General features: G+C 59.4%; 102 protein-coding genes, 1 rRNA gene and 6 pseudogenes (1 of these 109 running past the window's edge). 41 read left to right on the top strand and 68 right to left on the bottom strand.

The annotated features are described in order from the left end of the window. The 9 genes from SM755_RS21340 to SM755_RS21300 all read right to left on the bottom strand — a co-directional run. Positions 1-184: the 5' end (the start) of a DUF3209 family protein gene (locus SM755_RS21340; RefSeq protein WP_323174454.1), read on the bottom strand. The gene continues 185 nt to the left of window position 1, outside the view; the window shows 184 of its 369 coding nt (coding positions 1-184); it begins with the start codon at positions 182-184; the stop codon falls past the left edge of the window. A 34-nt stretch (positions 185-218) separates the two neighbouring features. Beyond that, a complete protein-coding gene (locus SM755_RS21335) occupies positions 219-1451 on the bottom strand; it encodes a CbiX/SirB N-terminal domain-containing protein (RefSeq protein WP_323174453.1) in 1233 nt (410 codons plus the stop codon). A gap of 67 nt (positions 1452-1518) precedes the next feature. Further along, complete coding sequence (locus SM755_RS21330) at positions 1519-2241, bottom strand: cobalamin biosynthesis protein (RefSeq protein WP_323174452.1); 723 nt, start codon at positions 2239-2241, stop codon at positions 1519-1521. Continuing rightward, positions 2238-2567, bottom strand: a complete 330-nt coding sequence (locus SM755_RS21325) for a ferredoxin (RefSeq protein WP_323174451.1) — start codon at positions 2565-2567, stop codon at positions 2238-2240. The genes SM755_RS21330 and SM755_RS21325 overlap by 4 nt, the downstream gene beginning before the upstream one ends. A 24-nt stretch (positions 2568-2591) precedes the next feature. After that, positions 2592-3626 (bottom strand): precorrin-3B C(17)-methyltransferase, encoded by a 1035-nt coding sequence (cobJ, locus tag SM755_RS21320; protein WP_323174450.1) that lies wholly within the window; start codon positions 3624-3626, stop codon positions 2592-2594. 9 nt (positions 3627-3635) lie between these two features. Next, positions 3636-4520: an SAM-dependent methyltransferase gene (locus SM755_RS21315; RefSeq protein ID WP_323174449.1), complete on the bottom strand. Its 885-nt coding sequence runs from the start codon at positions 4518-4520 to the stop codon at positions 3636-3638. Then, positions 4517-5530 (bottom strand): cobalt-precorrin 5A hydrolase, encoded by a 1014-nt coding sequence (gene cbiG, locus SM755_RS21310; protein ID WP_323174448.1) that lies wholly within the window; start codon positions 5528-5530, stop codon positions 4517-4519. Before cbiG ends, SM755_RS21315 begins: the two co-directional genes overlap by 4 nt. 247 nt (positions 5531-5777) lie before the next feature. Further along, positions 5778-5966 carry a hypothetical protein gene (locus SM755_RS21305; RefSeq protein WP_323174447.1) on the bottom strand — a complete coding sequence of 63 codons (189 nt, stop codon included), beginning with the start codon at positions 5964-5966 and terminating at the stop codon, positions 5778-5780. Then, a complete protein-coding gene (locus tag SM755_RS21300; RefSeq protein ID WP_323174446.1) occupies positions 5945-6094 on the bottom strand; it encodes a hypothetical protein in 150 nt (49 codons plus the stop codon). The genes SM755_RS21305 and SM755_RS21300 overlap by 22 nt, the downstream gene beginning before the upstream one ends. Before the next feature lie 718 nt (positions 6095-6812). On the opposite strand from SM755_RS21300, the pseudogene SM755_RS21295 reads away from it, so the two are divergent. Next, a pseudogene (locus SM755_RS21295) lies at positions 6813-7176 on the top strand (cupin domain-containing protein). Positions 7177-7242: 66 nt separating this feature from the next. Here the strand turns inward: SM755_RS21295 and SM755_RS21290 are convergent. Together SM755_RS21290 and SM755_RS21285 are read right to left on the bottom strand one after the other, a co-directional pair. Continuing rightward, the gene (locus SM755_RS21290; RefSeq protein WP_323174445.1) at positions 7243-7650 is read right to left on the bottom strand and encodes a hypothetical protein; all 408 of its coding nucleotides are present in this window, start codon (positions 7648-7650) and stop codon (positions 7243-7245) included. Between the two features lie 48 nt (positions 7651-7698). Beyond that, a complete protein-coding gene (locus tag SM755_RS21285) occupies positions 7699-9003 on the bottom strand; it encodes a transposase (RefSeq protein ID WP_323174444.1) in 1305 nt (434 codons plus the stop codon). A gap of 44 nt (positions 9004-9047) precedes the next feature. Between SM755_RS21285 and tnpA the strand changes: the two genes are divergently transcribed. Further along, positions 9048-9455 carry an IS200/IS605 family transposase gene (gene tnpA / locus SM755_RS21280; protein WP_323174443.1) on the top strand — a complete coding sequence of 136 codons (408 nt, stop codon included), beginning with the start codon at positions 9048-9050 and terminating at the stop codon, positions 9453-9455. A 51-nt stretch (positions 9456-9506) separates the two neighbouring features. Here tnpA and SM755_RS21275 read toward each other — a convergent pair whose 3' ends face one another. From SM755_RS21275 to SM755_RS21265, 3 genes are read right to left on the bottom strand one after another with little or no spacing between them, the layout of a single operon-like run. Next, a complete protein-coding gene (locus SM755_RS21275) occupies positions 9507-11222 on the bottom strand; it encodes a nucleoside recognition domain-containing protein (RefSeq protein WP_323174442.1) in 1716 nt (571 codons plus the stop codon). Then, positions 11215-11367: a 30S ribosomal protein S14 gene (locus SM755_RS21270; protein ID WP_323174639.1), complete on the bottom strand. Its 153-nt coding sequence runs from the start codon at positions 11365-11367 to the stop codon at positions 11215-11217. Before SM755_RS21270 ends, SM755_RS21275 begins: the two co-directional genes overlap by 8 nt. A 35-nt stretch (positions 11368-11402) precedes the next feature. Next, entirely contained in the window at positions 11403-12551 is a 1149-nt protein-coding gene (locus SM755_RS21265; protein ID WP_323174441.1) for an NAD(P)/FAD-dependent oxidoreductase, read from the bottom strand. 64 nt (positions 12552-12615) lie between these two features. On the opposite strand from SM755_RS21265, the gene SM755_RS21260 reads away from it, so the two are divergent. From SM755_RS21260 to SM755_RS21215, 10 genes are all read left to right on the top strand, one after another. Beyond that, positions 12616-12783 (top strand): hypothetical protein, encoded by a 168-nt coding sequence (locus SM755_RS21260; RefSeq protein ID WP_323174440.1) that lies wholly within the window; start codon positions 12616-12618, stop codon positions 12781-12783. A 353-nt stretch (positions 12784-13136) separates the two neighbouring features. After that, positions 13137-14552, top strand: a complete 1416-nt coding sequence (locus tag SM755_RS21255; protein ID WP_369335273.1) for an ABC transporter substrate-binding protein — start codon at positions 13137-13139, stop codon at positions 14550-14552. A gap of 129 nt (positions 14553-14681) precedes the next feature. Then, positions 14682-15632 carry a nickel ABC transporter permease gene (gene nikB, locus SM755_RS21250; protein ID WP_323174438.1) on the top strand — a complete coding sequence of 317 codons (951 nt, stop codon included), beginning with the start codon at positions 14682-14684 and terminating at the stop codon, positions 15630-15632. Further along, positions 15629-16522 (top strand): nickel transporter permease, encoded by an 894-nt coding sequence (gene nikC, locus SM755_RS21245; protein WP_323174437.1) that lies wholly within the window; start codon positions 15629-15631, stop codon positions 16520-16522. Before nikB ends, nikC begins: the two co-directional genes overlap by 4 nt. Further along, on the top strand, positions 16519-17610 hold the full coding sequence (locus SM755_RS21240; RefSeq protein WP_323174436.1) for an ABC transporter ATP-binding protein: 1092 nt from the start codon (positions 16519-16521) through the stop codon (positions 17608-17610). The genes nikC and SM755_RS21240 overlap by 4 nt, the downstream gene beginning before the upstream one ends. Continuing rightward, positions 17597-18679, top strand: a complete 1083-nt coding sequence (locus SM755_RS21235; RefSeq protein WP_369335272.1) for an oligopeptide/dipeptide ABC transporter ATP-binding protein — start codon at positions 17597-17599, stop codon at positions 18677-18679. The genes SM755_RS21240 and SM755_RS21235 overlap by 14 nt, the downstream gene beginning before the upstream one ends. A gap of 49 nt (positions 18680-18728) precedes the next feature. Then, positions 18729-18998: a hypothetical protein gene (locus SM755_RS21230; RefSeq protein WP_323174434.1), complete on the top strand. Its 270-nt coding sequence runs from the start codon at positions 18729-18731 to the stop codon at positions 18996-18998. Then, on the top strand, positions 18995-20542 hold the full coding sequence (locus SM755_RS21225) for an ABC transporter substrate-binding protein (protein ID WP_323174638.1): 1548 nt from the start codon (positions 18995-18997) through the stop codon (positions 20540-20542). Before SM755_RS21230 ends, SM755_RS21225 begins: the two co-directional genes overlap by 4 nt. 126 nt (positions 20543-20668) lie before the next feature. Beyond that, positions 20669-21415, top strand: coding sequence for an FAD-dependent oxidoreductase (locus SM755_RS21220; protein WP_323174433.1), 747 nt, complete (start codon positions 20669-20671; stop codon positions 21413-21415). Positions 21416-21472: 57 nt separating this feature from the next. Then, a complete protein-coding gene (locus tag SM755_RS21215) occupies positions 21473-22966 on the top strand; it encodes an ABC transporter substrate-binding protein (protein ID WP_323174432.1) in 1494 nt (497 codons plus the stop codon). Between the two features lie 131 nt (positions 22967-23097). On the opposite strand, the gene SM755_RS21210 is transcribed toward SM755_RS21215, so the two are convergent. After that, positions 23098-24300, bottom strand: coding sequence for an FAD/NAD(P)-binding protein (locus tag SM755_RS21210; protein ID WP_323174431.1), 1203 nt, complete (start codon positions 24298-24300; stop codon positions 23098-23100). A gap of 107 nt (positions 24301-24407) precedes the next feature. Here SM755_RS21210 and SM755_RS21205 point away from each other — a divergent pair. The 4 genes and pseudogenes from SM755_RS21205 to SM755_RS21190 all read left to right on the top strand — a co-directional run. Then, positions 24408-24647 (top strand): annotated as a pseudogene (locus SM755_RS21205) (GTP-binding protein); the annotation flags it as partial. A gap of 770 nt (positions 24648-25417) precedes the next feature. Further along, on the top strand, positions 25418-25855 hold the full coding sequence (locus SM755_RS21200) for a hypothetical protein (protein ID WP_323174430.1): 438 nt from the start codon (positions 25418-25420) through the stop codon (positions 25853-25855). A 103-nt stretch (positions 25856-25958) separates the two neighbouring features. Continuing rightward, complete coding sequence (locus SM755_RS21195) at positions 25959-27344, top strand: metal ABC transporter substrate-binding protein (protein ID WP_323174429.1); 1386 nt, start codon at positions 25959-25961, stop codon at positions 27342-27344. Positions 27345-27444: 100 nt separating this feature from the next. Continuing rightward, positions 27445-28560 carry a metal ABC transporter permease gene (locus tag SM755_RS21190; protein WP_323174428.1) on the top strand — a complete coding sequence of 372 codons (1116 nt, stop codon included), beginning with the start codon at positions 27445-27447 and terminating at the stop codon, positions 28558-28560. 988 nt (positions 28561-29548) lie between these two features. Here SM755_RS21190 and SM755_RS24560 read toward each other — a convergent pair. The 4 genes from SM755_RS24560 to SM755_RS21175 form a co-directional block, all read right to left on the bottom strand. Next, positions 29549-29725 (bottom strand): SAM-dependent methyltransferase, encoded by a 177-nt coding sequence (locus SM755_RS24560; protein WP_369335275.1) that lies wholly within the window; start codon positions 29723-29725, stop codon positions 29549-29551. A 238-nt stretch (positions 29726-29963) separates the two neighbouring features. Beyond that, positions 29964-30548 carry a molybdenum cofactor synthesis domain-containing protein gene (locus tag SM755_RS21185; RefSeq protein WP_323174427.1) on the bottom strand — a complete coding sequence of 195 codons (585 nt, stop codon included), beginning with the start codon at positions 30546-30548 and terminating at the stop codon, positions 29964-29966. Then, on the bottom strand, positions 30541-31890 hold the full coding sequence (locus tag SM755_RS21180; protein WP_323174426.1) for a GTP-binding protein: 1350 nt from the start codon (positions 31888-31890) through the stop codon (positions 30541-30543). Before SM755_RS21180 ends, SM755_RS21185 begins: the two co-directional genes overlap by 8 nt. Further along, positions 31890-33107, bottom strand: a complete 1218-nt coding sequence (locus SM755_RS21175) for a GTP-binding protein (RefSeq protein ID WP_323174425.1) — start codon at positions 33105-33107, stop codon at positions 31890-31892. Before SM755_RS21175 ends, SM755_RS21180 begins: the two co-directional genes overlap by 1 nt. 138 nt (positions 33108-33245) lie before the next feature. Here SM755_RS21175 and SM755_RS21170 point away from each other — a divergent pair, with 138 nt between their 5' ends. Further along, positions 33246-33446: a hypothetical protein gene (locus SM755_RS21170; protein WP_323174424.1), complete on the top strand. Its 201-nt coding sequence runs from the start codon at positions 33246-33248 to the stop codon at positions 33444-33446. A 7-nt stretch (positions 33447-33453) separates the two neighbouring features. Here the strand turns inward: SM755_RS21170 and SM755_RS21165 are convergent, their stop codons facing one another. The 3 genes and pseudogenes from SM755_RS21165 to SM755_RS21155 all read right to left on the bottom strand — a co-directional run bounded on the left by SM755_RS21165 (position 33454) and on the right by SM755_RS21155 (position 35556). Next, complete coding sequence (locus SM755_RS21165) at positions 33454-33843, bottom strand: CopG family transcriptional regulator (protein ID WP_323174423.1); 390 nt, start codon at positions 33841-33843, stop codon at positions 33454-33456. A gap of 419 nt (positions 33844-34262) precedes the next feature. Then, entirely contained in the window at positions 34263-34673 is a 411-nt protein-coding gene (locus SM755_RS21160) for a nickel-responsive transcriptional regulator NikR (RefSeq protein ID WP_323174422.1), read from the bottom strand. A gap of 204 nt (positions 34674-34877) precedes the next feature. Beyond that, positions 34878-35556: pseudogene (locus SM755_RS21155) on the bottom strand (helix-turn-helix domain-containing protein). Between the two features lie 269 nt (positions 35557-35825). Between SM755_RS21155 and SM755_RS21150 the strand changes: the two are divergent. Beyond that, complete coding sequence (locus tag SM755_RS21150) at positions 35826-36761, top strand: alpha/beta hydrolase (protein ID WP_323174421.1); 936 nt, start codon at positions 35826-35828, stop codon at positions 36759-36761. Positions 36762-37183: 422 nt separating this feature from the next. Here the strand turns inward: SM755_RS21150 and SM755_RS21145 are convergent, their stop codons facing one another. Next, on the bottom strand, positions 37184-37915 hold the full coding sequence (locus SM755_RS21145; RefSeq protein ID WP_323174420.1) for a helix-turn-helix domain-containing protein: 732 nt from the start codon (positions 37913-37915) through the stop codon (positions 37184-37186). A gap of 266 nt (positions 37916-38181) precedes the next feature. Next, the gene (locus tag SM755_RS21140) at positions 38182-39021 is read right to left on the bottom strand and encodes a proline dehydrogenase family protein (RefSeq protein ID WP_323174419.1); all 840 of its coding nucleotides are present in this window, start codon (positions 39019-39021) and stop codon (positions 38182-38184) included. Positions 39022-39255: 234 nt separating this feature from the next. Here SM755_RS21140 and SM755_RS21135 point away from each other — a divergent pair, with 234 nt between their 5' ends. The 5 genes from SM755_RS21135 (at position 39256) to SM755_RS21115 (ending at position 43236) form a co-directional block, all read left to right on the top strand. Next, positions 39256-40722: a sodium-dependent transporter gene (locus SM755_RS21135; RefSeq protein ID WP_323174418.1), complete on the top strand. Its 1467-nt coding sequence runs from the start codon at positions 39256-39258 to the stop codon at positions 40720-40722. 1 nt (position 40723) lies between these two features. Beyond that, positions 40724-41047, top strand: coding sequence for a hypothetical protein (locus SM755_RS21130; protein WP_323174417.1), 324 nt, complete (start codon positions 40724-40726; stop codon positions 41045-41047). Continuing rightward, positions 41044-42075 carry a proline racemase family protein gene (locus tag SM755_RS21125; RefSeq protein ID WP_323174416.1) on the top strand — a complete coding sequence of 344 codons (1032 nt, stop codon included), beginning with the start codon at positions 41044-41046 and terminating at the stop codon, positions 42073-42075. Before SM755_RS21130 ends, SM755_RS21125 begins: the two co-directional genes overlap by 4 nt. 478 nt (positions 42076-42553) lie before the next feature. After that, complete coding sequence (locus SM755_RS21120) at positions 42554-42964, top strand: hypothetical protein (protein ID WP_323174415.1); 411 nt, start codon at positions 42554-42556, stop codon at positions 42962-42964. After that, positions 42916-43236 (top strand): MFS transporter, encoded by a 321-nt coding sequence (locus tag SM755_RS21115; protein ID WP_323174414.1) that lies wholly within the window; start codon positions 42916-42918, stop codon positions 43234-43236. Before SM755_RS21120 ends, SM755_RS21115 begins: the two co-directional genes overlap by 49 nt. A 171-nt stretch (positions 43237-43407) precedes the next feature. Here SM755_RS21115 and SM755_RS24555 read toward each other — a convergent pair. From SM755_RS24555 to SM755_RS21090, 4 genes and pseudogenes are all read right to left on the bottom strand, one after another. Continuing rightward, positions 43408-45284, bottom strand: a pseudogene (locus SM755_RS24555) (transposase). 12 nt (positions 45285-45296) lie between these two features. Next, a complete protein-coding gene (locus SM755_RS21100; protein ID WP_323174411.1) occupies positions 45297-46199 on the bottom strand; it encodes an ABC transporter permease in 903 nt (300 codons plus the stop codon). Beyond that, positions 46196-47236, bottom strand: a complete 1041-nt coding sequence (locus tag SM755_RS21095) for an ATP-binding cassette domain-containing protein (RefSeq protein WP_323174410.1) — start codon at positions 47234-47236, stop codon at positions 46196-46198. The genes SM755_RS21100 and SM755_RS21095 overlap by 4 nt, the downstream gene beginning before the upstream one ends. 2 nt (positions 47237-47238) lie before the next feature. Continuing rightward, a complete protein-coding gene (locus SM755_RS21090; RefSeq protein ID WP_323174409.1) occupies positions 47239-47475 on the bottom strand; it encodes a hypothetical protein in 237 nt (78 codons plus the stop codon). Positions 47476-47723: 248 nt separating this feature from the next. Between SM755_RS21090 and SM755_RS21085 the strand changes: the two genes are divergently transcribed. The 4 genes and pseudogenes from SM755_RS21085 to SM755_RS24550 all read left to right on the top strand — a co-directional run. Beyond that, positions 47724-48341, top strand: coding sequence for a helix-turn-helix domain-containing protein (locus SM755_RS21085; protein WP_323174408.1), 618 nt, complete (start codon positions 47724-47726; stop codon positions 48339-48341). A 231-nt stretch (positions 48342-48572) separates the two neighbouring features. Then, entirely contained in the window at positions 48573-49289 is a 717-nt protein-coding gene (locus SM755_RS21080; protein ID WP_323174407.1) for a helix-turn-helix domain-containing protein, read from the top strand. Positions 49290-49362: 73 nt separating this feature from the next. Then, positions 49363-49995 carry a LysE family transporter gene (locus SM755_RS21075; RefSeq protein WP_323174406.1) on the top strand — a complete coding sequence of 211 codons (633 nt, stop codon included), beginning with the start codon at positions 49363-49365 and terminating at the stop codon, positions 49993-49995. 19 nt (positions 49996-50014) lie between these two features. After that, a pseudogene (locus SM755_RS24550) lies at positions 50015-51130 on the top strand (transposase); the annotation flags it as partial. A gap of 391 nt (positions 51131-51521) precedes the next feature. Here SM755_RS24550 and SM755_RS21065 read toward each other — a convergent pair. Together SM755_RS21065 and SM755_RS21060 are read right to left on the bottom strand one after the other, a co-directional pair. Beyond that, positions 51522-52889 (bottom strand): transposase, encoded by a 1368-nt coding sequence (locus tag SM755_RS21065; RefSeq protein ID WP_323174404.1) that lies wholly within the window; start codon positions 52887-52889, stop codon positions 51522-51524. Between the two features lie 87 nt (positions 52890-52976). Beyond that, positions 52977-53444 carry a hypothetical protein gene (locus SM755_RS21060; RefSeq protein ID WP_323174403.1) on the bottom strand — a complete coding sequence of 156 codons (468 nt, stop codon included), beginning with the start codon at positions 53442-53444 and terminating at the stop codon, positions 52977-52979. Here SM755_RS21060 and SM755_RS24545 point away from each other — a divergent pair. Further along, on the top strand, positions 53366-53608 hold the full coding sequence (locus SM755_RS24545) for a hypothetical protein (RefSeq protein ID WP_369335271.1): 243 nt from the start codon (positions 53366-53368) through the stop codon (positions 53606-53608). The two genes, SM755_RS21060 and SM755_RS24545, sit on opposite strands and share 79 nt — an antisense overlap. Positions 53609-53773: 165 nt before the next feature. Here SM755_RS24545 and SM755_RS21055 read toward each other — a convergent pair whose 3' ends face one another. Both SM755_RS21055 and SM755_RS21050 read right to left on the bottom strand, forming a co-directional pair. Further along, positions 53774-54559 (bottom strand): ABC transporter permease subunit, encoded by a 786-nt coding sequence (locus tag SM755_RS21055; RefSeq protein WP_323174402.1) that lies wholly within the window; start codon positions 54557-54559, stop codon positions 53774-53776. Beyond that, on the bottom strand, positions 54552-55469 hold the full coding sequence (locus tag SM755_RS21050; RefSeq protein ID WP_323174401.1) for an ABC transporter ATP-binding protein: 918 nt from the start codon (positions 55467-55469) through the stop codon (positions 54552-54554). The genes SM755_RS21055 and SM755_RS21050 overlap by 8 nt, the downstream gene beginning before the upstream one ends. Before the next feature lie 97 nt (positions 55470-55566). On the opposite strand from SM755_RS21050, the gene SM755_RS21045 reads away from it, so the two are divergent. Together SM755_RS21045 and SM755_RS21040 are read left to right on the top strand one after the other, a co-directional pair. Continuing rightward, entirely contained in the window at positions 55567-56205 is a 639-nt protein-coding gene (locus SM755_RS21045; protein WP_323174400.1) for a helix-turn-helix domain-containing protein, read from the top strand. An 11-nt stretch (positions 56206-56216) separates the two neighbouring features. Beyond that, entirely contained in the window at positions 56217-56561 is a 345-nt protein-coding gene (locus SM755_RS21040) for a MarR family transcriptional regulator (RefSeq protein ID WP_323174399.1), read from the top strand. Positions 56562-56665: 104 nt separating this feature from the next. Here the strand turns inward: SM755_RS21040 and SM755_RS21035 are convergent, their stop codons facing one another. After that, entirely contained in the window at positions 56666-57850 is a 1185-nt protein-coding gene (locus tag SM755_RS21035; protein ID WP_323174398.1) for a restriction endonuclease, read from the bottom strand. A gap of 710 nt (positions 57851-58560) precedes the next feature. Beyond that, complete coding sequence (locus tag SM755_RS21030) at positions 58561-59355, bottom strand: ArsR family transcriptional regulator (protein ID WP_323174397.1); 795 nt, start codon at positions 59353-59355, stop codon at positions 58561-58563. A gap of 224 nt (positions 59356-59579) precedes the next feature. Between SM755_RS21030 and SM755_RS21025 the strand changes: the two genes are divergently transcribed. The 3 genes from SM755_RS21025 to SM755_RS21015 all read left to right on the top strand — a co-directional run bounded on the left by SM755_RS21025 (position 59580) and on the right by SM755_RS21015 (position 63179). Next, positions 59580-60542: a DMT family transporter gene (locus tag SM755_RS21025; protein WP_323174396.1), complete on the top strand. Its 963-nt coding sequence runs from the start codon at positions 59580-59582 to the stop codon at positions 60540-60542. 367 nt (positions 60543-60909) lie between these two features. Then, a complete protein-coding gene (locus SM755_RS21020; RefSeq protein ID WP_323174395.1) occupies positions 60910-62568 on the top strand; it encodes an MBL fold metallo-hydrolase in 1659 nt (552 codons plus the stop codon). 206 nt (positions 62569-62774) lie between these two features. Beyond that, on the top strand, positions 62775-63179 hold the full coding sequence (locus SM755_RS21015; RefSeq protein ID WP_323174394.1) for an MFS transporter: 405 nt from the start codon (positions 62775-62777) through the stop codon (positions 63177-63179). 97 nt (positions 63180-63276) lie between these two features. On the opposite strand, the gene SM755_RS21010 is transcribed toward SM755_RS21015, so the two are convergent. From SM755_RS21010 to SM755_RS20970, 9 genes are all read right to left on the bottom strand, one after another. Beyond that, positions 63277-66597 carry a hypothetical protein gene (locus SM755_RS21010; RefSeq protein ID WP_323174393.1) on the bottom strand — a complete coding sequence of 1107 codons (3321 nt, stop codon included), beginning with the start codon at positions 66595-66597 and terminating at the stop codon, positions 63277-63279. Further along, positions 66594-67673: a hypothetical protein gene (locus tag SM755_RS21005; RefSeq protein WP_323174392.1), complete on the bottom strand. Its 1080-nt coding sequence runs from the start codon at positions 67671-67673 to the stop codon at positions 66594-66596. The genes SM755_RS21010 and SM755_RS21005 overlap by 4 nt, the downstream gene beginning before the upstream one ends. Next, on the bottom strand, positions 67670-68065 hold the full coding sequence (locus tag SM755_RS21000) for a hypothetical protein (RefSeq protein ID WP_323174391.1): 396 nt from the start codon (positions 68063-68065) through the stop codon (positions 67670-67672). Before SM755_RS21000 ends, SM755_RS21005 begins: the two co-directional genes overlap by 4 nt. An 82-nt stretch (positions 68066-68147) precedes the next feature. After that, complete coding sequence (locus tag SM755_RS20995; RefSeq protein WP_323174390.1) at positions 68148-69203, bottom strand: hypothetical protein; 1056 nt, start codon at positions 69201-69203, stop codon at positions 68148-68150. Between the two features lie 101 nt (positions 69204-69304). Next, positions 69305-71062 (bottom strand): secretion system protein, encoded by a 1758-nt coding sequence (locus tag SM755_RS20990; RefSeq protein WP_323174389.1) that lies wholly within the window; start codon positions 71060-71062, stop codon positions 69305-69307. After that, the gene (locus SM755_RS20985) at positions 71059-72978 is read right to left on the bottom strand and encodes an ATPase, T2SS/T4P/T4SS family (RefSeq protein WP_323174388.1); all 1920 of its coding nucleotides are present in this window, start codon (positions 72976-72978) and stop codon (positions 71059-71061) included. The genes SM755_RS20990 and SM755_RS20985 overlap by 4 nt, the downstream gene beginning before the upstream one ends. Before the next feature lie 26 nt (positions 72979-73004). After that, positions 73005-73469 (bottom strand): hypothetical protein, encoded by a 465-nt coding sequence (locus SM755_RS20980; RefSeq protein WP_323174387.1) that lies wholly within the window; start codon positions 73467-73469, stop codon positions 73005-73007. Further along, a complete protein-coding gene (locus tag SM755_RS20975; RefSeq protein ID WP_323174386.1) occupies positions 73466-74611 on the bottom strand; it encodes a hypothetical protein in 1146 nt (381 codons plus the stop codon). Before SM755_RS20975 ends, SM755_RS20980 begins: the two co-directional genes overlap by 4 nt. Beyond that, entirely contained in the window at positions 74517-75587 is a 1071-nt protein-coding gene (locus SM755_RS20970; RefSeq protein ID WP_323174385.1) for an ATP-binding protein, read from the bottom strand. Before SM755_RS20970 ends, SM755_RS20975 begins: the two co-directional genes overlap by 95 nt. Before the next feature lie 102 nt (positions 75588-75689). Between SM755_RS20970 and SM755_RS20965 the strand changes: the two genes are divergently transcribed. Together SM755_RS20965 and SM755_RS20960 are read left to right on the top strand one after the other, a co-directional pair. Continuing rightward, on the top strand, positions 75690-76193 hold the full coding sequence (locus tag SM755_RS20965) for a hypothetical protein (RefSeq protein ID WP_323174384.1): 504 nt from the start codon (positions 75690-75692) through the stop codon (positions 76191-76193). 1009 nt (positions 76194-77202) lie between these two features. Beyond that, positions 77203-78453: a CARDB domain-containing protein gene (locus SM755_RS20960; protein WP_323174383.1), complete on the top strand. Its 1251-nt coding sequence runs from the start codon at positions 77203-77205 to the stop codon at positions 78451-78453. A gap of 18 nt (positions 78454-78471) precedes the next feature. Here the strand turns inward: SM755_RS20960 and SM755_RS20955 are convergent, their stop codons facing one another. The 16 genes from SM755_RS20955 to SM755_RS20880 all read right to left on the bottom strand — a co-directional run bounded on the left by SM755_RS20955 (position 78472) and on the right by SM755_RS20880 (position 95033). Next, entirely contained in the window at positions 78472-79176 is a 705-nt protein-coding gene (locus SM755_RS20955) for a P-loop NTPase (RefSeq protein WP_323174382.1), read from the bottom strand. After that, positions 79173-79568 carry a hypothetical protein gene (locus SM755_RS20950; protein ID WP_323174381.1) on the bottom strand — a complete coding sequence of 132 codons (396 nt, stop codon included), beginning with the start codon at positions 79566-79568 and terminating at the stop codon, positions 79173-79175. Before SM755_RS20950 ends, SM755_RS20955 begins: the two co-directional genes overlap by 4 nt. A gap of 24 nt (positions 79569-79592) precedes the next feature. Next, entirely contained in the window at positions 79593-80756 is a 1164-nt protein-coding gene (locus SM755_RS20945; protein ID WP_323174380.1) for a TrkA C-terminal domain-containing protein, read from the bottom strand. Further along, positions 80753-81991, bottom strand: coding sequence for a hypothetical protein (locus tag SM755_RS20940; RefSeq protein WP_323174379.1), 1239 nt, complete (start codon positions 81989-81991; stop codon positions 80753-80755). Before SM755_RS20940 ends, SM755_RS20945 begins: the two co-directional genes overlap by 4 nt. Before the next feature lie 6 nt (positions 81992-81997). Then, positions 81998-83452 (bottom strand): P-loop NTPase, encoded by a 1455-nt coding sequence (locus SM755_RS20935; protein ID WP_323174378.1) that lies wholly within the window; start codon positions 83450-83452, stop codon positions 81998-82000. An 83-nt stretch (positions 83453-83535) separates the two neighbouring features. Continuing rightward, complete coding sequence (locus tag SM755_RS20930; RefSeq protein ID WP_006666816.1) at positions 83536-84417, bottom strand: cobalt-precorrin-4/precorrin-4 C(11)-methyltransferase; 882 nt, start codon at positions 84415-84417, stop codon at positions 83536-83538. Further along, entirely contained in the window at positions 84407-85306 is a 900-nt protein-coding gene (locus SM755_RS20925; protein WP_323174377.1) for a cobalt-factor II C(20)-methyltransferase, read from the bottom strand. Before SM755_RS20925 ends, SM755_RS20930 begins: the two co-directional genes overlap by 11 nt. Continuing rightward, a complete protein-coding gene (cbiT, locus tag SM755_RS20920; RefSeq protein ID WP_323174376.1) occupies positions 85303-85902 on the bottom strand; it encodes a precorrin-6Y C5,15-methyltransferase (decarboxylating) subunit CbiT in 600 nt (199 codons plus the stop codon). The genes SM755_RS20925 and cbiT overlap by 4 nt, the downstream gene beginning before the upstream one ends. A 74-nt stretch (positions 85903-85976) precedes the next feature. Then, the gene (locus SM755_RS20915; RefSeq protein ID WP_323174375.1) at positions 85977-86537 is read right to left on the bottom strand and encodes a lamin tail domain-containing protein; all 561 of its coding nucleotides are present in this window, start codon (positions 86535-86537) and stop codon (positions 85977-85979) included. A gap of 175 nt (positions 86538-86712) precedes the next feature. After that, positions 86713-87237, bottom strand: coding sequence for a hypothetical protein (locus SM755_RS20910; protein ID WP_323174374.1), 525 nt, complete (start codon positions 87235-87237; stop codon positions 86713-86715). 307 nt (positions 87238-87544) lie between these two features. After that, complete coding sequence (locus tag SM755_RS20905; protein ID WP_323174373.1) at positions 87545-87757, bottom strand: hypothetical protein; 213 nt, start codon at positions 87755-87757, stop codon at positions 87545-87547. Positions 87758-87829: 72 nt separating this feature from the next. Continuing rightward, complete coding sequence (fdhF, locus tag SM755_RS20900) at positions 87830-91141, bottom strand: formate dehydrogenase subunit alpha (protein ID WP_323174372.1); 3312 nt, start codon at positions 91139-91141, stop codon at positions 87830-87832. Next, complete coding sequence (locus SM755_RS20895; RefSeq protein WP_323174371.1) at positions 91134-92744, bottom strand: NADH-ubiquinone oxidoreductase-F iron-sulfur binding region domain-containing protein; 1611 nt, start codon at positions 92742-92744, stop codon at positions 91134-91136. Before SM755_RS20895 ends, fdhF begins: the two co-directional genes overlap by 8 nt. Positions 92745-92864: 120 nt before the next feature. Then, the gene (locus SM755_RS20890) at positions 92865-93560 is read right to left on the bottom strand and encodes a TMEM165/GDT1 family protein (protein ID WP_323174370.1); all 696 of its coding nucleotides are present in this window, start codon (positions 93558-93560) and stop codon (positions 92865-92867) included. 302 nt (positions 93561-93862) lie between these two features. Further along, positions 93863-94360, bottom strand: a complete 498-nt coding sequence (locus SM755_RS20885) for a hypothetical protein (RefSeq protein WP_006666807.1) — start codon at positions 94358-94360, stop codon at positions 93863-93865. Continuing rightward, positions 94350-95033, bottom strand: a complete 684-nt coding sequence (locus SM755_RS20880) for a nucleotidyltransferase domain-containing protein (protein ID WP_323174369.1) — start codon at positions 95031-95033, stop codon at positions 94350-94352. The genes SM755_RS20885 and SM755_RS20880 overlap by 11 nt, the downstream gene beginning before the upstream one ends. A gap of 173 nt (positions 95034-95206) precedes the next feature. Here SM755_RS20880 and SM755_RS20875 point away from each other — a divergent pair, with 173 nt between their 5' ends. Next, a complete protein-coding gene (locus SM755_RS20875) occupies positions 95207-95545 on the top strand; it encodes a DsrE family protein (RefSeq protein WP_323174368.1) in 339 nt (112 codons plus the stop codon). 167 nt (positions 95546-95712) lie between these two features. Here the strand turns inward: SM755_RS20875 and SM755_RS20870 are convergent, their stop codons facing one another. From SM755_RS20870 to cobN, 4 genes are all read right to left on the bottom strand, one after another. Then, complete coding sequence (locus tag SM755_RS20870) at positions 95713-96417, bottom strand: SDR family oxidoreductase (RefSeq protein WP_323174367.1); 705 nt, start codon at positions 96415-96417, stop codon at positions 95713-95715. A 123-nt stretch (positions 96418-96540) separates the two neighbouring features. Beyond that, positions 96541-97329, bottom strand: a complete 789-nt coding sequence (locus SM755_RS20865; protein WP_323174366.1) for a cobalt-precorrin-7 (C(5))-methyltransferase — start codon at positions 97327-97329, stop codon at positions 96541-96543. Then, positions 97322-98092 carry a precorrin-8X methylmutase gene (locus tag SM755_RS20860; RefSeq protein WP_323174365.1) on the bottom strand — a complete coding sequence of 257 codons (771 nt, stop codon included), beginning with the start codon at positions 98090-98092 and terminating at the stop codon, positions 97322-97324. Before SM755_RS20860 ends, SM755_RS20865 begins: the two co-directional genes overlap by 8 nt. Beyond that, positions 98085-101987 (bottom strand): cobaltochelatase subunit CobN, encoded by a 3903-nt coding sequence (cobN, locus tag SM755_RS20855; RefSeq protein ID WP_323174364.1) that lies wholly within the window; start codon positions 101985-101987, stop codon positions 98085-98087. The genes SM755_RS20860 and cobN overlap by 8 nt, the downstream gene beginning before the upstream one ends. A 34-nt stretch (positions 101988-102021) precedes the next feature. Between cobN and SM755_RS20850 the strand changes: the two genes are divergently transcribed. Both SM755_RS20850 and SM755_RS20845 read left to right on the top strand, forming a co-directional pair. Further along, complete coding sequence (locus tag SM755_RS20850; protein WP_323174363.1) at positions 102022-104322, top strand: VWA domain-containing protein; 2301 nt, start codon at positions 102022-102024, stop codon at positions 104320-104322. A 133-nt stretch (positions 104323-104455) separates the two neighbouring features. Further along, positions 104456-105616: a Xaa-Pro peptidase family protein gene (locus tag SM755_RS20845; RefSeq protein WP_323174362.1), complete on the top strand. Its 1161-nt coding sequence runs from the start codon at positions 104456-104458 to the stop codon at positions 105614-105616. A gap of 653 nt (positions 105617-106269) precedes the next feature. On the opposite strand, the gene SM755_RS20840 is transcribed toward SM755_RS20845, so the two are convergent. Next, positions 106270-106947, bottom strand: coding sequence for a helix-turn-helix domain-containing protein (locus tag SM755_RS20840; protein ID WP_323174361.1), 678 nt, complete (start codon positions 106945-106947; stop codon positions 106270-106272). A 224-nt stretch (positions 106948-107171) separates the two neighbouring features. Here SM755_RS20840 and SM755_RS20835 point away from each other — a divergent pair, with 224 nt between their 5' ends. From SM755_RS20835 to SM755_RS20825, 3 genes and pseudogenes are all read left to right on the top strand, one after another. Continuing rightward, positions 107172-107378 carry a hypothetical protein gene (locus tag SM755_RS20835; protein WP_323174360.1) on the top strand — a complete coding sequence of 69 codons (207 nt, stop codon included), beginning with the start codon at positions 107172-107174 and terminating at the stop codon, positions 107376-107378. Positions 107379-107459: 81 nt separating this feature from the next. Continuing rightward, positions 107460-107760 (top strand): annotated as a pseudogene (locus SM755_RS20830) (IS5/IS1182 family transposase); the annotation flags it as partial. 53 nt (positions 107761-107813) lie between these two features. After that, on the top strand, positions 107814-108068 hold the full coding sequence (locus SM755_RS20825; protein WP_323174637.1) for a hypothetical protein: 255 nt from the start codon (positions 107814-107816) through the stop codon (positions 108066-108068). Positions 108069-108159: 91 nt separating this feature from the next. Here SM755_RS20825 and SM755_RS20820 read toward each other — a convergent pair whose 3' ends face one another. The 4 genes from SM755_RS20820 to rrf all read right to left on the bottom strand — a co-directional run bounded on the left by SM755_RS20820 (position 108160) and on the right by rrf (position 115213). Next, complete coding sequence (locus SM755_RS20820) at positions 108160-110139, bottom strand: hydantoinase B/oxoprolinase family protein (RefSeq protein WP_323174359.1); 1980 nt, start codon at positions 110137-110139, stop codon at positions 108160-108162. 2 nt (positions 110140-110141) lie between these two features. Then, positions 110142-112166: a hydantoinase/oxoprolinase family protein gene (locus SM755_RS20815; RefSeq protein ID WP_323174358.1), complete on the bottom strand. Its 2025-nt coding sequence runs from the start codon at positions 112164-112166 to the stop codon at positions 110142-110144. A 306-nt stretch (positions 112167-112472) separates the two neighbouring features. After that, entirely contained in the window at positions 112473-114443 is a 1971-nt protein-coding gene (locus SM755_RS20810) for a cation:proton antiporter (protein WP_323174357.1), read from the bottom strand. Between the two features lie 648 nt (positions 114444-115091). Then, positions 115092-115213, bottom strand: a 5S ribosomal RNA gene (gene rrf / locus SM755_RS20805). Between the last annotated feature and the right edge of the window lie 130 nt (positions 115214-115343).

The raw sequence follows: 115343 nt of genomic DNA, 5'->3' as shown, positions 1-115343 counted from the left end.
CGACCAGGGCCGCGTCGAGGTGGCGCTCGATCGCCAAGAGGGACTCCGCCTCCGCGAGCGCTTTGATTGGGCCCTCGAGATGGCCTTCGAGATCCGCCTTCGCGTGTTCGCGGGCGCTTCGATCCTCGCTGCCGAGGACGTTCATCAATCCGAGTTTCAGTGCTTCGATTTCGTAACAGCTCATAGACAGGTGTGGTATTGGGATGGTATAATCGCGTTCAGAGCGTCTGATCCACGAGATCGCTCACGATGCGGTCCCGTTCGAGATGGGACGAAACGATGCGGTCAGCGTCGGCAGCGTCGACATCGCCGTACCAGATGCCGTCCGGATAAACCGCGACCATCGGGCCGTCGCCGCACCGACCCAGACAGGACGAGCGGGTGATACGCGCGTCGCAGTGGTCGGAGTCGCGGGCCGTCTGGCGGAGCCGTTCGAGGACCGTCGGCGACCCCATCTCGGCGCAGGTCCGGTTCGTACAGACCGCGACGTGCTTCCCCGGCGCGTCGTGAGTGTGAGGTTCGTCCGCGACCGACTCCCGGTCGGCGTGTGCCTCCTGGTGGGCCAGCGCGCGGAGCATGGCCCGCGCCCCGCCGACATCCTCCTCGTAGCCCTCGAGATCGACCTTGTACTTGCAGGTATCACAGGACATCTCGACGCTGCCCGTCCGGGCTTCCTGCCAGCGATCAGCGAACACATCGAGCAATCGCGAGTCCGTTCCCAGAGGATCGCCGGCCAGTGCGTCGACGTACGGATAGTCCGCGTCGAAGTCGGCCGTCCGGTCCCGAACGCGCTGGGTAAGGACGCCGTCGCCGAGCATGTACGGCAACGCGACGACCGCGTCGGGCCGGTGCTTCGCCACGCCGTGTAGAGTCTCCTCGAGCGTCGGCTCCGTCACGCCGATGAACGTCGCCTCGACGCGGGTGAACTCGCGGCCCTCGTACAGCAATCGTGCGAGTTTGTGCACGTCGCCGTTGGCGTCCGGATCGCTCGAGCCGCGACCGCAGAGAACGACGGCAACATCGTCTTCCGTCCGGTCGACGCCGAGTTCAGCTTCGACGGCCGCGGCCCGGTCGTCGAGGAGGTCGATGATCGCCGGATGAATCCCCAGGTGCGCGCCGTTGTCGATCTGGATATCGAGTTCGGCGCGAGCTTGCTCGAGCGCGAGTGGCACGTCGTTTTTGACGTGGCTCGCGGCGAACAGCGAGCAGTGGACGACCGTCACTCGGGAGGTGACCGTGGCGAGTTCGGCAAGCGCCTCGTCGATCGCCGGTGCGGCGAGTTCGAGGAACGCGGCGTCAACGGGGATATCGAGGCGTGATTCGAGAGCGGCAGCCAGGTTTCGCACCTGGTCGTTCGACTTCTCGCGCCGGGAGCCGTGGCCGATCAGGAGGATGGCCTCGTCGTCGACGGATGGGGGCGTGCCGATGTGGGATTCGTCGGATGTGCGCATCGTAGCTGGTGTCGTTGCGTCGGGTGGTTCGATACTGGGTGCAGTGGCGGTAGCAGTAGTGGCGGTCCTAGTCGTCGATCGCGGTGGCCTGTTCGAGGCTCCGTTCGAGCTTTCGACGCCGACTCGGCGCGAACAGGCCGGTGTCCTCGCAGTCCTCGTAGAGCCAGGTGCCGAAGGCGGACGCAGCGGCGTCGTCGACCCCGAACCAGTAGCCGCCCGAGGACGTGTCGCCGAGTTCGCCGACGGGGGCCTCGACCGGACACTCGGCGATCAGTTCTCGAACGAGCGCGAGCAGCTCGCGGTCCGCGTGGACGAACGAGATGCCGACGGTCCCGCTCGAGGACTTGAAACAGATCGTGCCACAGCCCTCGAGCAGCCCGCGGAGGAGTTCTCGGTCGTTGTCCGTGAACGCGTCGAGCCGATAGTTGCCCCGGTCGTCGACGGGAAGACTCCGAACGCTCTCCCGACCAAGTACTCGCCCCTCGGCGTCGGCGTAGAGTGAGACTGTGAACTCTTCCTCGGTCCGAGTGATCGACGCGTCGTGGGCGTACTCGCGCGTCGTGGTCTCGCGAGCGAGATCGCCGCCCGCGACGGCCGCTAACACCTGTGCGGATGTCTCGTCGGAGGTGACGACCTCGATTCCGTCGGCAGCGACCTCGCCGCTGCCGGCGACGTGCCCCCAGAAGTACGCCGTCGCGGGGTGTCCCGCGAGGGGGTCCGCCGGCGGAGTAAGTTCGAGTTCGAACTCGTCGTCGAACGCGGCGTCTGAGTCGGCTTGCGCGTCGCTCATTCGGCCACCTCCTCGGCCGATTCGGTCGATTCGGGCGACTCGCGCGGCCCGGACGGCTCGGCCCCATCGACGGCCTCGACGACGATCGCATCGGTCGGACAGGCCGCTGCGGCCTGTTTGGCTTCGTCGATGCGGTCGTCGTCGAACGTCGCGACGACGCGGTCAGCCGCGTCGGTAACGTCGCCCGCACAGTCGTAGACCGGGTCCGCGTCGGGATCGACCGTCGCGAGGCCGTCCTCGCCTTCGACGAACCGCGGGTCGCGGGTCAGACAGGCGAAGATGCCGTCGCAGGCGTCTTTTTCGATCGTGACTTCGTATCGTGGCATGGTAGTGAAATCGAACCGCACCGCTCAGTAGTCGTACTTCGTCTCGTACCCGCGCGGGGTGACCATCCGGTCGTCCCAGACGTAGGTGTCTTCGGTCCCGACGACGATCGTCGTCGTCATATCGATGATCTCGCTTTCGCCAAGGTCCTCGAGTTCAGCGAGGTCGGTGATCATCACCTGCTCGTCCTCGCGGCCCGCACCGTGGACGATGCCGACCGGCGTCTCGGGATCGCGGTGAGTCAGCAGAATTTCACAGCACTTCTGGAAGTTCTCGCGACGCTTGCGGCTCCAGGGGTTGTAGATGGTGATCGTGAAGTTCTCGCTCGCGACCGCGTGGAGGCGCGACTCGATCTCGGGCATCGGCACGAGGTGATCCGACAGCGAGACCGAGACGGTGTCGTTCACCAGCGGTGCACCCAGCCGAGCCGCACAGGACTGGGCCGCGGGAACGCCCGGAATCACGTCGAACTCGACCATCGAGGCGGTCGCGCCCTTCGACTCCAGAATCTCGAGCGCCAGCCCGGCCAGCGCGTAGACGTTCGGATCGCCGCTGCCGACGATCGCCACGTCGTTGCCCGCCAGCGCGCGGTCGATCGCCTCCTCCGTCCGCGAAACTTCGCCGCACATCGGCGTGTCGTAGAGTTCGTCGGCCGCGGCTGTGATCTCGTCCGGGATGAGGTCGATGTATGTCGTGTAGCCGACGATGTGCTCGGCCTCGAGCAGCGCCGTCTTCGCGCGTTCGGTCATTCCCTCGGGCTGCCCGGGACCGAGGCCGACGGCCGTCAGTTGGCCGGGCTCGCCGTCGAAGTCCTCGATCGTCGCCCCGACTTCCTGTTCGGTAGAGCCGTCGTCGCTCGACGCACCGCACGACGATTCCGATGCTGAACTCGAATCGGAACTCGACGCCCCGCACGCCGAATCACTCGATGACGTCTCGTCGCTCGACGCACCGCAGTTCGAACTCGAACTCGTCGAACTCGAGGCGGACTCCGTCTCGGTCGCGCCGCCGCACTTCGATGTCGATTCCTCCGCAGCGTCCGCGTTCGTCTCTGAACTCATTGGTATCGGTCAGAAGTCCTCCACGTCACGCCCGCCGCGCGGGGTGACGAGATACGTTCGGTCGTCGTTACGCCAGGTTTCGGTCTCGTGGGTACCGATGATCAGCGAGGTTCCCATTCCCGAGACCTTCTCGTCGTGGTCGGTCGCCTCGCCGAGCGTCGTGATGAACTCGCTCTCGCCGTTTCGGCCGGCGTCGGCGCGGCCCGCGTCGTTGACGATCGCGACGAACGCGTCGTCGGTGCGCTCCTCGCGAACGATCTCGACGGCCCGCTCGTAGTTTCGCCAGCAGTTGTAGAGGACGATCACGAAGTCGCTGATCGCCGCCGCCCGCAACTTCTCCTCGATCTCGTCCCAGCCGCGCCACTTGTCCGAGAGCGAGATCGTACAGAAGTCGTTACACAGGGGTGCGCCGACGTTCGCCGCCCCGCCCAGCGCCGCGGTGAGGCCGGGAACGATTTCGATGGGAACGTCCGTCGCGTCGTCCTCGTCGGCCATCTTGAAGAGCAGGTCCGACTTGCCGTAGACCGACGGATCGCCGCCCGAAACGTGGGCGACGTCTTTGCCCTCGCGAACGTACTCGAACGCCGCGCGTGCGAGTTCGATCTGTCGACCCATCGTCGAGCGGACGATCTCCTGTTCGGTGCCGTCCTCGCGCACGGCGATCCCGTCCTCGTCGGTCGCGTCCGCCGGCGGAAGCGTCCCGTCGTCCCGGAGGAACTCCTGGTAGAGACTCGAGGCGATGACCACGTCGGCGGACTCGATAACCCGCTTTGCCTTCGCCGTCATGTGCGCCGGTAGGCCCGGGCCGATACCGACGACGTAGAGCGTGCCGTGATCGGCGGGCGTCCCCGCCTCCCCGTCGGCCTCCGAGCTGTGAGCGTCCTCGGCGCTCATCGTCCGATCGCCACCGTGACCTCGTTCTCGTAGCTCACCTTCTCGAGGACGAGTTCCTGAGCGGCTCCGCCGGCGATCGCGCTCGCCTCGGAGACGCCCGGCCAGCCGATCAGTTCCTTCGATTTCGAGGGTGTCGGCCCCTCGTGGTCGAGCAGCGTCTCCTTGTCGAAGGTGACGACGCCGAGATCGAGTTCCTGAGCCGCCTCCAGCAGCCCGTCCTCGTCCGCCTTCCGTGTGGCGGTGCCGATGAACTCGACGTCGGCGAGGTCGTAGTCAGTCCGGTCGAGGGCGTCCTCCCAGGCGTCGAGGAACGCCGCCGTATCCGCGCCCGAGACGCTGCCGGTACCGAGGACGACGCCGTCGTCTTTGTTGCGCTTGAGAACGGTCACGTCGTCGCCGACCAGCACGGCGCTTGGCCCCTCGAGTCGCGCGACGGGACCGAGGTTCTCGTCGAGCACCGCGAGGTTCGTCTGGACGGTCGAATCACCGTTGACGACGTGGGTGTCCATTGCCTTCGCACGGGACTCGACGCCCTGCTTGCCGGCAGCCTCTGATGCGGTGGTCATCGCCGGCACGGCACCCATGGACGCCAGATCCTGTGCGACCTGATTCGCCCCGTGGTGGCCCCCGGTGATCGGGATCGCCCAGGTCAACTCCTCGTCGACGACGCAGATCGCGGGATCGTCCCACTTGTCGTCGAGCAAGTGCGCCGTCTTCCGCATCGCGATTCCCGAGGCCATCAGCCCGATGAAACAATCGAACTCGCCCCAGTGCTCCTCGAAGACGTCGCCATGGTACTCGATGATCTCGATCGTCTCGTACCGATCCGCGAGTTCAGATCGGATCGATTCGGCCGTCTCGAGTTTGCGCTCGAAGGAGATGATCGCGATCTCTTCGGCGACTTCGCCGTCGCTGTCCGGCGTTGAACAGTGTCCGCCGCCAGCGTCGGCATCGGCGTCAGTGTCAGTGGCGGTGTCGGGACCGGCGTCGTCGTCCGTCCCGGAACTCATCGACTCCCTCCGTGCGGTTGTCGTCTCGTTCGAACGTTCACGAGACCACCATAGTGTTCCACACTAATACAACCTACGTTTCCCCTATACAATATAGGTTGATCTTGTCTGGGCGTCCATCGAGGCGAAGGCGATGGCCCAATACGACCAGAATCGACAGTTACGTCGTTTCATACGTCCCGTACCGATTTCCGGCGCAACCGCAGAACGGTTTGCGGTCTCCAGGACTGACTGACAGCAGTCCGTCTCAGAACAGCGCGATAGCGCCACTACGGGCGTCGCCGACGCGTGGTTCGAGTACGGAACCGGACCGGGCGGCACGAACGACGACGCGATCAACAACGGGTGCGCCTTCGATCCGACTACCGTACCGCCGGCGTACTGTCCGCAAGACGATGCGGGCGAGCAGATCGATTACGTCTTCATCGAAGAGCAACCGCCGAGCACGAGTTCGAAGTACGCGTCGACGGCATCGACCGCCGCGTGTTCTGGCGTGAACTCGCATCGCCGGGGCAATTCTATGCCGACAAGGAGGGTGATGTCCCGAACTACCTGACCGATCACGTCGGCCTCGAACTCTCTCTGTCCGTGACTTCTATCTAAGCTGAAAGAAGGTTTCGATCCACGTGATTCTCGTTTTCGAGGTTAGGGTCCAGCGCATCGAGACCGTGAGACCGTCTTTAAGACTGAGGCCGCTTCAAATAAATAGCTGCTACCGGATCGGTCTGGATAAACCCCATACAGCTATACTGATTCTAAGAACCCGAAGTCCACAACTTCGGAAGATAGGCTAATTTCATCTTGATTCCCCATCTATTCGTGTCCTATCTCGACAGATAAGTAATGATTTGGGTCCCAGAGTCACAACTATCTACTGAGTGTGAGAAAGTAAGCGGATTTCGGTGATGCTGGACAGTATTGTCACTCCTGAATGGCGGACCCAGCGGGTGTTCAGTCGACTAGTCCGGCGGTATCAACGTCGAGGCAACGAACTCGACACACTCACCGATTCCCGCGCTGTAGGCGTCGGTCATCTGGAAGGCACGGTTTGAAAGCGGATCCAGCGAGTTTGGCAGTAATTCCCGATAGGATCGGCGGGACAGGAGTGGCCACAGAAACGTCTGTTCTGTCGCGCTACCCGTGGATTTCGATATTGCTCGTATACGCGACTATCTCGCGCTACCGGAAGAGAGTGCATTACTATCAATCCCATCAGTACCAACGGTATCTAATATGATTCAGGAATGTACATTCCCACTTCGGAACTGCTTATAAGAGGCCTCTGAAGGGGAATTACGAGGTTGTCGAACAGGTTTTGATATGAAACAGTTCCTGAGTGAACCGCTAGGCTGTCGACAGATCGGCGTTACGTTCTCTCAATGTCTACCAAGATGGAACAGCGAACCCACGATCACGTCGATGACGAGCACGAGGAAGTCTACGTACTGGTCAGTGGGGCTGCCGAAGTTCGAGTTGATCAAGAATCGGTGCCCATTGAAGAGGGAGATGCTGTCTGGATTGCGCCTGAGGCAACGAGACAGATCCGGAACGGTGAGAGGGAAAGCGCCTTTCTGATAAGCGCCCCCGAATTCGATTCCTCCGGGAGTTCAGATGATGCTTGGTCACGTACCCGATTCGATGGATAGTTTCGCAGTAAAGCCACCATATGTTCGGGCATCTCTTTTCTTGAAGCTCTCTCCGACCGGTATATCTTACCCTCGACTCCTGAGTACACGAGCCAACCAGGAGGTCAACTGTTTCCGCGGCGTGATTTCCGTGTTCTTGAGGTCCCACCCGGCAGCACTGGCAGCGTCTTCGAGAGCGAAATACTCCCAGTACTGAGGAAGGTAATCGGGGCGGTCGGGAGCCTCTCCGACCAGAACGTGTCTCTCGGTCGTGAACCGGTTATGGAGGTGCTGGAAGTTCGAGGTGGTTGGCGTCACCTGAAAGTCTCGACGAACGAGATTCTCTGAACTGAAAGCGTGAGCAGCCCCAGAATCTTCCGTGGTCAGACCGACGTTCTGCGCCCATCGTCGTGTATCGACGACTACAGCCTGTGGCTCATGAGCCTGTTGAAGCGCAGCCAGTTCGAACGCGAGTGTCATGGTTTCGCTACTCATCGAGTAAACAGCCTCGGGCCACCGCGCCCGAGGCTTTTGTTGGTTCCCTCAGCTGTGTGCTAGCACTCTCTGCTCGGCAAGCGAGCGGGATGAGGTTGGGCGGCTTACGCGCCCCGACCCGGACAGACGCACCAACCGAACCTGTGGTTGGGTTTTGTGAGTCCGGTAATTCGATTCGTTACCATCGAGTTTCGCCTTCTCACGCCACGCGATGTTCACCGACGCATTCCGGTCGGCGTGGTCTTGCGCCACGTCACACTCGTCGTTCGGACACCTGAACCGCCGACCCTGCCGATACCCACGCTCACCACAGCACGAACACGTCTGCGAGTTGTAGTAAGCGTCCACCGTATCCGTCGGAATCTCCTGCCACGTCGCCTTGTACGAGACGAACCTCTCGAATTTGTGGAACGGCAGTTTGTGCAACCGGCGGTTCATATACGACCCGTACTGCATCTCCTCGCGGATACCACTCATATCCTCGAACACGATAACCGGGTTCGGGAACTGCTCTGCGAACTCTACGACAGCACGGGAAAGACGGTGCAATACCCACTCGGTGAATCGCTCTTCTTTGTCACTGAGTTTCTGGTGGATGCTCGTCTTGCCGTGTTCCTGACAACGTTTCGTAATGGTGTGGTAGCGTTGGCGTTCCTGCTTCACCCGTCCGTAGTCAAGGACGAGCGTGCCCTTCGTTCGCATCGTGTCGCGGTCGAGGGCGGTGAGAGCGACGTTGCGCTCGTTGATGTCCACACCGACTACCGTATCGGCGGTATCGGGTTCGGGCACGTCGAACTCGCGTGTGACCGTGACGTGTAGGTAGTACACGCCATCGCGGTACAGGAGTTCGGCCTGCCCTATATCCACCTCATCCGACATGAGGGCGTCTCGAAGTTCGTCCATTGCGTCCGGCTCACCGCGAAGATGGCCCTTGACCTTCTTGTAGGGTTTCGGGCTGATGCGGAACTGGACGCGGTTCGTGTTGTCGTTCACGGTGAGGCGGTAGCCTTCCGTGTGCGCCATCACAAGCGGGTAGGCACCAGATTTGTCCGTACTCGGCGGCGTCGGCTTCCCTCGGTCAGGGTCGTCTTGATTCTCCCACCAGTCTTTGAGTGAGTGGTAGGAGTCCCATGTTTGGAGGGCTTTGCCGACGACCGCGCACTTGTTGTTCCGTAGGAAGTCGTCGCGGTCAACCTCCTTCTGTATCTCGGTGCGATTGTACCCTTGTTGTTTGAGGCGGATAGTTTGGTTGAATATCTCGCGAGAGGCGAGGCGGGCGTCGTGAAGCCACGATCGTTCACCAGACGCTATGTGGAGCCGCGTCTGGATCGTCTTCGTGGCTTCTTCACCCATGCATTGACAATCGTTCCAGATTGTCATAAATGTAGGGATTAGGGATGGAAGAGTACCGCAGTCACGCACATTCGGTTAGTTCCTGCAAGTATCATTTCGTGTGGTGTCCGAAGTATAGACACTCTGTTCTCGGTGTGGTCAAGGAGGACATGAGAGAGTTGTTTGCGGAGACTGCCGACCACTTCGGCCACGAGATTTTGGCGTTGGAGATTGCAGACGACCACATTCATCTGTTCGTGCAAACAGACCCGAAACATAGCCCTGCTGAGGTAGCACGGCAGTTCAAGTCGTACTCTGGAAAGCACTTGCTGGAACGGTATCCCGAGATTCGAGAGTCGTATTTCTGGGGCGGCGGATTCTGGAAGGTTGGATACTACGTGGGAACGACGGGAGCAGTATCGGAGGAAGTGGTTGATCGGTATATCGAGGAGACGGAACATACGCCGGAGTGACGCGCTTCACCCCCGCCCACGGTGGGGCGGGGAACTCGCGCTGCTTTTCGTTTAGAAGAGGACGACACCACCCCATCCGATGAGTAGCGAGAAGCCGATGGCAGCTGCTGCCTGCCGGAGCATCATCCGACCGGCGTACCTCGGGGAGAGTTCCTTCGCGACTGTGATCGTCGTCACCAGGCAAGGAAGTAACACCCCTGCTAGGTAGACGGCCGTCAGTACCTGCACAGGGGTCAGCGCGGACAGCGTCTCGCTGAGTCCATCCGACTGTAACAGGAGCAGGCCGTCCTTGCGGATCGATCCCATCACGATGACGAGTGCCGTCTCACCGGGGAGGTTGAACAGCCCCATCACTGGCGAGAGGACCTCGCCGATCACGTCTAAGACGCCGAAATAATCGAGGAGAGATGCGACGAGGACGATACCGGCGAAGACAGGGAGCGCCTTGACGAAGAAACTCCAAATCACGGTTCTGGTCTCCCGCCACACAGATTCCCAGGTTGGCCACTGGAGGAACGCGCGGTTTTCGGTGGCGAGGGACGCTGTTCGCGCGTGCTTGGGAGCGATCAGACGAGCATAGACGAGCGTCGTAGTCGTGAGAACCCCGAGGTACGGGAGAACGAGCCACGGCATCTTGACCGCCGCAAACACAGCGAGCGTCGCCGGGAGCTGGTACGAACAGGCGGAGCCGAACCCGATCGCCGAGACGGTCGTCCGGCGTGTACAATCTGAACACCCTCGAGTGCTGGTGACCGCTGGAACGTTACAGCCAAACCCCATAACCACGCGAACGAGGTCTCGACCGGTAAGACCCACGCGCCGAAGGTGTGGATGGAGTGACGCGGTGATTCGCGTGACGAGTCCGCTCTTCTTGTAGACGGCCATGAAAGCCGCGAAGATGAGGATCGTCGGGCCTGCCCAGACGAACAGGAACGGCCCCATCGAGAGCAGGCCGTAGTCGCCGCCCAGCACTGCTGCGAGCGGTCCTGGGAGTTCGATCGCCCACTGAACCGTGGGTTCCAGAAGTGCACTCACCCGAGGGGAGAGTTCGGCGGCTACAGCGTTCGCGAAGTGGACTGCAGCCGCGGCAGGCAATAGGAGTAAGGCGATGCTGACGAATGGCCCAATGAGAGGGTGTTCGATGATCGTGTCTGGCGGGTCGAGATGAATACCTGTTTGTCGGTTGACCCGCCCCGGGAACTCGTCGGTGTCGTGAAGCGCGTTGACGAGCTGCTTGTTGTCGGCTCCATCAATTGCAACACCACAACCACCACCATCGGTTGCGACGGTGGAGACATTTCGTGCGTCGACTGGAGTCAACGGCACTCCGAGATCGTCGGCAAGCAGGTCCAGTTCGTCACGCGCTTCGGTTCGGTTCTTCACTTTATCCCAGAACGTCACTGCGATCGCGCCGACTTTTCCCTGCACTAGCGGCAGCAGGTCTTCGAGATCATCATCGATATTCATCGCGCGAACGACGAGTAATACTGTCTCGGTCTCTTCGACGGCGCTGATCGCCGTTCGGGTGGTCTCGGTGTCCGCCCCGAGCAGGATGCCGGGTGTGTCGATGAAGATGAACTCGTCTGACTCGTATCGCTCGACATCGACGGTCGTTCCCCGAAAGTTCCCCGTCGTCGGATTTGCCCCAGAGAGACCGGCGACGAGTTCCGATTTTCCGACGCTCTCTTTGCCGACGACCACGACGGTTTCCTTCCCGCTGCTCGCTGTCGATGGTTCACTGTCTGCTCGGGTTCGTCCATCAGTCATATTTTGTGAATCCCATCTTCGGTGTGAGTTCACGGAACGACTGTCGACAGAGACAGATGTCGTACTTGCCGACGAGGCCCTGTTCACGGCCAGTTATCCGGCAAACATGTCGGTCGACGTCTCTCGATTCGTTCGAGCACTCGATTCCGTTGTCTTCCGTTGAGGAGCCTCGTATCACGGTTAGCAGTCGCACATATCTGGTTCGCAGCAAGACAAGTCCTCGAGGAACATTCTCTTCTCACGGTATTCCTCAAGGGGAGTGCGGTCAACGCCGAGTCTGGCGGCTATTTCGTCGGCGACGACGGCAAAACGCTGTCTGAACTTGTAGATAAAGCAGAACTGTTGGCCGTTGTGCGCGACTTGTGGACCGACCAGAAATAGGTCGGAAGCGATCGTCGATTCGTCTCGGTCAGTCAGCTGAGGTTGATCGTTGTCGAACTCAAAGTAGTCGTCTGCAGGGCCGAGTTCACTCGTGAATCCAGTCGCAAGCACGGGACGATTCTGTGTAGTGAACACCTCACCGTTCGTGCCAACGACATCGAACGAGCCGTTTTCAGTGTCTACGCGTTCGACACGGATGCCGTCTTCGAGGACGATCGGATGGTCCCGTTCGAGCGCCTCTTGCAACCGCTGGCTCGTGTACGGCGAAAGTACCTCGCTCGGGTCGAGGCCGCGAAACTGCCACGGGCCCTCTTCGTCGAGAACCACCACTTCGTGGCCCAGATTGGCCAGCGTAAGCGCCGCATCGATACCACTCTCATGCCCACCAATGATGACAACCGGATCGTCGACACACTCACTGGCGAACGTGCTCCAGGACCCGACCCGGGAGTTATGCACACAGTGACCTGCACCGGGGAATGGAGCGTCGTTTGGTTGTCCGAATTGGCCAGCCGCCCAGATGACGAACTGACTCTGGATACCGCCAGCAGATGTGTGAAGCACGAACTCGTCGCCATGTCGTTGGACTGATTCCACGTCTACATCGGTCCAGACGGGCAAGTCGTAGAATTCGACGACTCCCTGGAGATATTCGGCGTACTCCCCACCACTCGGGTGTTCACGGTCGAGCGCGAACGCGGGCGACGTGTCAGTGGTAACGGCGTTCAGGTCTCGGCACCCGAAGCTATTGCTTGGGAACGAGGGTGTGATGAACTGCATCTCCTCGGGCCACTCTCGGAACGACGCGCCGACCTTGTCTCGCTCGAGGATTGCGAAGGAGTCGAGATTGAGATCTGCGAGAACGACTCCCATCCCGACGCCAGCAGCGCCTGCGCCGACGATTACCGCGTCGAGCGACTCGTATTTTCGCGGGTTGGCTGATGTCACTGTTAACAATATAGTGGTATAGATAGCCAATTATAAATAAGATGTGATCTAGTCTTAATAACAGATGGATCAAGAGACCCATGCGGAACTCGAGGCGGCTACGGTGACTGACAGGGAGATGGATGCTAACTGGGATGCGTTCGAGGATCGCTTCCCACAGTTCGAGGTCGACACGACCGACGAACAAACGGAGGATGCCGATACCGCCGAAGAAGTGGGATTGGCAGATTGACGATCCCGAGCGAACGCACCCATTTCAGCGGGTCCTGAAATTCGAATCACATGAAAATCACTACACCATGTGCAAATCAACTTTACCTAATGAAAGAGAAATTGTTTTCAAAGTGGGTCATCGTGTCTCTGGTATGGCTATAGAACACAGTCAAGAGAATCGGGCAAGCAATAGACTGCTAATACAGTCTCCTTTGCTGCCTGTTTGCCCACCCTCTCCAGTCAGGTCACAGGTGAGTTTTGATGCATAGACGCTGCTCGAGACGGCGACTTCTCGGCGGTATCTCGGCTGGTCTTGCTGGGGTGATTGCAGGCTGTAGTAGTTCGCAGTCAAACTCGGAAGGGTCGTTTACGGTGGCTCTCGCCCAAGATCCAACACGAGAGAAATGGGATATCTATGGCGGTATCACGCCGTACTACACGCACGTCTTTGAGCCGCTCGTGGACACCACCGATGACATGGGTACTGAACCATTACTGGCAACCGAGTGGGAGGCTGTCGACGAAACGACTTGGGATTTTTCTCTTCGAGAGGATGTTACGTTCCACAACGGAGACCCGTTGACGGCGAATGCTGTCGTTCATTCGTTTGATCTCGTTTTCGAGCAGTGGTCGTATGTCCCGGGTTGGATCGGCGTCGAATCTGACGGGGTAACAGCCGTGGACGACTCCACAGTCCGCTTCCAGACGACGGAACCGTTTCCCGCGTTCCCCGGCACGATATCACACAATTACTTCGGTATCCAACATCCCGATACGGGTGAGACACCGGTCGGAACAGGCCCCTTCCAGGTAGAGAGCACCGAAGAAGAACAGTCGATCACGCTCACGCCGTACGAGGACTACCGAGGAGGGACAGCGACTCCGACAGAGCTCACGTTCGAGTGGATCAAAGACTCCAATACGCGCGTACAGACCCTCCAGAAGGGGTCGGTTGATATCGCACAGAAAATCCCGAAGAGCAGAGCAACAGCTATAGACGATGCGTCTGAGACGGCTATCGAAACCCAGTTGACTCCCCAGGCAGGACTTGTCGCGGTCAATCTTTACAAATCACCGACCGACGACGAGCAGCTTCGTCAAGCTCTCAACTGGGCCGTCGACCAAAGCCAGATCGTCGAGAGCGTCTTGAACGGAATCGGAAAGCCGGCACGAGGCCCGATCTCGTCGATTATCCCCTGGGCAGTTCATGACGACCTTCCGACGTACGGACCGGACAGAAACCAAGCAAGGGAACTTGTTGAGAAGTCCGGATACAGTGGTGAAACTCTATCAATCCTGATCAACAGTGAAAACACCGATGACCGTACGATCGCAGAGATCCTTTCGGGGTGGCTCGAGGACAGTAACGTAGCGAGCGAAATTCGACAAGTCGACCCCGCATCGTTCTACGATACGTTCTCGTCCGGCGAGGCGAACCTGACGCTCGTCAGTTTTGGATCAAACAGCGCCGCCTGTGATTACCTTATCCGGGCAATGTTTCATTCGGAGGGGAACGACAACCGAAAGCTCCACGAGCAAAATGGAACCGGGATTTACAACCCCGGAACTGAAGTCGATCGCCTCATCGAGCAGGGATACCAGGCTGAGACGCAGGCCGAAAAGCGCGAGCACTACGGAGAGGTACAGCAACGAGTCGTCGATACCGGTGCAGTCATCCCGCTGTACTACAACGAGTACGTCTTCGGACGACAGTCGAACGTTTCTGGAATCGACGGTCACCCGGTCGATAACATGGTCGACTGGTCTGGGCTCTCTCGGAAGCAATGACCTGTTCGCCTACAAGAGGTGATCAAATGCTAGACTCCTGTTTCGGTGACGGGATGAGAGATATCGCCGATGAGTGTCCGTTAGACGTTGATAAACTGGCAGCCAGACTGGTAGTGACCACAGATCAGTATGAATAACCAATACCTACTCAGACGGCTAGTAACGATGGTTGTCGTCCTGTTTGGTGTCTCGCTTCTCACCTACGCGATGATCTTCGTCACGCCCGGAGATCCTGCTCGAACGATACTGACCCAGCAGATGGGTGGGCAGACCCCATCTCAGGAGGCAGTCGAACAATTTCGGGTATCCGAAGGTCTCGACGATCCGTTTACTGTCCAGTATGTGCGCTGGATGGGTGACGTGCTGCAAGGCGACCTTGGCCACTCGTATTACAGTGACCAACCGGTAACTGACGCGATCGCACAACGGTTGCCCAACACGATTACACTGGCCGTCGCGTCGATGCTAATCGCAATCGCAATTTCGGTTCCAGCCGGTATCGCCAGCGCGGTCAATCCGGGCAGTCGAATCGACTACACTGCACAGCTCGGCGCGCTTGTCGGCGTCTCGATGCCAAACTTTTGGCTCGGATACCTGCTCATCATCGTCTGTTCGCTCTGGCTCGACGTCTTCCCTGTCGCTGGTGTGGGCGGGCTCGAGCATCTGATCCTGCCGGCAGTGACTCTGGGCTCGGGCATGGCCGCGGTCATCGCCCGGTTAGTTCGAACAGCGATGCTCGACGTACTCGATACCGCCTACATCAGAACGGCCCGCTCGAAGGGATTGCGCGAGCGGATCGTGATCTACAAACACGCCCTCCGGAACGCGCTTGTTCCCGTCGTGACGATCGTCGGGCTACAGCTGAGTTACGTCCTCAACGGCGCTGTCATCGTTGAGGTCGTGTTTCAACGACCGGGACTTGGCACGCTGCTGGTCGACGCGATTTTTGCACGCGACTACCCGATTGTCCAAGGGGTGACGCTACTCATCGGCGTCATCTTCGTGCTGACGAACTTCGCTGTCGACCTGACCTATAACCGACTCGATCCGCGAATCGACCTCGGAGGTGAACCGACATGAGTGATACGCCAACTGATGTGCAAAAGCGGGAAGCGAACAAGCGCCAGAGTCAGTGGATCGACGCACTCTTGTCGGATCGTCTTACGCAGTTTGGCGTGGCTGTTGTGTTTGTGTTGTTCATGGTCGCAGTGTTCGGACCGTTCGTGTCACCATACAGTCCAACCGAACAGAATTTGGTCTATCAACTCGAGGCACCATCGCTGGCCCACCCACTCGGGACCGACCAGCTCGGTCGCGACGTCCTCACGCGACTTCTTCACGGTGCGAGGTTATCACTCGGGATCGCCGTTGTCGTGACGACCGTCCGACTCGCCATCGGCACGGCGGTCGGTCTCGTTGCTGGCTACGCGGGCGGATGGATAGACGAGGCTCTGATGCGACTCGTCGATACGCTACTCGCGTTTCCCGGGATCGTACTCGCCCTCGTCATCGCCGGGATTCTCGGTCCGAGTCTCGTGAACGTGATGCTCGCGCTGGCGGTCGTCGGCTGGGCATCGTACGCCAGGCTGGTTCGGAGCAGTGTCCTTTCGCTTCGAGAGCGGGAGTTCGTGACCGCCGCTCGGTTACTCGGTCGATCCCGGACCCACGTCACCGTCCGACACCTGATTCCGAACATAGCCGCACCGGTCGTCGTGCTCGCGACGCTCGATCTCGGTGGCGTTATTCTCGGGATTGCGGGACTGTCTTTCCTCGGACTGGGTGCGCAGCCACCGACGCCCGAGTGGGGAACGATGCTCGCGTCGGGGCGCACCTACATCCGACAGGCGTGGTGGCTCGTCAACGCCCCGGGTGTCTGCATCATGATCACAGTTCTCGGATTCAACATCCTTGGAGATAGCCTCAGAGATAGACTCTCCCCGACCCAATCGAACCAGATCGAGCAACTATGACTGACCAACTGCTTCGCGTCGAAGAGTTGCATACGCGCTTTGACACCGATCGAGGAACCGTCCACGCGGTCGACGGGGTGTCGTTCACCGTCGACCGCGGAGAAATCGTCGGAGTTCTCGGGGAGAGTGGCAGCGGCAAGTCCGTCACCGCCCGATCAATTTGCCGGCTGGAAGAGCCAGGGGAAATCACCAATGGAGCAATCACATTTGACGGGACTGACCTAACGACCGCCGACAAACCGACACTCCGTCAAATCCGGGGAAATGAGATCTCGATGGTATTCCAGGACCCAACTGAAACGCTGAATCCGGTATTCTCCGTCGGCGAACAGATCGCCGAGGCCGTTCGAATACACGAAGTGAACGGCCGTCAACGGCTCCTGGATTTTCTCGGCGTACCGCCGTTTCGGGAGCGATTAGCGTGGGCGGACGCACGCGACCGCGCTGTCGAGTTGATGGATCAAATGGACATTCCGAACCCGGAATCCCGGTTATCGGCGTTCCCACACGAGTTTTCGGGCGGCCTTCGTCAACGTGCCGTCCTCGCAATCGCACTCGCGAGTGATCCCAAGTTGCTGATCGCCGACGAACCGACGACGGCACTGGACACGACGACGCAGGCAGATATCCTTCAGCGACTTCGCTCTCTGCGAGACGAGCGTAACGTAGGGATCCTTCTCATCTCCCACGACCTCGGCATCGTGGCACAGACTTGTGACCGCGTCATCGTGCTGTACGGCGGGCAGGTCATGGAAGCTGGACCGGTTGAGAAGGTACTGACGGCCCCGGAACACCCCTATACTCGAATGCTCCTCGAGAGTTCAGTGCGAAACAGCAACCCGGGAGAACGAGTTCGATCATCGAACGGGACCCCTCCAGATCCCATCGGCGGCTACGAGGCATGTCCGTTTGCCGACCGATGTCGGTACGCCACTACGGCGTGTCGTGAGGGATACATCCCGACTACTGAACTCGATTCCGAACACCGGCTGGCCTGCGTCGAAGCGCCACATCCTGCGGACGACGCATCTGCTCACCGTCAGGACGCACTGACGCCCGATAGAGGTGAACAAGATGACTCAGCGTGAGCGGAATTCAAACGAACTGCAGTCGAGAACTCCCGTGATCGAGCTACAGAACGTCTCGAAGACGTTCTCAGGAGAGCAATCGGTCTTCGATCGGCTGTGGAGTAGCGATTCAGTTTCGGAAGTAGTCTGTGACGTGTCGATGGCCGTGAATAGCGGCGAAACCGTCGGGCTCGTTGGTGAGAGCGGATGCGGGAAATCCACCCTTGCAAAACTCTTCACCGGCCAGCTCACACCGAATCATGGGCACGTTCGTCTTGACGGAACTCGCGTCGGTGGAATCGAGGACCGGTCACCATCCCAGCGTCGGCAAATCGGTGTCGTGTTTCAGCACGTTCGGGAGAGTTTCGATCCCCGGTGGCCGATCAGTCGGTCGCTCACGGAAGCTCTCAAAGACGCTAAAACTGCTTCCGAGGCGGATACCGATCTCAACGAAGTCGACGGGTTGTTGCGGAGCGTCGAACTTTCTCCAGAGATCGTCGATCGGTATCCCAGAGAGCTGTCGGGCGGACAACTCCAGCGCGTCGCACTGGCTCGAGCCCTTGCGCACGACCCCGACGTGATCGTCCTTGACGAACCTGTGTCCGGGCTCGACGTGGCGACACAGGCGACGATCCTCAACCTGCTTGCGGACGTCCAGCGCAGGTTCGGTGTCGGATATGTGTTCATCTCCCACGACCTCGACGTCGTCAGGTATCTCGCTGACAGGGTCGAGGTTATGTATGCCGGCGAGATCGTCGAGGCTGGGCCAGCAGCGGAACTGTTCGAACACCCGAATCATCCGTACACCGACGCGTTACTTCGTGCGATTCCGAGCGACGACCCACGTAATTCCCCACCGAAACCACTCCAGGGTGATCCGCCCGATCCGGCGGACCGACCGTCAGGGTGTCCGTTTCACCCGCGCTGTCCCGCCGCGACGGCGGAGTGTTCCGAGCGTCAGCCAAACTTTGAGACGATCGATAGTGTACGCGTTCGGTGTCTTCACGCCCCAAATGCGACCAAGGAGAGCGGTGACGATCGGGCCAAGAAACCGAGTCGCAGTGTTCGACTCTCACGAAACCATGACTGAGAGGTGCTCGAATCCTATCGTGTTGTCAATCAATTCGATGAATGAAACCGTGGCAAACGAACGGCCACTGAACATACTTTCAGAATGGAATATATTTATAACCACTACTAAAAATAAGATGCCGATAAATTATGGAAAATGCAGTTCACCATGCCAGTTACGTGAAATTGCTGCAGGTAGTGTGGCGGCAGTTTCAGACAATGGAAAGTTCTCTGAGGAGAGGAACTTCACACGCGATGCAAGAACAGGTGTCCCCAACCACAATCCTCGCTCCATGGTTATCGACAATCGCGACTTTAAGAGGTGCCAGTGGCAATGATAGGACGATACTCGCGGCGGCAGCTACTCGGAGGTCTCGCAGTTGGGACCTCGAGTCTTGTAGCCGGTTGTTCTGAGGGCGATAACACGGAGCACGTACTCCGACTCAGCAAGGCATTCAGTGAAGAGACTCTGGATCCCATCTCTGCCTCCTGGCTTCCCCGGTGGATGGGTCTGCAGGAGTGCCTCGTTCGAATCGATAGCGACCTCAACCTCACACCGTCTCTGGCCACCGATTGGAGTACGAACGAGAACGGCAGTTCGTGGCGTTTCGAACTCCGCGAAGATGTGACGTTTCACGATGGGGAACAGTTCGACGCTGACGCTGCCCAGTGGTCGCTAGACCGTTCGTTTTCCGACCCGTCGTCGTTCATTTCGTCTGTTCCGGTCACGTCAATCACTGCCGAAGACCAGTACGGTCTCAGAATCGATCTGGACACGCCGTTCGTTCCGCTTCCAGCCTATGTCGCACATAATACGGCAGCCCTCGTCAGCCCCCAGAACCTTGGAGACGACGAGCGGATCGAACCGGCATTCACTGGTCCATTCGAAGTCGAATCGTGGACACCCGATGAGAGTATAATTGCGGTACGAAACGAGGATTACTACGGATCTCATCCGGATATTGACCAGATCGAGTTCGAGGTCGTACTCGACGGGAAGACCCGCGAATTGAAACTGCTCAACGACGAGTTAGATATGGTTTGGAATCAGCCGATATCCTCAGTGAGTACATTCGAGAATGACTCCAGCACGAACGTGCATTTTCAGCAGAAGACACAAGTCCGTTGTCTGGCATTCAACACCGATTCGGGTCCGTTCGCGGACAAACGTGTCCGCAAAGCTGCAAACTATGCACTCAACGAACGATCCAACGTAGAGAACATACTCGATGGCGTCGGTGAAGTCGGTATCGGTCCTTGGCCACCGTCTATCTACTGGGCGAATGACGAATTGACAACGTACGCTCACGACCCGCAGGAAGCTGGCAGGCTTCTCGACAGTGCGGGTTGGGTGCTGGAGGATGATGTCCGATATCGCGACGGCGAGGCGTTGGAAATCACTCTGCACACGTTTCCAACGCGGGCCAACTTCCGAACGCTCGCGACAGCAATGCAATCACAACTTCAGAATGTGGGATTTGATGTCGACGTGAAACTCACGGAATGGGCGGCGATGATGGATGCAAAACAGCAAGGGGACTTCGATACCACGATGGAAGCGAGAACCACGTTCGCCTATCCGCCCGACCCGGAAAATCTCGCGTCGCTCTATCACTCCGAAGACTCGTACATGAACACTGGATACGAAAACGAAGAAGTAGACGAACTACTGGATCAGGGGCGAGCGACACAGGATAGAGATCAACGAAAGCAGTATTACGATCGTGTTCAGGCGATCGTAATGGACGATCTCCCGATAAGCTACCAAAGCTACATGACTGTCGTCCACGGCGTGCGGTCCGACATTGAAAACTTCACCCCCGACCATCCAGTCGGAAATGAGTACAAGCTTGCAGGGGTTTCGATACCATCGGGTGAATAACATGTACGGCAATTATACAATAATGCATCCCAGACGGCTTCGACAGCTAGTTTCCAATCTCGTTGATACTCGTATAGAGTCGCTCACGGATGGAGCGACGAGTAGATACTTCATACCAACTGAACAATGACTGACAGTTACGACATTGCCATCATCGGCGGCGGGCCGGCCGGCTCAGCGGCCGGTGTCTTCCTGGCTCGTGCCGACTTCGACGTATTGCTTTTCGACCACGGACGCTCCGCGCTCCGAAAGTGCGCGTTCCTCGAGAACTACCTCGGCTTTCCGGCGGGCATCTCGCCGACGGCGTTCCGAGACCTACTGTACGAGCACACTGAATCCGTCGGGTGTGATCGTACAGAGACGACAGTTGAACAGATCTCAGCGAGAGTCGATAGTGACGGATTCCAGGTTCGCAGTCAGGGTGAATCTAGAGACAAAACGCATGACGTTCGGTACATCCTCGCCACGTCGTGGGCGGAGACGGAGTATCTTTCTCCGCTCGGCGTCGAGACCGTCCCGGAGGAACACCCCGGTGATGTCGAAGTGGTGTCGACGAACGATAATGGTCAAACCAACGTCGACGGAGTCTACGCCGCAGGTCGAATCACCGAAACGTATCATCAGGCGATCGTGAACGCCGGTGACGGGGCACGCGTCGCCCGTTCGATCGTCGAACGCGAGCGGCCGAATTTCTACAACGATTGGGTCGTCCCGGCCGGATACTACGACCGCCACGACAGAGCCGTTCCGGAGGGCGTCGAAGAGATTTCACACGAAGAGCGCCGCGATCGTAAGCGGCGGGCCGCTCGGAAAATGGTTGAGTTCTTCAAAAAGCAGGAGAAACTAATGGACAGTCGAAGAGGAAGTAGATAACAGATGCCATCACAGACACGTCGTCGATTCATCACCGCAGGACTCAGTACTGCTGCCATGGGACTCCTCGGCGGATGTCAGGCGAATTCTGATACCAATTCTACTATCAACATCGGTTCATCATATATCCCGGAATCCATCGACCCAGTTAACCACGGCGGTGGACCGCTAGGACGAATTGGCGTTTACGAAACTCTCTGTCATGTCTCTCCCACCCTAGAAATTCAGCCACAACTAGCCAGTGACTGGGTAGTTTCTGACGATGGCCTAACGTGGATATTCAACATTCGAGACGACGTTCAGTTCCACGATGGCACAGATCTAACGGCCAACGCAGTGAAGTTCTCCCTCGAGAGAGCATTTGATTCGGCCAGTCTCTTATCACCGCTGCCGGTCGAAGCAATCGAAGTAACGGATACGCACGAAGTAAAGATCACAACGACGAAACCGTTCGCGCCGCTTCCATCGTATTTATCGCATCGGTACGCAACGATCGTTAGCCCGAACTCAATGACTGATTCAGGGAAGTTCGATGAACCGATCGCTACCGGTCCGTATGTCTTCGAATCGTGGAATTCGGGAACGGAACTCGTGGCTGTCAAAAACCCGGACTACTATGATCCGACGCCGGAAATCGATCGCGTCGTCTTCCAAGGAATTCGAGACAAACAGACGAAAGTTTTCAGTCTCGAGTCCGGTGAACTCGATCTATCACTCACCCTCCCGGCGTCAGCAATGAGTAATTTATCACAAACTGGTGACGTCGAGACCACACTAACGGAGACCTCTAACAGCAGATTTTTGGCATATAACGTTCGGAGACCACCATTCGATGACGTCCGGGTCAGGCAGGCAGTCAATCACGCAATTAACACGGAAAGAATCGTGGAGACTGTCCTTAATGGGGTAGGAAGTCCCGCTGTCGGGCCGTTTTCACCGTCCTTGACCGATTGGGCGAACGAGTCCCTCGAACCATACGGATACGACCCAGAAAGGGCCAAAAACCTGCTCGAAGATGCCGGGTGGGAATCCACGAACGGGGAGTCATCCCCACGTCAAAAGGATGGAACGTCGTTCGAGATCGTGTTGCGAACGTACACGCGACAGCCCGACCTCAAAACTATTGCGGTGACTATACAAGACCAACTCGCTGCTGTCGGAATCGATGTCGAAGTAGAGACAACCGAATGGGCTGCGCTCCAAGAAGAGATGCAGGCCGGCGAAACGGACGTTAGTCTGTTATCGTTTGCGTTTTTCTGGGTGGCTGACCCAGATCGAGCGATGTCATTTTATCACTCGGAAGATACGCAGATATACACTGGCTATGACAACCCAGATGCTGATGAACTGATTGAACGCGGTCGACGTGAGACAGAATTCTCGACCCGAAAGGAACTCTACAACGAGCTACAGACGATCATCCACCGTGATACACCGCTGGGGATGCTAACATATAATGAATCTATTTCAGGCGTCCACAGCCGGGTGAAGAATTTCGATCTCCATCCAACAAAGTATACCTTCGGACTTCAGAATCTTCGGCTCCAGTGAGAAACTATCTTTCTTCGAGGCGTGATTTTACCGTTTACGATGGAGAGGTTCCTTCATTCGCCGTAGCCGTGCTCTTCTGCAAAGGTATCGAAACCGTTCTGAGATAGTACTAGCCTAGACGGACCGTACCTTCAACTGATCGCTTTCGTTATTCGATCTGCAGCCCGTCTCGCGCCAGGGATATTGGGTGCATACGGACCAATTGTTCCGAGTGCCAGTGCTCCGGAAACGTACAGAGATGTTTGGCTTCCATCGATCCGTTGCCATTCGAGTGTCTGATCATCGAGAATCGGCATTCCTCGATACCCTCGATCCAACCCAATTTCACTTGCGAGTCGCTCGATAAACGGATGCCGGAACACCGGTTCAAATCCCGTTGCGAGTACGATTCGATCAGTGACTGTTTGCGTTCCATCCTCCTGGAAGAGTTGGACGGATCCATTGTCAGATCGTGCCGTCCAGATCTCTCCCTGTTCAAGGGCAAGCGATCCCTCCTCAAGTTTCGTCTCGAATTCCTGAGAGAGATATGTCGGTACCGTCGCAGTATATCGCGCATCCCTGATCACGCTGAGTCGTTCGCTTGAGCCAGGTGGATGTACGTGAAGCTCCCGTTCCAGATGCGACCAGTTGATCCACGGTGGATCCGCCTCAAGCACTTCCCACTCGAGGGGATGTCGGGTGATCATCGTCACCGACTCTGTCTCGCTCAACGTACACGCGAGGTGCCCAGCTGTACTCCCACCACCGACAACGATGGTGTGATCAACCGTAGTGTCCTGGTCAAAGCCATCCCAGACGTGCTCGACACCGTCGACATCCACTGCCCAATCAGGCCACCGATATCGGCCGCCGTGTCCGATCGCCAGGACACAGTTGTGCGTCTCGATAAGCCCAGCCGTCGTCTCGAGTCGGAATCTAGGTCCATCGCCTTGTTCGAAAATTGCTTCGACGGTCGATTGGATGTGAAGCGCTTCAAGGGAGTTTTTCTCGATCACGTACTCTGCATAGTCCAAGAAGAGGTCCAAGGATGGTCGCGGCGGATGATCGATTGTCGGTACGAGTTCGTCCTCTCGATCGGTTCCCTCTGCGAAGTGTTCGAGTCCGAACGGCTCCGTACCAAGGTGGTGAACAAACGACGATCGAAGCGATTCCATTCCGCATGCACGTGCCTTTTCACGAAATGAGGCGAGCAATTGCTGGTGCGGATCAACGATTGCGATGTTTGTCCTGTCGAGGGATGTCTCCTCAAGGAGTCGTTGGGCGAGGTACGTGCCGTGGATGCCACCACCGACGATTACACACGCGAACTGATCTCGTGACGGTGTCGATTTCATAACCGTTCTAGTACCTCCTTTCTAACCGATGTAACTCGACCCGTATTAATAAATTAGTCGGAATAGATAACAAGACATATTATGGATAGAGGGGTTATTAGTAAAACATGGGAGCGCAATTGGAACTCGTAACGGTCATTTCCGGGAACCCCGGTGGTGGCAAGACGACCACGCTCGACCATCTCATGCGCGAGAGCGACGATTGCGATATCGGCGTACTCGTCAATGATATGAGTGAGGTAGACATCGACACGAATCTTGCCGCCGAGTCGCTCCCCTTCGCCCAGACGCTCACGCTTGAATTCGATCAGTCAGACCTCGATCCCATCGAGTTCTACGAGGAAAGCCAGACGCCCGAACACGGTAGCCAGGTAGAGATTGGCACCACTGATTAATCGACCACCCACTCCCCATAATCCCGTGACAGATACATCATACGACCCTGCTGATCGATCCACCTCAGGGAGAGCAGGTCCCGATCGACACGTATCAATAATCTGCCAATCACGAATAGAACAGTATGACGACGATCTGGATGTATGCACGATTTATTCGGCACTAGATAGAGCGTCGGTTCGAACAACGTGGATCTCAGCTAAGGAAGGTTCATATCTCTCTCTGGAGGATGCTCGGTGATTTCCCAGACGAAGTTCCACATACCGTATTGGTTGAAATACCAACTCAATATCTTAGTGAATAGATATCAAAAGGATTTCAGAACGTAGTCAAACGAAACGTCTCACGAGATAACCGCCACAGTGCGATCGAAACACTTGCACAAAGTAATGAGCGAACCGCACTCGCTGTCATCATCAAGGCTGACGGACTTCGTGGTGAGTTTCGTCAGCACGCCCTCGATCGACTCGCCGAATGCGGCGAAGCGGATCAACTCGAGGGATTGGCCACCGACACGACGCTCCCGCGGTCACTGAGATGTCGAGCGGGGATACTCGCATAGCGATTCTGAGGGGATCGTGAATCGCCTCGGGGTCAAGCCCCGGGGCATTATCCTATACCGCCTGTAAATAGATTTCTCTTCCAAGAACATATAACATATAGTGTATTAAAATACTATTAGATAATAACAATTTTAGACAAGAAACTGGAACAGTTAGTTATGGAGCTAACACGACGAAAGACGCTCAAAGCGAGTGGCAGTACGTTGGCGGTGGGGGTTATCGCTGGTTGTACTGAAGAGAACCCAAACCCAAACACAAATTCAGCGAACGAAACCGGCAATGAAGCGGAGCCCGACTCTGAATCAGAACCAACAAACGAAAGCGAAAATGGAGGGGAATCAGATTCGGAGCCAGCGGATGAAAACGAAGGAGAATCAGCGGAGCGTTCGGTAGAGCTAGTAGCCGAGGCGGTGATCGATCATAACCATGCGTGCCTCCACGCCGAATTTGACGAACGAACGCCGCTTGAAGCAGGTGAAGAAACGGAAAACAAAGGGGAGTCCGATGACTCTACACCAGGATTTAGTATTTTGACCACATTTGGTGTGATTCTCGCACTTATCATCGCTCAGGTCGGCCGACAGCGAACAGAGTGAAAAACCAGGCTAGTTATTAAGATGTTACCCTATTCTACTTCTTGTTGCTAAAATATTGTAGTTGAGTAATAACATTTTTATTTAAGGAGTTCAGCATCTCAGTATGGACGTGACACGGCGGTCAGTGTTGAAACGAACTCTAGGTGGCGCTGCTTTGGGTAGTCTTGCTGGATGCCTAAGCGATCCTACCGAGGACGGTGAGGGCGGATACGCCGCCTTCTTCGCGCTCTGGGACTTTGCCAATCAGGTCGCGGGAGAGACAATGGACTTCGAGAATCCGGTCGACACCGGAGTAATGGGACACGGTTGGGAACCCAATGGAAACCTGACCTCGGAAATTGCCTCGAGTGAGGTATTTGTTTACCTTGACACGCCAGAGTTCTCTTGGGCACAGGATGTCGTGGCCGGGCTCGAGCGCGACTATGAGGACGATATCGCCGTAATCGACGGACTCGACGGCATGGACTCGTATCTGATCCCATTCGGTGGTGACAGTGAGTCCCTCCCAGAGCCCGACTATAATCACGAATTCGACCCTGCGGACATTACAACGAACCAGTATCCGTATTATGACCTTCGGTCGAATGAGCAACTCGGCTACTGGCATATCGATCACTGGCACGGCAGCGTTCCTGACGTTCCAGTCGACGATAGCGTCCCGGTCACTGCCGTGTTTTCGGACAATCAGGAACGGGTCGTTCCACTCGGGCCAAACGAGGCGTTCCAGTTCGACATGCGATTGGCCGACGGTGCGTCGGACGGTCCACTCGAGATCACGTCACACGGCGATTCCGTCGAACTATCCGGCCTCGAGACCGGACAAACGGAGATTGTTTTCCAACTCCGTCACGAGGGAGAACTCGTCCACGAAACTGATGTGGCCCCGATGAGTGTCGACGTTGTCGAAGAGATCGACGAAGAGGGGGGTGATGAGTTTCACGATCCGCACGTATGGGTTGATCCCGTACTTGCGGGCCGAGTCGTCGACACCATTACGGACGGACTCGCTGAGATTGATCCGGACAACGCCGAACTGTTTGCCGAAAACGCTGCGGCCTACAAAGAACGACTTACTGCTGTTGACCAGCAGTTCCAATCGCTCATCGAGAACGCAGAGCGCGACATCGCCGTCTTCGTCGCTCACGACTCCTATCGATACGTCGAACGACAATACGGCTTCGAGTTGCACACGCCCGTCGGCGTTACGCCTGACGCCGCTGAGTCTCTGGAAGACATTAGCGACATGGTAGACATCGTCGAGGAACACAATATCGATACAATTCTCTATGATCCGTTCGAGACACCAGGGGAGGATTCCCTTCCCACGGCGGCTGAAATGCTAATCGAAAACAGTTCCGCAACAAACGCTGAGCCGCTTACCCCTGTTGGGGGAACGACCCAGGAGTGGGCCGAACAAGACTGGGGATGGGTTGAACAGATGGAAGAGGTGAACATCCCGTCTCTCGAGAAAGCATTGGGTGCGGAGTAATCATGCGATCACGTCAGTGTGAGTCGTTCTTGGTCCTCACGAGTGTGTCGTTCGTTGGTACCCTCGAGTTGATCAACGGCTTCGTCGAAACTGCTCAGCTATGAGTCAAGACACAAGCAAGTCCGTTACCGACAGCGAATCGACGGACAGGGAACCCAGTCGTTTCGAGCGCCGTGATGAACACACAGTACGTGAACTGATCGAACTGGTCGGGATCGTCGTTACGGCCGTTCTTGCTGTCCTCATGATCGGTTTCATTACGCTTGACTGGCTCCGATTCGCACCGGAGTGGGCGATGATCGGTCCCCACGCAGATCTGTTATTCGATCAATTTCTGATCGCTGGAGCGTGGATGGACATATACTTAGGAACGAATCAATTTCAACACCCGTTCACGTGGCGGGCAATCGCAACGGGCGTGCTTATCGGAATCGTCGCACCGGTCATCGGAACGTTTCTGGTTCACCGGCAAATGGCGCTTATCGGTGAGACGCTCGCACACACGGCATTCACTGGTGTTGCCGTCGGAGTACTATTTGCTGCTGTAACCGGATGGGGCGGCTCTCTACTGATCGTTGCACTCATCGTGAGCGTACTTGGTGCGATCGCACTCCAGTGGTTGACCGAGCACACCACCACATATGGAGACGTTCCCATCGCAATCGTTCTCAGTGGGAGTTTTGCAATCGGCACGCTCCTCATCACGTGGGGGCGGGATTTCGCCTCGATGGCGATCGATATCGAAGGCTTTCTGTTCGGTAGTCTGGCGGTCATTACCATCGAAGGCACACGGATGGTGGCCGCGCTCACCGTTGTCGTCGTTGCCATCGTCGCAGCCACGTATAAGCAACTGCTGTTCATCACGTTCGACGAACAGGCTGCCCGCGTCGCGCGACTCAACGTCGACCGGTATAACATGCTCCTGATTATTATGACTGCCGTCGTCGTCGTCGGTGCGATGCAAATCCTTGGCGTAATTCTCGTTGCAGCGATGCTCGTCATCCCGGTTGCAACTGCGACACAGATTGCCCATAGCTTTCGCGAGACACTGGTGCTCTCGATCCTATTCGGACAGATAGCCATCCTTAGTGGGCTGGCGTTCTCGATTGGAACAAGTCTCCCACCCGGTGGCTCAATTGTCGTCGCTGGAATCGCCTGCTACTTACTCGCTATCGGTCTCTCGGATCAGTCTGACACACAGATGTCAGTTCACTAGCTTATGAACCCCCTTTGGTTCAACTTGTTCAGCAATCAAAAATACCCCACAGTCAAGCGAAACCGTCTATTTCGCGGACCTCGTAAAGCTTCATTGGGACGAGCGTTTCCGCGGCCGCGGTGTCACCTACGACCTGACTGGCGAAATCTCCGAGCACGAAGAACGAAGACTGTGCTTCTGGTTCGTCCCCACTTGAGCCATCGGAACCGGTGTCACTTGAGAGATAGTCGGGAAAGGAGCCGATAGTAGTGAGACTGATTCCAGTCGCGACGAGTTGTCGTCAGGTGTATCGAGACATCTGTTGTTAATAGATGTAGAACAGATATTGTGAGATATAAACTATAGAGATTGTGTTAATAATAACCTGTTGTACAATAGGAAGTGTTACTAACAGCAGGGTAGATAACTAATCCGTCGCTTGGAATTGCTAAACGTTACTATCTCATATCCCGTATTACATAAGCCGGAGAAGCGTGCTAACAGGCATTTAGTATCTTTAGATCCCAGGTATAACCGCAATGTGCCACTGCTTCAGTGACCTGACCGAGATGAATGACAAAGAGCGAGAGGAGGTCCTCGAAGAACACCCGACGGAGGAACTCCGCGCTGAATACTCCGCCGAAGAACTGGAGACACTCGGCGTTACAGCCTGAGTTTTCCTATCGTCCAGACGCCTGATAGCTTCGTCTCATCAACCCGATTCGGCCTCCTCCTGTTTTTCGGCGTACGCTACGGTGTAGTCGTCTCGTTCGGCCACGTCCCCGGATTCACTGGTAACGAGCGTCTCCCCCGTGTTCATGAACAGGCGTCGGCCAAACGTAACGTCGTAGCCCGCTTAATCAGTTTCTCATGGGTCATCGGTACGTTAGTCATTTGAATAGAAGCAATCGCTCCGACCCGATCTGTGCCGCCGTCAGTCGCCTCGCGTAGCGTTAGTTCTGCCTCGACGTCAATATCCACTCCAAGAACTGAGGCGGATGCTGTTACACTACTGACCTGCCAGAATGACTGCAACGTCCACATCGGAATGGTGCTCGCGAAGTGTCCGACAGAGATGGCCGAACGTCAAGTAGGTACAGGGATCGCCGAGCGTGACAAACGCTGCATCACCGTTTCGCGCTCGTGGTTCGACTTCCGAAGCCGCCGTCTTCCAAGCCTCCTGCAGTTACCCAGGGCCAGTCGTCATCGGGAACTCGAGATTACCTAGCTTCGATTCGGAGACGTACTCGGCTGCGACGCGCCGTGAAATCTGCCCTGGTGAGTAGACGATGTCAGCCGATTCGAGCCATCAGCGACCACGAACTGTGAGCAGATTGGGCGCACCCGGCCCGAGTCAGATTCCGTAGAGCGTCATTGTTTGCCCACCCTACGTGGGGGCAAGAACCACGAACCCTACTCTGTACTCACTCATCCGCCTCACCGGCTATGTGTCGGGTCGCGAGCCCGGCGAGATGTGGGGCTTCTTCGGAGATGATCTCCGCTGTGGAGAGCTCGACGGCGTTCACACTTCCTGGAAGCACGAACACTGGCACGTCGCGGGCGATACCCGCTGTCGCACGGGTGGAGACGATACGCGTTCGTACCTCCTCCCAGGAGAGCCATCGGAACGCTTCGCCGAATCCCGGCAGTTCGCGGTCGAAGAGTTCACTCACTGCGTCAGGAGTGACGTCGTCGACGGTAACCCCCGTTCCGCCGGTTGTCACGACGATGTCGACATCCTCCTGATCCAGGCACTCACTCACAGTCGTCTGGATCCGGAAGTAGTCGTCCGGAACCATCCGGCGTGCCGTGACGACGTGGCCTGCTTTGACAAGGATACTCGCAATGGCGTCACCACTGGGATCCGAGGGGTCATTTTCGACGGCAGCCCCTCGGGACGATGACACTGTCACGATGGCGACGCCGAGTGGGTCGATACAGTCGTGGCCGTCGGCATCAGTTGTCCGTCGATCCTCGGTTGGTGGGAGTTCAGGACTGGCCTCACTCATTCTTCTCTCCGATGACGAGTCGCTGTTCGGTTGGTGGCTGTGAATACGACCTCCGACCAGGGAAAGAGTTCTCGAAGTCGCTCCAGTCGGCATCCATCTCCTCGTCGGTAAGGAGACAGTCGTCGAGTTCGTCGGCGATACCGGCCCGATCCATTCCGGCACCGATGAAGACGAGTTTCACTTCTCGGTCACCCCACTGGTCGTCCCAGTGGAGACCCGGATGCGACTCGCGGTACGACTCCTGCTGGAATGTGGGGAGTGTAGCCACCCATCGACCGTTGACCACAACGTGGGTCTGTATACCCGCTTGGCTCAGATTGAGAGCGTAGCGATCGCGTCCAGCGACCCACATATGGCCCTTCGCTCGGACGACGGAATCGGGGAACGAACGGAGCCACTCATGGAACCGCTCGGGATGGAACGGTCGGTGGCGCTCGTACACGAACGAATCGACACCAAATTCCGCGGGTGGGTGAAGGTGATCGTGATCCTGGCCGTCACTATGGTCATGTTCGTGGCTGTGGTCGTCGCCATGTTCGTGTTCGTGGCCGTTGTGATCTGTCTCTGTCTCTGTCTCGGTGTCGTCGTGCTCGTGCAGGTCTGTATCTGTGTCGTCCCCGTGGTTAGTGGAGATAACCTGTTTCCACCGGGCGGCGTTACTCGCTTCATCTTTGTCGAACTGCCCCGTTCCGAGAATTCGATCCGGGTCAACAGCGCTTTCGGTCGTCCGGACGATGTCTACTCCAGGGTGGAGTGTTCGGATGACACGTTCGACCTCCTCACGCTCCTCATCAGAGACGAGATCACACTTGTTGAGGATGAGGACATTGCAAAACTCGACCTGCTCAGCGAGCAGATCCGAGAGTGGCCGCGTGTCGTCATCGCTGGATTTGAGTGGATCCTTGAGGACGAACGCTTGATGGAACTGGTGGGCGTCAACCACAGTAACGGTCGTGTCAAGTTCGTACAGCGCCGAGGCACGCGCGGGTGAGACGAACCGTTGTGCAATCGGGACTGGGTCGCTGATCCCTGAGGCTTCGATAACCAGGTAATCGAACTCCTCATCGAAAGCGAGACGTCGGAGTTCTTGATCCAGTTCGTTTTGAAGCCCGCAGCAGATACACCCGTTTGACAATTCCGTGACGCCACCATCGTCCATCGAGAGCTCGGAGCCACTCTCGATGAGATTGGCGTCGACGTTCACCTCGCCGACATCGTTGACGAGGACAGCGATATCGTACTGTTCACCACCGACGGTGAGGAGGTGGTTGAGTAGGGTCGTCTTTCCAGCACCGAGGCCGCCGCTCAGAATCGTGACTGGTGGTTGGTCGTCGAAGCTCATCAGTCGTCGGCCAACGCCAGTTCACGCTGGTCGTCAAGACCGAACGGATCCGGATACGCACTCCAGTCCTCATCCATCTCCACGTCTGAGAGGAGACAGTCGTTCAGCCGTTCGACCAGTGATTCTTGATCGAACTCACGGCCAATGAAGACGAGCTGGATCCCGCGATCACCCCACTGCTCGTCCCAGTCCTCCTTGATACCGGGTCGCGCAGCGAAGTAGCGCTCCTGTTGGGCCTTCGGGAGCGTAGCGATCCATGTTCCTTTCGGACCGGCCCGGACGGACTGGCCTGCTTTATCGAGCCCCATCGCGATGTCTTCGCGGCCCGCCGACCAGAAAAAGCCCTTCGCACGGACGATACCATCCGGGAGGTCGGCAAAGAGATGAGCAATCCGTTCGGGATGAAACGGTCGGTCGGCGTCGAATACGAACGAGGTAACCCCGTGTTCCTCAGCGGCTGCCTCGTGATGGTGCCCCTCCTGTAGTTCTTGCTTCCACCCCGCGGACTGACTGGCGCGTTCGAAGTCAAACCGTCCTGTATTCAGGATCTCTTTGGGATCGACCGCTCCGTGTTCTGTTCGGATGATCTTCGCCCGCGGCTGGAGTGCTTTGAGTACCGCCTCCATTTCCTCCAGTTCCGCTTCAGGCACGAGGTCGCACTTGTTCAGCAGGAGGACATCGCAGAACTCGATCTGGTCCAGAAGCGCTTCTTCGGGAACGCGATTGTCCTGAGGGTCGATCGAGTTGTCAGTGAGTGCCTGTCCCGAATCGAAGCCCTGCCAGAAGCTGTGTGCATCGACGACGCTAACCATCGTATCGAGTTCATAGACTCCGGTGGGGTCGAACTCCGCGTCCTCGAATCCACGGGTGAACGTCTGGGCGACCGGAATCGGTTCGCTGATTCCGGACGACTCGACGAGGAGGTATTCGAAGTCTTGCTCTTCAGACAATCGTCCCACCTCGTCAAGCATATCTCCACGGAGCCGACAGCAGATACAGCCGTTCGACAGTTCGATGATTTCCTCGTCGTTCTGGGTGAGTTCTGACTCACGCTCGACGAGGTCGGCGTCGACGTTCACCTCACCCATGTCGTTGACGACGACGGCGGCGTTCAGTTCTCGCTCGCTACTGAGGATGTGGTTGAGTGTCGTGGTCTTTCCAGCACCGAGGCTTCCACTGAGGATCGTCACCGGAATCGGGTCGTTACTGAACAGCATATGAGAGTTATGAATCTGCTACACTAAAATACTAATTATTATCCTCAGTTGCGCTATTCAGTAATAGAAAATAATAACATTATTATAGTTTTTAGCATATAGTATAGTTAGCATTTCGATGCCCGAAGCGTTACTCGATTGCAGCGATATATCGTCTCCGCGAACACTCATACACACACTGGAGATCAAGACTGCAGAGAGCTGTTCGTCTTACAGGGAACTACGGAAGGCATCTTTGAGTTCATCAACACTGTTCGAGCAGTACCCGATGTCCGAGCGGTGGATTACTCAGTCACATCACTTAGCGGGAATTCTCTTGACCAGTCGATCCGGTCATGAGTAAAGCCTAGTGCTCGGCAAGGAGCATCAACTTGACCCGACTTACCGCATCGAAATTCCGCAAGTGATAGGTGAGGTTTCGGATCCGTTCTGCAGGTCCGCGGTAGAAGAGGGTTTCAAGGCACCACTCTCCTTCGTGAATGTGATTCGTGATTGTGATGACGTCCTGAAATTGATGTTGCACGTCATGAATATCCTCGATCACTGCTTCGTGTTCATAATCGAATGCGATGATGACGACGACATCTCCCGCGATATCTTCGAGTCGAGTATGTACCTCGATATATTCCTGCATCGCCTCGCGGACGCCGCGCGAACGGGAATCTAACCCCTCAGACTGCCACGTTTCGTCGAATTCGGAGAGGAGGTCATCCGGGATGTTGAAGCTCGTGCGCATCGTATATTAATCTGCACTCTATACATGTGAATTGTTGGTAATCAGTCTCCCTTGATTATACATCCCCTTTCAGAAGGACCCCAACCTGACGTACCAATATCAACAAGAGTTCTCGAATCACCTCATCTGATAGGAAAGTCCTCTATCACCGTTGTTGAGTCCTGCAAATGGGCGAAATTAGTTGCTATTGAGTACAGGTAGTCCTAACAAGGCGGCAGTTGATAGATTCTTGCTCTATCTGTCGTCTCGAGGAGATGTATCTGAATTTGGGGAGAATGTATTGCTCTGGTGGCCGAGTAGGATTTTAGTCCCGTTGAGGCCGCCATGAAGAGGTGTATGGTTCAATCGTAGGGAGGTGATAATTCAGGGATATTGTTAGTGATTTCTCCCTCTTCCTGACCCTTCCGGTGGCTGTGGGCCTATTGTTCGCTAATCTCTGCGTTCATCACATCGACGGGAACAACCGTGTATTCGACCAAGACTGACTCATCAGTCCCTCGAATTATTCCAATAAACCGCAAGACGTCGGGGTAGGCGGCTTCGATGACGAACGTCTCGACACAGCCTGCGTTGTTGTCTAGGCAGTTATGGGAGTTTGATCGAATCGATGCTTCGAACTGGTGGCGAATATCCATCATCTGGCGTTCAATCTCCGGTTCATCGTATCCGAAGACGGCGGTGATCGTGGCCAGTACCTGTCGGTCCTCGTAGTCTGTCTCTTGGTACTCTTCGAGCAGTGATTGGCACGCTTCGCGAATTACCTCACTTCGTCCGCTGTAGCCATGTTCTTCTGCAAACCTATCGAGATCATCGCGGAGTCGCTCGGTCATCGAGGAGCTCACAATGGGCATATATTAAAAATAGATCCATAGATAATAGATATGGTGGTTATACTGCCCCAGAGTTAATATTGGATTCGAGTTCGGATATCAGACTCTGTTTTGAAACCTTCCAGAAACATAATTAGGTGTGGCGGTTCGCTTGACTTCCGTTTTGGAATTTCTAGGACCATCGACGTCGGCTACTACTGGGTGTTATCTAGAAACCGCGTTTAAGTGATCCCTCGTCTCTAACGAATCGGTGAGAAGTTGGCGCTCGCCGCGGCGGAGAAGACTCGACAGAGCGGGCTGTGAGATGCCGAGTTCCGCGGCGAGTTCTTCGGCCGTGACTTGACGCGGGCTCTCGTAGTACCCACGAGAGAGTGCGAGGGAGAGCGCCTCCCCGCTGTCGCTCGGTGACCCCCTCCTGTGACGAATCATCAGATAGCGACGGATTAGGAGTAATGGATACGAGATCCAGAGAGATATCATTGTCTTCGCAACTTGCTCGGAAGTCGTTAACTGCCTCGTAGTCTTTGAACAGCTTCGTTTCGTGCCATCGGTTCTTACTGATAGTCGCTGATCTCAGTTGCGTGCTGTCGATGTGTTCAGTAGTGAAGGCTTCAGAGACAGAATCCTCGAGTTCAACTGTGAGCTGATAGATGGTTCTGTCGCTCGTCTCGCCGAGGAGAGTCGCCTCCGTTACGTCATCGAGCGCCGAGAGTTCCGATTCAGAGACGTCGTCGTCGAGGTCAAACTGCACGGTGAACGTCCGAACGTCCGAGTGAAGACAGAGTGCGTGAACGCAGTCTACTTCATCGGGTTGCAGCGTCTCCGCGATACTGACGAGTGGAAGTGAAGGCGAACGGAGAACGAGTTCAGTCGTGATATTCATTGTACAGAGCTACGCTTTGCGGACGGTTAAAATTCTGGACCGCAGACAATGTGTTCGGAGACGCCGAATTTCGCTCCGACTCGTGGATACGACGAACGTCCGTGCCAACCCTCAGTTGAAGAGATGGCTAATTCGCACTCCTCACTGGACGAACTTCTCCGCCGAGCCAAGCGCCAGTTCCGTTCATCTGCACGTGGTCCGCAGAGAGACTTAAACACCGTTTACAGATAACATCGAACCCAAGCCGCTCACGACCTTCGATTCTGGTGATGTCAGTGACCAACGGAGGTGAACCGGGTGAACAGTTCGAGAGTGTGCGTTTCCCGAGTACGGGCATGATGCTTGCGGGGCACCTCTACGCCCCGGATAATCCGTCTTCGACGCCGGCTCCGGCCATCGTCGTCGGCCACCAGACGACTGCAGTGAAGGAGCAATCACCGGCCGTATATGCCCAGCGTCTGGTTGAGCAGGGATTCATCGTGCTCACGTTCGACGCGGCCTACCAGGGTGAGAGCGAGGGCGAGCCCCACGGCCTGGAAGATCCGTTCAAGCGCTCCGAGGACTTCCGCAACGCCGTGTCATACCTGACGACCCGCGAGGAGGTCGATCCCGAGCGGATCGGCGTGCTCGGCATCTGCGGTTCGGGCGGCTACGCCCCGTACGCCGCACAGACCGACCACCGGATGAAGGCCGTGGCAACCGTCAGCGCAGCAGATGTTCCCAGCTTTTTCCGAAATCCAGATCCAGAAGGATTTCAGCAGCTGGTCGAGCAAGCGGGAACGTTACGTACCGAGGAAGCCGCTGGCTTCCCGGCCACTCTAGTCAGTGCGCTGCCGGAACAGAACGAGATAGACGACTCGACTCCTCAGAGCATCCGCGAGTTCGTCGACTACTACAAGACGTCCCGTGGCCGGCACCCACGTGCAACCAACAAGTGGGTAGCCCGCAGCGCCGACTTACTCGATCAGTTCGACCCGTACGCCGACATCGATAAGATCGCTCCACGACCGCTATTGATGATTGCTGGCACCGAAGCATCCACGCTGCACTACAGCGAGGACGCGGTCAAGAGGGCCGGCGAGAACGCCGAACTCTTCACGATCGAAGGCGCGACGCACGTCGACCTCTACGACAGGGACAAGTACGTCACCCCGGCCGTAGACAAGCTGACCGAGTTCTTCGACCAGCATCTGGGCAATGCCTAAACGGGCGCGGGTGCCCGAATCGCGATCACGGAGTGCCTTCGACCCGTCGTAGACCTCGAGGTCACTACTGAAGTGACGGCGATCGATCAGGGTACACTTGGTCACGCGGAGTAGAAACCCGCGTGAGAGAGTCTGCACGGAGATTTACTCGCCAGCCGTCGACTACTCTCCCTGTTGTGGCCCGTCTACTATCACACCCGAAGCCACGGCAGTGCAACGACTGTGAACGAACAGCAACAACCTCACACCGAATACCGAGTTCCGGAACCACCGCAAATCTCCGAGGCCCCATAGCGGTTCTACCCTCACGAGCAAGTAACGGGGTGAACTCGTGGTTTCGAAATGCACTCGATCGACCGAATGAGAGGGTCGTCAAGCGAGAAAGAGAACGTATCGAGTTCAGGGCAGTACCCGACCGCCCATCACTCTTGGTCCAGCAGCTTCGCCTCCGCTTTTCGGAGGTGCTCCAGCAGCGTCGTCTTCGAGATGTCGGTCTTTTTCGCGAGTTCTTTCGTGGTGATTCCCCGGGGCCAGGCGTAGTAATCGTGGGTACAGGCGAGTTCAAATACCTCTCGCTGACGCTCTGAAAGCGTCTCTTGGTTCGGCTGAGAGTGACTGCGGTTCGACGACACCACTCTGCGGACAGAGACGTCTGCATCTTTCTCTTCGCGAAGCGAATCGAGACGCGCATTGATATCTTCCCGATCCCCCGTAATGACGACAGGCCAGTATTCACGGCCGTCACGAACGCGGACGGGGGCGTCGTGTATGAACCCGTGTGAAAGCAACGCGTCGCTTATCGTGTTCCGGTGATTGTACTCAACGAAAAGTTCACACGACGCGTTCCCGTAGTTCGTCGCTCTCCCGGTAAAGTCGTGGCAGCGTTCGAACTCCATCACTGACTGCGTATGCTCGGATTGCTCAGCAGCCGCAACTAGTTTTTTGACTTCTTGTGTGGTGTCCGCATAGGCGGTGAAATGCCCGCGGACAAGCGACTCCGCTGATCGGGATTCATCGACGGAGGGAGCCTTGTATACCGTGTGGGCGATCAAATCCGCATCTGCTTGCGCCGTTACTTCAAGGGTCCAACAATTCGGGTGCCAAATGTCGAGCGTGAGACTGGTTGTGTCTTCCGTTCTGTATTCAGTTGCCATTACGAAGCCTGTAAATGGGGTTCGGAAGAAGGTATATAAAACCAACCCCGACTATGAACGGTGGTGGGGACGAGGTAGCTGATTCCATCGGCAGGTGCTCCTCCTTCCGATTCTCACGCGATGAAGCCGGATCTGTCTGCGGCCAAAGCGGGGTCGACCACTGAGTGCGTCATCGACAGATTCCCCATACTACCCGGTGTGTCTGCAACGGATCGGGCCAGCCAGACGAGACGGTTCGTCACGACTGACCGAAGAGTCGACCCGTCTCAGGATGTAAGGACGGCTCGGGCCGCAAACAACAGGTTCTCTTTGCGCTCGCGAACTCGTCTGTAGAAGTACGACGCCCACTTGTTCCCGTACGGGATGTACTGATTGACCTCGTACCCCTCTCGAGCGAGTTCACGTTGGGCGTCCGTTCGAACGCCCATCAGCATTTGTATCTCGAAGTCGGTTTTGTACCGCTCTCGAAGTTCTTTCGCGTAGTCGATCATTTCGGGATCGTGGCTCCCAACGGCGATCCCGCTGTTGAACGTCTGGAACATGTACTCAAGGTGACTCTTATACGCTTCGTTGACATGCTTTTTCTGTTGGTATGCGACATCCGACGGTTCATCGTAGGCACCCTTGACGAGCCGAACCTTGCCGGGAACCTCAGCGAGGCGTTCGAGATCGTCGGCCGTCCGTTTGAGGTTGGCCTGCACGCAGAGCCCAACGCCGCCTCCGTATCTGGAGGCGGACTGCGTGTACGCGTCGAGGGTTACATCGGTCGTCGTGTAATCTTCCATATCGACCCAGACAAACACGTTCTTTTCATCGGCCGTGCTCAGTATCCGTGCGAGGTTGTCCTCGAACACCTCATCACCAGCATCGAGTCCAATCTGAGAGGGTTTGACCGAGATGGATGCGGTGAGTTCCGTCTTCTCGAGTTGAGCGATGAGATTGAGATACTTGCTCACATCCTCATCCGCGGCGTCTCGGGTTTGGTAGTGCTCGCCGAGTACGTTCAGTATGCCGCCAATACCGTTTCGGTTGAGGTCGGCCACGTGATCGAGTGACTCGCTCGCAGATTCGCCGGCAACAAAACGTCTCGCTATAGGAGGTATCATTCTTCGCAATATCGATACCCACCGGTACTAAGTTCAGTACCTACCAAACAATTCGCGACCATAATAGTAGGAATATAGATATATTATGAACCAGGTCGACGATTCACTAATGACAACAGGGCCAGTGGATCGCAACCCTCACACTGAGAGATAAGTGAGTGTATATCAAAGAACCCAACCATAGTAGGGGAGTAATATAACTTCCACCTATGTCACGGGTTGGGTAGGGTTATCATGACAGATTCACCAGCCAGAACAGCGAGAGAAGAGTGGGGAAGCCGGTTCGGCTTTCTCATGGCGATGGTCGGAGCGATGGTTGGAGCGGGAAACATCTGGCGGATGCCGTTTACGACGGGGCAGAACGGTGGCGGCGCGTTCCTCGTCGCGTACATTCTTCTGTTGTATGTCATCGCCGTTCCCGGTCTAATGGCCGAGACGATGGTCGGTCGGTACACGAACACCGGCGTCATCGGATCGTTTAGACAAGTTCTCCAGAGTAAGCGCGGTCAGGGGCTCGGTCTCGTCGTCCTCATCGTCAACGTGGCGCTGATGTCCTACTACGCGCCGATCATCGCATGGGCGCTCTACTACACTGTCCATTCGTTGCTCTTGACGTTCACCCAACCGGGCTTCCAGCCGCAGGCGTTCTGGGAGGGATTCATTTCCAACCCCGCGCTCGTCATCGGGATGCACACGCTGACCATGGCCGGACTCGCCGGTGTTCTCGTCTTCGGAATCCGGCGCGGTATTGAGCGCGTGGTAAAATGGATGATCCCGCTCCTGGTCATCGCGCTTATCGCGGTCGGGATACGCGGCGTCACCCTCCCCGGTGGAACGGAAGGACTGGCGTTCGTCTTCACTCCCGAATGGGAATCGCTCGCTCGCGGAAGCACGTGGGTTGCAGCACTCAGCCAGGCGCTGTTCTCGACGGGATTAGGATGGGGTATCGCACTCACCTACGGAAGCTATCTCGGGCGGTACGACGACGTTCCACTCGGGGGCGGTCTATTCACCGCAGTCGGAAACACGAGTATCGGTCTCCTGGCGGTATTCGCAACGTTCCCCGTCGTCTTCGCGTTCGGACTCGAACCGAGCGCAGGATCTAACTTGCTGTTCATCTCGCTGGCCGAGGTGTTCCCGGAGCTGCCCGGCGGAGCGGCGTGGGCCATCGTGTTCTTCGCGTCGTTCTTCTTTGCAACGTTCACGTCCGGTCTCGGTATCACCGAGGTCGGCGTAACGACCGTTTCCGAAGAAACGGATCTCTCGCGAACCGGTTCGGTGCTCGCGGTCTGTGGAGTCATCTGGATGCTCGGACTCCCGAGCGCCTACTCGTCGTCGTTCCTCGACCAGATGGACTTCATGTTCGGCACCTTCGGCCTCCCGCTGGCGACGCTTTCGATCATCGTGCTCGTTGCGTGGAAAATCGGTCCTGAATGCGCCCGCGTTATCGACCTCAATCGCAATACGGGCATCTACGTCGGTCGATGGTGGAACCCGGTCGTCAAGTACGTCATCCCGGCCGTGATGATATTCATCCTCGGATACGGAGTCGTCTCGAGTATCGGCACCGAGAACCAGACCTTGATGATACTGGGCATCGCATTCATGGTTGTACTCACCGTCGTGAGTACTGCTGTGATGAGCATCATCGGAGAGGCGTCCACTGGGTCTGTAGAACTCGCATCGGACGGGGGTGACTGAGATGGCGCTCTCAACCGTCGCATGGGTGACGATGCTCCTCGCAATACTTGCACTCCCCGGCGTCGCGAGCGTCGTCCTCGTCAGGTCGCTCCGCACCGAAGGGCGAAAACTGACGCTGCTCAGAGAACAGGGGAACCTCGATAGCTACTCGCCGCAAGCACTGAAAGAACTCCGCGAATGGATTCAGGCGAACCCGAACAATCCGTACGTGGCTGATGCTCGGCAGCGATACAACGAGTGCGTGCGAACGCTCAGGGAGATTGAGAACCCATACTACGACTGGTCCGACGAACAGATCGAGGAACTGGAGGTAATCGAAGAATGACGTCCGACAACGATTTCGACGACACGCATGTGGACGCGTCGTTCACGACGATCGATACACACACGGCGGGCGAACCGACGCGCATCCTCCTCGATGGCCTCGACCGATCAACGCTCGACGGCGAGAGCGTTCGCGCAAAGCGCGAATCGTTCGCCGAGGAGTACGACTGGGTCCGCAAACTGCTGATGAAAGAACCGCGGGGCCACGACGATATGTTCGGTGCGGTCATCGTCGACCCGGACGAGGATACCGCGGACCTCGGCGTGTTCTTCATGGACAGCAAGGGGTACTTGGACATGTGTGGTCACGGGACGATCGGCGTCGTCTCTGCGCTTATCGAGCACGGACACCTGTCCGCCGAACCGACAATTCGCGTGGAGACGCCGGCAGGCGTCGTCGAAGCGACGCCCCAGTACGCCGAGGGAGGCGTCGAACGAGTCACGATCCAGAACGTCACGTCGTTCGTCTACGACGCGACGACGGTCCCCGTCTCGTTTCTGGATTCGCCGCTTCGGGTCGACATCGTCTACGCCGGGAACTTCTTCGCGCTCGTCGACAGCAAACAACTCGGCGTCTCGGTCGATACCACCCGAACCGACGAGTTCATCGATTGGGGCCTCGAAATCCGGGCCGCCGTCAACGATGAACTCGATATCGTGCATCCGTTCTCCGGCGAACCCGATAGCGTGTCCATTACCGAAATATACGAGTCTTCCGACGATGCCGACCGCAGCATCGTTATCTTCGGCGGCGGCCAGGTGGATCGCTCTCCGTGCGGGACCGGAACGTGTGCGAAGATGACGCTCTTGTACGAGAGTGGACGACTCGCTGTTGACGAACCGTACATCCACGAAAGCGTCATCGGAACGCGGTTTGAGGGCCGAATCATCGAAACGAAAGAGCGGGAGGGAATCACCCTGACGGTCCCGACGATAACCGGGACCGCTCGAATCACGGGCAAGCACACGTTCATCAAAGACCACAGAGACTCGATAACCAGCCTGAGCATCACTTCGGACGAGGAATAGCGTTCGCCCTGTTGCTCGTTAAACAGTACAGTTGCACGCCCACCCGTATGCATCAAGACGCTCCATCTTGCCGATCACCGCTCAGTACACGGCCCTGTGTTCGACGAGACCGCGACCGTCAACGGGCTGTTGGAAGTCGGTTCCGGCGAATCACCGTCCTGCGAGTGCGCCGGAAAATCGGTACAACAGACCGCCTCAGTCGCGAGAGCGCCGCGTAACTGCACCCAATCGGTAATCGCGACGAAAATAGTCTATTTGTGAACTCGTCTCTCTCATCGAAGAACGGGATACCACGGTTCGTTTACATCCCCAGAGACGTGATACATCTTCAGTATATCACCTCACAGGAGGGATATGGGAATACCTTCCTGTGGTATCCTAGGCACATCCTATAAAATAATAGATTGGTTATTGGGGTGTGCAAGTCCCCTGACTTGTATGAGTCTTCGACCAGATATTCACCCGGACCAGCATCCTGATGCTTATCGCGTTCGGATTCGTCATCGTCACGGTAACCGAACCGGAAGCGGAACGCAAGCAAGGCGTCCGTGATGTCGTCGGTACGTTCCGCCACACGGGCGTGCTCACGAACGCGATAGTCGGCCTCCTCTACACGTACGGCTTCTTCACGTTACTCGCGTACACGCCGCTCATCCTGGATCTCACCACGTTCCAACTCGGTTTCGTGTTCTTTGCGTGGGGGCTATTAGTGATCGTCGACTCGGCCGTCCTCTCGCCCCGCCTGAACCGATGGTTCGGGACGGCAGAAGTCTCCACCGGCGCGCTCGTCGTCTTCGCGGGTATCTGTGCGCAATGGGACTCACGAACGGCGGTACCGAGATGCTCGCCGGACTCGTCATCGTTGCCGGGGTCTTCTGTGGACTCCTGAATGCAAACCTGACGACGCTCGCAATAGAGGTTTCGTCCCACGGGCGGTCCGTCGCCTCGGGAGCGTTCAACAGTCTCCGATTCATCGGCGGAGCGTTCGCACCGATTACGGCCGGGTATCTCGGCCAGCAGTACGGCGCGACAGTTCCGTACTTGCTCGGAGCGCTCGTCGTCGCCAGCGGATTCATCGTCCTCCTGATTCGATTTGGGTTCAGGGGGCTCCGACTCACCGAATCGACGCACCAAACCAGTCACCTGAAGTCGGCTAGGTAGCCGATCAATGCACGGATCAGGTGTTCATTTCGGCCATTCTACCACTGAGATGAATAGCCGCTGAGCAGACTCGGATCAACATCTCGGAATCGTCCGGCCAGAGTGTGAAATAAACATCCGCTAAAAAGTACCACCGCTCATGAGCCGGGCGGACACGGGGAAATGCCGGCGTCAGTCAGGCGGGTCGAGACCGTACCACTGCTTGGCGACGGTCAGAAACTGGTTCGCGTCCACTCGTGGTGCATACGAGCTGTACTCACCGTCGATAGCAAGTTTCACCAGCAGGTCCACCAGCCGCCAGACGTTGTAGAGGACGCACGCGAACGCGAAGTTGAAAAACCGATAGTTGCGCTCGGTCGAGGTCGTCCGCACCATGAAGTGCTTCTGTTTCTTGAAGCCGTTCTCGATTCCCCAGCGGTGGCGGTACCGGCGAATCATCCGCTCGATCATGTGGATGAACGCCTTCCGGTCCATCTGCTGATCGTCGGCGTCACGCGCTGTCACGCAGGGATGGTTCGTCTCGAACACCACGGTGTCGGCGGTGTCGACCTCTCCGTCCTGTGCGTTCTCTTTGCGCTCTTCGATTTTCTCTTCGCGCTGGATGTCATTGAGTAGCCGCGAAAACGACACCCTCTCGCACGGCTTGACCTCTTCGTCATCGAACTCCCACTCACCGCACATCTCCGTCCACACGTCTGAGAGACTGTCGTTCTCGTCTTCATCCTCATTGTCATCCGAGCTCGACTGCTTCGGGAGGTAAATCTGCTTGCGCGTGGCCGTACCGTCTGGCGTTTCCTTCTCGGTAACGTGGAAGCGCTTGCCGGTGCGGTACATCCACGCGATGGTGTCGGCCTCGTCGCTTCGTTCGAAGGTGCGCGTGGGGTTCAGGTAGTGGACGCCGTACTCCTCGCAGGTCTCCGTGACACCTTCGCTGTCGAATTCGCGATCCATCATGACGAGATCGATGTTGACCATCTTGGTCGCGTGCGTCAATAGCTCCTCGACGATCTCGTCTTTCGATTGTCCACGCACACGCGGGATAGCGTCAAGCACCAGCGGCACGTCCAGCCCGACGATCTTGCACACGGCCCACTGGTAGTACTGGTTTCCGTCGCGGTACCCGAGGATGTCACCCTCGTGGTCCGCTACATCACCCCTGAACGGGAAGCCCTTGGTCACGTCGATAGCTGCCTAGAGTTTGCCGGTGAGTTCACCGTGCTGGCGGGTGCGATCGATGAGCATTCGCGTCGTGTTTCGGAGCATCTCTCGAATTTCCGAAACCGAGAGTTTCCCGATCTGGTAGCGATGGGTCGATCCGGATGGGACGCGCTCGCGCGTTGTATCGAGAAAGAACGAGGCTGGACCGCTCCGAGCATACATGTCCTCGCGCATCCCCATGTAGGCGTGCTGTTCCCAGAACGCGTTCTCGTGAATCTGCCAGTTTGGTCCGCGCTTGAGCGCGAACGCATCATAGACGAACGGTTTGGCCTGCTACCACACCTCGTCGGTCTTTGCGGCGATGAGTTGGTGTTCAGGACAGTCGTCGGCTTCCGATTCATCTGGCTTGTCGGTGCCGATCCGGTCGGGAGCGGAACCTCGCAGGCACGCGCGGCCCTCACGATGCTGTCGGCACACTCCTGTACGACGTCGCGTAGTTCCGCGCTGAATCGTTCGTTCCAGGCCCGCCAGAGCGTCGATTGATTCGGGAGCGCCTCGAAGCCGAGATGCTGGCGGAGCGAGGAATGTGCTCGCAGGTGGTCGTGGAGGGCGGTTTCGTCCCAGCCGTTGATCTCCTTGAGCAGGCACGCTCGGACGTGTAACGCCATCGGATACGGCCCCGAATACGGGGCTAACGAATCGTGTGTAGCGAACGTGCAATTGTCAACCGGCAGCTGACAGACCAGCATCTCGATGTCAGCATAGACTGTCGCGTGCTCGCACCATGACTGCGCAATAGTCGCAACAGCTGAGACGAATTCGTCGAGATCGTCGCTTACTCCATCGGATTCAATAGCGAAACAGCGGGGAGACGGTCCGCCGAGCGCCATCTAGTGAATCAGCTATCTGACTTGTGAACTCGACACGCGGTGCAACAAGACGGCGGCGATCCCACCCAACACGAGGTCAAGCACACCGAGCACGACTACCGCTGGGACGATGGTGTTCCAGATGCCGGAGAACGCCGTCACATCGATCACCGTGAGGACGTCCTGGCCGAGCATCAGCGCCCGGAGGGCATCAACACCATACGTGACCGGATTGACCGTTGCCACCACCTGCATCCACTCCGGGAGAAAGGTGATTGGCATGAAAGCACTCGAGGAGAAAAGCAATGGATAGTGCGTCATATACAGCCAAATATTGGCTGATTCGATATCTTGCGTCACGAGCGCAATGATGATTGAGTAGGCTGTAAACCACAGCGAATACACGATGACGATGGCGAAGATTCCGAGTACGCCTCCCAGTCCCGTTTGGATGTAGGTCCCGACCGAGCCACCGGAACTGATCCACAAGAGTATGTATCCGAGCACGAGAACTATCGCCGATTGGAAGACAACCCGGATTACATCTGCGAGGGCTTTTCCGAGGAATATCGCCTCACGGTGGGTCGGTGAGACAAGTACTTTTTCGAACATACCACTGTCCATGTCCTGGATCAACCCCGACCCAGATTGGATGGCAACCGTCATGGCTGTGACGATGATGATGGCTGGCGTGAGGAAGATCACATAGTTGACGTCCGCTCCGAACAGGTCTTGGATCGGCCCGTCGGCGAGTTTCCCGAATACCTGCGTGAATAATATCAGAAAGATAAACGGCGATAGCAGTGCCTCAAACACTATACTCGCGTTACGGACGGCTTTCTGGAGCCAGCGTTTGAGCGTGACCCACACATCGACAGGGAAGCTGTTACCAGCCGCTTGCTGTTCGACTGCCTGCTCAGTTTCAGTCGAACTCATCGACCCACCTCCGTCTGAGCGGTATCGCCCGGCTGGTCTTCCACTGTCTCGTCGCTCTCTGATTCGCCGGTGATGGCGAGGAAGACGTCGTCGAGTGAAGGCGACCGAACATCGAATCCCGTCACCGTGAAGCCCGCATCTCGCAGCGCGACGAGGAGGTCGGTACCCTCCCGGCGCGCGTGCTCGGACGCGATAGCGATGCCCTCGTCGGTGGGTTCGATCGTATTGTCCGCGAATAAGCCCGACTCGCGGGCGACTCGTTGGGCGTGCGCTCGTTGTTCGGCGGTCGAATCTTCGAGCGTGATTTCGAGGATGTCGCCACCAACCCGTGATTTGAGCGCGTCCGGTGAATCGGTGGCGACGAGTTTGCCATCCTGAATCACCGACAGGCGGTCGCAGAGTTCGTCGGCCTCCTCCAAGTACTGGGTCGTGAGAAACACGGTCGTCCCCTGCCGGTTGATCGCCCGGAAGTACTCCCACAGGCGGTTTCTGGCCCGCGGATCCAACCCGGTCGTCGGTTCGTCCAAGAATACGAGTGGTGGCTCATGCACTAGTGCAGTCGCGACGTCGAGGCGCTTTTTCATCCCACCCGAGAACCCACTGGGCTGCTTGTCGGCGACATCCGCGAGATCGACGAGGGCTAACAGATCGTCGATCCGCTCGGCGCGCTCGCTCCGGGGGACGCCGTATATCTCACACGCATATTGGATGTTCTCGCGGGCGGTGAGTTCCTCGTCCACGCTCGTTTCTTGGGCCATGTAGCCGATGGACGAGCGAACAGCGCGTGCTTGGTCGACGACGTCGAATCCGTTGACCGTCACCGACCCGGCCGTGGGGTGCAACAGCGTCACGAACGTTTTGATGGCGGTCGTCTTGCCCGCTCCGTTCGGCCCCAAAAACCCGAAGAACTCCCCCTTCGGGACATCGAGATCGATGCCACGCACCGCGCGGGTGCCGTCAGCATATGTGAGTTCGACGTTCCGCGCTGCGATCGCCATCGAGGACGTCCCCTGTGTCTCGGATGGTTTCGTCTGCATAGTCACACTTCCTCCTCCTCTTCTCCGTTCTCCGTCACTTCGTCCATTATCTCGACATCACTGATCGTGAGGAATCCAGTTGGAATTGTCTTCCACGATAGGAGAGGGGTAACTCGATGCTCTTCGCCTTCGTTCGAGCCGTCTGGAACGCCGCTAGACACGACTGCATTATCTGTCAGTCGTGCAGTGGCCCCAGTCAGAGCACCGTTGCATCCCGTGTTGGTCTCTCGCTTCTGCATTTCTTGTCTCACGTAGGGAGAGAGACGCCGCTTACCCTCGGGATTTACCCCGCTCATGAGCGGGGAATTTATAATCACTTGCACTCTTACTCACTTGCATGATACTGTCAGTAGTGTTCCATCCAGAGATACAATTCAAGAGAGAACGAATGGTACGACCAAGTCTGTGAAACACGAAGAAAATGAGATACATAACCATCGTTATTGCTCCGACCAAGGAATACCATCGATCGAGGGGCCACCAACAGATGCTGGAACGTGCCGACGATCGGCGAGAGATATGGATCGATGACACGCTCGTAGCGACCCAAGAAGCGATACAGTATTCCAATCTTCTCGATGATGGAACCGCTGTTGGGATCGCGCGGTTCAGAGGCGATGCTGATCGGTTCACAGCGATCGAAGACGAATACCCAGAGATCATCTCATGCATCGTAACGGGTGGTGAGACGTGGCTGGCGTATCTGCACTACGAGCCTGACGAGCTTGAAACGGCCCTGTTCGAACTCATCGATACCGAAGCCATCAGCATCGACTGGCCAATAAAAGATACTGCTGACGGGGTGGAGGTCACACTCTTCGGTGAGGATGCAGCCCTCCAGCAACTGATCGCTGGTCTTCCTGAGGAAATGAATCTGCGTCTCGAACGGGCAGGCGAGTATCAACCACATATGGATGACCCAGCGGAGCAACTCACCGACCGTCAAAAAGAGGTCGTGCGGGTAGCGATCGCAGCGGGATATTACGACACCCCACGGCGTGCAACACAGCGTGACTTGGCGGCCGATCTCGGATTGTCACAACGGACGATCGGAGAACATCTTCAGCGAGCAGAAGCGAAGATTATCCAGTCCGTGGTTGTCTGAAGTTGGACAGATAAGATATTCACTGTACAGTCTCGTGATGGTTGTGGTGTTCAAGGTATATTCCGGGACTGATCGTGCATTAGAAATCCACCTAGCCGACTTCAGCGGTCACTGATTTGACCCGGTCTCGTTACTTTCGCACACTGCACGATCCACCGGTGTTTGACGCGCTTGGCTTCCACAGTTTCGGAAGATGGGTTCATAACCCTTGGAATACTTTCTCTACTAAGAATGGCTGTGGAAGACGGAGAGAATGAAGAAGGTATTGAACTTACCCTTGACATTTGGCATCCGCAGTGTTGGACGCTTCACGTTACAGAAGATACCAACGCGGATCTCCTTGGATACGGCCTCTATTCAACGAAAAATGCAGTTCACGGCCTCTTCACAGCCTCTGCACAGTCGATTTCTGAGGTTGACCAGGCAATTACAGAGATTCAAGAATCGGCACTCACAGACGATGTCTGGACGATAGGTAGTAAAGACGGGGCCGAAGTACCAGCTACTACTGGGACTGCGACACGAGGATTTCTCGTCGAATGGGGTGTTGATACAGGGGAGAACATCATTGATTCACTCGTTGCTCACGGCTTCGTCCCACGACGGACCTACCAGATGACGAGTGGCCGTGAGCAGTGGAGTGTGATTACCACGATGGATCGCTACGAAGCCCAAGAACAACTTAGCGATGTAAGCTCCGAAACTGATGCTGATATTGATATTCAGCGAGTCACCTCCAACGGTCGCCAGCCAAGTGGCCCGTATCAATTGGATGTTCTTTCCCCTCGACAGCGGGAAGTGTTCGAATATGCTTGTCAGCAGGGGTACTATGACTGGCCTCGAAAGGCCTCCGCGACCGACCTTGCGGACGATCTCGGCATTACAAAGGCAACTATAACTGAACACCTCCGGAAAGCGGAATCCCGTCTATTCACCCCTTTTCGGTAATACCTCGCCCGGAGTAGCGAGCCATACATGTAGGGTACGGGTTCTCCCTTCTCTCGCCCAATAGCAGTTGTATATGCCTCTCACTGCATTCATACATGGAATCGTCCTCGCAATCGGTCTCATCGTTGCACTCGGTCCCCAGAACGTTTTCATATTTCAGCAGGGTGCAGTTCAGCCCCGTCTCACCCGGGCTCTTCCGACTGTACTTACTGCGGGCATTTCTGACACACTACTAATCCTTCTCGCGGTTCTCGGTGTTTCAGTCGTGGTTCTCCAATTTGCGTGGTTGCAGACCGTGCTGTTTGGGACTGGGTTCGTGTTCTTGCTCTACATCGGATGGGCACTTTACTCCTCACCTGCGCTTGATGTGGACCCACATACAGAGGAATTCCTCGGAACGCGTGGGCAGATCGGGTTTACAGCATCTGTCTCATTACTGAATCCACATGCAATTATGGATACTATTGGTGTGATTGGGACTAATGCATTAGCCTATTCCGAGCTAAACCGCTGGATATTCACCGCAGGTTGCCTGTTCGTGTCGTGGGGATGGTTTAGTGGGCTCGCTGTCGCGGGGTGGGCACTAGGAGAGTCAGCAAATGCTGACCGTTGGATGCGGTATCTCAATACAGTCTCAGCAGTTGTCGTCTGGATTGTCGCGCTCTACTTGGGCTGGCAGCTTATTGGGTTATTAGAGATCGTATAGAGAAGTGATAGCAAGTGATGAGTCCGAAATATGGAGAACGATCCGTTTAGCTCGCTCATACGCCTTCAATTCGCTTCAGACGAACCGAGCACAGAATGCTAGCTATCCAGATTCCTGTATCTTCGAGATGCAGTCGTTTATGAGCCTAGTACGATGTGGGACGGCACAGGGTGCTCATCGATTCGCTCGATTCTCTAACAGAGGGCGAACTCATCATGGAGATACTCATCTTAGGACAGTCAAACAATTCACTCCGGAGAGCTTGCTCGAGAGATTCGATAGTGCTACGGGCCGTATACTCTCAGTTATCGAGTCTGAAGTGTCGTTTCGCCGGCCTGTAACGGTTGCGATCGACATTACGACCATTCCTTACTACGGGCGAACAGCTGAGATGCCGATGGTGAGCGGGATGAAAAACGGTGAGGGCCGAGCATTCAAGTTCGCGACCCTCTCGATTGTCGGGCGGAATACCCCGCTCGTTCTGGCTGTTGAGCCAGTGCGTGAGAGTTCGTCGTGGGACGAGAACCCGCCGAATCGAATCCATCGGGTTGTTCGGCGGCTAGTTCGAAAAGCAAAAGAACACATCCCAATCGAAATGGTGCTGTGTGACCGTGAGTTTGACTAGGTGCGGGTGTTTCAGACGCTGTCGAACCTTAACGTGAACTACTTGATTCCCAAACGAATCACAAGTTCTGAACGAAAGACGATTGAGCAGATGGACCAGGACGTCCAAGAGGTCGCCGTTGAGTCAGCGTCAGTCCATGTCGAACAGGGTTCTCACGCGATGCGGTTCTTGTACGTTCCCTCGACGAAGACGGATGGAACAACGATATTCGCGACGAATACTCGTGTTCAGCCGGAAGAGGCTGAAGCGTTCTGTCGGCGCTATAGTAGCCGCTGGCAGATCGAAAACGAATACAAGAGCATCAAACACGATTTCTTGGCGAAGGCCTCGTCGAAGGATTATCGAGTTCGATTGTTCTACTTCGTGTTCGCTGTACTTCTCTACAATATTTGGCGACTCACCGACTTCCTGCTGAAAGCTGGTACTAGTGATGAGATGAACTATGCGCCCGTGATAACCGCTGGAGAGTGTGTCGAATTAGTTGCTTCGGCGCTGCTTCCTCCTGATTAACTGACTGAGCACACCGGATCGCCTTTCGTGAGCGGTGGCGCTATCCCTTGGTGGGATGTTCCGATTAGTTTCTAACAGCCGAAGAGAGATATCTATTGTAGTCGAATTTCCTAGCCCATTTCTCTCCTCAGCTAGTCCAAACTCCCGGTGAAACAACGCTAAAACTGCTAATCCTCCGAAACTGTGGGCTTCACGGTAGCGAAGAAGGCAGAAAGGTAGGTGAATAATCGGTTGGCACACCGCTCGTTTCTCCGTTCTTCGAACTGAAATCAGGAGTTCGAAACGCTATCTGGTCGCGACGACACCGGCTGTCTGGTGAAACTCCCGAAAAACGGGATAAAAGAAGACAGCAGCGGCTACGCGCCGAGCGAACACAGAGAAGAACAGCCAGTCAGTCGGGAGGATCGAATCCGATGTGCTTGCCGGCGAGCGTCAGGAACGTCGTGGCTTGGACTCGCGGCGAGTAGTCTGGGTCGTCCTCGAGCGCCAGCTTCACGAGCAAATCGACGAGTCGCCAGACGTTGTAGAGAACGCACGCGAACGCGAAGTTGAAGTACCGGTACTCGTGTTCCTTCGAGGTCGTCCGCACGCGGAACTGCTTGATCTGTTTGTACCCGTTCTCGATGCCCCACCGGTTGGAGTACCGGGCGATGAATCCCCGTGCCGTCGCCAGAAGCTCCTCCTCGGTATCGTCATCGCTCGTGTCGAAGGCAGGATGGTTCGTCTTGAAGAAGGCGTACGCCGCCGCGTCCTCCTCGCTGCCAGGCAACTCGTCTTTGTCCTCGCGAACGTCATCCAGCACATCATCGAACCAGGCCGCGCCGTCGACTTCGTCCGGGTCGTCACTGGTCACGTTCACGAAGTCCGCGACGAGCTCCTGCCGTACCTCGTCACGGTTCTCCTCTTTGTCCTCCTCGTCGTCCTCAGGGTCCTCGCCGGCCTTCTCGAAAACGTCGGTGTTCCGCGCCGGCAGATAGATTTCCTTCCGGCCCGGGCCGCTAATCGTCTGCTGGGTCTCAACGTGAACCCGCTTCCTAGCCTTCCGAAGTCGGGTACAGGTGGCGCGTTCGCTGGCGTTCTTCTTACCCGGCGTGAGGTAGTGGACACCATGTTCCTCGCACGCTGCCCGAACGTCGTCCCCATCGAACTCGCGGTCCATCATCACGAGGTCCAGGTCCGGGACGATACCGAGCGCGCCGCCGAGAAGTTCGTCGACGATCTCGTCGCGCGGCATCCCTCGGTGGACGGGGATGGCGTCGAGGACGAGCGGGACGTCGAGGCCGACGATCTGGATGGTCGCCCACTGGAAGTGGTAGTCGATCTCTTGGGTTTCCTTGTCCTTGTAGCCGAGAATGTAGTCGTCCTCGGGGTGGTCGTCGTCCGTCCACTCGATTTCCCCGGTCCACGGGTTGCCCTTCGTGATATCGATAGCGGACGACAGCTTCCCCTGTAGTTCCCCGTTGTGACGGGCGCGGGCGACAAGCATCCGGGCGGTCTCTTGGAGCATCGACCGGATGGACTCGACGTCCAGCTTCTGGAGATGGTGGCGGTGGGTGCGGGCGACGTGCTGTTGGTCCTCGGGGCGGGTAGTGTTCATTCGAAAGGCATCGAGACCATCCTCGGTGAAGGCGTCCTGCAACGTGCCGGCATAGGCGTGCGCCTCCCAGAACGACCCTTCCAGGATGATCGCGTTCTCCGCGCGGTCAAGGCCAAAGCAGTCCATCACGAACGGCTTTGCCTGCACCCATACCTCCTTCATCTTCTCGTCAGCCGCTTCTCCGACCACTCGCTTTCCCCGTCGCGGTCCTCCGGCTGGAAGACATCGTCGGGGACGGCGATGCCGTGTTCACGCGCCTGCTCGACGACACGCTCGGCGACGTGATGGCAGAGCCCCTGCGTGACCCGGTGGCCAGGACTCGTGGAACACTTCCCAGAGTCGGGACTGACTCGGCTCGCTGTCGAAGCCGAACCGGTCGGCAAGCCAGGGGTTGTCGTTGAACTCACGCTTGAGTTGAGTGGACTGCCATTCCATCCCGATGGTAGATATGCGCGCACGGAACCACGGTTCGAGGCCGGTGTAGTTGTGGTGCCAGTCGGCGCGGCCGTTAGGGAAATCGCTGCCGGAGACGCGGACAGAAAGGCTGGAGATGAGGTCGGCGAACGTCGGGGGGTTACGTTTCCCGATGTCGTAGCGGAGCGTAGTGTGGAGAGTGAGATCGCCCCAACCGTGGTCGCTTGGCTGGATTTCCGTCCGAGCGACGACGGCGATGCGTTCGTCGGTGGTGCAGTCGGCGAGGCGCGCGGTCTCTGTCACGTTACACCGAACTTACTGTATTTGACTTATATTCCTTCGCAGTCCACAGGGTGCTCATCGTCAGTTCCTATACCCAGTCTCACTATCGGGTCGATCAGTTCGATGATACGCTCCTCGAAGCTCTTCGAGTGGGGACTGTATCCTTTGAGTCATCCAGTGATTGAGCTACGTTTCGCTTCAGAATCCTTGACTAGGATCCAAGTATCAAGAGGACAATTGTTCTATAATTGCCTCATCTTTCGATGGACAACAACCAGTTATGAGGCCCTGATTTGCCCGCAGCAACAATCCTGTGACGAGCAACCCGTTCTTGTCGCTGAAGTCATATATTAGATATCGCGGCGTTGGAACAGGACTTGGCTCACGATGATCAACCCCAGGAAAGCAGCAATCAAAATCCCGGCGTCGATCAATTCGTACGACCCGTCAATAAGAACCGGCGTAGGTGAGTAGTAGTGGGTTGGGCTGATATTCTGTATCCACGCGAAGTCTTCTGCCGCACCAACGGCTGACTCAACGAGCCAAAGCACAAATACCAGTCCGATGGCAGCTCTCTCTGCAACTGCTGCTCGATCCACAAGAACGGAGAGAATCATCCCAATTGCTGCACAGACTAGGAGATACGGAATCGAGAGGAGGTGAACCAATGCGAGATGCATCGGGTCAATCGTCTCGCCAATAGCTACAACGAGACTGTAGGTGACGCCACCCACAACTACGTTTAGTACAATCAGTGGAAGTAGCAGCGATGCGAACTTCTCGACAAGTAATTGGTTTCGAGATACAGGGAATGAAAGCAGCAGATCCATTCGATCACTTTCGATATCACTCGCAATCGTTCCCGCCGCCGTGTATGCGAAGTAGATTCCGAGTCCGAGCAACCACAGGAACGTGTAGATCTGTGTTCCGAGCCACCCTCCAATGGATCCGATTCCACTAACGCCAAACGCATCCAGCATTGCAGGCGGCATCGACTGGGTCATCTGCTCGAAGGCTGAAGGGTCTAACAAGGAGAAGTACCAAACGATGAAAGCCGTGTAGAGACTGAGACCGATTGTCAAAATCGTGGTTCCGCGGAGCCGGCGGCTCATCTCGTACCGGGTGGTTTCAAACATCGGACTCCACCTCCTGACTGGACTCTACTGCTCCATCTGCCCCATAGTAGTGCATGAAGATGTCCTCAAGTGGTGGTTCGCTGATTTCTATTTCACGGACATCGTGGGTCGCCAGCTCGCGGAGCAGCGTGTTGTACTCTCCAGTGTAGATGAACTGAACACCTTCACCGAACGTCTGAACGTCAATCACCCCGTCAATCTCTGCGAGATCCGCTCTGGCCTCGTCTGTTGTCTGGAGTTGCACCCGCTTTCCGCCTTGCTGAAGCAGCGTATCGATGTCTTCCAGACCAACCAGGTCTCCTTCACGGAGGATACCAACGCGGTCACACGCGCGGCGGACTTCGCTCAGCACGTGTGACGAAAAGAACAACGTCTTCCCCCGATCACGCTCGTTCCTGACGAACTCGTTGAACTCTTCTTGTTTGAGCGGGTCGAGGCCAGAGGTTGGCTCGTCCATAATTACGAGTTCTGGATCGTGCATGAACGCCTGGACGATACCAAGCATGCGCTTGTTCCCGGTCGAATACTCACGAATCGGACGCTCAACTGGAGGTGTGAATATCTCAAGGAGCTCTTCTCGACGAGACCCGCCTTTGACTGATTCGTGATAGTCAAGGACATCTTCACCCGTCGCTTCCTTGTTGAATCCAAGATGTGCGGGCAGATATCCGATTCGTTGTTTTGCTTCGATGAGCGCGCCCTCGTCATGGATATCTGCGCCAAGGACGGTCGCAGTGCCGGCCGTTGGTTCGATTAACCCGAGGAGCGACCGGATTGTGGTTGTCTTGCCGGCTCCGTTTGGGCCAAGAAAGCCGAATACCTCTCCGTTTTCTACAGTGAACGAAAGGGAGTCTACCGCACGTACACTCCCGTAATTTTTTGTCAGGCAATTAACTTCTATTGTCGCCATGCATTGACGTGGCCGCTATGACCAAATATATGCTTTGGTTATAGAGTAATAATCGAAAACCGATTTAGTTATGAGTTTCCGAAACCCACCGGGAGATATGCGAAAGTTCAGTGATGAAGACCGGGAACGGATACAAGAGGAACTTCTCGAAACTGCGCGTGAACTGTTGGTGAAGTACGGGCCTACGAAAACAACTGTGAAGGATATCACTGAACCAGTTGGCATCGCTAAACCCACATTCTACCAGTTTTTCGACGCGAAGTCCGATCTCTACGTGGAGATATTCAAACAGGAATTAGACGAGTTTTCGGAGCAGATGCAGTCGGAACTTGAGGAGCTTGACGATACTCAGGATTACCTTGAGCAGTTTTTCCGGTGTTACACTGAATTCGGTGAAGAGAACAAATTCGTTCAACAAGTATTTCTTAGACAAGACTATCGAGACGTTCTCGGTGATATATCATCTGAACAGATTGCGGAGATAGAGCGGAAAGAGATGGAAGCGTTGATTCCCCCTATTAAAAACATCCAGGAGCAAAGTGAGGGACCGATCTCGGAAATGGAGCCGATAACTGTACTCGGGCTTATGGGTTCGTCTCTTGGTCTGTTAGTCCTTCATAAGGATGAGTACGAGGAATACACAGCTGATCTTGAGGGAATCCAAGACGGGATCTATTATCATCTCCAAGAGGAACTGATCGCCACTCTTGCAAGAGGACTTACCGTAGAAAACTAACAACTGGGATCATGGAAGAACACAGAAACGATGGCCCATTTCCAGTGAAACCAGAAACCGACGAGTATGAGACGATTAGCTTCCTCGTCCGCAATCGAAAAAGTAGCTTCAATCCATCAGAAATCGCTTCAACTCTGAATGTTACTGAGCAAGAGACCTCAAGAGCATTGTCTCACCTCTTCGATCAGGGACTTGTTGACCGATCACAGGAGAGCTATTACGTTGGCTCAGAGAAAGCTAAGCACCTTCAACGTCAGCTAAAGTCGGTTGATTCGGCTGAACGTCTGCACAATACCACACCAGATGACGATGCCTACGCAGAGGGAGAGTGGGAAGACGACTTAGCCTCTCGGTAGTCACAAAGAACTAGCCACTGAGATAAGCTATCTCAACCCGGATATGAACCTCAAGAACTCCTAACCTCGGGGCGAACTCTAGGAAGGGAGAGTCAACGCCGGGGTCAATTATCTGCCGGGAATTGACCACTTTCTGCGAACTGAACTGTTGGCCCAATCCAGTCACCGTCTTCGTCGTAGTGGAGGTTAACGTCCCAACCAAGCTCTTGCCAGATCTCAGTAAGTGGATTCCGTAACGAATCAACAACGTCAGCTTCCTCTAGTGGAATTTCAGCCAAGTCCGTCGTGTACTGTTCCGTCCGCAACGGCTTCTGCTTGGGCGGACCAGATATACGAGTTTCATAGGAAACCGTCGCTCCTCTTGCGTCCAACAAACTAATGAAACAGAACGCGGTCCCGGTCACACCCATATTCTTCAAAGCCCGGATTCCGGCTTGGACAGTGATGCCTATCTTACAGTCGAGTGATTCCTTAGGCCTCCGAGCATTATTCAGCAGCAGCCCGTCCTCCTCATCTTCTCGAAACACCCACGTATCCACGGCCTCAAACAAGCCATCCTTCCGAAGGTATGTGTAGGACTTGTAGGGCTGCCTCAGCCGACCGCCTGCATTCAACTTCCCCTTCCCTACCGATTCGGTTCCAGGATGGACGTTCAGCTTGCCCACCCTCGGGAGGCCAGGGAGATCGTCGGACCGTTGAACGTAGTTACCACTGAATACACCATTAGGGATCAAGTGGATAACCGCTGCTGGCCCTTTCTCAAGGTCGCTAGCGACATCTTTTCGGTTAGAAATCAGATCCAACCGTTCGTCCCGTAACCCGAGGACTTGATCTATATGGTCATCATTCCGTTTCGGGTTGAACCCGAAGTGCCGTTCCGCGAGATCTGGTCGTTCGTGACCGGTGATACCGATGATGTGCCGTCGATGCAGGATTTTCAGGTCCCAGTCGTACTCCTCTTCGATCTCCTCCTCCATATCCAGTTCCTGCTGGCCGGTCACACGTTGGTTCGTTACGAAGACTAAGTGGTCGAATGACTCATTCTGTTCCTTCTCGAGTTCTTCGACACTTTCTGCATCATTCCGCAGTTTTCCCCGCCAATTGTTGTCGACGCTCGCGTGTCCGATCCCTTTTCGGCCGTTGAGCACGATTCGTGCGTCCCACCCACCATCTGTCCCGATAACGCCGCTTTCGTGAACGTCGTAGCCTTCGTTCCGTAGAATCTCTCCCGCAATCTTCTCGAAAGTCGTGCCATCGACCGTATCGACGGCCCATTCGAGTTTGTCCATAGTTCCTTTTCATTAGCGTTGATGAATAACAGTTTGCTCCATCTCTATCGCTGGTCGTATGCCAGTCTTTGCTGTCATCCCATAATTTAGAAGAATAATCTCACAAGTATCGGTTTGTTAACATACTCACTCCAAACCAGGGGTGGGTCCCCCCTTTGCGATGTGTAGAACTCGGCCGGCGTAGAGCCGAAAATCAAGGAAGCGTGCGAGTGATGCAGCATGGGGGTTTCATCACCCGAAGTGAAGCCTTCCCAGGACGTTGAGAACCATTAAGAACCAAGCGATTATATTTGACGTTGCTGTCTTCAGTGGTAGCGCACTCTATATCGCCCCATGGAGTTTATCTCTGAGTTCAGCAGCGGAGTTGAAACCAGCGCTCCCAACGGGCACGTTAGACGGAAATCCGCAAGACAGGGTCGATAACGGCAGTACACCTGCAAACCCCACTCTAGACACGGGCTCAAACGGTCCTGAATCCGCGAGCAACGAAAATTCGTCCGCTTCAACGCACCCCCAGCGGGCGAACATCTTCGATAGCACAGTAGTCGCCCACACCATGGATGCCGTTCATGGGAGAAAGTGAGAGACAACCGAGAACGAACTCTCGGCAGACGACGATAGCTGGGAAGGGGAGAACTAGACGGTATTCGCCCGCGTTCACCTGAAACCAATGGAAATCCGATGCGGGATGAGCCGTCTCGAATCTCAATTCACTCGAGGAGATCCGCGGAACTGAGCGGCGCTGCGTTCTGCCAGTACTGGGCGTGCTTCTCGCGGGCCCACGAGACCACAGCCTCGTTGTCGGTATCTATCGCCCCCTGAAGAACGCCCGCCTCGTCGCGCAGCATGAAGTGAACAACATCGTCGGCGATCGTCACGGCATACGGAATTCGATCCTCGTGAAGGCGGATCTCGGCCCCATCAGCCGCGACTAATTCCTGGAGCGGTTGTCGAAGCATCGAATCCTGCGCGATGGCATCCACTGCCGTCGGAGAGAACACGCCGGTGAAATGCTGGTCTCCGTCGATCACGTGCTCTCGGATGATATCGAGACTCTGTTCGTTAAACGCATACGAGAAGATCGAGACCCGTTCTGATCCGGATAGTAACGATAGAATCCGCTGAACCGGCGCGTTCGGTCGCATTTGGCTGGGTGTCGTGATAGTGGCGTCGGTAAGGCAGCGAAAATCGAACGCCATTTCCTCCGTCGGCAACCACTCGATTATCTCGCGCAGGTCGGCTTCCGCGTCGAGTGTGTCCCAAAGGTTCGTAAACGCTTCGGCGACGAGTTCACCGGTTGCCGTTGCAGTGTACGTGTCCCCGTCGTACGAGACCCATCGCCGCGTTTGCAGATCGTTGAGAACGCGACTGAGTGTTGGTTGAGAGGCGTCGATCTCCGCCTGGAGCTCGCGGCGAGTATACGCGTCGTGACTGAGCACTCGAAGGGTCTCGACCCGGTTAGCAGACAACGCAAGGAATTCGATCTCGTCGAGTGCCGAATCCATGGCGGCGTTTGGTCCCGGTTACGGTTAACTGTTTTCACGGTATGAATAATAGTCAGTGGGCGAATAGAAGGCATCCCTGTTCACCCTTTCAATAATTGCATAAGATTCTGAATAGATATAAAGTCCCGGTCGGCGTACACTGAGTCAGATGACCGACTCTATCGCACTGCAAACGGATGCCTCCGTTTCTCTAGAATTGCTGATCGTCCGGAGGGAAGCATAGAATGGCACGGTCGACGAAGCGAACGCTCGTCTTTTTCGTCATCGCAAGCCTCTGCTTTGGCGGCACGTACGTCGCCGCAAAAGCCGGACTAAGCTACTTCCCACCGCTTCTCTTCGTCGCATTTCGGTTCGACATCGGGGCACTGTTGCTACTCGGCTACGTGCTGCATCGCTTTCCTCGAAGCGAACTGCTACCGAGAACGCGGGCCGATATCGCATCGATCCTCGCTGCTGGCGTGTTTGCGATCGGACTCGCGAACGCGTTCATCTTCATCGGACAACAGTTCACGACCAGTGCAGTAAGCTCGATTATGTACAGTCTGAATCCCATCCTGACCCCGGTATTTGCAACCGTGATGCTGGCAGATGAAGACATTTCGAAATACGGGGTCGGCGGACTGCTGCTTGGCCTCGGCGGCGTTGCACTCGTTGTTAATCTCGATCCAACGAACATATTCAGTGGCGCAGTCGTCGGTAAGGCGATCGTGCTCACCGGCGCAATCAGTGGCGCACTCGGAAGTATCCTCATCCGCTCCGCGGATGCATCCCTGCCGAGCACGGTACGCACTGCGTGGGCCGTCCCGGTTGGCGCAGTGCTGTGTCACAGTCTTAGCCTGGCAACGGGAGAAAAAGCTGCAATGGTCGCATGGACACCAACAGCGCTCGTCGCACTTGGATACCTCGGCGTATTCTCCGGTGCGATCGCCTTCATCGCATATTTCAGTCTCTTAGACGATATCGGCGCGATCCGAGGGAACCTGATCTTCTACGTCGTACCAGTCGTGGCGACACTCGGCGGCTGGATTCTCCTCGGCGAGACCATCTCCGCCTGGACGTTCGCTGGGTTCCTCGTGATCTTCGCCGGATTCGCGCTCATCGGTCGCGGCCCGTTACTGGCTGAACTCGCGAGAGTTCACCAGAGCCTCACCGAGAGGCACTCCGGACGGCACCCGAGAGACGGGTAATCAGCGGGTCAGCAGCGAGCAACGGCCTATTATCACGTCCGTCTAGGAAGGAATACCCGATCCGTTCGGCTGAAAGAAGAGAGGAAAAGAAGGAGCCGCCACAATGACGGTCAAACACCCGTTCAGAGAAAGAAAGGATATCCCCTCGAACTGCAAACCAGCACGGGTCAGATACTGTGTCGGATGTCGTTCGTCGCCGTGTTCGCGGAGACGTTTCCGTTACCGACTCCCTTTGAGAGCCAACCGAACTCGAAGCGGCACTCGAGCGATTTGCCCACAACGATCCGATTTGTTGGTTATATCCAATTATTGTTCTAACTGATATGGTTGAATATAAATAGAGTCGACCGGAAGTGAAGACGAGAACATGCGCGTTTCCTATCAACACATGAACATTCGGAGCGGCAACGAATCTACCCTCCTCCGATTCACGGCTGCCGATGGGACACGCGCCTGCGTTCTCGTCGATGCTGGTGGCGCTGTCGATCTCGATTCGGCACTCGGCGACGACGAGTATCTGAACGCAATTTTACTCACACACGCACATATCGACCACTATCGGTCGCTCGCGAGAAACGTCCGACACAACGCGCCGATCTACACCTCGCCGGCAACAGCGACCCTCCTCGAACAGACGCTCCCGGAGGCGCAGAAAGACAACGATCTCGGAGAGATCTCGGAGGCAATGGACGCGCTCGAACCGATCGACGACTGGACGGCGGTTCTGGCCAATCTCGATGTTCGACCCGTTTCCGCAGGCCATACGCCCGGTGCAGCCGGGTTCATCATCCGTTTTCGAGACCGGACCACCACTGATGAACTCTTGAACGGCGAACAGCACATACTCGCGACGGGAGATTTCACGATGCGTCCCTGTGCTGGCTTTCCGGAGCTACAGACGACATATCCGTTCGATATTGACGCCGTCCTTCTGAACGCCTCGACCGAGGACACCTATCGGACCGCGCTCAACGAGTCGCTACAGACGGTTCTCGAACGAGCATACGCCGGCTCGCAGGTTGTCATTGCGACGAGTTCACTGACGGGGCTCCACTACGCGGTACTGCTGGGACACACTGCGGCGGCACTCGATCGCGAACTCCCGATTACGATGGTTGGACAGGCCGCCAAACTGTACAACGCGCTCAAGTTAGACGTACCCGGGATCGAGACTCGGGAAGTGTTCGAGCGGACTGCAACGGTGCTCGAACAGGGGCGGGTGACGATCGCCGGGCCGGAGACGCCGCAGAAAGGAAGCGCGTCTCGGCTGTTGAACGCGATTAAAGACGACCCGACCGGCGTCTTCGTCCAGCTCGCAACGGGCGACGCCGTGCCGGTTACGAACGTGAGCTGTACGACACGGTATATCGAACTCCGGAACCATCCGTCGATCGAGACGATCGACCGGGTCGTTCGCGAGCTGGCACCCAAACAGGTCGTGATCAAACACGCGGTGGGAGACACGCTCAAGCGGTTTCAGCGCCGCTTCGATCACTGTTTCACGTGGGGAACGAACGATGAAGACATCCATCGACTCTACGAAGCAGGGGAGTGGCAGGCCCCAGAATGGATCGCAGAAACGGCTGCAACGCAAATTCGGACACGACAGTGGGAACGGGCACAGAACCAGCCGTTCGATCCCGATGGAATGCGCTCACCTGTTCGAAGAGATGCAGTCGATCTCGAGGCGGAGGGTGTCGATCTCGACGCGCTCGAGACCACGTTTGGGCGACCGGCGACGGATCCGTATTCGGCATCGGCTTCCGACGGCGATGGGACCGCTGTCGATGTCCAGGAGGATCGTCCGCAACGAGGGGAAGACGATTCGATCGAGGCCGAACTCCTCGCGCGTCTGGAGGCGATCGAAACCAAACTCGATCGCTCCGAGGAGACGGTACGGGCACGCGTCCTCACCGATGGAAACGGTGAACAGTTCCTGCACCTTCTCGAACAGGCCGATATCGAGGCCGGAGACACCGTCGAAATCATCGTTTCCGGGACTGATTCCGAAGAGACAAAGCGATAAAAGCCGGAACAGCGACGACGACAATTCGTCTCCGTTCTCGCTGTAATACCCAAAATCGAACGATAACTGCCATCGAGGTCGTCTGGCAGAATTCGAATGTCGTCGCCGTGTGACCGCCGCCAACCGCCGCGTGTGCACGGTGGAATCCCGAGACCGCCCTCGGCGGACGCGGCGGCGACGTTGAGGACGGTGGCCTCGCCGGCGGGGTGAGCGCTTATTTCTACGACCGCGTGAAGCAGCGGTTCGACTATCGACAACTGACACTCGCCGCGCTTGCGTTGTGGACAGCGGAGTTCACCGTCGCGGCAGTCGCGGACAGCCGCCTCGTCGCCGCAGTACCGGTCGTTCTCTTCGGACTGGGCCAAGGACTCGCATTCCCTACCGTATTACTGTGGGTCGAAGAACTCGCCCCCGACGACAGAAAAGGGCAGTACAGCTCCTACGTCGCGATGTTCGGCTACGTCGGGCAGTTCCTCTCGCCGGTGGTTCTCAGCCCCGTTGCAGGCGCGTTCGAGGTCCACGCCGTCTTCGCCACCGCGGCCGCGTTCACCGGCATCTCGGCCGTCGCGGTCGGAGCCGCTCGGCTCTACCCCGTGGACGAAAGGGCGTGAACGACGCAAGGGCGAGACCTCAGCCCTGAACCCTGATCGAGTGATGAGAGATGCTTCCGCCCACCACGACAGACAACCAGTAACCAGTCCCTGAAGACTACCCACCAGCGGAGGGATACGCACACTCTCGTTCGATCGTCGCCTCCGCCTCGTCGGGATCGAATCCCGGACCGGTCTGATCCCAGGTTGGCGAACACACGGTTTGTCCGTTATGTTCCGGCTCCGTATCCCCAACTGCCGGAACACCGCCGCTCGAGACGACAGCCCCCGGCATCACGACGATTACCTCGGTCGTACTCTCGAACTCGATCGGTTCGTTCGTTCCAAGTTCGAGTTCAGTGCCGTCGTGGAGTTCGACCGTGATCGGTCGGTGCTCGCGAACGTAAGTCAATCGCCCCGTCTCACCTGGATCACTGATGGTGGCTCCGACCTCGAACCGGGCGTACTCGCCCCGGATCGTCGTATTCCAGGTGTTGGCCTGCAGCAACCACATCGATGGCGGCGTGGGGATCACCGGCAGTCCCGGCCACCGGTTCCGGTTTGTACTTTGAATCGTCAGTGGCGCGTGTTCGGTTTCGGCATCGACATCGGTGATCGTCGCATTCGCCGGCCGAACGGCCGGATCCTGCGTTCCGGAGATATTCTCGTGAGTTAGATACGTCGGCGATCCCGCGACTTCGTACTGAGCGTCATCGAGCACCGGCGAGCCCTTGATCGATTCGGGATTGTACTCGACATCGGCGTTCAACACGTCCTGTACGAACCCGAGCAGATCATCGCCAACGTCGACCGCCGGCTCACCCATCTCGTCGACTTCGTCCTCGATGTCGCCGACTCGCCCTTCGTACTGGCCAGCAACCACATCGAGATACGAGTAGAGCCGATCGAAATACGCCTTGCGCACCTGCGCCGTGAGGAATTCCTCCGGCGTCTCGAACGAGTCGTTCGGCCCCGACGCGGAGAGATTTCGATAGACGAACTCGTCTTCGACCGCTTTGACGTGATCGATTGCGCCGGACACCGGATTGGCGTCCGCGTTCAACAACTCGGTTCGATTGACGGTATACGCGTTTTCCTCGTCCTCGATCCACGTGCTGAACTCGGTGTGCGTGCGGTTGAGTTCGTTGTAGAGATCCGTCTCTAACCCATATTGTTCGGTCACAGCGACCAACTCGTCGAGTTCGTAGGTCTCGTCGAACTCGTCGTCGATAACGGCCTCCTCGAATGCGGACTCGATCGCACCGGTCTTTGTCGTTCCGGAATCACTGCCAAAATCGGTGGTCCGAGACTGGAGTGCATCGACGTTTTGCTCGAGGTCGCGCTCGACCGAGCCGTAGTAGCTGACACCGTCCGTCACGTCGAGAACGGAATCGATGAGCGCCGCGTTGAACGTCGTCTCATTACCGAGCGACCCCGTCGATTGGAGGGCGCTAGCGCCACCGGCCATGCCGGTCCCGTTTTCGGATCGGGACCTAGATTGAGACTGAGACTGTGTCGAACTCGTATTGGAATCGCGTGCAGGCAGCTGAAGAGGTAGATAATCGCTCTCGAGAGCCGGTTCTTCCTGAATAACGAACGTGTCGTCGTAGAGTCCCTCCTCCCGGAAGTCGTACTGGCCCTCGATCGAAAGCCCGAGACGGGCCGAAACGTTCGCCGTCTCGGTTCTCGTGACCGTTTCTCGTTCGCCGTATTCGCTCGCGTTGACTGGATCATCGTGTATCCACATCTCGATGGCGTCGAGTTCGAGTTCGGCATCCACGTCGAGTTCGTGAATCGTCCGGTCACTCGAGGCCGACGTCCCATCGGGGTGTGGAAACGCCTCGTGGGTCACGTCGGTGTCGCGTACGTCGGAAATGTCGACGGAGAACGTCCCGAGCGAGTGGTTTTGCGTCGGTTGGGGACCCGCTGACGGCGTGTGTCCGAGGAGCCTCGCATTGCCGCCGCTCGTGTCGATATCGATCTCGTAGAGTTCTTCCATGAGTCGTTGAATGCTTCGGCCATCGTTCTCGATATCGGGTGTGCCCGCCTGGTCGACGGTCTCTTCGACATCGTCCCGGTATTCGTCCGGAACCTGATCGACGACTGCGTCCGTGCGGTCTTCGAAGAACTCAGTGACGTCCATCGTCTTATCGTGGAGTACCTGATACTGGTAGTACCGATAGGATGCCTCTGACAGGTCGGCGATTGGAATCTCCTCGGCCTCGTTCATCACGTCCATCTCGCCGAGTCCCTCCTGAATCAGTTCCGAGAGCGGCGGCATGTCGGGGAGTTCACCGGTTGCCTGATCCCCGAAGATCCACTGCTGGACCGCACCGCCGTCACAGAGTTGGGTTTCGATATCGACGCTCTCGTTGTCCTGGGTCTCGTTCGTAACCTCGCCCATGCCGAACTCGTCGGTGTCGATGATGCTACTGTCCCCACTCTCGCCCGAATCGTCACTACCTCCGCTCATCGACTCGCCCATCTGGTATGCCATGCAGACGTATCCTGGCCGTAACGTCCGTTGTGCGTACGGGTCTCGGGTTCCGAAAACGTCCTCCTGAATGGCGAAAATCGCGTGGTTCGTGAGAACTTCCGTATGTCCCGGCTCGAGTACCCGGCCGAAATCGTGACTCTCCGGTGACGCCGTCTTGTGCATCCGATCCCAGCCGGATTTGAAATAGGCGAACGGATACAGACGAGCGGCCATGTGCTGGCCAAGACTCTCGAGTTCAGTATCGATCCCGGCATCGAGAAAGCCCTCGTTGAGTCGGCTCTCGTACGTCGATGTCCGCTCGTTCAGTTGCATGACCGGTGAGCCGACGGTTACCGAGAGGTCTCTGGTTTCGGCTGGGAGGTTTCGTCCGCCGGTTTCGGCGTCGACCTCCACATCGTGAAGCGTCACTTCGAGCAGGCCGGCTTCGAGTGCGGTTGCAGAGTCGTCGCCGATCGTCAAGTCGACGGCGTCGATCGCTTCGTCCGGCGAGACACCGTTGTCGCCATCCGCGGTGACCGGTGGAATCGACACCGTCGAGACGGTCTCGGAGCCGACTCGCTGCCCCGCGGCGGGAAGTCGATCGTGTGCCTCGAGGTAGATGCGGAGTTTGAGGTAGTTCTCGAGATTGACCGGCTGATCGTTGTTCGGACCGATAGCTGTAATATCGGTGTCCGCGCTGCTTGCGTTGATCAGCGGCGCGCTCACCACGTCGTGGTTGGCGTCGATAGCCGCCGATCGAAGCTCGGACTGGGCCGCCGTCTCGCTTCGATCCATGACGACCTCGACATCCTGCTCGATCACCGGGTCCGAACGTTGCTCGAGGGTGGCGACAATGGCGATACTCGAGACGAGCAACAGGACTGCGATCATCGCGAAGGGAATCCGTGCCCGGTCGTCGTCTGCGATCGATACGGTTCGTCGATTACGGGATCGGCTGGTCATTGATCAGTAACGTGAACGGTCAGGTCGACTGTTTCGATCGAGACGTACTCCTCGAGATGCGGTACTGCTGCGGTTGTGAACTCGTCTTCGTCGGGGTGGGCTGCAAAGAGCCGATCGAGTTCATCGTGAATCGGATCGCCGCGCATATCCTCGGCGATCTGATCGGCCAAGCCGTCCGCAAGCTGCCCGTTTGCAGCGCTAGCGTCGGGGTTGACGCCGGTGATTTCCTCGTCGACAGCCGCCTTGAGATCGTCTCCGCCGAACGCAAGCGCCAGTTGTCGATAGTCATACACCGTTACCGCGTTCTCGGTCCGCGTCGATTCGAGTGCATACTGGGTCTCCGCGACCGGAAACATCGCCTCGACGATCAGTTCCGCGAGCGTGCCGGCTGTGCCGTCAACGCCGTCCGATCCTGCCGCCTGCGCATCGTAAAATGAACTCGCGAGTGCCTCGTAGTCCTCTTCGTCGGCACCGGCCATTCTCGTCGATACCGTGACGGACGTACTCGAGATATCCGCCGTCCGTGGCGGGCGCTCTCCGGCGGTTGCAGTACCGCTGATCGAACTGTTCGCGTAGGGTTCCCACGTCGCAACGGCGTAGATCGAGTCGTCGCTCCCGACCAGTTGACCGCGGATAGCCGCATCGACCGACGCCTCGACATCGTCGGCGTACGCGAGTGGCTGTGTCCCGTCGTATTCGACGGCAACGAGCGCCGACTCGGCCAACAGCGAACTGGCCGAATCGTAGGTCGTTACCCGATACAACTCGGGACTCTCGTCGGGGTCGAGTCCGTCCGGGATCTCGAAGTTCTCACTGTCGACCGGTGCGTGACCGGACTCGTTCTCGGCTGTCATATCGTAGGTGATCGTGATCGTCGACCCGGAGAGCGTCTGGGAGGCTCGATCGGCACGCGTCCCGTCGACCGAGTCGTCGTCACTGTGGAGATAGACCCCGATCATCACCACGCAGGCGCTGATGATCAACAGCGCCAGCGCAACGTCCATCACCGTCGAAATAGCCCGGTCGCAGCTCCGGCCGCCCGCGAGTTCAGCGGGAGGATCGCGAGTTCGGCTCACCAGACGCTCACCCGGAGCGTGCCGGCGCGAACGTCGGCCTCGTTTTCGACGGCGACCGGGATCGACTGGGTCGCGACGGACGCCTCGTCGGGAACGCCCTCCGACTCGACGTAGCGTTCGAGTGCAGCGACATCCGCGCGGTCGGTCTCGTCGGGAAATCCGGTCGGAAACGCGCCCGTCGCGACCGCTCGTTCGCGGTCGCCATCGACCGCGGTCACCTCGACCGCAACCGTCGCGCCGGCCGGAAGCGCCGCGGCCGTAACGCGATCCGAAAGCGGGGTGGCATCGTCGTGAGCGTAGACCACGCCGCCCTCTTCGATATCGTCCCACACGCGGTCGATCGTCCGGTCGGCCGTCGCCGACTGGCTGGTTCCGGGGAGCACAGCCTGCATGGAAACCGCGTAAAGCCCGATCCCGATAACGACTACCGAGACCGCAACGATCGCGGCGATCGGTTCGGTCTGGGCTCTCTCCTTAGACCGCGACGAGCGTAACATAGTAGTTCCCTCCGTCGTTGCGGCCGATCGCCGGGTGCTCGTGGTCGAACTCCATGTCGCGTTCGACCTCGTTCGTCCACTCGACAGATCCGTCCGCGTACTCGAGTTCGCCGGATCCCGTCGCCGACGGCAGGTCACCGCTCGGATCGGTCGCCTCGACGCTGAACTCGATGGGATCGCGAGCCGGTTGGGACGATCTGAGATGCCCCACATCCCCCGGAAGGGAGATGTCAATCTGACCGTCCGATCGTGGCCTGATAACGGTACTAGTGCTGCCGTGGCCGGTGGCAGCTAGCTCTACCGTTTCGTCGAGCGGTTCCGGGTCGGGAACCGCCGGATTGGGAACGGCATCGGGGAGGATATCGGACAGGCGATACTCCCCATTCATGTGGATGGTCGCCCGTCTGTCTTCGGGTCCGGTGTACGTGACCTGCATCGCGCCGATGTAGGGGTCCGGATCCCAGATCCGGTCGGGAACGGTGCTGAGTAGCGGCTCCCAGTCTTCCGTTACCTCGATCGTCAGTCGCTCCTCGACAGGGTCGAGTTCGTCGACAGCAGCGTCGACCGTGACCTGGCGGGCGCGAAGGTCGCCGTCGGCTCGGATCGGCCGTCCGGAGTTCTCGTCGAACGCCGATTCGACATCCTGCTGAAATTCGGCGAACGCGTGTCTGTCTCCGTCTTCGAGCGCATCGGCGTACTCGTCTTTGAACGCGGCCCCGGCGGACAGATTCTCCAGGCGTTCGTTGCCGCGGACGGGGACGACGACGCCGTAGTCGACGCTCGCGTGGGAGGTGCCGTGGTCGTTTTCCATCGTGATCGTCTTGCGGTCGATCGTGACGGTCTCGGCGTCGTGCTCGGCAGTGGCACGTGCGGGATACTCGCTGGTCGTTGCGCCCTCGATCGTGGTCGCCGCTCGCTCGGCGTCGGGCGGTGGGCCGGTCGAGACGCCCAGTGCGAGCCCCGCAAGCGCGACGCTGACGATTGCGACTGCGACGTAGACGTACCACGCGTCAGCCGGCGCGTCCAGATCCATACCGCGTCTGTTTCGGCTTCGTATTTAAACTACAGTCGCGGAGCGGTGGGGCCGAGACGTGAAACGGAAAACGGAATCGTCGGTTGAGGCTCGTCCCTCCGTCACATCGGGCTGACGAGGACGACATCGATCAGGGCGACGGTCAGGACGAACAACAGCATCGACGAGAGCAGCGTTCGACCGACGTGATAGCCGAACAGCGACCGGTCCATGCCGTACCGAAGGGCGTACGAGAGCGGCGTCATGATGAACGCGAGCAGGATCAGGTAGACGGCGACGACGACGCCGAGCTGTTCGATCGGCAGCGTACTCGCGTCGGCGAAGCCGTCGACGGTATCGAAGTTCTGGGCGGTGAGCATATCCGCCATCCCGACCGTCGCCCCGCCGACCATCGGGCCGAAGTACGCCGCGGTGTTGTCAAGCGTGCTCGTGACGCGCACGAGTTCGCGTTTCGTCTCGGCTTCGACCGTCTCGAGTTCTTCGAGGTGGTCGGCCATCGAGACGATGGCGCGGCCGGCGGGTTTGCCCTCATCGCCGGCGATGGCGAGGAGGGCGGCCATGCTGTGTGCGCGCTGGCTCGGAATATCGCGAAGTGCACCGTAGGGGCCGAGAAACGCCTCCTCGACGCTGGTGTGGAGGCGGCGCTGGACGCCGGCGGCGTGATCGAATACTGCGCCGGTCTCGGCGGGAACGCGGTTGGCCGCCAGATCGATCGCGGATTCGACGGACTCGCCCTCGGCGACCTGGCGGCCGACGATGTACAGGGCGTCGGTCAGGTGTTCTTCGACCGCTCGGACGTGATTTCGAAGCGCGAGAACGGGGCTGTACACGGCAAGCAGCGCCGTTCCGAGACCGGTTCCGAGGCCGACGATTTCGGCGAGATACGCCGGGCCAAACGCTCCGACGAGCGCATAGATAACCCCGCCGACGGCCACCCCCCAGCCGGTTCGCAACCAGAGACGGTCCGGAAGTTCGGGATGGTCCCGGTCGATCGTCGGCGGGGGAAACGCGACCGGCCGCCGGACGAGCAGCCACAGCGACGCGCCGAGCAATCCGAGCGGCAACACGATCGTATAGAGGAGCACGAACATCCAGATATTGAGGTTGACGCCGGCCATCGGTGCGACCGGAACGAGGGCGATCAGCGCCAGCGGAAGCAGGATGCCGAACGCAAAGAGCATCGTCGTCGGTGCCCGAATCGCCGAGGTGAACTCGGCCATCTGGCTCCGCGTGCCGTCGAGAATCGCGGACAGCGCACGGTCGAGCGTGCGGCCGCGTTCGCCCTCGGGGGCGTCCTGTGCCGTCGCCAGGAGCGTCGACGACCGGCGGAGCGCAGGGAAGTGCGCCGACCACTCCTCGGCGAACGAGAGCAGGCCGGCGTGGGGCGTCCCTTTCGAGCGGTTGAAGTGCGCCTCGAGACTCCTGGCGAGCGGCCCGGACCCCGTGTCGGCGGCGAACCGGATCGAGTTCTCGAGCGACGGCTGGATCTGCATGCGCAAGACGGCCCGGCCGATGAGGTTCGGCGTATCGCCGAGCGCTTCCGTTCGCCGGAACGCCGCCACCAGGTGCGGCCAGGAGTGGACGCCGTGGATCGCCGCGAGCGCGGCGGTAATGACGAACACCGCAATGAAGGGGATCGGAACGTCGGCGAGCACCAGCGGGAGCGGCACCATCGCCCCGAGCAGTCCCGCACCGTAGCCGGCCCGGACGATCGTCGCGGCGTCGTAGGGGGCGTCGATGAACCGGACCGAATCGACGAGTGCGGCACTTGCATCGACATCGTAGGGATACAGCCGGGCGAGGCCGCGAATGGCGAGAGCCGGGAATCGGGCCCGATTCGAGCGTGCCACGACTGTCACCTCCGGTCGGCGTACGCCGCCGCGACTTCGGCCGGCGAGACACGCCCGTCCGTGGCGAGCGTCGAGAGTAACGCCGTCCGGTCGGCAATAGCCGCGCGCACGTCGGCGTAGGCCTCCGTCGGGCCGGCAATCGCATTGACGAACCGGCTCTCGCCGCGATCGATGCGGCCGGTCGGTGCTGCTGTGTCTCCGTCGAGTTCATAGAGCGGCTCGAACCAGAGGTCCTCCCCGGTACCACAGACCTCCTCGATGCGGGCGACGCGACGACTACGTCCGGTCGGCGTGCGATAGGCGTCGACCGTGACGACCAGATCGGTCGCGCTGAACGACGAGGGCTCGACCTTCAGATCGGAGACGACGCGTTCGTAGACCTCGGTCGCACCGTCGCCGTGGATCGTCCCGAGAACGGCGTTTGCGTTCGCACCGACGCGCATGGCTTCGTAGAGGACCTGCGCCTCCTCGCCGCGGATCTCGCCGACGACCAGCGCGCCGTCGCCGAGTCGGAGCGCCGTGTGTAACGCATCGGACGGCGTGATCTCCGGCCCGTCGCCGGTCCCGGTTCGAAGCGCCTGCACATCTCGGCCGACCGTCTGTAGCGGGCTAACCGGGAGTTCCGGCGTATCTTCGATGATCACGGTCCGGGTATCCGGCGTCACCTCGTAGAGCAGCGTTCCGAGCAGCGTCGTCTTGCCCGACCCGCGGGTACCGGCGATCAGCGCCGCCGCGTTCCGCTCGATCGCAATCGAGAGAAAACCCGCGACCGAGGCCGGCATCGTCCCGTTGGCCACGAGACCCGGCAACGTGAACCGGTCGTCGGACTGCTCGCGGAAGGCAAAGCCGATCCCGTCCGCAACCGGATCCGTCACCCCCGCAATTCGTAGCCCGCGATCGTTCGTCAACGACGCCGTCGCGTCGATCGTCGGCTTCGCACGCGAGAACGCTCGGCCGCTCGTCCGCCTGACCCGCGAGGCGAGCGCCTTCGCCCCCGTTTCGGTGAGGTGCACGTTCGTCTCCATCGCGATCCCATCGAACTCGATCCGGAGCGGATTCGCCGTGACCGGCGACGTGACGTAGACATCCGTCACCGCCGGATCTGCGAACAGATCCTCCAGCACGCCGTAGCCATCGGTATGCTTCTCCAACACCGCCGTCAACGTCGGATCGACCGGCTCGTCCGAGGCGAACTCGATCGCCCGCGACGCGGCACGGTCCCCCTCGACCCACCCCTCCGCAATCGCCTCGTACCCGTCGACGACCAGCTCGCGTTCCCCCGGCGACAGCGAGAGGTCCAGCGCATCGAGCGAGTACAACGGCACCCGCTCCGCACGGTCGTAGATACGCGCCGTACTTTCGGTTTCGAGTTCGCGAACGTCGTCGAGACGAGCGGTCTCCGGGATCGATTGGTCGACGTAATAGTACGCGACCGCCAGTCCGAGACGCGGGGAGAATACGTCGGTATAGTCGTCAACGTCAGCGACGGCGTCCAGCAGACCGGATTCGATCGCCACGTCGCCGATCTCGTCGACCCGCGTCTCGAGACCCACCGCACCCTCGATCGGATCCCGGGCAACCGCCCGCGCGAGTTCGTCGTCGCGGTCGCCGAGCAGTTCGACGAAGCGACCTGCAGCGCCGAGAAACGCGGTCTCTTCCCTGTCGTACCGGTGTTTCAATCCGTCTGTGTGGACGACGATCGAAGACGCTTCGCGGGCCGCCAAGCGCTCGACGACTGAGTGTCGGCAGGCGGGCGACGCCGCGAGATCGCCGTTGCAGGCCGAGGCCTCGACCACCAGCGTTCTGTCGTCGAACTCGAGTTCACAGTCGCAGTGACCCTCGGTAGAGTTGCCGCCGTACAGTCCGTCGAGGCCGAGCCCCGCGAGCAGGGTCTCGACCGAACCGCCGGACGCGTCAGATGACATACCCCACGCTGGACTCGGCTTCCGATTTAAACCCGCTCCGTGACGACGAGTGGGTCACCCCGCTCGTCGGAGACGAGCCGAAGACGTAACCGGTGGGTTCCGGCCCCGTCGAGTGTCGTTCGAGATCCCGTCTGATTCCGAGCGACGAGCCGCACGTCGAGAACCTCCTGATTTGTTGTCCCGTCGTCCAACACGTACCGGGCCACACTCGCGTCGACGTCCTCCTCAACCGGTTCGATCTCGACGTGTGAGACGCCCGTCGTCAGCAGTGACCGCTCGGGAATCGAAACCTCGACGACCCGCTGCGGATCGGGATGGCCGGCAGGCGAAACCTCCTCGTTCGCAGTGAGATCGATCGCCGCAGCCTCGATATCCGACATCGCCGTCCGTACCTCCCGTTCGGTCGCGGCAGTTGAACTCTCGGCGAGCGCCAGCCCCCCGAGCGCGAGCAGCGACACGGCGAGCAAGACGGCAAGCACGTATCGAATCATGAGAGCCGCGACCGGATCGAGTCGACCAGCCCGGTAGTATCGTCTCCGTTAGGATCGTCATCGGGGGAGTCGTCAGTTTCGGAATTCGGGCGAGTAGCAGTATCAGTCGCTGCCGCAGTACCAGACTCAGCAGCCGTCTCAACGGTCGCGGTATCAGCAGTACCGGTGGTACCCTCATCAGTCCCCGTCGTAGCGTTCCCGCCGTCCTCACGCCGATCGGTCTCCGAACCAACTGCCAGTTCGACTGCGGTCTGGTTCGCAGATGACGCCGGTCGATCAATACCGTCGTCGACGAGCGAGCGCTTCCCGTCGCCGAGAACCGCGGCTGCTGATCGTTCTGGCGACCCGGGAGGCGATTCTCCGGCGAGTTGGTTCCCGCTTTCGCCACCATCGCCAGCATCACCACCACCACCACCATCGGCAGCGGTATCGAATCCCTGGCTCTCGCCCTCTCCTGCTCGATTCTCGGACCCTGTCTCGCCGCTGGTTTCCGTCTCGTCGCCGGCGACGGACCCCGCCGTATCGACAGCCGAGTCTTCGCCTGCAAGGAGCCCACCCTCGAGATCGTCGAGTTCAACCTCGAGCGCCTCGACGCGGCGTTCGAGCCGATCGACCGTCGCAACTGCGGTCGCCGACTGTCGCTCGACCTCGTCGTTGACCGCCTCGACGTTGCCGACGTACCCCTCGATCGACTGCACGGCCCCTTCGAGTTCTGCAAGTCGACGTTCGTGCTCCGAAAGCCGCGTTTCCAGGGTCGAAACGGTGTCGGCCAACGAAGCCAGTTCCGCCAACTCGTCGAGTGCAACGTCGCCGTCGACGACGACGCGTTCGACTGCCGCCAGTCGCTGTTCGAGCCGGTCCCGGTCGGTCATCGTTGTACCCCACTGGGACTGGCCGGTCGCGACCGTCTCTGAGACTCGCGCTGTCCCACCGCCTGCAGCCACAACCGCAGCCAGACCCAGACACTCGCGTCCAACTCCGACCGCGACCACGGCCACGACCCCGACCTCGACCTCGATGACACCCACAACTGTCCCTGCATAGCGATCACTCGCACTCACCCGCAGCGGCAGCGACAACGTCTCGCGCCCGCGGACTCCCGCCGCCGTGTGGCGTATCCCGAAGCCGGACCTGCGCCGCATGGATCGTCTCCGTCGCATCATCGATGACGACCACCTGTCCGGGATCGGTCGGCAGCCGATCGGCAAGTGATTCGTTCATATACGTCGGCTGAGCCGCGTTCAAGGCGTCCAGATCCGCCTCGGCCGTCAGCCGATGGGAGAGCAGAATGTCGGACTGAGAAATCGCGGTCTCCGTCACTGAACTCGGACGCTGCGTTGCGAGGACGAGGCTGACACCGGGGGCACGCCCACGGGTGAGAATCGTGTGTAACGCCGCCTCTGCGACGCCGTCGAAGAACGTGTGCGCCTCGTCGATCATGAGCCACGGCAACCGATCGATCGCCTCGGCGATTCGGGCGCGGTAGAGCGCCTCGGCAACGCCGCGGCAGATCGCGTTCATCGGGGCCGAATCCAGCCCGGAAACATCGAGAACGGTGACCGCAGCGCTTGCGAGTTCAGCCGTACCGAGCCCGTCGGGGTCGAACACGTCCCACGAGTCCGCGAGCGCGAGGTGATTCGTCGCCGCCCGTCTGTCGGCCCTCGGTGCATCAGCCGTCTCGATCTGTTGTTCCATAGCCGCCAGTGAGGTCGTCTCCTGGGCCGCCTGCCAGACGAGCCCCCCGGCACCGCTTTCAGGGGACAGTCCGAGTAGCGAACACCACGACCGCGGATCGAGAACGCCCGCTGTCACCGCCGGCTTCGCAACGACATCCGCGGGAACGTCCTCACCATCAGCGGATTCGGCGAGCGTCGAAAAGACGCCCATCGGATCGACAATGACAGGTGCAACGCCTTGCACCCGGGCGAGTTCCTCCGCCACGACACCCAGCGTGAACGACTTCCCGTAGCCGCGTTTCCCGACGATCAACATTGCGTGTGGCCCGTCGAGATCGACGTGCAGTGTCGCCCCCTCGCTTCCATCGAGCGCTCGATACCGCCCAAGATGGCCCGTCTGTTCGGTCTCAGCGTTTGCACCGCGACCGATAACGAAACTCATAGCGAGCGTTCGCTCGCTCTCGTACTTGAAGTTTTACCCGCCTATATAAGTTGCATTCTTCGTATAGTAAAACTTTAAGACAGATCACGAGCCAACAGGGGTATGGGCTCGAAACGCCGCCCACAGCTGAACTCGATCTCGTCGGGTGATCGTCGTTCGTTTGCAGATGACGATCGCGCGATCGAGGGACTACCGATTCGGCTCGTGATCGCGCTCGTTATCGGTGTTGTATCGCTTGGGATAATGCTGCAGATACTAGGTGGTATTGACACGTTTGAAGGAGATACAGAAGTAGATGTAGAGTTTGAAGGAGATAGTGTTGAGATTGGAAACAATGATGATTCATTTAGCGTATATGTTGTAGACGAAGATGGAAATGACGTATCAGATGCTACAGTTGTAGCAGTACCTGGTGATGCTCGAATGGACGATGCTCTAGTGAAGAAATCTGGGGACGATAATGAAGTAGTATTTGACTTCACCAAAGAAAATCTAGATCTTCCACCCGATCAACATACAGGAACAATCGAATTTGAAATCCAACCACCATCGGGAACTAGTTGGGCAGATGATGAGCCGAATGACGAATTACTTGTGATTAACTAAAATGAATCAGACATACATAACAAATACGTTGTTAGCGTCTTGTGTAGTAGTTATTTGCTTTGGAATGTTGTTTCTCCCCATGATTTCTGCAGCAGATAGCACAAGCATGAACGGGTTGGAGGGAGAGGGAACTGAAAGCAACCCATATACTATTACTACTGTTGAAGAATTACAATCCATAAATCAAGATCTGGAAGCTCATTACGTTCTTGGAAACGACATTGATGCAAGTAAAACTAAATCATGGAACGGTGGCGCTGGTTTCGAACCAATTGGTGATCGAGGACGATATGGGAACCGCGGTGAAGTTCCCTTCACTGGCAGTCTTGATGGACAGGGTCATTCAATCACTGGATTAACAATAGAGCGGTCTGATCAGGCAGTTGGACTCTTTGGTGAGATTAATGGGACAGTAAGTGATCTAGCTATAGTAGATGCTACTATACAAAGTTCAGACGCAAGAGTAGGGATTATAGCTGGTTCGAATACTGGCGAAATTAAGCAAGTGTATACTGCAGGGACTGTCAAATCAGATGATCGAATAGTCGGAGGGTTAGTAGGAGAGGCTGCGATTGGAGGCACAATACAGGAATCAGTTAGTAGTGCCAGCGTGTCAGGAAGCGAGCGAGTTGGTGGGTTAGTTGGAGAACACCGTGGAGGTCACAAGATTATAGAGTCGTATGCAACTGGAAAGGCCACTGCACCATCAGATGAACGTGCTGCTGGAATCGCAGGGCGACATACAGTTGATGCAGAGATACGGAATGCCTATTCATCTGCAACTGTCTCTGCTGGCACAGCAGGTGGATTAGTTGGTACTGCTAACGCTCATCTGACGGATGTATACGCTGTAGGAGATGTTTTGTCAACTGGAGATTATTCTGGAGGCCTCGCTGGAACAGTATGGGACGAAGGATCACTAAACACAGGATACTGGAGTTCAGAAGCAACTGGTCAGGAAGAGGGTGCATCTGATGTCAATATGGGGACTAGTCTTCGCACGGATGAGATGACCGGTGTAGATGCCAAGACAAATATGAATCTCGACTTCGACAATTTCTGGACTGCAACAGATGAGTATCCGATCCTCCAGTGGCAGGTCCAAGATGTCGATCTCAGCGTCTCACAACCCTCCATCGGCGAGGGAGAAACGACCAGTGTGACCGTTGAACTCACGCTCAACGATGGCTCGACTGTCACCGCATCCGAAGTCGCCGACTACGACTCTGAAACGGCCGTTGCTTCCGTCTCTGATGGAACACTTGCAGCTAACTCCGTCGGCCAGACAGAACTCACGGCAACCGTCGCCGGTGAGAGTGATACGGTAACTGTGGAAGTCCTCGAGCCGCCGAACATCGAGTTCAGTGATGCTGAATTCGATACGGAAGCGGCCGTCGAGGGAACCACCGTCGATGCAACTGTCACCTACGAGAATACCGGCGGACCTGGTTCGGAAACGGCGACGGTCACGGTCGACGGCGAAACAGTCGCCACAGAGACAGTTCACGTCGATGCCGATAGTGAGACGACCGAATCGGTCCAGTGGACTGCACAGCGAAACGGAACGGTTGCGGTCGATGGTGAACCAGTCGGGGATCTCTCCATCGTCGCTCCCGAAGCAATAACGCTCGAGTCGATTTCCCTTCCAGATGAAGCGGCCCAAGATAGTGAGTACGATATCGAACTCGAGTTCAACAACACGGCGTCGCACCCGGTTGTGGACACGGTCGAACTCCGCGTGAACGGAGCTGTCGGAACGACGAAAACGGTCGAAATCGGCGCAGGTGAATCAACGGAGACGATCACGTACGCCCACGACGAGCAGGGGACCGCGACCCACGTCGTCGACCATCACAGCGACGATGCGACGGGCACGGTAGCCATCATCGCACCCGCCGAGTTCACACTCGACGAACTCGATGCGCCCGAGACGGTGACGAACGGAGAGAACGGTTCGGTATCCGTGACGGTAACGAATACCGGCGGGGCACCGGACACGCAAGATCTCGACTTGCTCGTCGATGGTGAACTCGTCGACACGCAGTCGGTGACACTCGACAGCGGCGGTTCGGAGACGCTCGAGTTCACGCCAGCGGTCGACCAGCAGGGAGAAGTCACGGTCACGATCGCATCGGCCGACGACGAACTCGAGACGGTGGTTGAGAGTACGGCGGCATCCGACGACGGCTCGCCTGGCTTTGGCGGGGCTGTCGCGCTGGCTGCGATCGTCCTTGCGGTGGCCGTGATGCGGCGGCACTGAGAAGAAACAAGCAATTTTTCAGACGGTTGTGGCTCGGTCGGAGAGTCGGTCTGCAGTCCGTTCGAGTCGGTCGGCAACCGAGTGATAGGCGTCGACGGCCTGTGCGTCGGCGGCGTGATCGCGGACCGGCAGCCACCGCGCCTGTGCGTCGGCGACGGCCTGTTGGGTGGCAATAATCGTGACCTCGACGCCGAGCGTTCGGCTGATTCTGTCGGCGATCTCGCTGTGGGCATCCGGATCGGCCTTGTTGAGGACGAGTGCAGCGATCGGTGTCTGGAGGGCATCGGTGAGGGACGCCGTTCGAAACGCGTCGACCAGCGCTGATTTGGTCGGTGTCGTAACGAGGATCGTCAGATCGGCGCTCCGAAGTTCGATCCCGACATCGCGAGCGAGGCCGGCCGGGCAGTCGACGACGACCGTTCCCCACTTCCGTTCGATGCGTTCGAGGATCGCATCCAGGTTCTCGAGTTCACGCGCGGCGGCGCGGGCCCCGGCGAGGGTGCGCCCACAGGGGAGGATCGTCACTGGTCCGATCGTCTCGATGGCCGCGGTTGGGTCGACGCGACCGGCGAGGACGTCGTGGAGGTCGGGACCGGTCCCGGGCGGGAGGTCGGCAGTCGTGAGATCGGCGTCGACGACGACGGCATCGAGTTCGCGGGCGAGATTCAGTGCGGTCGTGGATTTGCCGACGCCACCTTTGCCGCCGGCGACGGCGACGATCATGGGTCTGGGGTAGGATTGGGATTGGTGTTGGGAGTGCGTTCGAGAATATCGCTCGGCGGACACCACGTATCGAGACCTGCGAGCACTGTTTCGGGTGACCGGATGCGATCGTCCGTAGAGCGGGTACTCGAGACGACGGTTACGAGGGGGTCGGTTGGGGCGGCGGGACTCGCAAAGCCGAGTCCCTCGCTTCGGTCGGGCCGGATCGTCGTTTCCCAGCAGTCGCCGGTCCACCGAGGGTCGGCGACGCCGTTGGGCCGGGGCGGCCAGATCGGTCCGTCGAGGTGGTGTTCGAGTCTGACTGTCTGTGGCGTCGAATGCGTGTTCGTGAGGACGACTCGGACTGTCGTCACCCCGTTCGTTCTGTCGGCGCTCGCTTCGACCGTAACCATGGCGATGCTAATTCGCGTTCCGATTTAAATGCTCGACCGTGGAGGGGGGCAGTCGTCAGTTGGTGCCGGATCAAACGCAGTCAGATCCGACGGTGAGGCAAGCACCCAGAGTTCATCGTCGGATTCGAGCGTCTCGTTGTCCGCCGGGAGCGGCAAGTGATCGGTGCCGCGCTCGATTGCCAGAACGCGCCCGGGAAGCCAGCCGACGAACTCGCCGACGAGCGGGCCGTCGGAGTCGATCGAGAGCGTCGTGACGGTTTCCTCGACGGTTCGTAGCGTCGAGGCGAACTCGTAGCCGTCGGTCGGTTCGTCCGGGTAGGTAAGCAGTCGGTAGTGGTCGTCGGCTGGAAGTTCGGCGGCGAGGGTCGCGTCGACGATGACGGTCGCGATAGAGCGAGTCATCGTTCGAAGCGTGCCGGTCGCGACGAGTTCGGGTTCGGTGTGGCCGTCCGTCGACCAGATTGCGACGGGATCGCCGAGGCTGGCATCCGGAGAGGGATCGGCTCGAATCGCGATGGCGACGGCTCCGCGGGGGACCATCGATCTGAGTCCGGTGGACTGCCGGCCGACGTGAACGCGGTCGACGGTGCCGTCGTCGGCGAGCGTCACGGCCGCATAGCCGACGTCGTAATCGCGTTCGATGTGTCGTTCGAGGCGTTCACGGCGTGCTGTCGGTGTCAGTCCGTGCGGGAGCCTGATCGTCGCGCCTGAAAGCGCTCTGTGGACGGCCGGGTCGACTGCCTGGTATCCGGTTGCCGTTGCGATCGGTTTCGGCAGCGTGATTTCGACGGCGAGCCGAGCGGAGCGGACGGCAGCCGCGGCTTCGCCGTTCGCATCGATCCGCTCGAGGTCGGCGACCTGACAGGCGATCCGGTCGCCGAGGCGACCGCCGGCCGTCGCAGCGATACCCCCCAGAAGCATCGTTCCGAGCAGGTAGCCGGCGCTGAGGCGATGATCCAGCGGGGTAGCTCCGAGAAACGCCCCGGATGCGAGAGCACCGCTAGAGAGAACGCCAGCAACCGCCGTGAGGCCGAGGAGCGCCGGAATACCGGCCGGCGTCGATCGTGTCGACAGCCAGCGGTAGCACCCCGCCATGAGCAACCCGGCGGTCGCCGCGAGCAACGCCGTTCCGACGAATCCGACCGCTGCCTCCCGTGCGAGGGAGACGACGAGTTCGGGATCGATCATCGATTCACCTCGGGTTGTGGCTGTGGTTGTGATTGTAATGTGGACTGTCGCTGTGGTTGTGAGTTGGACTGCGATCGTGACGGTCTCTCCTCACAATCGGACCGGGGCGAGCCAGCCACAAACGCCCGGTCTGCACCCTGGGGAATCGGATCATCGGCGCTGTGTTGCCAGTGCCAGTCTCCGGCCGTTCGCACGCCGATCGTCGTTGCTGGATCGAGTTCAGCGAGCGCGGTCTCGCGGACGGTGATCGGCTGCCCGGCGTCGTCGAGGATCGTTGCGGCCTCGAGTGCGTGGTTGTGTGTGGCGTCGTCGCTCGGCTGCACCGCGATCCGATGGCGGGTCGACTCGAGGAGCGCGTCGGCGGCGGCCGTCTCGACGGCGACGGTCAGCCGGCGGTCGCCGCCGTCGGTACCGATGGCCGCTCGCTGCGTGTCGGCGGCAGGCGCGACGAACTCGTGATCGGTCGCGTCCCGGGTTTCGTCGTCGATAGCGAGGGCTGTTCCCTCGACCGTCGTTTCGTCGCCGCGAACGAGAACGTGATCGCCGGGTTCGAGACCGGTCGGTAGCAGCCCGGTTACCGTTACCGCCCGGAACCCGTCGTCGAGCGTCGTCGCAACGCCTTTGGACGGTGGGGCGGCAGCGATCGTCGCTCGCCCGCGGCCATCGATGGCGACGCGAACGGTGGCGAGTCCGTGGTCCGTTCGGAGGCGGCGCTCGAGACGGTCCTCGAGTTCGGCGAGTTGAAGGTCGGCGGGGAATCGCCAGGCACCGTTTTCGAGAGCGGTCCGGAGAGCGGGTGAGAGCGGCGGATAGCCGTCGAACTCGCGGATCGCGCCGGTCGGGCGAATCGTGACTTGTCCCATCGCGTCGACGGCGTCGATCGCGTCGGCGGACAGCGCCTGCCCGCGGACGATCGGAAACGTGCGGTCCTGCGGGAGTGCAGTTGCGATCTGCGCGCCCTGGCTCGTCGCAAAGATGCCGAGCACGCCGGCGATGACGCCGACAAACGCGAGTCGAATCGCCTGTGCGAGGACGGGACCGGAGCCGTGAACCCCGCCGAAGACGACGATTGCAGCCGCGATCGGGGCCGCGAGGAGTCCGGTCGCGGCGGGCACCGATCGGTCTCGAGCGAGACCGACGCCTGCTGCAATCAGGCCGAACAGGACGGCGGGAGCGGTGCCCGCCAGAAGGCCGTACGAGACGCCGAGCAGTGATTCGTATGGAAGGTCGACCATCGTGGCTCACCCCTGCTCCGTCTCCGCCTGCGGTGTGTCCGGCTGTGAACGATCCGACTGCGGCGACTGCGCTGGGTCGTCCGGTGACGCCTGCTCGGGGCGCGGCGGCGACTCGATCGGTGCAACCCCAGCCCCATCGCTGAACTCGAGTTCGATCGTGCCGACGACGGAGGCGTCGGGTCGGTACTTCGGAATTCGGAGGGAGTGCGTACTGGCGGTGCCGGTCGCGGCGAGAGTCCCGGACGTATCGGCGGGCCCGACGTTGGCGTCGGCACCGGCATCGGAACCGCTGCACTCGAGTTCGAACACGGCATCGGCCAGTCGAAACGTCGCGGACCGGGTTGCTCGATCGCCGCTCGCCCCGCCGAGACAGTGGAGGATGGCGATGCTGTCGGTCTCGGCCAGTCGGTCCGTGAGCGTATCGAGGAAGGAGACGTAGGCCGATCGGTCCCGGCGTTCGAGTTCGTCGATCGGATCGATGATCAGCGTGGCCGCGTTCGGAAGTTTTTCGATCAAGGACGTGGCCTCGTCGAGTGAATCCGGGCCAGTGACGCGTCTGATCGTCGGGGTGCCGGTACCGACGGCGGTCGACTCGAGTTCGTGACGGACGGTCGTTCGTGAGCGATCCGTCGAGAGGTACAACGTTCCGCGGACGGCGGTCGCCCGGTGGAGGAGCCGTTCGCCCTGGCTGGCTGGCGGGCTGACGAACGCGACGAGCGAACCGGGTTCCAGGCCGCCGCCCAAGTGCTGGTCGATCGCGTCCGTGCCGAGCGGGAGTCGGTCGTCGGCGTACGTCGGCAGTGCGCGGTCGGCCGGTGACTGTGACACCAGTCGAGCGACGGCGTCGTCGAACGCCGCCGCGACCGCATCGTTGGCGAGCGGCGACGGGCGGTCGGGAACGCAGCCGAGCAACGGGACACCCTCCCAGCGGGTCGCCGGTTCCGGCACCGCCGAACACCGGTTCAAAAGAGCGCCGTAGATGGGGACACCGAGTCGGCGAGCCATCTCGATCGTCGTCGCTGCGGCCGTGAGACTCCGTTCGGAATCCGTGGCGACGACGATAACGCCGTCGGCCTGCCGCAGCGGGTCAACGACGCTCGGGCCGGCTCCGGACGGACAGTCGAGGAACACCTGGACGCTCTCGGTGTCGAGGTGTTCCGCGAGCGACTCGAACTCGAACGTCTGGTCAGGCGTCGGGGCGGGAACGATACCGACGCCGGACGCACGAGGGTGTTGCTGTGCGCCATCGCGGATATCGGTTATTTCGGACTCGGCGGCACGATCGACGAGCGTGGCGAGCGTCGGCTTGCGGTCCGTCTCGGTCATCACGTGCAGATTCGGCAGCTGGCGATCCGCGTCGATGGCGAGCACCGGAGTATTGGCTCTGGCGAACGCTTCGGCGAGACCGAGCGTTATCGTGGACTTTCCACAGCCGCCTTTCGAGCCGGCAATAGCGATCATAGCCCGGGCTATTGCGGCATCTGTTTTGAAGGTGCGGACCGGCTGCCCGGAACCGAAACTGACCGTCGTCGCCGGCCTCCGCCTCAATCCGTCGAGTTCGCGCCGCGGTTCGCCCAGTCGCCGTACAGGTACGACCGTTCGTAGCCGGCACCCGTAACGGCGTCGCCGATGACGACGAGCGCGGAGGCGCGATAGCCGGCCTCCTCGACCCGGTCTGCGATGTCGTCGATCGAACCGATAAGCACGTCCTCGTCGGGCCAGGAGGCGTGGTAGATCACCGCGACGGGCGTCTCGGGATCGTGGCCGTCCGCGAGCAGGCGATCCATCGTGTCCCGGACGGCGTGGGTACCGAGGTAGATACAGGTCGTGACATCGCCCATCGAGATGAACTCGGAGATGTGATCCTCGTCTTCGCTCAGGGTCTTGCCCTGCGGCCGGGTGAACGCGACGTGATTCGAAACCTCGTTGAGCGTCAACTGCGTTCGCATCGTGGCGCTCGCGGCGAACGCCGACGTGACGCCGGGGACGATGTACGTCGGGACGCCCTCGTGCTCCAGCGCGTCCATCTGCTCGAGTGCGGCCCCGTAGATCGCGGGGTCGCCGCTGTGGAGACGGACGACCTGCCGGCCCTCCTCGTAGGCGTCCCGCATCAGCGGCACGAGTTCTTCGAGGTCCTTCCCGACCGAGTTGACGAGGTCGGCGTGGCCGCAGTAGGCGTCGAGGAGGTCGCTGTTGACCAGCGAGCCGGCGTGGACGACGAGGTCGGCCGCCTCGAGCAATTCTTTCCCGGCGACGGTCAGGAGTCGCGGGTTGCCGGGGCCAGCGCCGACGAAGGGAATCCCGTCCTGGTCGTCGCCGGCGCTGTGTGCGAAGATGCGATCGTCGAGGTCGTCGCGGCGGCGGTCGCTCTGCGAGTCGATCGCGGTCTGTGGGTCGGTCGCCGACGATTCCGTGTTATCGCTCATCGGCGACCCCCGTGGTTCCGTGGTCGGCGTCTCCGCGATCGGCATCACAGTCGCCGCCCGCACAGCCCTCGGCCCGTTCGAGTGCCGCGAGTTCGGCTAGTTCCGCGGCCGTGAACTCGCGGCCGCCGTCGGAGCGGACGTTCGTGTCGGCGGTATCGGATCCGCCGGGTGTATCGGCGTCGGTCGTCTCGCTGGAGACGGCGCTGGTCTCGAAGGCTGCCGTCGCCGATTCGACGTCGAGGGATTCCTTCTCGGCGTAGGCGAGCGTGTAGTAGTCGCGCTCGTCGAGTTCGGTGGGATCGTCCGTGACGACGGTCTCGCCCTGTTCCATGAACAGGCGGCGGCCGTAGGTTACGTCGTAGCCGGCCTCGACGAGGCCCTCATGGGTGGCAGGCGCGTCGGTGACTTTGAACAGGATCATGCGGTCCGGACCGGTCGGACTGTGGCCGGCGGCGGCCTCGCGGAGCGAGAGGCCGGCACCGGCTTCGATTTCGACGCCGAGTGCGGTCGCGAAGGCCGTCACGGCGCTGACGCCGGGAACGATTTCGAGGTCGACGTCGGGGTGGAAGGCGTCGATCGTGCGGCGCAGATGGCCGAACGTCGAGTAGACGTTCGGGTCGCCAAGTGTCACGAACGCGACATCGCCCGCGGTCGCCTTCGGGGCGACTTCCGCGGCGGCCTCCGTCCAGGCGGTGCGGAGTTTCTCCTCGTCTTTCGTCATCGGGAAGTCCAGGTCGCCGATTCGCTCCTCGGGGACGTGCTCGAGGGCGACAGTTCGAGAGAGCCGGCCGGGGGAGTAGACGACATCGGCAGTCTCCAGAATCTCCTTCCCGCGAACCGTGACGAGGTCGGCCTCGCCGGGCCCGAGTCCGACGCCGTAGAGGGTCATTGGGTCGTCCCTCCGGAGCGGGCTTCGGTATCGGTCTCGTCCGAAGACGGGGTCGCACTTCCGACCAGCATGTAGACCGGGTTGTCCGAGTTGAAACTCGTCGCCCCGGCGAGTTCGTAGCCGTGGCTCACCTGGAACTGGACGACCTCCTCGAGCAAGTCGCGTTCGCGGAAGGCGGCGGCCGCTCGGCCGGCGACTTCGAGTCGGGAGACGTTCATCACGATACGGTCGACACCCGTCTCGGCGGCGTGGTCGAGGACGTCCTCGAAGTTGCGGCTGCCGCCGAGAAAGAGCGCGTCGGCGTCGGCCGGAAGGCCGTCAGGTGCTTCCGCGTTCCGAAGTTCGACGTCGGCGCGTATCGCCGCGTCGTTCGCTGCGAGGTTCTTCTCGGTCGTCTCGAGTCGCTCGGCTTTCCGTTCGAGCGCGGTGACGCTGCCGGCTCGGCGGGCGGCCTCGATGGTGACGGCACCCGTACAGGAGCCGACCTCGACGAAGTGGTCGTCCGGCTCGAGTTCGAGTTTCGACTGGACGACGGCGCGGACCTCCGATTTGGTCGGTCCGGCCTTCGCGTCGTGCGGGAGCGCGATGGATGGCATCACCTGTGGCAACAGTCGCCCGAACTAAAACAATTTTGTTTGGAGTAGGAAAAGTTCGTTTGATCTCTCGACTGTTAATGCAGGCACTCGATCGAGTCCCCGGCGTCGTCGGTAACGGACCCACCGTCGCAACCGCCGTTTTGGTAGTGCACAGCGGAAACGAGAGCACCCGCCGCGTTTCTCATGCGGACGGTTCCGCCGTCGCCAAGAACCGGTAACTCGTCGTCGAAACCGGCGTATCGGAGGTAGGCCGGGGGACTCGACTGAAGCGTCGCGTCGGTTCCGTCTCGGCTCGCGAGGACGAACTGTGCGCCCGATTCGAGGACGAGATCGGCGATCCGATACGTCCGATCATCGGGGTAGGCGACGACGTATCCGGACACGTCGACGGCGTCGTCGGCGTCGTTTCTGAGAACGAGATACTCGCCGTCGATGAACTCGCGGTCTCGGTCAGCCGCGTAGACGCCGGCGAAACGCACGTCGACGGTGTCGGCTCCGGTGGTATCGATATCGATATCAGTATCGGTTCCGTCCTCGTTCGGCGCTGACGCACGATCCCACTCGAGTTCAGCGAGACACCCGGCGCTGCCGATGACGCCGAGCGTACTCAGGGTGAGGATGTCGCGTCGTTGCATACCGGTTCGGAGGAAAGAAACGGGGAAAACCGTTGGGGAAGGACAAACGGTCATTTCAGCTATCACGGTTCAGGCGATGAAACATCGACCAGCGACAGAGCACAGTACGCGATCTTGAGATGACAACCGGATGGAGATCGGGCGGGTGGTCAGTTAGAATCGAAGCGCGCGATCGCTACGCCGTCCGTTTTGTCCGTTCGTAATACCAACCGCCGAACAGTCCGAGCGGGATCACCAGCCACCCGGCGGCCACCAGTGCCATACCGAAGCCCCGAGGGATGCGTACTATCACGGCGATTGCCGCCTCCAGGAGCCCCATCTCACCCTGGGAGAGGGACAAAAGCGGATTGAACAGCGCAGCGCCGAGTGTGCCCCCGAGGAGACCGAAAATCGACGTTATCGCGCCGAGGAATGCGCCGGAGCGAGCGGGATTTGCGTCCGAGTACGCGTACCGCCAGCAGAGCGTACCACCGACGAACGCGGAGGGAATTGCGAACGGCACGTAAAACAGGGCCGAGATGAAGACGAATCCGATCGTGTGAGAAACGGTTCGAGTGGCAACGAGCAGAAAGGTGCCGCCAAACCACAGGAACGCAGCCAGAATCCCGGTCACTGCCATCGCGATGCCGCCGCCGATATCCCGATGAGCGGTGAACGGAACTCGGTCGGACTCGTCCCGGCGGTGCGCTGGGCGGCTCATACAGAGAGGTTCTGTCGGGAATATATCAATACTTCGTCATCGAGCGCATTCTCCCCTCAAAACGGTGCAGTGAATCGAGTTCGGTTGCGCGACCTGGATCGAACGGCTCTCGCGACGACAACCGCCGCGACGAGACCCGATCCGATGAGGGCACAGCGACAGAGCCGCGGTGATGAGATGGAACTGGTATCGGGTTCGCTGCTGGCCGCCTGTGAACTCGTCCTCGCCATACCCTATCGTCCACGACGACGGCCTTATACTCTATACTCTAGCCGGCGATTCGCCGACGAGTTCGCCTCGCCGGGCGCTACGTCCGCTCGGGTTCGTGGAGGATCACTTCGTCGTCGGTGATTTCCTTGATCGTCTCCGTGTCGATATCCTCGCTGTGTTCGGTCTCATCGCCGCCCATCAAATCGACGTAGACGTGTCCCTGGTCCACCTTAGCGACTGTCCCGATCTCCTGGCCCTCGTCCGTGGTGACGGATCTACCTACCAGATCGTCCGTTAGTTCGTGGTCCATAGCGTTCGCAACCGGATCAGCCGGGCGAATAGAGCTACTGCCTGCGATGGCCCGCAGCGCCCTGTTCACCCGTCAGTCGTCGTCCGGGTACGTTCCCGGCGACGTTTCGCCCGGCGTCCCGATCGGTTCGGTATCGGGATCGGGACCCATCGAACTGACCCGGACGCTCGCCAGTTTGTAGTCCGGAATCCGGCTCACCGGATCGAGTTCTTCCTGCGTGAGTTCGTTGACCGCACCCTCGGCGAAGTGCATCGGGATGAATATCTTTCCGGGGGCGGTGCGTTCGGTCACCTTCGCACGGACGACGATGGAGCCGCGCTTGGATTCGACCTTGACGTACTCGCCGTCCGCGACGCCGATCTGGCCCGCCGTCTGCGGGTGGATCTCCGCGTAACTCTCGCCGACGTGGCCCATCAGCCCCTCGCTGCGCCGGGTGAGTTGGCCGGTGTGCCAGTGATACAGCACCCGTCCCGACGTGAGCGCGATGGGAAACTCCTCGTTAGGCAGTTCCGTCGGGTCGCCCAGATCGGCCGGAACGAACCGCGCCTTTCCGTCCTCGAAGTTGAACTCGTCCTCGTAGAGGTACGGCGTGCCGGGGTGGTCCTCGTCCGGACAGGGCCACTGCAACCCGTCGCCCTTCTCCTCCAGACGTTCGTGGGTGATGCCGCCGTAGATCGGCGTCAACTCGTTGACCTCGTCCATGATATCGGTCGGCGAGTCGTACTGCCAATCGAAGCCCATTCGGCGGGCGAGTTCCTGGAGGATCTTCCAGTCCGCACGCGCCGATCCCGGCGGATCGACCGCCGGGTGGACCAGTTGCACGCGGCGTTCGGTGTTCGTAACGGTGCCGTACTTCTCGGTGAACGTCGCCGCCGGGAGGATCACGTCGGCGTACTCCGCGGTCTCCGTCACGAAGATATCCTGGACGACGAGGAAGTCGAGTTCAGCCAGACTCTCTCGGGCGTTCGTCACGTCGGGTTCCGAGATTGCGGGGTTTTCTCCGATGACGTACATCCCGCGGACGTTGCCTTCGTCGACCTCGTCGAATACTTCCGTGACGCGAAGGCCCGGTTCGTCCGGCGGGCGGACGCCCCACACGTCCTCGAACTGATCGAGCACGTCGTCGTCGGTAATATCCTGATACCCCGGCAGGTTGTCGGGGATCGTGCCCATGTCACCGCCGCCGCCCTGGACGTTGTTCTGTCCGCGGAACGGCGACACGCCGGCGTTCGGCTTGCCGACGTTCCCGGTCACGAGCGCGAGGTCCGCGAGTGCGAGGACCGTCTGGGTGCCGTAGGTGTGCTGGGAGATGCCCATCGCCCAACCGAATACGCACGAGTCGGCTTCGGCGATCGTTTCCGCTGCGTTCGCCAGTTCCTCGGGCGAAACGTCGGTGAGTTCCTCGACCTTCTCGGGGGTGAACGATTGGACCTTCTCCCGGACGTCCTCGAAGCCCTTCGTGCGCTCCTCGATGAACGCCTCGTCGTGCAGATCGTTCTCGATGATGTGGCGGATCATCCCGTTGATCCACGCGATGTCGTGGCCGCCCGCCGTGCGCGTGAACTGGTCGGCGTGCTCGGCGAGTTCGATCCGCCGCGGCTCGAAGACGAACAGGTCCGCCCCGTCTCGCACGTTCTGTTTGAGCTTCGTCGCCAGCACGGGGTGGCTCTCGGTCGTGTTCGATCCGGTGATGAGATAGCAGTCGGCGTTGCCCACGTCCTTGATCCGGTTCGACATCGCGCCGTAGCCCATCGTCTGTTTCAACGCCGCGACGGTCGAGGAGTGACAGAGTCGCGTGCAGTTGTCGATGTTCTTCGTGCCGAGCACCTGGCGGGCGAACTTCTGCATCAGGAAGTTCTCCTCGTTGGTCGCCTTCGACGAGGAAAACACCGCGAGCGAGTCCCGTCCGTAGGTCTCGCGCGTCTCGCGCAACTCCTCGACGACCCGCGAAAGCGCCTCGTCCCACGACGCCTCGCGGAACCCGTCGGGTCCGGCGGGGCCATCAGGGGCATCCTTCCGGCGGATCAGCGGCGTCTCGAGGCGCTCGTCGCTGTTGGCGAAGTCGTAGCCGAACTTGCCCTTGACGCAGGTCGAGTAACCGTTCGCCGGCGTGGCGTCCGGATCGGCCGGCCGCGTCCCGAGAACCTCGCCGTCCTTGCCGTACAGGTCGAACCGACAGCCGACCGCACAGAACCCGCAGGTAGTCTCGGCTTTGGTCACCCGCTTGAGTCGCTGGTCGCCCACCGCGTGGCCGATGTCGAACAGCATGCCCTCGGGGAGCGAGTTCGCCGCGACGAACTCGGCCGTGTGTTCGGTCCCCTCGAGTACCATCTCGGCCGTTTCCCGAGCCTTCTCGCTAGCCAGTTTTCGCGTCCGTCCGGCCTGTTGTTTCGCTCGAGACATCATCTTCGCGACGCCGGACTTTCTGGCGACGTTTACGTCCGTCGGCGATCGGCCGGAAACCGCACGGTTCGGCGCTGAACTCGTCTCGCTCGTCTCGGCCCGCTCGCCGCGGATCACCCGGCCGACCGAGTTCTCCTGATCGAAGCCGGGCAGCGGCAGCGTCGTCATATCGGTGAGTCCTTCTTCGACGATCGACCCGGTCGGACAGACCGTCGCGCAGTGGCCACAGGAGATGCAGTTCGAGTCGGCCATCGTCTCGGCCTCGCTCTGGAAGCCGATGCGGGTGTCTGGCCCGTTGCCCTCCATTCGGAGCACGCCCGCAACCTGGACGTCGCTGCAGGCCTCGACGCAGCGATTACAGAGAATGCACTTGTTCCGGTCGATCTGGATGAACGACGACGTGGAGTCGATCGGTTCGTACTCGTCGCGGTCGTCGAAGACGCCGTAGCGCGGGTGCTCGACGCCCTGTTGAATCGACGCCTCCTGCAGTTCGCACCAGCCGTTTTTCGAACACGTGGTACACCGGAGATTGTGGTTCGAAAGGAGGAGGTCCAGGTTGACATCGCGAGCCTCCATCGCGTCGGCCGTGTCCGTCTCGACTGTCAGGCCATCCTCGGCCGGGAAACTACACGACGGAACCAGGCCGTATGCATCCGTCTCGACCATGCACGTCCGACACTCGCTTCGCGGCCCGATCTCGTACCGACCGTGGTCGCCCGAATCGCCCTCATCGCCGCGCTCGTAGTGACAGAGCGCGGGCACGTCTTGGTGGGCGTCGGTTCCCTCGATGGCGTCGAGGACGGTCGATCCCGGGCGCATCGTGAGTCGCTCGCCGTCGACGGTGATCTCGGTCGTGGTCGTCGTCACGTCGACGTTCGGATCGTTCGCCGTCCCCTTGTTGAAATCCTCCGTCAACGGCGTCTCGGGCTGGGGATCGTCGATATTCGGTACGTGCGGATGCGAGTCGTTGTAGCTACTCATGAGCGGTAGAGCCGGGTCGTCGTGGTTCGGTTCGGCGCTCGGTCGCCGCCTGTTCCTCGCAAAAGCCGGCCGGACAGTACCCCTCGGTGTGGGCGGTGAACTCGCTGTCGAAGTTCGACATGGCCGTCGTCGTGGGACGAGAGGCAGTCTGTCCGAAGTCACAGATCGACGAGCGACGCATCACGCGGGCGAGTTCCTCGATCATGCCGCGGTTGTAGTCGCCGTCGTAGATCTCACGGAGGAGTTCAAGGAGCTGTTTAGTTCCCTCGCGGCCGGGAACACAGCGTCCGCAGTTGCCCTCGCGGGCGAACTTCGCGCGCTTCCCGGCGAACGCGACCATACACCGGTCGTCGTTGAGTCGTTCGACGATGCCGTTGGTTCCCAGGTTCGACGAGCGAAGCGCCCCCGCGCTCGGCGAGACGCGAATATCGCGGGTGATCCCGCCGAAGACGCCGCCGACGCAGGCGGCTTTGAACTGTCCGTCGCCGACGACGGCGTCGAACGCCGTTTTCAGCGAGCCGTCGGTTGGGAGTTCGACCGTCGCCGGTGATTCCACGTCGCCGGCGACCGTGATCAGTCGCGTTCCCGGATCCGTCTCGTCGGTCTCCATCGCCTCGGGAGACGCGAGGGCCGCTCGAACTTGGGCGAGCGTGCGAGGCGTGTGAATCGCCGTCGGCCGGCCGAAGAGGCCGTACTCCGCAGGCCCCGGCGGACGGCGGCGCGCTTCGAGCCGATCGTTTCCCTCGAGCGATTCGAGCGCCATCGTCATCTCTCCCGCCCGGTACGTGTCGGGACCGCTCGCGACCTGTACGTTCAACTCGACACCGTCGACATCCCGATCGATCGCCCCTGCAGCCCGCTCGACCCGCTCGCGCGCCAGGGTGTCCGATTCATCGAGGTAGACGACGATATCGGGCGTTTCGAGGACCGATGCGACGGCGCTCGCTCCGTCCAGTACATCGATCGGGACGCTCTCGAGCAACAGCGAATCCATCCGCGCGTTCTCATCCGCCTCGTTCCCGTTGACGACGACCACCGGATCGCCGGGAGCCTCCCGAACCGTCGTCCACGTCTCCGAAACGGGATCGTCCGTGCTTCCGTCGCCGCGGCCGCGGCCGCGAAGCCCGACCTCGGCGAGTCGGTCGAACGCCTCGTCCGACCCCGTGGTAGTGGTGACGAGTTCAGCGCTGAACTCGTACTCGTAATCGGTGACGCTTGCGGGCGCGACCCAGCCACATCGGGCGAGTGCGACGCGCTCGCCGACCGCGAGCGGGCCGGAGTCGGGACGGGGGAGCGTCGCCGGTTCGGGATCGTGCGAGACGACGGCATGAGCGCCGTCGGTCGGTGACTCACCTTCCTCGAGCGTATCGACGAGCAGCCGGACGTCGCTGGGCGAGACGGCGGTGTGGAACGCGGTCGTCCCGTCGGCGGTCGTCACCGCAAGCGGGTCGAACCGCGGGACGCCGACGGGGCCGACTTCGGCGACGTGCGTGTCCGTTGCCGTCTCGCGCGCAACGTCGAGTACTGCTTCCGGCGCGGGCGTTGCAGTACTACTGATTCGAACGGTCGGCGACTGGCCGATTGCACCCCGCTGTTCGCGCATACCCATCCGGTTCACAGAGATGTCTAAAAGCGTAGTGCAGACGCTTGCCAGCAAGCAGCAATGCCGAGCGAAGAGAGGAGGAGGAATTGCGAGTTCAATGACGGACGACCGACGCTGGACTCAGATAAGCGAGAGGAACAGCGACGTGATCGTCTCGATGATCGTTTCCCAGATAGAGACGGACGTAACGAGTTCGAGAATCGTATCAAGGCCGAAAAAGAGGAATAGTGCCGCACCGGCGAAGTGGGCTCGCCGCGCGTCGAACCGGTGGGAGAAGCGATGGAAGAGAAGCGCGTTCACGGCGCTCACGGGGATGATCGCGAGCATCTCTCCGGCCCAGATTGCGGGGTGGGCTCCGTACTGTACTGCAAGCCCGATCGTGACGAGTTGGGTCTTGTCGCCGAACTCGCCCGCGGCCATCAGGACGAAAATCGGGACGAACCCGCGGAGATACGGGGGAATCTCGTGGCCGAAAACGGAGATGTCGATATCATCGGTCTCGGTCGTGCCACCGTCGGGCGTGATGGCTGTTGCGTTCGGTTCGGGTGCCGACCGAACGAGCAGGACGGCAAAGAACAGGAACAACGCCGCCGTGATGACGTTGAGATAGATGGGCGCGAGGATCCCCTGTAGCGTCGCACCGAGAAGGATTTCGAGCACTGTCCATCCGGCGAAGGCGCTCCCGGCGGCGGCGACGACGACCCAGGGGCTATAGCGGGTTGCCAGGCCCGCAATGATGAATTGCCCTTTCTCGCCGGGGAGCACCGACAGCTGGAGGACGAACGCGCTGATGAAGACTTCGAGCCAGCCGGTCATCCGTGGAGCGACTCGGAAGAGAGAACTCGGTCATCGACGGTACCACGCATACGCTAATTTAGACGCCTCTAATTTGTATCCTTTATGGAGCAAGTACGGGCGACAGGATAGCAGCGTCAGACCCTCATCCGTTTCTGAACCGGAGATAGAGTGATTTCATATCGACCGACTGTGATGCGGCGGCGCCGAGACACGATCCGAAAATCGTCTCATCAAACACCCATCAGAGGTTTCTTATCTTATTTTAATTATTTAGATGGTGAATAGGATCGCATACTGCCCGACGGAGGTGGATGTCAATTCTATTCACAACTACACCGCGACTGGGCATCAGCGAACGCAACAATATACGAGTGGACTTCCTCTGCAAGATCGTGCATTCCAAGCGCAAGGTCCCGACCAGGTCTGTCAATATCGTAGTAAATTCGTGATCGGTGTTCGGCTCGAAAGCTATCGACGCGGCCAGCGATATTTTCATCGGAAAATACGCCCCTGTTCGCAATATCACGATAGACAGCCCCATGTTCGTGGTAATCCGACGATTCAGAAGCAGTCATCTCAACAAGATAGAACTGGAACGACCGTTCAATAGCATTGAATGAGAGTTCCACGATGCTCACGTTGTTGTTCGTTCCCTCGCGGAGCTGACGGCACGTTCCCAACATCGCGCACGCTTTCCCCAGCTGAATATCAGCATCCTCCCGTTGCCACGACAGTGAGTCCTGAACAGGGCCAGTCTCGCCGTCTGCCAGCAGTCCCTCTACGTGATCAACAGCGTCAACAACATCCTCAAGCCCCATTCTCAAACACCTCCTGTTTCACAGCGTCCAGCGCAGCAGATGCGCGCAGCGTAATCCCCTCAGTAAGAACGTCCGAAATCCGGTCGTGCTTCGGGGCAGACTCTTGCGCTTCAACGACGATATGGAACTCGTATCGATCACCGCCGAAGCGGTCAGATGCAATCTCTTTCTCAATTGTGTGTGCCTTTCGCTGAGCCGCCATTCGATTCTCCGGTACCACGACGAATAGATCGACATCGCTAGCCCGGTCAGCATCACCTCGAGCGACGCTCCCGAACAAAATCACCCCGATATCAGACCCAACGTTTTCGACGAGTCGAGTGACGGCTTCTCGAATCGGCTGCTGAAACTCCGTCTGTGGAACCAGCGTAATGAGATCGTCCGGCTTGTATAGCTTTGTGGCGTTAATTTCGATCTGGTTCGATCGGCCTTCGCGATTTATTGTAACTAGTCCGACATTCTCCAAGGAGTTTACAGCACCGTTTACGTTTCCCATCCCCTTGCCAGTTAGCCGATGGAGTTGCCGATTACTGAACGCCCGATCTGGATTATCCGTTAACAAATGGAGAATCGAAGCGGTTGCATCGTGCCGGAATATATCGGGATCGGTAATAGGGACTGGAAGATGGACGTGTGTTCCATCTGTTCTCGTGCGAACAGTTTTCCGGTTCATGAACAAGTATACGGTTCAATCCGTTATAATCGTTTCCGGTGGTATCGCTCGCCAATTGAGATTTATATGTCCACGGTCGGTCACGCCGCGACCTGAACGCTATCGACAGAACTCACACGTACGGTGTTTGCAAGCAGCAAGGCTTCAATCGTCCCGGGTGTCAGCTGTCGTGTATGCAAACCGTCGTGCACCTCCTTTCCGGAGACGAGTCCGAGCAAGAGACGTCACTCGCGATCGCACAGAACCTACTCGACGACGAGACGGGTAGTATCGACGACGTTGCGATCGTCGTCCAGGCGGCGGGGATAAACGCGGTCAAAGCCGGGGAGGATAACGAAGAGCAAGTACGCGAACTGCTCGACAGCGGAGTTTCGGTGAAAGCGTGTCGCAACACACTCGACATGATGGACCTCGCCGAATCCGACCTCGTCGAGGGAATCGAAACCGTCCCGGAAGGTGCCGTCGAGGTGACGCGGCTGCAAACGGAGGGCTACGCGTACGTCCGGCCGTAAGGAGATGAAAAGCGGAGTTCCTTTTCAGAACGACCCGTTCACGGCAAGTGCGGGCCGAATAGGTGGCAGTGCTGAACTCGATTTCACGGATACCGGTCGAGACGACGATACTGATCATCACACCGTACGAGTACGACAGAAGAAGATCCTGAAAGTGCCTGCGCCGTTTAGACGGACGCCGTAAGCCCCCCATCGACGCGGATGTTCTGGCCGGTGATGTAGCTCGAAGCGGGTGAGAGCAGGTACGCGACCGCGTCCGCGATCTCTGCGGTTTGTGCCGGTCGTCCCATCGGGATTCGCGCTCTCGTTTCCGCGTCTACGTCGTAACTATCGACGAATCCGGGCTGGACCGTGTTCATCCGGATTCCGCTCGCTGCGTATCGGTCGGCGTAGAGTTTGGTGAAACTCCCGAGTCCGGCTCGAAGCACCGACGACACGGGAAATTCACTCGACGGTTCGAACGCCGAGAACGTGGAGATGTTCACGATCGACCCGTGCCCCTGCTCTTCCATGATCGGTGTGACGAGTCGCGCCATCCGAACGGTGTTCAAGAGAACGAGATCGAGCCCCTCGTGCCACTCCTCGTCGGAAATTTCGAGGAGGTCGCCGGACGCCGGGTGCCCGGTGTTGTTCACGACCGCGTCGATGCGACCGTAACGCTCGTCGGTCGTCTCGACGAGAGCCGCCAAATCATCCGGATCAGTCACCGATCCCTCAAACCCATCGCCGCCGAGGTCGTTCGCAACGTCAACAGCGCTCCCCGACCGCGACAACAGAACCGGCGTGTATCCCTCCTCGTCGAGTCGCCGAGCGCAGGCTTCTCCGATACCGCTTCCTGCCGCTGTCACTACCGCGACTTTCGTATCAGCCATACAATCACTACCATGGCCGCGTTCATAAAAACACATCTCAGTACGCGCCCGTGGCGGAATCCCCCTCTCCCCTCTCATCGTTTCGCGTTCGGTTCACATACATACTGAATTGCGGCCGGCCGCTCACACCGGCCGTCGAACCGCGAGCACGACCAAATCCGAAAATGGCGTGTCATCCCGCCCCGTTCCACCTGCGAGTTCAGCGAGTTCGGCGAGCGAAAACCGGTGGCACTGCTCGTCTTCGTGGGTGAGCCGTTCGAGTACCAGCGCTTGAAGCTCGGGCTCGGCCCCGTTCTCGAGCAGGAATTGAGCGATATCGCCGGGCATCCGATCGAACGGACGCGGCAGCACAAGCAGGTGTCGCTCGCCGACGCTCGCGGCGAGGCGGTCCATGTCGGCGGTCAGGTCGCCGCTTTTGTGCAGCGTGACGAACTCGGTGTCCTCCATCGGCGTGCGGGCGCGACTCGCGGCCACCTGGAGCGAGGAGATGCCCGGAACGACCCGGACCGGGCGGTCGGAATCGGCGCGGTGGACGGCGTCCTGTACCTTTCCGACGAACTGGTAGCCCGAGTGGTTGGGATCACCCATCGCAACGGCGACGCCCGTCTCGCCGGCCGCGACGCGCTCGGCGAACGACGAAAGTGCGGCCGCCTCGTCCTCGTACCCGCAGGTCAGGAGCTCCGTCTCGTCGTCCGCCAGTTCCGCGACGAACTCGACGACCGTCGTGAACCCGACGACGACATCGGCTTCCCGAACAGCCCGTTCGCCGCGAGGCGTGATGAACTCGGGGTTCCCGGGGCCGACGCCGATGACGCGGACCGGGTCGGCGGCCGATGCGTCGCGGTCGGCCTCCGGGTCGGCGGCGGCGAACGTCGCCGGATCGGGGCCAGCATCGAGGTCGTAGTCACTCATCGCCGGCTCCTGAACTGTCGAACTCGAGTTCGAGTTCACCCGCGCGAACGTCGGCCGCGACGTGGATCAGTTCGTTGGTCAGCGCGGCGGCGAGACCGCTGCCGCCGCGGCGGCCGACGTTCGTGATCGCCGGGACGCCGACGGCGTTGCTGACCTCGCGCACGCGCTGGCGGCTCTCCTCGGCTTTGACGAAGCCGACCGGCGTCGCGACGACGGCGGCGGGGCGGGTGCCGTTCTCGATGCAGTCCGCGAGCGCGAACGCGGCTGTTGGGGCGTTGCCGACGACGGCGATCGAGTCGTCGTAGACGCCCTGTTTGTCGAGTTCGAGCACCGAGGCCGCGGTTCGGGTCATGCCGGTTCGCTCGGCCAGTTCCGTGCCGTTGCCGATCGCTTTTCGCTTTTCGCAGTCGTGGCCGCGGCCCGTGATCCCCGCCATCGGCATGGTGATGTCCGTGACGATGTCCGCCTCATCGAGGACGGCCCGCGCGCCGGCGCGGACGGGCGCGTCTTCGTCGTCTCCCCGCTCGTCCGCGCCGGTAAATCGGAGCAGGTGCTGGAACTCGATGTCGCCCATCGAGTGGACTGACTTCTGTCTGATGCGATCCGCGAGCGTCTCGTCGGGGACGAACTGCCGGACGATGTCCATGCTCGTCTCGGCGATGTCCATCGCGTTCTGGGTCGTCGCACCGAGATCGGCGTACTCCTCGCCATCCCGGGTCTCTGCCGCAGCGTCAACCTGGTCTGGGTCGTCAGTCTCAGTCATCGGTCGACACCTCCGCGCCCACGACTTCGTTCGTCGTCCGCTCCTCTAAGTCGCCCTCGACCGAGAGGTTGAGATCGCGCAGGCGGTCGGCCGTCCCCGCGTCGGCGTCCCAGAGGTCGCGGTCGATTGCCTCGAGCAGGGTGTCGGTGATGGATTCGAGCGCCCACGGGTTGACCTCGCGCATCCACGCCTGTCTGTCGGCGTCGAAGGCGAACTTCTCGGCGACCTCCGCCCAGAGCGTATCGCTCACGACGCCGGCCGTCGCGTCCCATCCGAGGGTCACGTCGACCGTCGTCGAGAGGTCGCCGGCACCCTTGTAGCCGTGTTCTTCCATCGACTCGAGCCAGTCCGGGTTCAGGACGCGAGCGCGCATCGCCTTGCGGACCTTCTCCTCGTTCGTGTAGACGTCCACGTTGTCGGGATCCGAGGAGTCGCCGACGTACGAGGCCGGCTCTGTGCCGGAAATCTCGGTGACCGCGGAGATGAATCCGCCGTGGAAGGCGTACCAGTCCGAGGAGTCGAACTCGTCTTGCTCCATCGTGTCCTCTAGTTTGACGGTTGCATCCACGTTCGACAGTCGCCGTTCGAAGGCGTCGTGTGCCTCCGAGACGCGGCCGCGAGAGCCCATCGCGTAGCCGCCCCACTGGACGTAAACGTCCGCGAGGTCGGCGCGATCGTCCCAGTTGCCCTCGTCGACGGCCTTGTTCGTCCCGGCACCGTAGCCGCCGGGCGTCGTGGTGAAGACGCGGTGTTTGGCCGCGTTTCGGGCGTCGGATTCGTCGAGTCCCTCAGCCTCGAGTTCAGCTTGCTCTGCCTCGACGTGCTTTTTCACGTAGTTCATGTCGTGGGGTTCGTCGAGGTCGACGACGGCGTCTACGGCGTCGTGGATGACGCCCGCTGCGGCCGGGAAGGCGTCGCGGAACAGCCCGGAGACGCGCGTCGTCACGTCGATCCGAGGCCGGTCGAGTTCATCCAGCGGAATGGGTTCTACGTCGTCGATCCGCCCGGCGTCGGTCCACTGCGGTTCGACGCCCATCAGGGCGAGCACCTGGGCGATCGTCTCACCGCGGGTGCGCACGGTTGGGGTCCCCCAGGCGACGACACCGATCTCTTCGGGGTACGCGTCTTCTTCATCGTGGTGGCGCTCGAGTACCCCCTCGGCGACCTCGCTCCCGACCTGCCAGGCCGGCTTCGCCGGGACCTTGCGCGGATCAAGCGTGTAGAAGTTCCGCGCCGTCGGGAGCAGATCGACGCCGCCCCGCGTGGGCGCGCCGGAGCCCCCGGGCGGAACGTACTCGCCCGAGAGCGCGTCGGCCGTCCGTGGAATCTCGTCTTCGGCTCCCCGAACGCGCGGCTCGGCTTCCTCGCAGATATACGCGAGAACCTCGCGCAGGTCGTCGTGTGCACCCGAGTTCGCCCGCGCGTCGCCGAGGGTGTCGATATCGACGACCAGCAGGTTCATGTTCACCTCGTCTTCCGCGCCCGCGGTGCGCTCCGATTCGGGAACGTCGAACTCGTGTGCGGCGAGCGTTTCGATGAGGTCGACGCTCGTCTCGTGGACCGCGTCGGCGGCCTCGGCGTAGGTCATGCCGAGCGCGTCGTCGTACTCGCCGGGGGAATCGAGCATGGCCTCGTAATCGACGCCGAGCACGCCGGCGACGCTCTCGCGCAGGCTCGGCGCGCCGGGGTTTTCGAGTCGGGTCAACGCGACAAGATACTCGACGAGGCGCTCGCCCGCAGGCGGTTCGGACATCGTGTGCAGCCCCAGTCTGATTTGCGTCGTCTTCACGTCCGTGAGGTACTCGTGGATGCGCTCGACGAGGTCGTCGATGTCGAGAGCGTCGCCGTCGACGGTTCCTTCGGCGAGCGTCGAGCCGGCTTCGTCCGGTCCGCGCACGTTGGCGCGCTCGTCGATCGTGCCCGAAACGCCGAGTTCGACCGCGAGGTCGAGTTCGTCGACCGCCTCGCGGATGAGCGTCTCGAGGTGCTCGCCGTCGTCGGCGCGCGCATCCTCCATGCCGGCCTCGCGGTACTGGTTCGCGAGTTCTTCGAGTTCGGAAAGCTCGTCGTACGTCCCCGCGTTTCGCATCACGGGCGTCAGGTAGTCGACGATAGCGGCGTAGGAGCGGCGCTTTGCTTGGGTTCCCTCGCCGGGGTTGTTGATGATGTAGGGATAGACGTTCGGGATATCGTCGACCAGTTGGTCGGGCGCGCTCGCCCCGTCGAGACCGACGGTCTTGCCGGGCAGCCACTCGAGACTGCCGTGCGTTCCGAGGTGGACGACCGCGTCGGCGTCGAAGGCGTTCCGGAGCCAGCCGTAGAAGGCGTAGTAGTCGTGGGGCGGCTGAAGGTTCGAATCGTGGTAGACCTTCGAGGGATCCATGCCGAACCCGCGCGGGGGTTGGACGGTGACGAGGACGTTCCCGAACTCGACGCCCGGAATCGCGAACGGGCGGTCGGGGACATCGCCCCACTCTTCGAGCACGTTCTCCTGGAAGCCCTCATCCGCCGAGTCGAACCACGCCGCGTAGGTCTCCGGCGAGACGACATCGACCGACAGGTCACGCACGTCCGCGGGTGCGACCCAGCGGTCGTCGAGGGTGAGCTGGGCGGTCAGCTTTTCGACGAGTGACTGGCCGCTGTCGGGCAGTTCTCCACCGAGGTCGTAATCTCGGGCGTCGAGTTCGGCGAGGAGATTGACGGTTGATTCGGGCGAGTCGAGGCCGAATGCCGTGCCGATCCCGTCGTCGCTCGGCGGATAGTTGTGCAGGACGACGGCGATTTGCTTGTCTTCGTTCGGCGTGTGCTGGAGTTCGGCCCAATTGACGGCTAGCCGAGTCGCGTGATCGATCCGGTCCGCGATCGGGAAGTGGTGTTTCGGCGCGGAGCCAATGCCGGCCTCGTCGTCGGTGCGTTCTTTCCCCGAGATGGGGTGAGTGATAACGTTGCCGTCGAACTCGGGAAGCGCGACCGAAAGCGCGAGTTCGAAGCCCATAACACCGGTATCGCTCGAGTCGTAGCGCGAGCGCGAGCGCATCGTGGTGACCGTCTGGAGGACGGGCACGCCCAGGCGGTCGAGGAAGACGTTCTCCGCTGAGCTGCCTTCGTCGTCAGCGCTGCGGCCGCGCTCGTCCATCGAGAGGGAGAACATAAAGGAAGAGAGCACGGCGTCGACGATCGGCTGACCGGCATCGTTCAGGAGCCAGTTATCGGTGACCCACTCGGCATCCTCCTGCTCGTCGGTGTCCGTCGCGGGGTTACAGAAGATCGGCAGGGCGTTCGCGCCTTGCTCCTCGAGTGCCCGAACCTGGGCGTCGACGTACCGGGTGTTCTCGTGGGTCCAGTGGGACTCGTAGAACCAGATTGCGACCGTCGGCCTGTCCGGATCGTGGGTCTCGAGTAGTTCTTCGTACTCAATACCCGGATGATCGGGGTGATAGACGCCCTCCGTGGGGAGCGCGGTGGGCTCATCGAACTCGCGCTCGCGGTCGTCCGCGTCGGCGAACTCGGCGGCGAGGAACCGACACACGTTTGCCACGTTGACCGTCCCGCCCCGCTCGAGGTACTCGTAGACCCGGTCGCGGCGGTCCGCATCAACCGTCGTGTCCTCGAACGCGAACGCGTCGCCGGTCGATTTGACGATCAGCGGAACGTTCGCCGTCTCGAGTTCAGCCGTCGCATACTCGTAGCCGGGCATGCTGTCTGCAGCGCCGTGCAGCCAGAAGATCGCCGCCGCGGCGTCGGTCAGTTCCTCGACGAACTCCTCGATCCCGGCCTCGTCGTCCAGGTCGCTCTCCGAGCGAACGACCAGTTCGATGTCGTCGAGGCGCTTGGCCGCTCGTCCGATCGATCCGAGCTCGTTCTCCGTCGCAGTGTAGATGCCGATCCGTGTCATCGTGTTTTTAAATCTCTATTGTATTAGCGCAAGTATGGTTGCAAATTCCGTGGGTAAAAAACTATCGTCGCTCGCCGTCCCGGGGATCGTCGGCCAGGAGACGCTCAAACGCGTGTTACTCGCCGTCGCGGTCAACGACGATCTCGACGGGGCGCTGATCGCCGGCGAGAAGGGAACCGCGAAGTCAACCGCCGTGCGGACGCTCGCGGAGCACCTTCCGGAACAGCGGGTCGTGGCCGACTGCCGATTTCGCTGTTCGCCCGACGGGTCGGGACCGCAGTGTGCCGACTGTCGGGAGCGCAATCCCGACGAGATGCCGGTCGAAACCCGTCCGACGCCAGTCGTGACGCTCCCGCTGGGTGCGACCCGCGACCGCGTCGTCGGCACCCTCTCGGTCGAGGACGCGCTGGCCGGCGATGCGTCGTTCGAGCCCGGCCTGCTAGCCCGCGCGAACCGCGGCATCCTCTACGTCGACGAGATCAACCTGCTCGACGATCACCTGGTCGATGTCCTCCTCGATGCGGCGGCGAGTGCCACGAACACCGTCGAACGCGACGGCGTCAGCGTCTCCCACCCCGCCGCGTTCACTCTGGTCGGGACCATGAATCCCGAAGAGGGCGACCTCCGCCCCCAGCTACGGGACCGATTCGCCCTGCAGACGACCGTCGAGGGCTGTCGAGACATCGACGACCGTGTCGCGATCATCGACCGGGCGCTCGGCGATGATACCGACGCGGCTCCGACAGGCAGCGACGAACCCACCGACACGCAACCGGCGGAGTTCAGCGTCGACCGTCGCCGGGAGGCGGTCGCCGCCGCCCGCGATCGCGTCTCGCAGGTCGATCTCCCCGCCGAGTTCAGGGAGACCATTGCTGAACTCTGTCTCGATGCCGGCATCGACGGCCACCGGGGCGATATTGCAACCGCCAGAACCGCGGTCACGCTGGCCGCGCTCGAGGGACGGACGACCGTGATCGAGTCGGACGTTCGCGAGGCCGCGACCTACACGTTGCCCCACCGACTCCGGAGCACGCCGTTCGCGGACGACGTTCCGGACGTGGACGACCTGCTTGAGGACCATCTCGAGGACTCGGCCGACGGCCGCGACGATGACGGCGAGTCGGATACGGATGCCGCGGACGCCGGCGAGAGTGACCTCGAACCGAGCGACGGCACAGCGGAGGGTGGAGGAAGCGACGACCGCGGCCCCGAAACGGACGGCGAGAACGACACACCGGGGGAGGGCAACGGCTCCGACGACCGAGAGCCAGCGGACGACCGCAGCGGGTCCCGTCCGGACCGATCCGACGGCGACGGAACGCCGAGTACCGGTGACGGCGGTGGAACCGCGGCAAGTGCGGCGGACCAAGCGGCCGCCTCGGCTGACGAAAGCGACGAGAACGGCCGCGAAGGAAGCGAGAGCGGTTCCAACGAGGGCGAGAGCAAGGGCGAAGACGAAGGTGAAGGAGAAGGTGATTCGGACGCGGACGGCGACGCAGAGACCGATGTCCAGCCGCTCGTCCCCGGACAGCGACGAGCCGCCATCGGAGACGCCGCTGCACCCGAACTCGAAACGTCAATCACAGAGCGCGACGCGGCGTCACGATCGGACGGCGCGCGCACGAACGTCGCACCGAGTGCGGCGAATCGCGGCGCTCGCGTCAGGACCGAATCGGCATCCTGCTCCACGGACGAAGCCGGCTCGATCGACGCTGCAGCGTCCGTGCGGGCCGCCGCCAGCCGCGGCGAGACGACGGTCGGATCGGACGACCTCCGTCTCGCCGTCCGCGAGGGAACCGCCGCGGCGACGGTCGTCTTCGCCGTCGACGCGAGCGCGTCGATGCAACCCGCGATGCGGACGGCCAAGGGCGTCGTCCTCGAACTCCTGCGCGAGAGCTACCAGCGCCGCGACGACATCGCGTTCGTCGCGTTCGCCGGCGACGACGCGGACGTCCTCCTCCCGCCAACTCACAGCGTGAGCCTCGCCGCTCGCCACCTGAAATCCCTCCCCACCGGTGACCGCACGCCGCTCCCCGCCGGCCTCGAAACCGCCAGTGCCGTCGTCGAACGGGCGGATACCGAGACCGCCGTCGTCGTCCTCGTTACCGACGGGAAAGCGACCGCCACCGACGGCAGTCCGACCGAGCGCACGCGAGCAGCCGCGCGTCAACTCACCCAGACTGGCGCTGAACTCGTGCTCGTCGACGCCGGGACCGACAGCCGCGCCGACCTCTCGTCGCTCATCGTCAACGAAACCGACGGGAAACGCGTTCCCCTCTCGGCGCTCTCGGCGGAAACCGTCCGCTCGGCCGTCGACGCGGCGGCTTCTAAATAGCCCGGAAGGGATTTCGAAAATCCCTACCAACAGGCCTACTTAGATAGTCTAACTGACTAGCCTAACCGATGAACACAAACGAAAAACCCACACAACTCAGGGCGCGGCGACCGAAACTGAACTCGAACCGAAAATGAGCAACGATACCGACACACCTCCGGCATCGACCGCCGAGGCCCAGATCGACCAGCGACTCGAACGGGCGCGCGATCGGATTCGAGATACCGCCGCTGACGCACTCGTCCTCTTTCCGAGCACGAACCTCGCGTATCTCAGCGGCTTCCACGAGGAACCGATGGAACGCCACCTCTTCCTGTTCGTCACCGCCGACGACGCGGTCTTTCTCGCCCCCACGATGTACGACACGCAACTCGCAGCCGAAACGCCCATTTCGGACATCCGCACCTGGGATGACGGCGACGACCCGACCGCCCTCCTCGCCCGACTCGGCGACGACCTCGGGATCGAATCCGGCCGCCTGCTGGTCGACGACCGCATGTGGGCCCGCTTCACGCAGGACCTCCGGGAGACGTTCCCCGAAGCCACCTTCGGTCTGGCGAGTCACCTCCTCGACGACCTTCGAATCCGAAAGGACGACCGTGAACTCGACCACCTCCGCGCCGCGGCGACCGTCGCCGACAACGTCAGCACCGCCATTCGCAGCCTCGGTGCCGACGCAATTGGCCTCACCGAAACTGAACTCGCCGCGGAGATCGAGCGTCGACTATCGGCGGCCGGCGGCAGCGGCGTCTCCTTCGAAACCGTCGTCGGGTCCGGACCGAACGGCGCTCGCCCCCACCACCGCCACACCGATCGGACGATCCGTCGCGGCGACCCCGTCGTCCTCGACTTCGGTACCGTCGTCGACGGCTATCCCAGCGACCAGACCCGAACCGTGGTCTTCGACGGCGACCCGCCCGCCGGCTTCGAAGACGCCCACGCTGCAGTCTTGGCCGCCCAAAAAGCCGCGGTTCGTACCGTCGAGCCCGGAGTCGAGGCTCAAGAGATTGATCACGCCGCGCGGACCGTCCTCGACGAGCGCGGCTACGGCGACCACTTCATCCACCGTACCGGCCACGGCGTCGGCCTCGAAGTCCACGAGCCACCCTACATCACGGATGGCAACGATCTCGAACTCGAGCCGGGAATGGTCTTCAGCATCGAACCCGGCGTCTACCTCGATGACGAGTTCGGTATCCGAATCGAGGATCTGGTCGTCGTCACCGACGAGGGGTGCGAGCGATTGAACCGGTCGCCGCGGACGTGGGAGCCGGTGACCGACGTAGACGACTGAGTCGATCGAGTGCAGTGCGTGACCTCGGTTGTTGTCTCACGAAGAGAGTCGAACGAATAGTGTCATCGAACGACTCACACATCCCGACCCGGCAATTACAATACGCAGTCCAGGGGTAGAGATCGGAACCGACCCCCATCTATCTGATTTTTGGTAGAAATGACGTGCGAGATATAAAAGGAGCGTTCAGCAGAGTACGCCACCATCTTTGAGAGCGTTAGAATGTGTCACTAGGGATTTCTTCTCTGTTATCGCTGAGTAACCGAACCACCGATTCAATCTCTTCCCAATTTGGTCCTTTGACAACCGTTCCGTTGTCACTGTCCCACACGATGTATCCCATGTTGTCGAGTTTTGGGAGATGTGTGTGAATAAGCTGTACCTCTAATTCATCGGTTTCTCGTGCATCGTTCTTCGCTACGGTCTCTGGTTGGCTCACTGGATTGTGGTCCAATAGTTCAATAAGTATACACCGCCGCGCTTGAGACCCCAGCGCCTCTGCAATGTGGTCAAACCCCATTCTGGCACTCACGGACAGATAGTAGCGTCCCAAATGCTTCCCTTCGGTGCATGGTGAACAAAGTTGTTATTGAGTAGCAATCTATGCAGTAGCCCACATACAGTTCAAGATGGGGTGGGGGTGATCAGAATTCCTAGATCGGCTTGAACTCTTCTTCGAGCTCCTCTTCCATTGCGATGAGCGTGTTTTCGGTGAGTGTCTCGATCGCACGGCGGAGTCGCTCTGTGACAGCCTGATCAGAGATACCGAGGTCATCGGCTAAATCCTGCGTGGACATTCGCCGTGGGATCGAATAGTACCCGCCCTGAACAGCGCGCATCAGCTTTTCGCGCTGGGCTTTTGTTACCCCGTACCACATTCCAGTTCCTGGACGGACGGGATTGTAGATGCGTCCGACTTCGAGGGAAATGTGGGCATTCGAACAGTACTCTTGAAACTCACTGAGGGCCTCGTGGGTGGGAAATCGAATCTCGAACTCCCACGTATTGGGCGTTCCGGTCGCACTCAGGAGTTGGCCCCTTAGATCGAGGACCCCTTGGAAAAAGACGTCACGGGCTACATTCCAGTCTAACGAATACAATCGATCGCCGTTGTGTCTCGTCACCTCGATTATACGTTCGACTGACGGGTGACTCTCGACATTTTTTTCGAACGATTCTCGGACCTCGTCGCTCACCGAGAAGAACGGAACGGCTTTTTCGCCCAGCGGGACCATGTTTTCGAGTTCGATCGTCCCGCTGGCTTCCAATTCGAGGATCCGGCCGAGTTCAAATGAGTCGGCTGGAATCCGAAGATGCGCAATGACTGCCATTCCTTGATAGAAAATGGGGTTCGAGACGGGTAAATATAGGCGGCTTGGTGTACCAACCTGTGCACATCCTGCTTGGTGTACCATGCAGAACGGCAGACCTATTGGTGTGGCGTCCTTTGAGAACGATGGACCGAACGCCCTGCGCGAAGTGTGACCCTTGTGGTGTGAATGTGGTCGTGGCTTAGTCTCCATATCTTCGGGTCAAGGATCGTGGCCCATTCACCATGACACGCGATCAACTCCGTGACGTTTCGATTACCAGTGCCGACGAATTCGAGGCCATACTTGCTGAGGTGGTAGAGAAGGCCATTGAGGCAGACGTAGATGTTCGTGGTGCCTGGGAGTTTCGAACGCGAGGATCAACGCACGACTGGGAGGTAGAAATCATCGAACTGGCCAAACATCTCGACAACGAAGACGAATGTGAGTGAGTCGCAGCGACTAGCACACAGTTAGGCTATTGCTGCCAACCGACGGAACGATCCTTCTTCGATAACTTGGGGTAGTTGGTAGAAGCCCTGCTGTCCGTGGCTGCTGACAAAGCCTTCCACAACTGGCATACGAAGTTCGAGTTCTAGGCCCGTGATGTCGAACAGCTGCTCTTACAGGGTGGATCGAGACCGCTCACGGACGGACACAACGTGCGTATCCGGGCAAAGGTTACTCTCAGCACTGGATAGCTGAAATCTCGTACTCAACAACGAAGCGCTCACTCGGTGATGCCGTGCGAGCGCTGGGTTGGTATCGATAGTTTCGTAAAATTATCTACATTCAGTCATCACTACTATCGAACAGCTCTGTGTGCGACTCTAATCACCGATTAGCAGCCATTCAACACGGCAGAATACGAGACAGTAGGAACGGTCATAGCCGTATCCGAACTGACCGACTTTGTCGTCAGAGCTCTCGTTCCGGAATTGCCGCTGTCTTCGTGTACCGATGTCGGATACAGCGGCACCGAACCGCCCGGCGGATTCGAGTACGACGAGTTCTACTGGGGAGTACTCGGCTACTCGCCCGACGGAGGCGTGAATCGATGCGATACGCCGATCGTGACGGTTGCCGTCGGGCTACTCGGAGTCGGGGGCAAGATGCTCAGAAACGAGCGCTGGGGGCGGTAAGACGCTCACCTGCAGGTGATGCTGGTGATCGGTAAATCGCACGCCAAACCGAGAAATGGCGCTCCGACGCGCCGTGGATACGTACGCGACGTTACTCGACTGGCGTCCACTCACTCGCCGCCCGCTCTCGGAGCAGTTCGCGGAACTCCGCCGTCGTCCGCTCGAGTAACTCGCCGGACGACCAGTCGAGGATCACGCCGTAGCGGCGAATGAGATCCAGTTTGTCGAGTTCACCCTCGTGGTAGCGCTCGGTGATCGCGTCGGGGTCCTCCCGGAGCCAGTCCTCGCGATTGGCGCGGATGAACGCGCGCTGCTCGTCGGTCGCTTCGGGATCGATCTCGTACGCACAGACGTCCGGATCGATTTCCTCGATGACGACGCCGTAATCCCGCTCGGCGCGTTCGACGGACACGTAGTCGTCTTTGACATCCTCGAGAACCGCCGCGGGATCGCGTTCCAGCGGGTCGCCGAATCCGCCGCCGCCGGAGGACGGACGGACGAACTCGTCGCCCTCGTCGATCGGGACGTTCGAGAACACGGTCCCCATGTCCTCGGACTCGCCGTCTCGAGTAAGGGTGACGCCGTGGGGAACGCCCGGAAGCCCGCCGTTGATCCCCCAGGTGATCGACCGGGCGCGGTCCGAACAGTACGACATGACGCTGTTCTCACAGGCGAGCATCCGGCCGCCCTTGCGGAGTCCGCAGCCGCCGCGGAACTCGCCGGGGCCCGCGGAGTCGGTGACGATCGAGTGCTCGCTGGTCACGAGCGGCGTGTCCCGCTCCTGGCCCTCGAGCGACTGGACGGCGAGTCCGGCACCGAAGACGGGCGCGGTCGCGTTCGAGCCGTCCTTGCCGTCGCGGCCGCCCCAGCCGCCGGCCATCCAGTCGTACCAGGCGAACTCCTGGCCGTCGCGTCCGGGTCGCTGGTCCTGCCCGCCTGCGAGCAGGTACTCGAGGTTGAACGCACAGGCCATCGCCCGCTCGGGCAGCACCTCCGACCAGAGTTCGAAAATGGCGTTCATCACCTTCTCGTACGCGCCGGCGACCGAGCCCGTCACGGGAACGGGTTCGGGCGCGTTGACGACGGTTCCCTCCGGCAGGTCGGCGCTGACGACGCGGTAAAGCCCCGAGTTCAGCGGCACGTCGGGGAAGAACATCTTCGTCCCGGAGACGACCGCCGAAAAGGAGGTCCCGAACGTCGAGTTCAGAAAGTTGCCGACGAACTCGTCGGAGCCGGAGAGGTCGTAGTGGACCTCGTCGCCGTCGATAGTCATCTCGACGTCGATGGTGACGAACCCCTCTTCTTTGTTCGGGTCGGCATCGATGTAGTCCTGAGTGTGCCAGGTGCCGTCGGGCAGGTCGCTGAGTTGCTCGCGCATGATGCGCTCGACGTAGTCTTTCGACTCGTCGAAGGCGGTCATAACCGTGTCGACGCCGTACTTCTCGACGAGTTCGAGTAAGCGTTCTTCGGCGATCCGCGTCGCCTCGGTCTGAGCGCGAAGGTCGCCCATGCGGTCCTCCGAGAGGCGCATGTTGGTGGTCAGAAGGTTGGCGACGTCGTCGCGGAACTCGCCGGCGTCCCAGATTTTCAGCGGCGGGATGCGCATTCCCTCCGCGAAGTGGTCGTTCGCCTCGATGTTGAACGAGCCGGGAGCCGGGCCGCCCACGTCGGCCCAGTGGCCGTTGGACTGCGTGACGGCAATGAGTTCCCCCTCGTGGAAGACTGGCCGCATGATCCGAACGTCGTTGATATGTGTCCCACCGAGGTAGGGGTCGTTGACGATGTAAACATCGCCAGGATTGATGTCGCCCTCGAAGTATTCGAGGGTCTCCTTGCAGGTGTAGTGGAGGGTGCCGACGTGAACGGCGATATCTTTCGACCCCTGCATCACCGTGTTCCCCTCGGCGTCGTTCAGACAGTTGCTGAAGTCGCGGTTGTAAATGACGAACGAGTAGCACGTCCGTCGGATCTGCTGTGCCATCCGGTCGACGAGGTTCGTAAAGGAACTGCGAAGCACCTCGAACGTAACCGGATCGAGATCGATGTCCGTCTGTGGTTGCGTTTCAGTCATGATTACACCGTGAGGATAATGGTACCCGTCTCGTCGACCTCGGCCGTCGCGTTCGGCGGGACGACCACCGTCGAGTCCATTTGCTCGACGATCGCAGGTCCCTCGAGCGTCGCCCCCGCCCCTAGTTCGGCACGCTCGTACACAGCCGTGTCGATGAACTCGCCTGCAGCCTCGAAGTACGCCTCCCGCGTCGTCCGCCGAGCTGCTTCGGCCTTCCCCGAGTCGATTTCGGGGAACGAGGGTTTTTCGACGACGCCGCGACCGGTCACGTGCAATCCGTAGACTTCGACCGGTTGGTCCGTATCGGAGTAGGCGTACGTCTGTTCGTGCTGGCGGTGGAATCGTTCCCGAATCGTCTCCATGCTCTCGAGCGGGCGCGAGCAGCCGACCTCGAGCGAGCGCCACTGGCCGGTATACCGCATCTTGATCTCGTGATCCATCCGCATCTCGCTCTCGTCGATTCCCTCCTCGTCGAGTCGCTCGCGGATTTCGGCCTCCATGTCCGCGAACGCGGTCTCGATATCGTCGACGATATCCGCCGCGGCGTCGGCGATAAACGTCTGCGAGAGGTCGTGTTCGACGTCGACCAGCAGACAGCCGAGCGCCGAATTGATTCCTGGATAGGGCGGGATAATGACCTGTGGAATGTTCATCTCCCGAGCGACGTGTGCCGCGTGTAACGGTCCCGCACCGCCGAACGCGACGAGCGCGAAATCGCGCGGATCGAATCCCTTACTCGTCGAAACCAGTCGAACGGCGTTACACATGTTCGCGACTGCGATCTGTTCAATCGCCGACGCAGCCTCCGTGAGCTCGAGTCCGAGCGGATCGGCGATGTCGCGCTGAATAACTTCCCGGGCGGGTTCGGCGGTTGCGTCCATGTCGCCACCGAGGAACCGATCCGGATCGACCCAGCCGAGGACGACGTTCGCATCGGTCGTCGTCGGTTTATCTCCACCCCGAAGATAACAGGCCGGACCCGGATCGGCACCCTGACTGTTCGGCCCGACGCGAAGCGAGCCGCCATCGTCGATCCAGGCGACCGAGCCGCCGCCAGCACCGATCGTTTCGATATCCGTCGACGGGAACATGATCGGATACCCGTACTCGACGGCCCACTCGTCGGTCATCTCAATGTCGCCCTGGTGCGTAAGCGAAACGTCAGCGCTGGTACCGCCCATATCGAACCCGATCGCGTTCTCGAAGCCACACTGATCGGCAATATACTGGCTGGCGATCGCACCCGCTGTCGGGCCCGAGTTCGCGATACGAGCCGCGTAGTAAGCGATTGCCTCAGTCGTCATCACGCCGCCACCCGAATGCATGGCGAGGACATCGCCATCGTATCCACGCTCATCGAGTTTAGCTTCGAGATCGGTCAGATAGTCGCGGACAACCGGCACCAGCGCTGCGTTGATGACCGTCGTGCTGGTCCGTTCGTGCTCGAACATCTCCGGCAAAATCTCGTGGGATGTACAAACGAACGCATCAGGATACTCCGCCGCGACGATTTCCTCGACCCGTTGTTCGTGCTCTCCATTAACGTACGCATTGATCAATGAGACAGCGATCGTATCGATACCGCGCTTTTCGAAGATCCGAACGACCTCTCGGACAGCCTCCTCGTCTAGCGGTTCGACGACGTTTCCCGCATAATCGATACGCTCGGCTACCTCGAGTCGATCCCGCCTCTGTACGTAGGGATCGGCAACATCCTCGTACGCATCCCAAAGATCCTCTTTCGTCCCGTCGCGGATTTCGTGTACGTCACGAAAACCCTCGGTCGTAATCAGGCCAATTCGCGGCAGTTCGCGCTCGATAAGCGCGTTCGTCCCGACGGTCGATCCGTGCGAGAAGAACTCCAAGTCGCCGATCTCGGTATCCGACTTGGTCAGTCCGTTGATGACTCCGTCAGCGGGATTAGCCGGCGTCGAGGGCGTCTTCTCGATTTCGACGTCTCCCGTCTCTTCGTCGAAGAGAATGACGTCCGTGAACGTTCCGCCGATATCTATGCCAGCTCGTCTCATACTATCATCCCACACATCATCTCACGGTCCGGCCATATAATCGTTCCCCCTCAAATTCGGACGTAATTCCACTAAGACCGATCAGATAGGTGGTTATCTCCACTAGTATCGATTCATTGAACACAGCTCAATAGTATTGAGAGTTGGAGAACAAGTTACAGTTGCTAGTCACCGCCAGTAGGGGTTTTGCTGGTAGGGTCTCGACGCTTCGGACCACACCGATGCTGAATTACGTCTGCACTATCGCTCTGCTACGCGGCGAAGTGGACAGCTGATTCGTTCGTATCTCGGACCACCGGTTCCCACTCACACGTGTGGATGAACTCTGTCAATAGCCTCGTCGACGGCTTCAGTTTGTCCGAGGATGGTGATGCGGTCGCCGTATTCGAGTTCGAAATCACCACGGGGAACCGTGCTCTCACCACCGCGGTCGACGAGCGCGATCAGCACCTCGTTTGGAATCTCGGCGTCGATGTCGGCAATGGTCCGGCCGACGAGTTTCTCCGCGGTTACCTCGATCTCTTGGACGTCACCGCTTCGGCCCAGTTCCGTCATCCAGTTCGACAGCGCCGGCCGCTCGATCATGTTGTCGATTCCCCACGCGGTTGCCATTGTGGATGATACCGTCTTGACGCCGAGTTCTTCGAACGCGTCAGCATTGTCGGGATCATTGACTCGGGCGATGACCGTCTCGACGTCGAACTTCGACTTGGCGAGCTGGGCGATGAGCAGATTTGTGTCGTCATCACCGGTGACAGCGGCCACGGTCTTCGCGTTGTCAGCGCCGGCGTTCCGCAAGGCCTTGGTATCGGTACCGTCGCCCTCGCGGACGGAGAAGCCGTCGGCCCGCGCTTGCTCGGCTATCGATTCATCATCTTCCAGTACGATAACGTTCTCTTCGCGTTCTTCGAGGCGCTCGGCGAGCGCGCGGCCCACCTGCCCGCCTCCGACAATGAGTATTCGCATTGGTATTACACGTAATCGTTCCGCGATCTGTCTGGCGAAGCCACCCTCGAACACGACCGTCACGAGGATGACGAGAAACACCGTGCCCACGAGGACGCTCGCTCCCTCCGGGTTTGACGGCGGTTCCGTCGTCTGGAGTTGGATGGCAAACAGCGTCGCCACGCTCGCGGGAATGATCCCCCGCGGACCGACGAAGCTCATGAACAATTTCTCGTTGCGCGTGAACCGCTCACCCCTCGTCGACAGGAAGACGAGTAGCGGGCGAACGACCAGCGCGATGATCACCACGACCGCTAGCCCCTTGAGGCCGAGAGTCAACAGCGTCTCGAAATCGATGAGCGCGGCGAGCGCGATGAAGATAAACGAAAGGACGACGAGCGTGATGTCGCCCTTGAACGACTCGATGGTCTCCTTGTACGGGAGGTCGGTATTCCCAAGGAGTACACCGGCGGTTGCAACGGCGGCGACCCCCGCCTCAGAGGCGATGGTGTCGGCGATACCGAACGCGACGATCGCGCCAGCGAGCGTCATCAGTCGCGCGTTCTGGGGCGTCTCACCGGTCGCGAGGTGCACCTGCGTAAGCAGGTACCAGAGCACACCGGCGACGACGATGCCGACGAGCAGGCCCACGCCGAGACGCATCGCGAACTCGCTGACGTAATCCGAGGGATTGGCTTCCTGAGACGCGAGTAGTTTGAAGATGACGACTGCGAGGATAGCCGCAGTCACGTCGTTGACGATCCCCTCGATCTCCAGCGCCGCGGCCACCCGGTTATGGACTGGCACGACCGAGAGGATGGGTGTAACGACTGTCGGACCCGTCGCCACGAGGAGCGAGCCGATCAATGCCGCTATCGCCCACTCGACACCCAACAGGAAGTGAACCGCCACCGTCGTCCCAAGGAACGCGACCAGTGCCCCCACTGTCACTAGTCGGAGTGCAGCAGCGGGCGCCTCGCGAAGCTTCTCGACCGTGAGATGGAACGCACCCTCAAACACAATGATCGCTACGCTCAAACCAACGATCGTCGACAGCGCAGGCCCGAACGACTCCCGGCTCACGAGTCCGGCGCCCTCCGGCCCGACAGCGACGCCTGCGAGAATGAGAAAGAGGACACTTGGGACGCGGTACCGGTCTGCGAGCACCTGCGCGCTCACGCCAAGTGCGATGATCAGTGCAATGATTAACAGCAGGTTTGACTCGCCCTCTACCGCAAGCGGGACCAGAGTATCCTTCGGAATTACGAGCGGGATCACCGTCTCACCCAACCCGTTGAACAGCGGGCGTTCGAAACCACCGGTCGGGTCCACGAGTGCATCTTCGTGAAGATATTGGTTCCACGCTTATAAATGCCAAATTACCGGTATCTCATCGGTGTCCGAACTAAATTGACAACTATAAACACAATGATCGCTGAATGGATGCGCTATGGATCCCGTCTCTGCGAGCATCAAAGGTGCGGAGGCTTCTGATCGGTAGTCAGAAGTCAGAGACGCTCTTCGTCGCACATCATCGATTGCAAAGCGTCGCTTGGATGCTGTATTTAAAAGCGTCTCGGTTGTCGATAGTCTCACCGTAGTTGAAATACCGTGAGAGACTGTACCAGCGTAACGTTGGAGATGCAGCAATAGAGCGAGAGCCACCGTCGCATTAGCGACGCGGTGGCTCTCGCTGGAATTGGCGTCTTCATCATCCTCTCCGAGCGACTCATACACCGAAGGCCGTCTACCGACAGTCATCACGCAGTAGTAACGGCGGCCAGGATCGAAATAACCACCCGGCTCAAACCCTCCGAACCAGTGACCAGTCTCAGAATCCAATCACAACTCCGTCACCAGCCGACAGACACGCCACCAGATTGAACTCGAAAACATCGTCAACGGATCGAAATCGCTTCGAACACAAGTACACAAAAGACGGCGAATACCGAAGACTACGTGGTTTGGATGAGATATGAATAGAAGCGGCGAATCGAATTTCCCAGAGGATCTCTCACTCCAGTACTCACCAATACGCAGGTGGGCTTATCGTCCGTGTTCGGGATGGGTACGGGAGGAACCCCACCGCGATGGCCGCTTACAACCCGAGCGACGGAATCGAACCGTCTTCAGAGACCACTCGCTCGGAGATTGAATATGAGTGGAGGCGGCGAATCGAATTTCCCAGAGGATCTCTCACTCCAGTACTCGCCGATACGCAGGCGGGCTTAT

The sequence above is a fragment of the Natrialba sp. PRR66 genome (assembly GCF_034808065.1).
Lineage (GTDB): Archaea > Halobacteriota > Halobacteria > Halobacteriales > Natrialbaceae > Natrialba > Natrialba aegyptia.
This window is presented reverse-complemented; position numbering and strand designations above follow the sequence as displayed.

Coding starts and splice junctions, on each gene's coding strand:
- SM755_RS21335 (WP_323174453.1), bottom strand. CDS start 1,451: ATGCGCACATCCGACGAATCCCACATCGGCACGCCCCCATCCGTCGAC.
- SM755_RS21330 (WP_323174452.1), bottom strand. CDS start 2,241: ATGAGCGACGCGCAAGCCGACTCAGACGCCGCGTTCGACGACGAGTTC.
- SM755_RS21325 (WP_323174451.1), bottom strand. CDS start 2,567: ATGCCACGATACGAAGTCACGATCGAAAAAGACGCCTGCGACGGCATC.
- cobJ (WP_323174450.1), bottom strand. CDS start 3,626: ATGAGTTCAGAGACGAACGCGGACGCTGCGGAGGAATCGACATCGAAG.
- SM755_RS21315 (WP_323174449.1), bottom strand. CDS start 4,520: ATGAGCGCCGAGGACGCTCACAGCTCGGAGGCCGACGGGGAGGCGGGG.
- cbiG (WP_323174448.1), bottom strand. CDS start 5,530: ATGAGTTCCGGGACGGACGACGACGCCGGTCCCGACACCGCCACTGAC.
- SM755_RS21290 (WP_323174445.1), bottom strand. CDS start 7,650: ATGAGTAGCGAAACCATGACACTCGCGTTCGAACTGGCTGCGCTTCAA.
- SM755_RS21285 (WP_323174444.1), bottom strand. CDS start 9,003: ATGGGTGAAGAAGCCACGAAGACGATCCAGACGCGGCTCCACATAGCG.
- tnpA (WP_323174443.1), top strand. CDS start 9,048: ATGGAAGAGTACCGCAGTCACGCACATTCGGTTAGTTCCTGCAAGTAT.
- SM755_RS21275 (WP_323174442.1), bottom strand. CDS start 11,222: ATGACTGATGGACGAACCCGAGCAGACAGTGAACCATCGACAGCGAGC.
- SM755_RS21260 (WP_323174440.1), top strand. CDS start 12,616: ATGGATCAAGAGACCCATGCGGAACTCGAGGCGGCTACGGTGACTGAC.
- nikB (WP_323174438.1), top strand. CDS start 14,682: ATGAATAACCAATACCTACTCAGACGGCTAGTAACGATGGTTGTCGTC.
- nikC (WP_323174437.1), top strand. CDS start 15,629: ATGAGTGATACGCCAACTGATGTGCAAAAGCGGGAAGCGAACAAGCGC.
- SM755_RS21240 (WP_323174436.1), top strand. CDS start 16,519: ATGACTGACCAACTGCTTCGCGTCGAAGAGTTGCATACGCGCTTTGAC.
- SM755_RS21235 (WP_369335272.1), top strand. CDS start 17,597: ATGACTCAGCGTGAGCGGAATTCAAACGAACTGCAGTCGAGAACTCCC.
- SM755_RS21225 (WP_323174638.1), top strand. CDS start 18,995: ATGATAGGACGATACTCGCGGCGGCAGCTACTCGGAGGTCTCGCAGTT.
- SM755_RS21220 (WP_323174433.1), top strand. CDS start 20,669: ATGACTGACAGTTACGACATTGCCATCATCGGCGGCGGGCCGGCCGGC.
- SM755_RS21215 (WP_323174432.1), top strand. CDS start 21,473: ATGGGACTCCTCGGCGGATGTCAGGCGAATTCTGATACCAATTCTACT.
- SM755_RS21210 (WP_323174431.1), bottom strand. CDS start 24,300: ATGAAATCGACACCGTCACGAGATCAGTTCGCGTGTGTAATCGTCGGT.
- SM755_RS21200 (WP_323174430.1), top strand. CDS start 25,418: ATGGAGCTAACACGACGAAAGACGCTCAAAGCGAGTGGCAGTACGTTG.
- SM755_RS21195 (WP_323174429.1), top strand. CDS start 25,959: ATGGACGTGACACGGCGGTCAGTGTTGAAACGAACTCTAGGTGGCGCT.
- SM755_RS21190 (WP_323174428.1), top strand. CDS start 27,445: ATGAGTCAAGACACAAGCAAGTCCGTTACCGACAGCGAATCGACGGAC.
- SM755_RS21185 (WP_323174427.1), bottom strand. CDS start 30,548: ATGAGTGAGGCCAGTCCTGAACTCCCACCAACCGAGGATCGACGGACA.
- SM755_RS21180 (WP_323174426.1), bottom strand. CDS start 31,890: ATGAGCTTCGACGACCAACCACCAGTCACGATTCTGAGCGGCGGCCTC.
- SM755_RS21175 (WP_323174425.1), bottom strand. CDS start 33,107: ATGCTGTTCAGTAACGACCCGATTCCGGTGACGATCCTCAGTGGAAGC.
- SM755_RS21165 (WP_323174423.1), bottom strand. CDS start 33,843: ATGCGCACGAGCTTCAACATCCCGGATGACCTCCTCTCCGAATTCGAC.
- SM755_RS21160 (WP_323174422.1), bottom strand. CDS start 34,673: ATGACCGAGCGACTCCGCGATGATCTCGATAGGTTTGCAGAAGAACAT.
- SM755_RS21150 (WP_323174421.1), top strand. CDS start 35,826: ATGTCAGTGACCAACGGAGGTGAACCGGGTGAACAGTTCGAGAGTGTG.
- SM755_RS21145 (WP_323174420.1), bottom strand. CDS start 37,915: ATGGCAACTGAATACAGAACGGAAGACACAACCAGTCTCACGCTCGAC.
- SM755_RS21140 (WP_323174419.1), bottom strand. CDS start 39,021: ATGATACCTCCTATAGCGAGACGTTTTGTTGCCGGCGAATCTGCGAGC.
- SM755_RS21135 (WP_323174418.1), top strand. CDS start 39,256: ATGACAGATTCACCAGCCAGAACAGCGAGAGAAGAGTGGGGAAGCCGG.
- SM755_RS21130 (WP_323174417.1), top strand. CDS start 40,724: ATGGCGCTCTCAACCGTCGCATGGGTGACGATGCTCCTCGCAATACTT.
- SM755_RS21125 (WP_323174416.1), top strand. CDS start 41,044: ATGACGTCCGACAACGATTTCGACGACACGCATGTGGACGCGTCGTTC.
- SM755_RS21120 (WP_323174415.1), top strand. CDS start 42,554: ATGCTTATCGCGTTCGGATTCGTCATCGTCACGGTAACCGAACCGGAA.
- SM755_RS21115 (WP_323174414.1), top strand. CDS start 42,916: ATGCTCGCCGGACTCGTCATCGTTGCCGGGGTCTTCTGTGGACTCCTG.
- SM755_RS21100 (WP_323174411.1), bottom strand. CDS start 46,199: ATGAGTTCGACTGAAACTGAGCAGGCAGTCGAACAGCAAGCGGCTGGT.
- SM755_RS21095 (WP_323174410.1), bottom strand. CDS start 47,236: ATGCAGACGAAACCATCCGAGACACAGGGGACGTCCTCGATGGCGATC.
- SM755_RS21090 (WP_323174409.1), bottom strand. CDS start 47,475: ATGCAGAAGCGAGAGACCAACACGGGATGCAACGGTGCTCTGACTGGG.
- SM755_RS21085 (WP_323174408.1), top strand. CDS start 47,724: ATGCTGGAACGTGCCGACGATCGGCGAGAGATATGGATCGATGACACG.
- SM755_RS21080 (WP_323174407.1), top strand. CDS start 48,573: ATGGCTGTGGAAGACGGAGAGAATGAAGAAGGTATTGAACTTACCCTT.
- SM755_RS21075 (WP_323174406.1), top strand. CDS start 49,363: ATGCCTCTCACTGCATTCATACATGGAATCGTCCTCGCAATCGGTCTC.
- SM755_RS21065 (WP_323174404.1), bottom strand. CDS start 52,889: ATGAAGGAGGTATGGGTGCAGGCAAAGCCGTTCGTGATGGACTGCTTT.
- SM755_RS21055 (WP_323174402.1), bottom strand. CDS start 54,559: ATGTTTGAAACCACCCGGTACGAGATGAGCCGCCGGCTCCGCGGAACC.
- SM755_RS21050 (WP_323174401.1), bottom strand. CDS start 55,469: ATGGCGACAATAGAAGTTAATTGCCTGACAAAAAATTACGGGAGTGTA.
- SM755_RS21045 (WP_323174400.1), top strand. CDS start 55,567: ATGCGAAAGTTCAGTGATGAAGACCGGGAACGGATACAAGAGGAACTT.
- SM755_RS21040 (WP_323174399.1), top strand. CDS start 56,217: ATGGAAGAACACAGAAACGATGGCCCATTTCCAGTGAAACCAGAAACC.
- SM755_RS21035 (WP_323174398.1), bottom strand. CDS start 57,850: ATGGACAAACTCGAATGGGCCGTCGATACGGTCGATGGCACGACTTTC.
- SM755_RS21030 (WP_323174397.1), bottom strand. CDS start 59,355: ATGGATTCGGCACTCGACGAGATCGAATTCCTTGCGTTGTCTGCTAAC.
- SM755_RS21025 (WP_323174396.1), top strand. CDS start 59,580: ATGGCACGGTCGACGAAGCGAACGCTCGTCTTTTTCGTCATCGCAAGC.
- SM755_RS21020 (WP_323174395.1), top strand. CDS start 60,910: ATGCGCGTTTCCTATCAACACATGAACATTCGGAGCGGCAACGAATCT.
- SM755_RS21010 (WP_323174393.1), bottom strand. CDS start 66,597: ATGACCAGCCGATCCCGTAATCGACGAACCGTATCGATCGCAGACGAC.
- SM755_RS21000 (WP_323174391.1), bottom strand. CDS start 68,065: ATGCAGGCTGTGCTCCCCGGAACCAGCCAGTCGGCGACGGCCGACCGG.
- SM755_RS20995 (WP_323174390.1), bottom strand. CDS start 69,203: ATGGATCTGGACGCGCCGGCTGACGCGTGGTACGTCTACGTCGCAGTC.
- SM755_RS20985 (WP_323174388.1), bottom strand. CDS start 72,978: ATGTCATCTGACGCGTCCGGCGGTTCGGTCGAGACCCTGCTCGCGGGG.
- SM755_RS20980 (WP_323174387.1), bottom strand. CDS start 73,469: ATGATTCGATACGTGCTTGCCGTCTTGCTCGCCGTGTCGCTGCTCGCG.
- SM755_RS20975 (WP_323174386.1), bottom strand. CDS start 74,611: ATGCGGCGCAGGTCCGGCTTCGGGATACGCCACACGGCGGCGGGAGTC.
- SM755_RS20970 (WP_323174385.1), bottom strand. CDS start 75,587: ATGAGTTTCGTTATCGGTCGCGGTGCAAACGCTGAGACCGAACAGACG.
- SM755_RS20965 (WP_323174384.1), top strand. CDS start 75,690: ATGGGCTCGAAACGCCGCCCACAGCTGAACTCGATCTCGTCGGGTGAT.
- SM755_RS20960 (WP_323174383.1), top strand. CDS start 77,203: ATGACCGGTGTAGATGCCAAGACAAATATGAATCTCGACTTCGACAAT.
- SM755_RS20955 (WP_323174382.1), bottom strand. CDS start 79,176: ATGATCGTCGCCGTCGCCGGCGGCAAAGGTGGCGTCGGCAAATCCACG.
- SM755_RS20950 (WP_323174381.1), bottom strand. CDS start 79,568: ATGGTTACGGTCGAAGCGAGCGCCGACAGAACGAACGGGGTGACGACA.
- SM755_RS20945 (WP_323174380.1), bottom strand. CDS start 80,756: ATGATCGATCCCGAACTCGTCGTCTCCCTCGCACGGGAGGCAGCGGTC.
- SM755_RS20940 (WP_323174379.1), bottom strand. CDS start 81,991: ATGGTCGACCTTCCATACGAATCACTGCTCGGCGTCTCGTACGGCCTT.
- SM755_RS20935 (WP_323174378.1), bottom strand. CDS start 83,452: ATGATCGCTATTGCCGGCTCGAAAGGCGGCTGTGGAAAGTCCACGATA.
- SM755_RS20930 (WP_006666816.1), bottom strand. CDS start 84,417: ATGAGCGATAACACGGAATCGTCGGCGACCGACCCACAGACCGCGATC.
- SM755_RS20925 (WP_323174377.1), bottom strand. CDS start 85,306: ATGACCCTCTACGGCGTCGGACTCGGGCCCGGCGAGGCCGACCTCGTC.
- cbiT (WP_323174376.1), bottom strand. CDS start 85,902: ATGCCATCCATCGCGCTCCCGCACGACGCGAAGGCCGGACCGACCAAA.
- SM755_RS20915 (WP_323174375.1), bottom strand. CDS start 86,537: ATGCAACGACGCGACATCCTCACCCTGAGTACGCTCGGCGTCATCGGC.
- SM755_RS20910 (WP_323174374.1), bottom strand. CDS start 87,237: ATGAGCCGCCCAGCGCACCGCCGGGACGAGTCCGACCGAGTTCCGTTC.
- SM755_RS20905 (WP_323174373.1), bottom strand. CDS start 87,757: ATGGACCACGAACTAACGGACGATCTGGTAGGTAGATCCGTCACCACG.
- fdhF (WP_323174372.1), bottom strand. CDS start 91,141: ATGAGTAGCTACAACGACTCGCATCCGCACGTACCGAATATCGACGAT.
- SM755_RS20895 (WP_323174371.1), bottom strand. CDS start 92,744: ATGCGCGAACAGCGGGGTGCAATCGGCCAGTCGCCGACCGTTCGAATC.
- SM755_RS20890 (WP_323174370.1), bottom strand. CDS start 93,560: ATGACCGGCTGGCTCGAAGTCTTCATCAGCGCGTTCGTCCTCCAGCTG.
- SM755_RS20885 (WP_006666807.1), bottom strand. CDS start 94,360: ATGGGGCTTGAGGATGTTGTTGACGCTGTTGATCACGTAGAGGGACTG.
- SM755_RS20880 (WP_323174369.1), bottom strand. CDS start 95,033: ATGAACCGGAAAACTGTTCGCACGAGAACAGATGGAACACACGTCCAT.
- SM755_RS20875 (WP_323174368.1), top strand. CDS start 95,207: ATGCAAACCGTCGTGCACCTCCTTTCCGGAGACGAGTCCGAGCAAGAG.
- SM755_RS20870 (WP_323174367.1), bottom strand. CDS start 96,417: ATGGCTGATACGAAAGTCGCGGTAGTGACAGCGGCAGGAAGCGGTATC.
- SM755_RS20865 (WP_323174366.1), bottom strand. CDS start 97,329: ATGAGTGACTACGACCTCGATGCTGGCCCCGATCCGGCGACGTTCGCC.
- SM755_RS20860 (WP_323174365.1), bottom strand. CDS start 98,092: ATGACTGAGACTGACGACCCAGACCAGGTTGACGCTGCGGCAGAGACC.
- cobN (WP_323174364.1), bottom strand. CDS start 101,987: ATGACACGGATCGGCATCTACACTGCGACGGAGAACGAGCTCGGATCG.
- SM755_RS20850 (WP_323174363.1), top strand. CDS start 102,022: ATGGTTGCAAATTCCGTGGGTAAAAAACTATCGTCGCTCGCCGTCCCG.
- SM755_RS20845 (WP_323174362.1), top strand. CDS start 104,456: ATGAGCAACGATACCGACACACCTCCGGCATCGACCGCCGAGGCCCAG.
- SM755_RS20840 (WP_323174361.1), bottom strand. CDS start 106,947: ATGGCAGTCATTGCGCATCTTCGGATTCCAGCCGACTCATTTGAACTC.
- SM755_RS20835 (WP_323174360.1), top strand. CDS start 107,172: ATGACACGCGATCAACTCCGTGACGTTTCGATTACCAGTGCCGACGAA.
- SM755_RS20820 (WP_323174359.1), bottom strand. CDS start 110,139: ATGACTGAAACGCAACCACAGACGGACATCGATCTCGATCCGGTTACG.
- SM755_RS20815 (WP_323174358.1), bottom strand. CDS start 112,166: ATGAGACGAGCTGGCATAGATATCGGCGGAACGTTCACGGACGTCATT.